Annotated in this window: 104 protein-coding genes, 1 tRNA gene, 1 other RNA gene and 2 pseudogenes (2 of these 108 only partly in view); 55 read left to right on the top strand and 53 right to left on the bottom strand. The window is 71.0% G+C overall.

The window, feature by feature from the left end:
* The 4 genes from Dvina_RS48185 to Dvina_RS48200 all read left to right on the top strand — a co-directional run.
* Positions 1-2,139, top strand: partial view of a LuxR C-terminal-related transcriptional regulator gene (locus Dvina_RS48185; RefSeq protein WP_223098542.1) — the 3' portion only. It extends 486 nt beyond the left edge of the window; 2,139 of the gene's 2,625 nt are visible here — the last part of the coding sequence; its start codon lies beyond the left edge, outside the window; the stop codon is at positions 2,137-2,139.
* A gap of 99 nt (positions 2,140-2,238) precedes the next feature.
* Positions 2,239-3,483, top strand: a complete 1,245-nt coding sequence (locus tag Dvina_RS48190; protein ID WP_223106132.1) for a nicotinate phosphoribosyltransferase — start codon at positions 2,239-2,241, stop codon at positions 3,481-3,483.
* Positions 3,480-4,052, top strand: coding sequence for a nicotinamidase (locus tag Dvina_RS48195; protein ID WP_223098543.1), 573 nt, complete (start codon positions 3,480-3,482; stop codon positions 4,050-4,052). Before Dvina_RS48190 ends, Dvina_RS48195 begins: the two co-directional genes overlap by 4 nt.
* Before the next feature lie 217 nt (positions 4,053-4,269).
* Complete coding sequence (locus Dvina_RS48200) at positions 4,270-4,644, top strand: STAS domain-containing protein (protein ID WP_223098545.1); 375 nt, start codon at positions 4,270-4,272, stop codon at positions 4,642-4,644.
* 349 nt (positions 4,645-4,993) lie between these two features.
* Here the strand turns inward: Dvina_RS48200 and Dvina_RS55895 are convergent.
* The 3 genes and pseudogenes from Dvina_RS55895 to Dvina_RS48215 all read right to left on the bottom strand — a co-directional run bounded on the left by Dvina_RS55895 (position 4,994) and on the right by Dvina_RS48215 (position 8,280).
* A pseudogene (locus tag Dvina_RS55895) lies at positions 4,994-5,707 on the bottom strand (integrase core domain-containing protein).
* A 370-nt stretch (positions 5,708-6,077) separates the two neighbouring features.
* Entirely contained in the window at positions 6,078-7,814 is a 1,737-nt protein-coding gene (ctaD, locus tag Dvina_RS48210) for an aa3-type cytochrome oxidase subunit I (protein ID WP_223098547.1), read from the bottom strand.
* Between the two features lie 130 nt (positions 7,815-7,944).
* The gene (locus Dvina_RS48215) at positions 7,945-8,280 is read right to left on the bottom strand and encodes a hypothetical protein (RefSeq protein ID WP_223098550.1); all 336 of its coding nucleotides are present in this window, start codon (positions 8,278-8,280) and stop codon (positions 7,945-7,947) included.
* A gap of 276 nt (positions 8,281-8,556) precedes the next feature.
* On the opposite strand from Dvina_RS48215, the gene Dvina_RS48220 reads away from it, so the two are divergent.
* From Dvina_RS48220 to Dvina_RS48230, 3 genes are all read left to right on the top strand, one after another.
* Entirely contained in the window at positions 8,557-9,555 is a 999-nt protein-coding gene (locus tag Dvina_RS48220; protein WP_223098552.1) for a LacI family DNA-binding transcriptional regulator, read from the top strand.
* Between the two features lie 90 nt (positions 9,556-9,645).
* Positions 9,646-10,287, top strand: coding sequence for a hypothetical protein (locus tag Dvina_RS48225; protein ID WP_223098555.1), 642 nt, complete (start codon positions 9,646-9,648; stop codon positions 10,285-10,287).
* A complete protein-coding gene (locus Dvina_RS48230; protein ID WP_223098556.1) occupies positions 10,284-11,108 on the top strand; it encodes an NADP-dependent oxidoreductase in 825 nt (274 codons plus the stop codon). Before Dvina_RS48225 ends, Dvina_RS48230 begins: the two co-directional genes overlap by 4 nt.
* A 259-nt stretch (positions 11,109-11,367) precedes the next feature.
* Here Dvina_RS48230 and Dvina_RS48235 read toward each other — a convergent pair whose 3' ends face one another.
* The gene (locus Dvina_RS48235; RefSeq protein WP_223098557.1) at positions 11,368-11,574 is read right to left on the bottom strand and encodes an RNA-binding S4 domain-containing protein; all 207 of its coding nucleotides are present in this window, start codon (positions 11,572-11,574) and stop codon (positions 11,368-11,370) included.
* Positions 11,575-11,660: 86 nt separating this feature from the next.
* Between Dvina_RS48235 and Dvina_RS48240 the strand changes: the two genes are divergently transcribed.
* From Dvina_RS48240 to Dvina_RS48265, 6 genes are all read left to right on the top strand, one after another.
* Positions 11,661-12,179, top strand: coding sequence for a hypothetical protein (locus tag Dvina_RS48240; protein ID WP_223098558.1), 519 nt, complete (start codon positions 11,661-11,663; stop codon positions 12,177-12,179).
* A gap of 229 nt (positions 12,180-12,408) precedes the next feature.
* On the top strand, positions 12,409-13,221 hold the full coding sequence (locus Dvina_RS48245) for a M20/M25/M40 family metallo-hydrolase (protein ID WP_223098559.1): 813 nt from the start codon (positions 12,409-12,411) through the stop codon (positions 13,219-13,221).
* Complete coding sequence (locus tag Dvina_RS48250) at positions 13,218-13,841, top strand: response regulator transcription factor (RefSeq protein ID WP_223098561.1); 624 nt, start codon at positions 13,218-13,220, stop codon at positions 13,839-13,841. The genes Dvina_RS48245 and Dvina_RS48250 overlap by 4 nt, the downstream gene beginning before the upstream one ends.
* A gap of 81 nt (positions 13,842-13,922) precedes the next feature.
* Positions 13,923-14,585: a phosphotransferase gene (locus Dvina_RS48255; protein ID WP_223098563.1), complete on the top strand. Its 663-nt coding sequence runs from the start codon at positions 13,923-13,925 to the stop codon at positions 14,583-14,585.
* 52 nt (positions 14,586-14,637) lie between these two features.
* Complete coding sequence (locus Dvina_RS48260; RefSeq protein ID WP_223098566.1) at positions 14,638-14,850, top strand: hypothetical protein; 213 nt, start codon at positions 14,638-14,640, stop codon at positions 14,848-14,850.
* A 30-nt stretch (positions 14,851-14,880) separates the two neighbouring features.
* Complete coding sequence (locus tag Dvina_RS48265) at positions 14,881-15,744, top strand: dioxygenase family protein (protein WP_223098569.1); 864 nt, start codon at positions 14,881-14,883, stop codon at positions 15,742-15,744.
* Here Dvina_RS48265 and Dvina_RS48270 read toward each other — a convergent pair.
* The 3 genes from Dvina_RS48270 to Dvina_RS48280 all read right to left on the bottom strand — a co-directional run bounded on the left by Dvina_RS48270 (position 15,718) and on the right by Dvina_RS48280 (position 18,669).
* A complete protein-coding gene (locus Dvina_RS48270) occupies positions 15,718-16,380 on the bottom strand; it encodes an MOSC domain-containing protein (protein WP_246655798.1) in 663 nt (220 codons plus the stop codon). The two genes, Dvina_RS48265 and Dvina_RS48270, sit on opposite strands and share 27 nt — an antisense overlap.
* Before the next feature lie 17 nt (positions 16,381-16,397).
* The gene (locus Dvina_RS48275; RefSeq protein ID WP_223098572.1) at positions 16,398-17,171 is read right to left on the bottom strand and encodes a hypothetical protein; all 774 of its coding nucleotides are present in this window, start codon (positions 17,169-17,171) and stop codon (positions 16,398-16,400) included.
* A gap of 742 nt (positions 17,172-17,913) precedes the next feature.
* Positions 17,914-18,669 carry a hypothetical protein gene (locus Dvina_RS48280; RefSeq protein ID WP_223098575.1) on the bottom strand — a complete coding sequence of 252 codons (756 nt, stop codon included), beginning with the start codon at positions 18,667-18,669 and terminating at the stop codon, positions 17,914-17,916.
* Positions 18,670-18,843: 174 nt separating this feature from the next.
* Here Dvina_RS48280 and Dvina_RS48285 point away from each other — a divergent pair, with 174 nt between their 5' ends.
* Complete coding sequence (locus tag Dvina_RS48285) at positions 18,844-19,434, top strand: thymidine kinase (protein ID WP_223098579.1); 591 nt, start codon at positions 18,844-18,846, stop codon at positions 19,432-19,434.
* Here the strand turns inward: Dvina_RS48285 and Dvina_RS48290 are convergent.
* Positions 19,397-21,568: a putative bifunctional diguanylate cyclase/phosphodiesterase gene (locus tag Dvina_RS48290; protein WP_246655799.1), complete on the bottom strand. Its 2,172-nt coding sequence runs from the start codon at positions 21,566-21,568 to the stop codon at positions 19,397-19,399. The genes Dvina_RS48285 and Dvina_RS48290 overlap by 38 nt on opposite strands.
* Positions 21,569-21,721: 153 nt before the next feature.
* Between Dvina_RS48290 and Dvina_RS48295 the strand changes: the two genes are divergently transcribed.
* From Dvina_RS48295 to Dvina_RS48310, 4 genes are read left to right on the top strand one after another with little or no spacing between them, the layout of a single operon-like run.
* On the top strand, positions 21,722-22,015 hold the full coding sequence (locus Dvina_RS48295; protein WP_223098582.1) for a metal-sensitive transcriptional regulator: 294 nt from the start codon (positions 21,722-21,724) through the stop codon (positions 22,013-22,015).
* A 20-nt stretch (positions 22,016-22,035) separates the two neighbouring features.
* Complete coding sequence (locus Dvina_RS48300) at positions 22,036-22,533, top strand: cysteine peptidase family C39 domain-containing protein (RefSeq protein WP_223098585.1); 498 nt, start codon at positions 22,036-22,038, stop codon at positions 22,531-22,533.
* A gap of 16 nt (positions 22,534-22,549) precedes the next feature.
* Positions 22,550-23,026 (top strand): macro domain-containing protein, encoded by a 477-nt coding sequence (locus tag Dvina_RS48305; protein ID WP_223098588.1) that lies wholly within the window; start codon positions 22,550-22,552, stop codon positions 23,024-23,026.
* 25 nt (positions 23,027-23,051) lie between these two features.
* Positions 23,052-23,546 (top strand): hypothetical protein, encoded by a 495-nt coding sequence (locus Dvina_RS48310; protein ID WP_223098590.1) that lies wholly within the window; start codon positions 23,052-23,054, stop codon positions 23,544-23,546.
* A gap of 3 nt (positions 23,547-23,549) precedes the next feature.
* On the opposite strand, the gene Dvina_RS48315 is transcribed toward Dvina_RS48310, so the two are convergent.
* Positions 23,550-25,121, bottom strand: a complete 1,572-nt coding sequence (locus Dvina_RS48315) for an MFS transporter (protein WP_246655800.1) — start codon at positions 25,119-25,121, stop codon at positions 23,550-23,552.
* Between the two features lie 60 nt (positions 25,122-25,181).
* Here Dvina_RS48315 and Dvina_RS48320 point away from each other — a divergent pair, with 60 nt between their 5' ends.
* The 4 genes from Dvina_RS48320 to Dvina_RS48335 all read left to right on the top strand — a co-directional run bounded on the left by Dvina_RS48320 (position 25,182) and on the right by Dvina_RS48335 (position 27,844).
* Positions 25,182-25,634 carry a MarR family winged helix-turn-helix transcriptional regulator gene (locus Dvina_RS48320; protein WP_223098593.1) on the top strand — a complete coding sequence of 151 codons (453 nt, stop codon included), beginning with the start codon at positions 25,182-25,184 and terminating at the stop codon, positions 25,632-25,634.
* 55 nt (positions 25,635-25,689) lie between these two features.
* Complete coding sequence (locus Dvina_RS48325) at positions 25,690-26,082, top strand: hypothetical protein (protein WP_223098596.1); 393 nt, start codon at positions 25,690-25,692, stop codon at positions 26,080-26,082.
* A gap of 63 nt (positions 26,083-26,145) precedes the next feature.
* The gene (locus Dvina_RS48330; RefSeq protein WP_223098599.1) at positions 26,146-26,832 is read left to right on the top strand and encodes a response regulator transcription factor; all 687 of its coding nucleotides are present in this window, start codon (positions 26,146-26,148) and stop codon (positions 26,830-26,832) included.
* Entirely contained in the window at positions 26,825-27,844 is a 1,020-nt protein-coding gene (locus Dvina_RS48335; RefSeq protein ID WP_223098602.1) for a sensor histidine kinase, read from the top strand. The genes Dvina_RS48330 and Dvina_RS48335 overlap by 8 nt, the downstream gene beginning before the upstream one ends.
* A gap of 46 nt (positions 27,845-27,890) precedes the next feature.
* Here the strand turns inward: Dvina_RS48335 and Dvina_RS48340 are convergent, their stop codons facing one another.
* Entirely contained in the window at positions 27,891-28,673 is a 783-nt protein-coding gene (locus tag Dvina_RS48340) for an S-methyl-5'-thioadenosine phosphorylase (protein WP_223098605.1), read from the bottom strand.
* 196 nt (positions 28,674-28,869) lie between these two features.
* Here Dvina_RS48340 and Dvina_RS48345 point away from each other — a divergent pair, with 196 nt between their 5' ends.
* The 3 genes from Dvina_RS48345 to Dvina_RS48355 all read left to right on the top strand — a co-directional run bounded on the left by Dvina_RS48345 (position 28,870) and on the right by Dvina_RS48355 (position 30,474).
* Positions 28,870-29,424, top strand: a complete 555-nt coding sequence (locus Dvina_RS48345) for a YqgE/AlgH family protein (protein WP_223098606.1) — start codon at positions 28,870-28,872, stop codon at positions 29,422-29,424.
* Positions 29,425-29,503: 79 nt separating this feature from the next.
* Positions 29,504-29,579: transfer RNA gene (locus Dvina_RS48350), tRNA-Ala, on the top strand.
* A 337-nt stretch (positions 29,580-29,916) separates the two neighbouring features.
* Positions 29,917-30,474: an NUDIX hydrolase gene (locus tag Dvina_RS48355; protein ID WP_223098607.1), complete on the top strand. Its 558-nt coding sequence runs from the start codon at positions 29,917-29,919 to the stop codon at positions 30,472-30,474.
* A gap of 152 nt (positions 30,475-30,626) precedes the next feature.
* On the opposite strand, the gene Dvina_RS48360 is transcribed toward Dvina_RS48355, so the two are convergent.
* Together Dvina_RS48360 and Dvina_RS48365 are read right to left on the bottom strand one after the other, a co-directional pair.
* A complete protein-coding gene (locus tag Dvina_RS48360) occupies positions 30,627-31,643 on the bottom strand; it encodes a serine/threonine protein phosphatase (protein WP_246655801.1) in 1,017 nt (338 codons plus the stop codon).
* Complete coding sequence (locus Dvina_RS48365; protein ID WP_223098608.1) at positions 31,640-33,511, bottom strand: CASTOR/POLLUX-related putative ion channel; 1,872 nt, start codon at positions 33,509-33,511, stop codon at positions 31,640-31,642. Before Dvina_RS48365 ends, Dvina_RS48360 begins: the two co-directional genes overlap by 4 nt.
* A gap of 122 nt (positions 33,512-33,633) precedes the next feature.
* Here Dvina_RS48365 and Dvina_RS48370 point away from each other — a divergent pair, with 122 nt between their 5' ends.
* From Dvina_RS48370 to Dvina_RS48380, 3 genes are all read left to right on the top strand, one after another.
* A complete protein-coding gene (locus tag Dvina_RS48370; RefSeq protein ID WP_223098609.1) occupies positions 33,634-35,214 on the top strand; it encodes a methyl-accepting chemotaxis protein in 1,581 nt (526 codons plus the stop codon).
* Positions 35,215-35,295: 81 nt separating this feature from the next.
* A complete protein-coding gene (gene sigJ, locus Dvina_RS48375) occupies positions 35,296-36,243 on the top strand; it encodes an RNA polymerase sigma factor SigJ (RefSeq protein ID WP_223098610.1) in 948 nt (315 codons plus the stop codon).
* A gap of 92 nt (positions 36,244-36,335) precedes the next feature.
* Positions 36,336-37,505, top strand: coding sequence for an NAD(P)/FAD-dependent oxidoreductase (locus tag Dvina_RS48380; RefSeq protein WP_223098611.1), 1,170 nt, complete (start codon positions 36,336-36,338; stop codon positions 37,503-37,505).
* 189 nt (positions 37,506-37,694) lie between these two features.
* Here the strand turns inward: Dvina_RS48380 and Dvina_RS48385 are convergent, their stop codons facing one another.
* Entirely contained in the window at positions 37,695-38,696 is a 1,002-nt protein-coding gene (locus Dvina_RS48385; protein ID WP_223098612.1) for a sigma-70 family RNA polymerase sigma factor, read from the bottom strand.
* 38 nt (positions 38,697-38,734) lie between these two features.
* Here Dvina_RS48385 and Dvina_RS48390 point away from each other — a divergent pair, with 38 nt between their 5' ends.
* The 4 genes from Dvina_RS48390 to Dvina_RS48405 all read left to right on the top strand — a co-directional run bounded on the left by Dvina_RS48390 (position 38,735) and on the right by Dvina_RS48405 (position 42,205).
* Positions 38,735-39,529 (top strand): alpha/beta fold hydrolase, encoded by a 795-nt coding sequence (locus Dvina_RS48390; protein WP_223098613.1) that lies wholly within the window; start codon positions 38,735-38,737, stop codon positions 39,527-39,529.
* A gap of 130 nt (positions 39,530-39,659) precedes the next feature.
* Positions 39,660-40,106, top strand: a complete 447-nt coding sequence (locus Dvina_RS48395; RefSeq protein WP_223098614.1) for a YdcF family protein — start codon at positions 39,660-39,662, stop codon at positions 40,104-40,106.
* A gap of 34 nt (positions 40,107-40,140) precedes the next feature.
* Positions 40,141-41,124, top strand: a complete 984-nt coding sequence (locus Dvina_RS48400) for an aldo/keto reductase (RefSeq protein WP_246655802.1) — start codon at positions 40,141-40,143, stop codon at positions 41,122-41,124.
* Between the two features lie 58 nt (positions 41,125-41,182).
* Positions 41,183-42,205 carry a type II toxin-antitoxin system PemK/MazF family toxin gene (locus Dvina_RS48405; RefSeq protein ID WP_223098617.1) on the top strand — a complete coding sequence of 341 codons (1,023 nt, stop codon included), beginning with the start codon at positions 41,183-41,185 and terminating at the stop codon, positions 42,203-42,205.
* 20 nt (positions 42,206-42,225) lie between these two features.
* On the opposite strand, the gene Dvina_RS48410 is transcribed toward Dvina_RS48405, so the two are convergent.
* Complete coding sequence (locus Dvina_RS48410; RefSeq protein WP_223098620.1) at positions 42,226-42,738, bottom strand: hypothetical protein; 513 nt, start codon at positions 42,736-42,738, stop codon at positions 42,226-42,228.
* A gap of 77 nt (positions 42,739-42,815) precedes the next feature.
* Complete coding sequence (locus Dvina_RS48415) at positions 42,816-43,787, bottom strand: helix-turn-helix domain-containing protein (RefSeq protein ID WP_223098622.1); 972 nt, start codon at positions 43,785-43,787, stop codon at positions 42,816-42,818.
* Positions 43,788-43,899: 112 nt separating this feature from the next.
* Between Dvina_RS48415 and Dvina_RS48420 the strand changes: the two genes are divergently transcribed.
* Entirely contained in the window at positions 43,900-44,727 is an 828-nt protein-coding gene (locus tag Dvina_RS48420; protein WP_223098624.1) for a hypothetical protein, read from the top strand.
* Between the two features lie 50 nt (positions 44,728-44,777).
* On the opposite strand, the gene Dvina_RS48425 is transcribed toward Dvina_RS48420, so the two are convergent.
* Together Dvina_RS48425 and Dvina_RS48430 are read right to left on the bottom strand one after the other, a co-directional pair.
* Positions 44,778-45,161 (bottom strand): VOC family protein, encoded by a 384-nt coding sequence (locus Dvina_RS48425; protein WP_223098627.1) that lies wholly within the window; start codon positions 45,159-45,161, stop codon positions 44,778-44,780.
* Between the two features lie 95 nt (positions 45,162-45,256).
* Positions 45,257-46,171, bottom strand: a complete 915-nt coding sequence (locus tag Dvina_RS48430; protein ID WP_223098630.1) for an AraC family transcriptional regulator — start codon at positions 46,169-46,171, stop codon at positions 45,257-45,259.
* Between the two features lie 75 nt (positions 46,172-46,246).
* Here Dvina_RS48430 and Dvina_RS48435 point away from each other — a divergent pair, with 75 nt between their 5' ends.
* From Dvina_RS48435 to Dvina_RS54950, 4 genes and pseudogenes are all read left to right on the top strand, one after another.
* Positions 46,247-47,152, top strand: coding sequence for an NAD-dependent epimerase/dehydratase family protein (locus tag Dvina_RS48435; RefSeq protein ID WP_223098631.1), 906 nt, complete (start codon positions 46,247-46,249; stop codon positions 47,150-47,152).
* A 270-nt stretch (positions 47,153-47,422) separates the two neighbouring features.
* Positions 47,423-47,683: a type II toxin-antitoxin system Phd/YefM family antitoxin gene (locus Dvina_RS48440; protein ID WP_223106137.1), complete on the top strand. Its 261-nt coding sequence runs from the start codon at positions 47,423-47,425 to the stop codon at positions 47,681-47,683.
* Complete coding sequence (locus tag Dvina_RS48445) at positions 47,680-48,051, top strand: type II toxin-antitoxin system VapC family toxin (RefSeq protein WP_223098633.1); 372 nt, start codon at positions 47,680-47,682, stop codon at positions 48,049-48,051. Before Dvina_RS48440 ends, Dvina_RS48445 begins: the two co-directional genes overlap by 4 nt.
* 180 nt (positions 48,052-48,231) lie before the next feature.
* Positions 48,232-48,339: pseudogene (locus Dvina_RS54950) on the top strand (IS5/IS1182 family transposase); the annotation flags it as partial.
* 60 nt (positions 48,340-48,399) lie between these two features.
* On the opposite strand, the gene ssrA reads toward Dvina_RS54950, so the two are convergent.
* From ssrA to Dvina_RS48495, 10 genes are all read right to left on the bottom strand, one after another.
* Positions 48,400-48,771: a transfer-messenger RNA gene (gene ssrA, locus Dvina_RS48450) on the bottom strand.
* Between the two features lie 78 nt (positions 48,772-48,849).
* Positions 48,850-50,172 (bottom strand): SRPBCC domain-containing protein, encoded by a 1,323-nt coding sequence (locus tag Dvina_RS48455; protein WP_223098635.1) that lies wholly within the window; start codon positions 50,170-50,172, stop codon positions 48,850-48,852.
* Between the two features lie 69 nt (positions 50,173-50,241).
* A complete protein-coding gene (smpB, locus tag Dvina_RS48460; protein ID WP_223098637.1) occupies positions 50,242-50,721 on the bottom strand; it encodes an SsrA-binding protein SmpB in 480 nt (159 codons plus the stop codon).
* Positions 50,722-50,786: 65 nt separating this feature from the next.
* Positions 50,787-52,079: a M23 family metallopeptidase gene (locus Dvina_RS48465; RefSeq protein WP_223098639.1), complete on the bottom strand. Its 1,293-nt coding sequence runs from the start codon at positions 52,077-52,079 to the stop codon at positions 50,787-50,789.
* 151 nt (positions 52,080-52,230) lie between these two features.
* A complete protein-coding gene (gene ftsX, locus Dvina_RS48470) occupies positions 52,231-53,106 on the bottom strand; it encodes a permease-like cell division protein FtsX (RefSeq protein ID WP_223098641.1) in 876 nt (291 codons plus the stop codon).
* 70 nt (positions 53,107-53,176) lie between these two features.
* Positions 53,177-53,857 carry a cell division ATP-binding protein FtsE gene (ftsE, locus tag Dvina_RS48475; protein ID WP_223098643.1) on the bottom strand — a complete coding sequence of 227 codons (681 nt, stop codon included), beginning with the start codon at positions 53,855-53,857 and terminating at the stop codon, positions 53,177-53,179.
* A 240-nt stretch (positions 53,858-54,097) separates the two neighbouring features.
* Positions 54,098-55,216: a peptide chain release factor 2 gene (gene prfB / locus Dvina_RS48480; protein ID WP_223098645.1), complete on the bottom strand. Its 1,119-nt coding sequence runs from the start codon at positions 55,214-55,216 to the stop codon at positions 54,098-54,100.
* A 29-nt stretch (positions 55,217-55,245) separates the two neighbouring features.
* Positions 55,246-55,761, bottom strand: a complete 516-nt coding sequence (locus Dvina_RS48485; RefSeq protein WP_223098646.1) for a PadR family transcriptional regulator — start codon at positions 55,759-55,761, stop codon at positions 55,246-55,248.
* Between the two features lie 107 nt (positions 55,762-55,868).
* Positions 55,869-57,770, bottom strand: coding sequence for a serine/threonine-protein kinase (locus Dvina_RS48490; protein WP_223098648.1), 1,902 nt, complete (start codon positions 57,768-57,770; stop codon positions 55,869-55,871).
* 92 nt (positions 57,771-57,862) lie between these two features.
* Positions 57,863-58,684 carry a tryptophan 2,3-dioxygenase gene (locus tag Dvina_RS48495; RefSeq protein WP_223098650.1) on the bottom strand — a complete coding sequence of 274 codons (822 nt, stop codon included), beginning with the start codon at positions 58,682-58,684 and terminating at the stop codon, positions 57,863-57,865.
* Between the two features lie 26 nt (positions 58,685-58,710).
* On the opposite strand from Dvina_RS48495, the gene Dvina_RS48500 reads away from it, so the two are divergent.
* Positions 58,711-60,261, top strand: coding sequence for a hypothetical protein (locus Dvina_RS48500; protein WP_223098652.1), 1,551 nt, complete (start codon positions 58,711-58,713; stop codon positions 60,259-60,261).
* A gap of 358 nt (positions 60,262-60,619) precedes the next feature.
* Here Dvina_RS48500 and Dvina_RS48505 read toward each other — a convergent pair whose 3' ends face one another.
* Positions 60,620-61,465 carry a hypothetical protein gene (locus Dvina_RS48505; protein WP_223098654.1) on the bottom strand — a complete coding sequence of 282 codons (846 nt, stop codon included), beginning with the start codon at positions 61,463-61,465 and terminating at the stop codon, positions 60,620-60,622.
* Between the two features lie 128 nt (positions 61,466-61,593).
* On the opposite strand from Dvina_RS48505, the gene pruA reads away from it, so the two are divergent.
* Positions 61,594-63,213 carry an L-glutamate gamma-semialdehyde dehydrogenase gene (gene pruA / locus Dvina_RS48510; protein WP_223098656.1) on the top strand — a complete coding sequence of 540 codons (1,620 nt, stop codon included), beginning with the start codon at positions 61,594-61,596 and terminating at the stop codon, positions 63,211-63,213.
* Between the two features lie 54 nt (positions 63,214-63,267).
* On the opposite strand, the gene Dvina_RS48515 is transcribed toward pruA, so the two are convergent.
* Positions 63,268-63,774, bottom strand: coding sequence for a DUF6912 family protein (locus tag Dvina_RS48515; protein ID WP_223098658.1), 507 nt, complete (start codon positions 63,772-63,774; stop codon positions 63,268-63,270).
* A 112-nt stretch (positions 63,775-63,886) separates the two neighbouring features.
* Between Dvina_RS48515 and Dvina_RS48520 the strand changes: the two genes are divergently transcribed.
* Both Dvina_RS48520 and Dvina_RS48525 read left to right on the top strand, forming a co-directional pair.
* Positions 63,887-64,123, top strand: coding sequence for a helix-turn-helix domain-containing protein (locus tag Dvina_RS48520; protein ID WP_223098660.1), 237 nt, complete (start codon positions 63,887-63,889; stop codon positions 64,121-64,123).
* A 768-nt stretch (positions 64,124-64,891) separates the two neighbouring features.
* Entirely contained in the window at positions 64,892-65,437 is a 546-nt protein-coding gene (locus tag Dvina_RS48525) for an Rv3235 family protein (RefSeq protein WP_223098662.1), read from the top strand.
* Between the two features lie 1,303 nt (positions 65,438-66,740).
* Here the strand turns inward: Dvina_RS48525 and secA are convergent.
* Complete coding sequence (gene secA / locus Dvina_RS48530; RefSeq protein ID WP_223098663.1) at positions 66,741-69,668, bottom strand: preprotein translocase subunit SecA; 2,928 nt, start codon at positions 69,666-69,668, stop codon at positions 66,741-66,743.
* A gap of 184 nt (positions 69,669-69,852) precedes the next feature.
* Here secA and Dvina_RS48535 point away from each other — a divergent pair, with 184 nt between their 5' ends.
* From Dvina_RS48535 to Dvina_RS48545, 3 genes are read left to right on the top strand one after another with little or no spacing between them, the layout of a single operon-like run.
* Positions 69,853-71,016, top strand: a complete 1,164-nt coding sequence (locus Dvina_RS48535) for a GNAT family N-acetyltransferase (protein WP_246655803.1) — start codon at positions 69,853-69,855, stop codon at positions 71,014-71,016.
* Positions 71,013-71,948 (top strand): GNAT family N-acetyltransferase, encoded by a 936-nt coding sequence (locus Dvina_RS48540; RefSeq protein WP_223098669.1) that lies wholly within the window; start codon positions 71,013-71,015, stop codon positions 71,946-71,948. Before Dvina_RS48535 ends, Dvina_RS48540 begins: the two co-directional genes overlap by 4 nt.
* Before the next feature lie 40 nt (positions 71,949-71,988).
* Positions 71,989-73,134 (top strand): glycerophosphodiester phosphodiesterase, encoded by a 1,146-nt coding sequence (locus tag Dvina_RS48545; RefSeq protein ID WP_223098671.1) that lies wholly within the window; start codon positions 71,989-71,991, stop codon positions 73,132-73,134.
* Positions 73,135-73,181: 47 nt separating this feature from the next.
* On the opposite strand, the gene hpf is transcribed toward Dvina_RS48545, so the two are convergent.
* The 5 genes from hpf to mtrA form a co-directional block, all read right to left on the bottom strand.
* Positions 73,182-73,817, bottom strand: a complete 636-nt coding sequence (gene hpf / locus Dvina_RS48550) for a ribosome hibernation-promoting factor, HPF/YfiA family (protein WP_223098673.1) — start codon at positions 73,815-73,817, stop codon at positions 73,182-73,184.
* Between the two features lie 557 nt (positions 73,818-74,374).
* Entirely contained in the window at positions 74,375-75,064 is a 690-nt protein-coding gene (locus tag Dvina_RS48555; RefSeq protein WP_246655804.1) for a ComF family protein, read from the bottom strand.
* 9 nt (positions 75,065-75,073) lie between these two features.
* Positions 75,074-76,966: an LpqB family beta-propeller domain-containing protein gene (locus Dvina_RS48560; protein ID WP_223098675.1), complete on the bottom strand. Its 1,893-nt coding sequence runs from the start codon at positions 76,964-76,966 to the stop codon at positions 75,074-75,076.
* Positions 76,963-78,558: an MtrAB system histidine kinase MtrB gene (mtrB, locus tag Dvina_RS48565; protein ID WP_343217090.1), complete on the bottom strand. Its 1,596-nt coding sequence runs from the start codon at positions 78,556-78,558 to the stop codon at positions 76,963-76,965. The genes Dvina_RS48560 and mtrB overlap by 4 nt, the downstream gene beginning before the upstream one ends.
* A 77-nt stretch (positions 78,559-78,635) precedes the next feature.
* Positions 78,636-79,325 carry an MtrAB system response regulator MtrA gene (gene mtrA / locus Dvina_RS48570; protein WP_223098678.1) on the bottom strand — a complete coding sequence of 230 codons (690 nt, stop codon included), beginning with the start codon at positions 79,323-79,325 and terminating at the stop codon, positions 78,636-78,638.
* Between the two features lie 139 nt (positions 79,326-79,464).
* On the opposite strand from mtrA, the gene Dvina_RS48575 reads away from it, so the two are divergent.
* The 5 genes from Dvina_RS48575 to Dvina_RS48595 are packed head-to-tail and all read left to right on the top strand — an operon-like array spanning position 79,465 to position 84,666.
* A complete protein-coding gene (locus Dvina_RS48575) occupies positions 79,465-80,322 on the top strand; it encodes a hypothetical protein (protein ID WP_223098680.1) in 858 nt (285 codons plus the stop codon).
* Entirely contained in the window at positions 80,319-80,882 is a 564-nt protein-coding gene (locus Dvina_RS48580; protein ID WP_223098683.1) for a DUF4129 domain-containing protein, read from the top strand. The genes Dvina_RS48575 and Dvina_RS48580 overlap by 4 nt, the downstream gene beginning before the upstream one ends.
* Positions 80,879-82,315: a DUF4350 domain-containing protein gene (locus Dvina_RS48585; protein ID WP_223098685.1), complete on the top strand. Its 1,437-nt coding sequence runs from the start codon at positions 80,879-80,881 to the stop codon at positions 82,313-82,315. The genes Dvina_RS48580 and Dvina_RS48585 overlap by 4 nt, the downstream gene beginning before the upstream one ends.
* The gene (locus Dvina_RS48590; protein WP_246655805.1) at positions 82,312-83,310 is read left to right on the top strand and encodes an AAA family ATPase; all 999 of its coding nucleotides are present in this window, start codon (positions 82,312-82,314) and stop codon (positions 83,308-83,310) included. Before Dvina_RS48585 ends, Dvina_RS48590 begins: the two co-directional genes overlap by 4 nt.
* Before the next feature lie 9 nt (positions 83,311-83,319).
* Complete coding sequence (locus Dvina_RS48595) at positions 83,320-84,666, top strand: DUF58 domain-containing protein (RefSeq protein ID WP_223098687.1); 1,347 nt, start codon at positions 83,320-83,322, stop codon at positions 84,664-84,666.
* A 34-nt stretch (positions 84,667-84,700) separates the two neighbouring features.
* Here Dvina_RS48595 and Dvina_RS48600 read toward each other — a convergent pair whose 3' ends face one another.
* Positions 84,701-85,696 carry a stage II sporulation protein M gene (locus tag Dvina_RS48600; RefSeq protein WP_223098689.1) on the bottom strand — a complete coding sequence of 332 codons (996 nt, stop codon included), beginning with the start codon at positions 85,694-85,696 and terminating at the stop codon, positions 84,701-84,703.
* Between the two features lie 73 nt (positions 85,697-85,769).
* On the opposite strand from Dvina_RS48600, the gene Dvina_RS48605 reads away from it, so the two are divergent.
* Positions 85,770-86,726 carry an RDD family protein gene (locus tag Dvina_RS48605; protein WP_246655806.1) on the top strand — a complete coding sequence of 319 codons (957 nt, stop codon included), beginning with the start codon at positions 85,770-85,772 and terminating at the stop codon, positions 86,724-86,726.
* Here the strand turns inward: Dvina_RS48605 and Dvina_RS48610 are convergent.
* The 10 genes from Dvina_RS48610 to Dvina_RS48655 form a co-directional block, all read right to left on the bottom strand.
* Positions 86,690-88,423 carry an ABC transporter family substrate-binding protein gene (locus Dvina_RS48610; protein WP_223098690.1) on the bottom strand — a complete coding sequence of 578 codons (1,734 nt, stop codon included), beginning with the start codon at positions 88,421-88,423 and terminating at the stop codon, positions 86,690-86,692. The two genes, Dvina_RS48605 and Dvina_RS48610, sit on opposite strands and share 37 nt — an antisense overlap.
* A 46-nt stretch (positions 88,424-88,469) precedes the next feature.
* Positions 88,470-89,726, bottom strand: a complete 1,257-nt coding sequence (gene efeB, locus Dvina_RS48615) for an iron uptake transporter deferrochelatase/peroxidase subunit (RefSeq protein WP_223106141.1) — start codon at positions 89,724-89,726, stop codon at positions 88,470-88,472.
* A gap of 62 nt (positions 89,727-89,788) precedes the next feature.
* Positions 89,789-90,928: an iron uptake system protein EfeO gene (efeO, locus tag Dvina_RS48620; RefSeq protein WP_223098691.1), complete on the bottom strand. Its 1,140-nt coding sequence runs from the start codon at positions 90,926-90,928 to the stop codon at positions 89,789-89,791.
* A 34-nt stretch (positions 90,929-90,962) separates the two neighbouring features.
* Positions 90,963-91,793: an iron uptake transporter permease EfeU gene (efeU, locus tag Dvina_RS48625; RefSeq protein ID WP_223098692.1), complete on the bottom strand. Its 831-nt coding sequence runs from the start codon at positions 91,791-91,793 to the stop codon at positions 90,963-90,965.
* 154 nt (positions 91,794-91,947) lie between these two features.
* The gene (gene ahcY, locus Dvina_RS48630) at positions 91,948-93,414 is read right to left on the bottom strand and encodes an adenosylhomocysteinase (RefSeq protein WP_246655808.1); all 1,467 of its coding nucleotides are present in this window, start codon (positions 93,412-93,414) and stop codon (positions 91,948-91,950) included.
* Between the two features lie 330 nt (positions 93,415-93,744).
* Positions 93,745-94,893 (bottom strand): mannose-6-phosphate isomerase, class I, encoded by a 1,149-nt coding sequence (gene manA / locus Dvina_RS48635; RefSeq protein ID WP_223098693.1) that lies wholly within the window; start codon positions 94,891-94,893, stop codon positions 93,745-93,747.
* Positions 94,894-94,895: 2 nt separating this feature from the next.
* The gene (locus Dvina_RS48640; protein WP_223098694.1) at positions 94,896-95,861 is read right to left on the bottom strand and encodes a cation diffusion facilitator family transporter; all 966 of its coding nucleotides are present in this window, start codon (positions 95,859-95,861) and stop codon (positions 94,896-94,898) included.
* Positions 95,862-95,940: 79 nt separating this feature from the next.
* On the bottom strand, positions 95,941-97,152 hold the full coding sequence (locus tag Dvina_RS48645; RefSeq protein WP_223098695.1) for an SIS domain-containing protein: 1,212 nt from the start codon (positions 97,150-97,152) through the stop codon (positions 95,941-95,943).
* Between the two features lie 85 nt (positions 97,153-97,237).
* Positions 97,238-97,432 (bottom strand): Trm112 family protein, encoded by a 195-nt coding sequence (locus Dvina_RS48650; RefSeq protein WP_223098696.1) that lies wholly within the window; start codon positions 97,430-97,432, stop codon positions 97,238-97,240.
* A 16-nt stretch (positions 97,433-97,448) separates the two neighbouring features.
* Complete coding sequence (locus Dvina_RS48655; RefSeq protein WP_223098697.1) at positions 97,449-98,822, bottom strand: phosphomannomutase/phosphoglucomutase; 1,374 nt, start codon at positions 98,820-98,822, stop codon at positions 97,449-97,451.
* 137 nt (positions 98,823-98,959) lie between these two features.
* Between Dvina_RS48655 and Dvina_RS48660 the strand changes: the two genes are divergently transcribed.
* On the top strand, positions 98,960-99,943 hold the full coding sequence (locus Dvina_RS48660) for a cation diffusion facilitator family transporter (protein ID WP_223098699.1): 984 nt from the start codon (positions 98,960-98,962) through the stop codon (positions 99,941-99,943).
* A gap of 7 nt (positions 99,944-99,950) precedes the next feature.
* Here Dvina_RS48660 and Dvina_RS48665 read toward each other — a convergent pair whose 3' ends face one another.
* Positions 99,951-101,375, bottom strand: a complete 1,425-nt coding sequence (locus tag Dvina_RS48665; protein ID WP_223098702.1) for an aldehyde dehydrogenase family protein — start codon at positions 101,373-101,375, stop codon at positions 99,951-99,953.
* A 96-nt stretch (positions 101,376-101,471) separates the two neighbouring features.
* Here Dvina_RS48665 and Dvina_RS48670 point away from each other — a divergent pair, with 96 nt between their 5' ends.
* A complete protein-coding gene (locus tag Dvina_RS48670) occupies positions 101,472-102,902 on the top strand; it encodes a gamma-aminobutyraldehyde dehydrogenase (RefSeq protein WP_380026747.1) in 1,431 nt (476 codons plus the stop codon).
* Positions 102,903-102,907: 5 nt separating this feature from the next.
* Complete coding sequence (gene gabT / locus Dvina_RS48675; RefSeq protein WP_223098705.1) at positions 102,908-104,200, top strand: 4-aminobutyrate--2-oxoglutarate transaminase; 1,293 nt, start codon at positions 102,908-102,910, stop codon at positions 104,198-104,200.
* 19 nt (positions 104,201-104,219) lie between these two features.
* On the opposite strand, the gene speB is transcribed toward gabT, so the two are convergent.
* The 6 genes from speB to Dvina_RS48705 all read right to left on the bottom strand — a co-directional run bounded on the left by speB (position 104,220) and on the right by Dvina_RS48705 (position 110,669).
* Positions 104,220-105,200 (bottom strand): agmatinase, encoded by a 981-nt coding sequence (speB, locus tag Dvina_RS48680; RefSeq protein WP_223098708.1) that lies wholly within the window; start codon positions 105,198-105,200, stop codon positions 104,220-104,222.
* Complete coding sequence (locus Dvina_RS48685; RefSeq protein ID WP_223098710.1) at positions 105,197-106,411, bottom strand: saccharopine dehydrogenase family protein; 1,215 nt, start codon at positions 106,409-106,411, stop codon at positions 105,197-105,199. The genes speB and Dvina_RS48685 overlap by 4 nt, the downstream gene beginning before the upstream one ends.
* 29 nt (positions 106,412-106,440) lie before the next feature.
* Positions 106,441-107,250, bottom strand: a complete 810-nt coding sequence (locus Dvina_RS48690) for an ABC transporter permease (RefSeq protein ID WP_223098712.1) — start codon at positions 107,248-107,250, stop codon at positions 106,441-106,443.
* Complete coding sequence (locus tag Dvina_RS48695) at positions 107,250-108,146, bottom strand: ABC transporter permease (RefSeq protein ID WP_223098714.1); 897 nt, start codon at positions 108,144-108,146, stop codon at positions 107,250-107,252. The genes Dvina_RS48690 and Dvina_RS48695 overlap by 1 nt, the downstream gene beginning before the upstream one ends.
* 174 nt (positions 108,147-108,320) lie before the next feature.
* Complete coding sequence (locus Dvina_RS48700; protein ID WP_223098716.1) at positions 108,321-109,436, bottom strand: ABC transporter ATP-binding protein; 1,116 nt, start codon at positions 109,434-109,436, stop codon at positions 108,321-108,323.
* 3 nt (positions 109,437-109,439) lie between these two features.
* A complete protein-coding gene (locus Dvina_RS48705) occupies positions 109,440-110,669 on the bottom strand; it encodes a polyamine ABC transporter substrate-binding protein (protein ID WP_246655810.1) in 1,230 nt (409 codons plus the stop codon).
* Positions 110,670-110,912: 243 nt separating this feature from the next.
* On the opposite strand from Dvina_RS48705, the gene Dvina_RS48710 reads away from it, so the two are divergent.
* Complete coding sequence (locus tag Dvina_RS48710; RefSeq protein WP_223098718.1) at positions 110,913-111,413, top strand: Lrp/AsnC family transcriptional regulator; 501 nt, start codon at positions 110,913-110,915, stop codon at positions 111,411-111,413.
* Positions 111,410-112,528: the 5' portion of an aspartate aminotransferase family protein gene (locus tag Dvina_RS48715; RefSeq protein ID WP_223098720.1), read on the top strand. 264 nt of this gene lie beyond the right edge of the window; the window shows 1,119 of its 1,383 coding nt (coding positions 1-1,119); the start codon lies at positions 111,410-111,412; the stop codon falls past the right edge of the window. The genes Dvina_RS48710 and Dvina_RS48715 overlap by 4 nt, the downstream gene beginning before the upstream one ends.

Genomic DNA, 112,528 nt, shown 5'->3' on the forward strand with positions numbered 1-112,528 from the left:
GAGCTCGGGCCGCTCACCCTGCAGGAGACCTCCGACCTGCTCCAGCAGGTGCTCGGCGGCCCGGTCGACTCGGCCTCGGTGGACCGGCTCTGGCAGCTTTCCCAGGGCAACGCGCTGCTGCTGCGCGAGCTCGTGATCGCCGCCCACGCGGCCGGCGAGATCGTCGAGAGCTACGGGATGCAGCGCTGGACCGGCCGGGTCGACCTGGCCCCGACCCTGACCGAGGTGGTCGACGCCCGCATCGGCAAGCTCACCCCGCCCGAGCGGGCGGTGCTGGAGCTCGTCGCGTTCGGCGAGCCCATCGGCCTGCCGCTGCTGGTCAAGGCGACCGACATGGCCACCGTCGAGATCGCCGAGGAGCGGCAGCTGGTCCGGGTCGTGGTCGAGGACCGGCGCACGACGGTCCGGCTGGCCCACCCGCTCTACGGCGAGGTCGTGCGCCGCCGCTGCCCGGTCACCCGGTTCCGCCGACTGCTGGCCGACCTGGCCTCGCTGACGGAGGAGTGCGGGGCCCGGCGCCGCGACGATCTGCTGCGGGTCGCCGTCTGGCGGCTGGACAGCGACACCGCCCGCGACCCGGTGCTGCTGCTCAACGCGTGCCGGCTGGCGTTCGCGACCTACGACATGGCCCTCGCGATGCGGCTGGGCCGGGCGGCGGTCGCGGCCGGCGGCGGGTTCAACGCGGCCGAGACCCTGGCGACGATCCTGATGTTCGCCAACTGCCCGGACGAGGGCGCGCACCTGCTCGACCAGAACGAGAGCCAGATCTCCGACGAGAGCCAGCGCAGTCGCTGGCTGGCGATCCGGCACATCACCTCGCACTGGGGCGTCGGCGACTCCTCCACCGTCGACGAGATGGACAGGCAGGCTCACAAGATCATCGACCTGCGGGAGCGCTCCCTGGTGCTGGCCGTCGAGTCGACGATGCGCCTGCACCGCGGCGACTACGGCCTGGCCCTGACCCTGGCCCGCACCGTGCTCGACGGCCCGGCCTCCGCGCCCGGGCCGCGCGCCCTGGCCCGCAGCAACATGGGGCACCTCCAGGCGATGCGGGGCACCCCGGTGCAGACGGTCAAGGCCATGGCGCTGCTCGACGCCGACGCGGCGCAGTGGCGGGCCGAGGTCCCCTACATCCAGCTCGGGATCGAGCTGGCCCGCGGTACCGCCATGATCCTCGCGGCCGACCTGGAGGCCGTCGACGCCATCGTGGCCACCGAGTTCGCCGGCATGGCCGACGCGGGCAACTTCCTGCTCGGCTCCGGCTATCTGCAGATCGTCAGGTCCCAGGCCGCGCGCCTGCGCGGGCACCTCCAGGAGGCCGGGCGCGCGGCCAGCCAGGCCAGCGCCATGCTCGCCACCGGCCGGATCTTCGTGGCCCTGGCCCACGCCGAGCGCGCCCACACCGCCGCCCTGCAGGGTGACGCGGCCGGCGCCGCCGCGGCGTTCGCGCTGGCCGAGGAGGCGCACTACCGCTCGATGGAGGTCCTGTACCCCTGGCTCGAGGAGGCCCGGGCCTGGGTCGCCGTCGCCGCCGGGGACGTGACCACCGCGGCCGAGGTCCTGCGCCTGCTGGCCGCCCGCAACCGCAGCGACGGGTTCGCCGCGCACGAGATGTTCGCGCTCTACGACCTGGGCCGCCTCGGCTTCGCGGCCGAGGTCAACGAGCGGATCAACGCCCTGGCCCAGACCGTCGAGGGCCGGCTCGCCCCGGCCATGGCCTGGCACGTGCGGGCGATGGCCGAGGAGGACGGCGGAGCGCTGCTCGCAGTGGCCGAGGAGCTGGCCGAGATGCACCTGCACCTCTTCGCCGCCGAGGCCGCCGCGGGCGCGGTGACCCTGCTGCGGGGCATCCGCTCGCCGCAGACCCCGCGCGCCGCCCAGCGCCTGGCCGAGCTGCGCGTCGAGTGCCCGCAGGCGGTCACGCCGGCCCTTGTCGTGCCGCAGCCGATGCTGACCGGGCGGGAGCGTCAGATCGCCCGGCTGGCCGCGGCCGGGGTGCCGTCGAAGGAGATCGCGGACCAGCTGTACCTGTCCTCGCGCACCGTCGACAACCACCTCATGCGCGTGTACGCCAAGCTGGGCGTGACCGGCCGGGCCGAGCTCGCCGCGGCCCTGCGCTCCCTGCCGCCCGAGGAGTGAGCGTTGCCTGCCTCAGGAGTGATCGCCGTCCTATAACTCGTGGAATATGTTGGTCGGGTGACCAGTAGTGCACTGCTGACCGACCACTACGAGCTGACGATGCTGTCCGCCGCACTGCGCGACGGCACCGCCGACCGCCGCTGTGTGTTCGAGGTGTTCGCGCGCCGGCTGCCCATCGGCCGGCGCTACGGCGTCGTGGCCGGCACCGGGCGGCTGCTCGACCTCATCGCCGACTTCCGGTTCGGCGCGGACGAGGTCGAGTTCCTGCGCGGGCGCGGCATCGTGGACGACACGACTGCCGACTGGCTCGCGAACTACCGCTTCAGCGGCGACGTGGACGGCTACGCGGAGGGCGAGCTCTTCTTCCCGACCTCGCCGATCCTGACCGTGAGCGGCACGTTCGCCGAGTGCGTGGTGCTGGAGACGCTTATCCTCTCCGTGCTCAACCACGACTGCGCGATCGCCGCGGCCGCGGCCCGGATGGTCACCGCGGCGCGCGGGCGGCCCGTGATCGAGATGGGCTCGCGGCGCACGCAGGAGGAGGCGGCGGTCGCGGCGGCCCGGGCGGCGTACCTGGCCGGCTTCGCGTTCACCTCCAACCTGGAGGCCGGGCGGCGCTACGACATCCCGACGACGGGCACCGCCGCGCACGCGTTCACGCTGCTGCACGACTCGGAGCAGGCCGCGTTCGCCTCGCAGGTGGCGACGCTGGGCAAGCAGACGACGCTGCTGGTCGACACCTATGACATCGCGCAGGGCATCCGCAACGCGATAGCGGTGGCCGGGCCCGACCTGCGGGCGGTCCGGATCGACTCCGGCGACCTGTCGGTGCTGGCCTCCGAGTCCCGGGCCCTGCTCGACTCGCTCGGGGCCACGGATACGCAGATCGTGGTGTCGGGCGACCTGGACGAATACGCGATCGCGGCGCTGGCCGCCGAGCCCGTCGACGCCTACGGCGCCGGCACGGCCGTGGTCGTCGGCTCGGGCGCCCCGACCGCCGGGCTGGTGTACAAGCTGGTCGAGGTCGAGGGTCGCCCGGTCGTCAAGCGCTCGGAGAACAAGGGCACCGTCGGCGGCCGCAAGACCGCCGTGCGCCGGCACAAGCCGACAGGCACAGCGGTCGAGGAGGTGGTCGTCTCCCTGGGCACGCCCGAGCCGCAGCCGCACGACCGCATCCTGCAGCGCCCGCTGATGCGCGACGGCGAGGCGGTGCCCGGCCGGCCGACGCTCACCGAGTCGCGCGAGCACCTGCGCCAGTGCCTCATCTCCATCCCCTGGGAGGGGCTCAAGCTCTCGGCCGGCGACCCCGCCGTCCCGGTCATCATGTCTGGAGGCACCGCATGACGCGGGCGTTGATCGTGGTGGACGTACAGAACGACTTCTGCGAGGGCGGCTCCCTCGCGGTGGCCGGCGGCGCGGGTGTCGCCACGCAGATCTCGGCCGCGCTGGCCGAGGGTCGCTGGGACCACGTCGTGGCCACCCAGGACCACCACATCGATCCCGGCGCGCACTTCGCCGAGCACCCCGATTACGTCAGCACCTGGCCGGTGCACTGCGTGGTCGGCACGGGCGGTATCGCGCTGCACCCCAACCTGGACACCGCCCGGATCGAGGCCATTTTCGAAAAGGGTTCATACGCGGCCGCCTACTCCGGCTTCGAGGGCGCGGCCGACGGCCGGGCCCTGGGCGACTGGCTGCGCGAACGCGATGTGACCGAGGTCGACGTGGTCGGGATCGCCACCGACCACTGCGTCCGCGCGACGGCCCTCGATGCGGTCCGTGAGGGCTTTGTTACGACGGTCCTGCTCGACCTCACCGCCGGGGTCGCCCGAGCGACTACCGCATCTGCGCTGGTAGAACTGCGTGAGGCCGGCGTGACGCTCGTCGGCGAACCGGTCGTGGCCGGGAGCTGACCGGGCGGCGGATGGCACGTGGCTGGACTTGCCGTGTAACAACCGACGTGTACCGTCATCCGGGCAAGACGGTTCCGCAGCACTTGATGTGAGGGTTCCTCACGTCTCTATGTAAGGAGCACCTACACGGAGCGTGGCGAAAGTGGGAAGACTTCGCTACGCTTGCGGGACCTCAAAGGGTCGTCCATGGTGGACGGCTCAGCACCAGGAGGGTCACGTGAAGTTGTCGATCGAGACTCGCCCCTCGGATCAGCGCGACGCAGTGCTGACGCTGAGTGGCGAAATCGACTATGAGACCGCTCAGGAGCTCCGCACCTCAGTGAGCTCAGTGCTCGACGGAAGCATCGATCTCCTCGTCATCGATCTCGCGGGGGTCACCTTCCTCGACTCCACCGGCATCGGCACCCTCGTCGTTGCCAAGCGCATCTGCCACAGCATGGGCGTCAAGCTCGACATTCGCCGGCCCAACCCCTTCATCGCGCGCTTGTTCGCGGTGGTGGGCGTGAGCGACATCCTCGGCGTGCCGATCCCGCCCGGCACGGTCTCCGGCCGTCTCCCCGCCCCTCGGGGTGGGGTCACCCAGCCGGTCTGACCACTACGCACCGTAGCTCTCTCCGGCTTCGGCCGACGCTCCTAGACGACAGCGCGAGGAGCGCCCCGCTCTCACCCCAGCGACGGCGCTCCCCCGCTAGAGCCGTCACAATCCGTGTCAGCCCGTATCAGCGCCTTAACACAGCGTCACCAATTCACCCACCCGGGTGATCATCGGCAAATTTTCATAAGACCGTCATGCTTCCTGCCGCTCCCCTCGGGAACGCACGCAACAGGTAGGACACTCTTGCGTGCCCCACCGGGCGAGCCGTCGGCGTCGGCGCTCTTCAGCGCGTCTGCTCAACGCCTGCCGCCCGGCCCACACGACGATCCGCGCAGCCGCGCGTCGATCACCCCGCAGACCGCTCCCGGCCACTGCGGCTGATGCGCGGCCGGCTTCCGAACGCGGTGTGTCCACGATGGTGGGTTGTGGGTGTGCAGCCATCTGGGTAGGCGTCGGCGCGGTCTTGGCCGTAGTTGAAGGGCCGGGAGTAGATCCATTCGTCGCGCATGGTGCGGTTGAAGCGCTCCGCCTTGCCGTTGGCTTGTGGCCGATAGCAGGCGGCGGTAGGCCAAGGCGTTGTCGGTCGTGAAGTGGACGGCGGCGCGGTGCAGGAATGTTGGCGCGGGTGGTGGTCTTTTTATCGGGGTGGATTCGGCGTAGGCCAGGCGGGTGTGGTCGTCGATGGCCGCATGGAGATTTTCGTAGCCGATGCGGGTGCTGGCGCGGGGATCGGCGGCGTTCGGGGCTGTCGCGGCCGTGAACGCGCAAGCCGCTGCCCTCGCGGAGCCGGCCGATCTGCTTGACGTCGACGTGCACGAGTTCGCCGGGCCGGTCGCGTTCGGAGCGGCGGATGCGCTGGCCGGCGGCCGGTCCAGCCAGGCGAGGCGGTGCGGGCCGTGGCGGACGAGCCCAGCAGCGATGCCGGCCGGTCGGCGGCCCCGGCGTCGACCTCGGCGCGCCGGCGGGCAAGCCGTGTGCGGCCGGTCGCGCGGGAGCAGCCGAGTTCCTTGACGACGTCGGCAACCGGGCGGCCGCCGACGACGACGTGCTGGATGAGCAGGCGGCGTTCCGGTGGGCCATAGTGACCTCCGGTTCGGTGAAGCGTCGCAGCTCCACCTCGCCGGAGGTATTCCTCTTGATCAAGCTGGCACGCCGCGTCGACAACGCTCGTGATCACTACACCTGGCCGCGAGTCACCGCGCCGTCGCGAGCTTTGTCCGGCCGGCACGCCGAGCCCCACTCATCCGCCCGGCCCGCCGCCGCGCGCCCGGTGTGAATACACCGGCATCGACCACCGCCGACCCCGGGCCGGCAGTAGCCCGTGAAGTGCCCCCAGACCGCCCCTCCCGGCCCAAACCGGGCGGCCCGCAAACGAGGGACGCCCCCGGCCGCCGAAGCGGGCCGAGGGCGTCTGGGTGCTCGTGCTGCGTCTAGTGCTGTTCCTGGTACGAGGCCCCACCGTCGGCCTCGGCGCTGAGCGGCTTCGCGCCGCCCGGCGGGGGTGCGTCCAGCGAGTGGCCGGGGGCGTGGGCCGGGAAGCGGGCGTCGAAGGCCGGGCGCTCCGAACGGATGCGGGGCATGCTGTCGAAGTTGCGCAGCGGCGGCGGGCAGGAGGTGGCCCACTCCAGCGACATACCGTGGCCCCACGGGTCGTTGACCTCGACGACGCGGCCGGTCTTGTACGACTTCCAGACGTTCCAGATGAACGGCAGGGTCGAGAGGCCGGTGATGAACGAGCCGATCGTGGAGATCGTGTTCAGCGTCGTGAAGCCGTCGGTGGCCAGGTAGTCGGCGTAGCGGCGCGGCATGCCCTGGGTGCCGAGCCAGTGCTGGACCAGGAACGTGGTGTGGAAGCCGATAGTGGTCAGCCAGAAGTGGACCTTGCCCAGGCGGTCGTCGAGCATGCGGCCGGTCATCTTCGGGAACCAGAAGTAGATGCCGGAGTACACCGCGAACACGATCGTGCCGAAGAGCACGTAGTGGAAGTGGGCGACCACGAAGTAGGTGTCCGACACGTGGAAGTCGATCGGCGGGCTGGCCAGCAGGACGCCGGAGAGGCCGCCGAAGAGGAACGTCACCAGGAAGCCGACCGCGAAGAGCATCGGTGTCTCGAAGGTGATCTGGCCCCGCCACATGGTGCCGATCCAGTTGAAGAACTTCATGCCGGTCGGCACGGCGATGACGAAGCTCAGGAACGAGAAGAACGGCATCAGGACCTGGCCCGTGGCGAACATGTGGTGGGCCCACACGCTCATCGACAGGGCGCCGATCGCGATCGTCGCGCCGACGAGGCCCTTATAGCCGAAGACCGGCTTGCGGCTGAAGACCGGGATGACCTCGGTGATGATGCCGAAGAACGGCAGCGCCACGATGTACACCTCGGGGTGGCCGAAGAACCAGAAGAGGTGCTGCCACAGCATCGCGCCGCCGGTGTCGGCGTCGTAGACGTGCGCGCCCAGGCGGCGGTCGGCCTCCAGGGCCAGCAGCGCGGCGGCCAGGATCGGGAAGACCATGATGACCAGGACGCTCGTGACCAGGATGTTCCAGGTGAACATCGGCATCCGGAACATCGTCATACCGGGCGCGCGCAGGGTCAGGATCGTGGTGATCATGTTGACCGCGCCGAGGATCGTGCCGAGGCCGGAGAGGACCAGGCCGACGATCCACAGGTCGGAGCCGACGCCGGGCGAGTGGATGATGCTGTTCAGCGGCGCGTAGGCGAACCAGCCGAAGTCGGCGGCGCCGCCCGGCGTGATGAAGCCGATGAGCGTGATCGAGCCGCCGAACGCATACAGCCAGTACGCGAACGAGTTGAGCCGCGGGAACGAGACGTCCGGGGCACCGATCTGCAGCGGCGTGATGTAGTTCGCGAACGCGAACACGATAGGCGTCGCGAAGAACAGCAGCATGATCGTGCCGTGCATGGTGAACAGCTGGTTGTACTGCTCAGGGGAGAGGAACTGCAGGCCCGGACGGGCGAGCTCGGCGCGCATCAGCAGGGCCATGAACCCGCCGATCATGAAGAACACGAACGACGTGGTGAGGTACATCAGGCCGATCTGCTTCGCGTCCGTGGTGCGCAGCAGCCGAGCGAACGCCGAGCCCTTGACCGGCTTGTGCACCGGCCATGGCCTGGTGACGATCGGCTTCGGTGCGACGGTGGTCACGAAAGGCCTCCTGAGGCTGTTGAACCAGCTGGCAAGCCAGCTCCGCAGGGTCCCGGGCGATCGCGCGAGCGATCAACAAGTCACCCCGCAGGCAGGATAGTCCTCTCGCCCGACGCTGAAACGCTGGGGTTCAGCTACCGCCCTTGGCCCCGAAGTCGAAGCTGATGGCACCCGCCGCTATTGCGGCCAGCACCAACAAGATGATCCCCCAGAAGATCAGCCGATCGGCGGGAGTCGGGCTTTTCACCGCCCCGAAAAGACGGTTCGTGATCGGCTCGGCCCCGGGGGCGGCCACGGGCGCCGCGACGGGCTCGGCCAGCGGGGTGTCCGGATTATCGGCGACGGACGCAACCGGGGCGGGCCGCGGCGGGCGGTCGCCCAGGGCCTGCAGGACGATCAGGACGGCGCCGGCGAGGACCAGCAGCACCCCCAGCACGGCGACGATCACGGCGATCCAGTCGCGCACGGCGGCCTCCAAGAGAGAGATCTATCTGCCTCAGCAGGCTAGAGACAGGCGGTGAGCCCGTACAGACCCCAGGGAGACCCGGCTCACGGCGCGCCGCTGAAATTTACAGACAGAACCCCGGTCGCGAAACCTTGCGGCAATCTCGTGTTGACACCGCAGAAACGGTGTATGACGCTGCGGTATGGAAGCGCTCCCAAAATCGACGACTTGCTATCTGAGGAGGTCGCGATGTCGATTACCGCCGCTCCAGAAACGCTGGATCCCACGCACTCCCCCATGCGTGACACCGCCGAACACCCCACTCTCGCCCACGTCGCCGCCCTTGCCGGCGTGTCTTCCGCTACTGCTTCACGCGTGCTCAACGGCTCCGCCCGAGTCTCGCCGACCGCCCGTCAGCAGGTTCGTGACGCCGTTGATCAGCTCGGTTACGTTCGTCAGCGCGCCGCCCGCGCTGTGGACCGCCGCCCCCGTTCCGTCGCCGCAGTGGTGTGTGAACCCAACGCACGCCTCTTCGCCGATCCGTTCTACTCCCGGGTGCTGGCGGGCGCCAGTGCCGCGTTCGCCGAGCGCGACATGCCCATGCTGCTGGCCGCGGGTGAACGGCCGGCGTCGCTGCAGCGGTACCTCAGCAGCGGCCACATCGACGGCGTGATGCTGATCTACTGCCGTAGCAGCCACCCCCTCGTCGTCACGCTCCCGGCCCTCGGCGTCCCGGTCACCCTGATCGGCCGCCCGCTGCAGGGCAGTGCGCTGTCCTACGTCGACGCCGACAACCGGGGTGGCGCCCGGCAGGCGGTGGAGTACCTGGCCCGCACGGGCCGCCGCCGGATCGTCACGATCGCCGGGCCGCCGGACGTCTCGGCCGGGGTGGACCGGCTCACCGGGTTCCGTGAGGGGCTCGAGCGCGCCGGCCTCGACCCGGGCCCGATCGCGTACGGCGACTTCACCCGGCCGGCCGGGGTACACGCGATGACCCGGCTTCTGGATCATCGGCCGAACCTCGACGCCGTCTTCTGCGCGTCCGACCTGATGGCGGTCGGGGCACTGCACGCACTTCGCCAGTCCGGGCGCCGGGTCCCGGAGGACGTGGCCCTGGTCGGCTTCGACGATCTGCCGCTCGCGGCGTTCACGCAGCCGCCGCTCACCACCATCAAGCAGCCGGTCGAGGAGATCGGCGCGGCCGCGGCCCGCCAGCTCCTCGCGCAGATGAGCAACGAGTCGTGGGACGAGCCGCCAGTGCTGCCCACCACTCTCGTACGCCGGCAGAGCGCCTGAGCCCCGGTCCTGCCGCCCACACCGGCAGGACCGACAGGGACCGGTATCGCAGATGCATCCAAGCGCCGCTATCCAGGCGAATGACTGGGTATGCGGCTCTTGGACCTGTTGGACGCGGCCCGGGATCTGGACTGCGGTGCCGTCGCCGGCATCGTGGTCACCCTGACGGCACAGCACGGCGTCGCCGAGACCTGGACCGGGGCCTGCGTCCCCGCCCTGCGGCGGCTGGCCGCGGGCCCCGACCGGCCCGGCCGCCCGATCGACATCGCGGCCGAGCACACCCTCAGCGTCGGCATCGCCCGCGGCCTCGACCTGGTCAGCGCCCCGCGCCACGACGACATCCGCAGCAACCACGTGCTGCTGGCCTGCGCACCCGGCGAGCAGCACGACCTCGCGCTCAAGGCCCTCTCGGCGGCCCTGTTCGAGCGGCGGGTCGGCACGTTCGCGCTGGGTGCGAGCCTGCCATGGGAGTCGCTGTTCCTGGCGACCGAGCGCACCGCCCCCGGCACCGTCGTCGTCTGGTCGCAGACGGCCGACTCCGCCGACGTCGCCGGCCTGCTCACCGTGGCCGGCTGCTTCCCCGACACCGCCTTCCACGCGGGCGGCCCCGGCTGGCTCGCGGCCGGGGTGGTGCCGCGCCTCACCCGGGCCGGGCTGTCGTATCTCACCTCCCTCGACCTGGCCGTATCCGCCTGCGCCCGGGTCCGCGAGCCGCTAGACATGGAGGCGTGAAGGCGATCACGCTCAGCGCGGACCACCACCTGGCCCTGCAGGACCTGCCCGACCCGCGCCCGGCCCCGGACCAGCTGCTGCTGGCGATCCGCGCCGCCGGCGTCGACCGGGCCGATCTGGACCACGCCGAGGGGGTGCCGGGCCGTGAGGTGGCCGGCGTCGTGCTCGCCCGCGGTCCGGAGGTCACCGGCTTCGTGGTGGGCGACGAGGTGTACGCCTGGACCGACGGCGCCTACGCCGAGCGGGCCGCGGTGTCCGAGGGAACCGCCGCGCACAAGCCGGCCAGCTTCTCGTTCGTCGAAGCGGCGGCGGTACCCCGAGCGGCGGTCGCGGCACTCCAGGCGCTGCGCGCGGCCGGCACCGGGGAGGGCGACGTGGTCCTCGTGGCCGACGCCGCGAGCGGTCCGGGCCACTTCGCGGTGCAGATCGCCCGGGCACTGGGCGCCGAGCGCGTGCTGGGCACCGCGTCGCCGGAGGACGACGACTTCCTGCGGGAACTGGGTGCCGAGCCGGCGGGTGTACTGTCACAGGCCGACGTCGTCGTGGAGTTCACGGGCGGCGAGACGACCGCGGCCGCCCTGCGCGCCGTCAGCGATCCGGCCCGCGCCGTCTCGACAGTCAACCCGGCGATCACCGCCGCCGGCGGCCGCTACGCCGCACCCACGCCCTCCGCGGCCGACCTGCGCTGGCTGGCCGACCTGGCCGACCGGGGCCTCCTGCGGGTCGCCCTGCACCGCCAGCTGCCCCTGGCGCTCGCGGCCGACGCGCATCGCCTGCTCGACAGCGGTGAGGTACGCGGAAAACTGGTGCTGACGCCCTGAGACCCGGCCCCGAAAACAGTCGAGGCCGGAGCACCCCCGGCAGGTGGCGCCCCGACCTCGACCGCATCACGGTTGCCGTTTACTGACCACCCCAGCAGCAGCAACTGTTTTTGTGAGCAACGTTGTGGCGTGACCGTGCGCCGGTGGACCATCCAGGGAGGCTTCCGGTTTTTCCGGCGCCGGTCACAGGAAGAACTATCCGCCGCCCACCTGATGGCCAACCCAAACGGCGCTGTGAAGTTGCTGAGTGCCGGGCCCGCTAGGCCACCCGCAGCACCTGGCCGAGCACCCGCACGACGTCACCCTTGTGCAGCTGGCGCCCGCGCCGGGTGTCCACCTCGCCGTTCACGGTCACCTCGCCGTCGAGGACCAGCTCCTTGCTCTCCCCGCCCGACTCCATGACGTCAGCGAGCTTCAGGAACTGCCCCAGCCGGATCATGTCGCCGCGGATTTCGATGTCTCTCACAACCGTGCAGCGTATCCGGGGCGGGTGTTGTGCAGATCTCGTGACGGCCCGCGCCACGCGCCCGGATGCGGCCCTACGCTGCGGGCATGACGCGGATCCGGATCTGGCTGGTGATCTTCCTGGTGGGGCTGGTGGCCAGCGGCGTGACCGCGTTCCCGCTCGAGCACGAGGTGCGCTGGCTGCACCACCTGCTCGACGGCTCGCCGGCCCCCCAGGGCCTGGTCGACTGGATCGCGCGGGTGGATCGCGGCATCGCGGAGACGAACGACAGGTACCCCTTCATCATGTACGGCACCGACTGGCTCGCCTTCGCGCACCTCGTGATCGGCGTGGCGTTCTGGGGCCCGCTGCGCGACCCGGTGCGCAACATCTGGATCATCGAGTGGGGCATGATCGCCTGCGTCGGCGTCGTGCCGCTCGCGCTGTTCGCCGGTCCGGTCCGCGGCATCCCGCTCTGGTGGTCGGCGATCGACATCTCGTTCGGGGTCTTCGGCATCATCCCGCTGCTGGTCGTCCGCCGGATGATCAAGCGCCTACCGCCGATCGGCGGCGACAACCAAGATGCTCCCGAAAAACCGTTGCGGGTGATCCACGGAGCTGGCTAATTTGGGAGTACACGGGAAAGGAGGTGGTCCAAAGTTGTGTAGCAATGGGACTCGTGAGGTGGCTGTCCGCTAGTCGCCGTCCTCTGGACTCGCACTTCGTGTGTCCGCCCGGATGGCGGTCAGGCGAATACGAGACAGCAACCCAGCCCCCGAGGCTTTCCGGTGTAGTCCGACCGGCCCACGCGCCTAGCGCGGGAACCTCGGGGGCTGTTCCATTAATCTGTGAACCGTGATCGAAGCGAAGCGGCTACGGGAACACGTCGAGGCGCTCACCGCACACGGGCCGCGGTTCGAGGACCTGCCCGGTGTGCCGGCCGCCCTGCGGTATGCCACTGACCAGCTCAGTGCCGTGGGGCTGAAGGTGCGGGTCGAGCGATACGGGCGGGAGCTGCACGAGGTGAACCTCGTCGCCGAGATCGAGGGCGGCACCTCCGACGACGCCGTCGAGCTCTGCGCGCACTGGGACTCCGTCGAGACGAGCCCCGGGGCCGACGACAACGCCAGCGGCGTGGCCGGGGTCCTGGAGGCCGCGCGGGCCCTGCGCGACGCCGACCTGCCGGCCCGCACGATCCGGTTCGTGCTCTTCGGCGGGGAAGAGGCGCAGTTCGACGGGAGCGCGGCGCACCAGGCCTTCATCACCGAGAAGACCGAGTCGATCGTGTTCGAGATGATCGGCTTCACCGGAGCGGCGCAGCGGCTGCCCGAGGAGCTCGAGGACTACCTGGAGGCGCCCGAGCGGGGCGACTTCATCGCGCTCGTCGCCGACGACAACTCCCAGGGGCTGCTGGCGCGGTTCGCGCGGCACCTGGAGGTACCGTCGCTGCCGCTCGTGCTTCCGGAGTTCGCCAAGGAAGTGGCGATGCGCAGCGACCACGTGCCGTACTGGGAAGCGGGCCGCCGGTCGCTGCTGGTGACCGACACGGCCGACTACCGCAATCCGCACTATCACCGGCCGTCCGACACCGCGGAGACGCTGAACTACGACTTTGCGGCGGCCGTCGTCAAGGCGGCCGTCCGGACGATCACCACGATCGCCCAATGACGTCGGCCGCGGCGTCGATCCGGCTGTTGATCGCCGACGACCAGGCCCTCGTGCGCGGCGCGCTCGCCGCCCTGCTCGATCTCGAGCCCGACCTCACGGTCGTCGCCGAGGTCGGGCGCGGGGACGAGGTAGTGGCGGCCGCGCGCGAGCACCGGCCCGACGTCGCGCTGCTCGACGTGGAGATGCCCGGCATCGACGGGATCGCGGCCGCGGCGGCGCTGCGCAAGGCGCTGCCGTCCTGCAAGGTGCTCATGGTCACGACGTTCGGCCGGCCCGGGTACCTGCGCCGGGCGATGGCCGCCGGCGCCTCCGGGTTCGTGGTCAAGGACACGCCCGCGCGGCAGCTGGCCGACGCCGTGCGCCGCATCGCCCAGGGCCTGCGGGTCGTCGACCCGACGCTTGCCGCCGAGACCCTGGCCAGCGGCGACAGCCCGCTCACGCCCCGCGAGGCCGATGTGCTGCGCGCGGCCCGGGAGGGCGGCACCGTGGCCGACGTCGCCGCCCAGCTCGGCCTGTCCGAGGGCACCGTGCGCAACCACCTGTCGGCGGCCATCGGCAAGACCGGCGCCCGCACCCGCGCCGAGGCGGTCCGCCTGGCCGACGAAAACGGCTGGCTCTGATAGCGCTCCCATCGGTTTCATGCGGGTGGATGCCGCACCCGAAGGGCTGAATGATTCCGGCTGGGGACGTAGAGTCGCGGCATGACCGCACTTCTCGCCAGCGGCCGCGACGCGGATGTGTATGCGCTCGACGACCGGCGAGTGCTCCGGCGGTATCGCCGCGGCGGCGACGTCACCGCGGAAGCGGCGATCATGCGCTACGTGTCGGACCACGGGTTTCCGGTGCCCCGCATCTACGCGGCCGAGGGCGCCGACCTGGTCATGGAGCGCCTCGACGGGCCCACGATGATGGGCGCGCTCGGCGACGGCACCCTCGACATGCGCTCCGGGGCGACGGTCCTGGCCGACCTGCTGGAGCGGCTGCACAAGGTCCGGGTCCGCGCGGCCACCGACCCCGGCACCCGCATCCTGCACCTCGACCTGCACCCCGAGAACGTCATCATGACCGAGGGCGGCCCGGTCGTCATCGACTGGCGCAACAGCTGCGAGGGCCCGCCGGAGCTTGACGTGGCCATGACCGCGCTGATCATCGCGACCGTCGCCGTGCTGCCCGGGCACCAGTTCAACAACCACGCCGAGCTGTTCCTCGACACGCTCATGAGCTGCACCCGGGACAACCCGCTGTCGCAGCTGGAGGCGGCGGTGCACCGGCGCACGGCCGACCCGAACGTCACCGCCGACGAGAAGGCCCACCTGCTCGAGGGCAAGCTGCTCGTGACCACGGCCGCCCGCGCGCGCTTCTGATCACCCGCCCGGGGCGGCGCCCGCCGTCGGGCCCGGCGCCACGCTTTCTGTCATGGAAGCACTCTTCGTCCGGCAGGTGAACATCGGCGTCGCCGACATGGACATCGCCGTCGACGATCGGTTCACCACCACCCGGGTCGTCGTCGAGCGCGCCGTCATCACCGACCGCCAAGGGCGCAAAAGCCGAGAACTGCTGCTGGTGTACTGCGCGGACGGCACCCGGGCCCGCGCCGCCGCCCTGCACCGGGCCGCCGACTCTTGTTGAGCGCTCAACTAACGCGCTACTCTGGAGAACATGAGCGAACTTCCCATCCTCGAGCAGCACCTCGCCGCCGCGGTTCCGGCGAGCCGTCAGCAGCGCGCGTGGACGCCCGAGGACGGGGCGCTGCCCAGCCTGTACATCAGCCACGGAGCCCCGCCCCTGCTGGAGGACGGCCCGTGGATGCGCGAGCTGTCCGACTGGGCGCTGGAGCTGCCCAAGCCCAGGGCGATCCTCATCGTGAGCGCGCACTGGGAGTCGGCGCCGCTCGCGGTCTCGGCCACGCCGGCGAAGACCCCGCTGGTCTACGACTTCGGCGGGTTCAAGCCCGTCTTCTACACGCTGCAGTACGAGACGCCCGACGCTCTTGCCCTGGCCCAGCGGGTCGCCGCCGTCATGCCCGACACGGAGCCGCTGCACGAGCACCGCAGCCGCGGCCTCGATCACGGCGCGTGGGTGCCGCTGATGGTCATGTACCCGCTCGGCGACGTTCCGGTGCTCCAGCTCAGCCTGCCCACCCACGACCCCGACCGGCTCCTCGAGCTCGGCCGCCGGCTGCGCCCGCTGCGCCAGGAGGGCGTCCTCATCATCGGCTCGGGCTTCATGACCCACGGGCTGCCGTTCCTCAAGCGCGAGCATTGGAGCGGCGGCGGTACCACCCCCGGCTGGTCTTCCGACTTCGACGCCTGGGCCGCCGACGCACTGGCGAAGGGCGACGTGGACACGCTGAGCCGGTTCGCCAGCCAGGCGCCGGGCATGCCGTTCGCCCACCCGACGGTCGAGCACTACACGCCGCTGTTCGTCACCCTCGGCGCCGCCGACCGGCCGGACGCTCCGGTGAAGTCGGTGATCGAGGGATACTTCATGGGGCTCTCAAAGCGCTCGCTGCAGACGGTTTAGCAGCTTGCGCCGGGTGTCCGCGGACACCTCGTCGATCGCGACCTCGAGCCGGGGCAGCAGCTCCGGCTCCAGCGTCAGCGCCCGGAACGCGAGCCCGACGGTGATGTCGTGCCGCGGCGAGTGCACGATCCGGACCTCGTCGCCGGCCCGGACCCGGCCCGGCGTGATCACGCGCAGGTACGCCCCCGGCAGTGCCCGCTGCGTGAACGTCTTGATCCAGCCCTTCTCCCCCAGCCAGGCCGCGAACGTCCGGCACGGGATGCGCGGCGCGGTGACCTCCAGCACGGTCTCGTCGCCGATCACCCACCGCTCGCCGATGCGGGCGCCCGTGACATCGAGCCCGGACGTGGTGAGGTTCTCCCCGAACGCGCCCCCGGGCAGCTCGCGGCCCAGCTCCGCGCCCCACGCGTCGAGGTCTTCGCGGGCGTACGCGTACACCGCCTGATCCGGCCCCCCGTGATGGCGCGTGTCGGCGATCCAGTCCCCGGCGACACCCGTCGGCCGGGTCCCGCGCGGCCCCGGCACGGTGATCGCCACCGCCCCGTCGACCGGCTGCTTGTCGATCCCGGTCATTGACGCGTCGGAGTGCTCATTGGACACGAGGACGCCGGTGTTCACGGAAAGCAGGTAGGCCACGACGGCCAAAATAGCGGTCAGGCGTGGATCAGAGCCAGATCCGCACCGGCCCGAATCCCGGGGCCGCCGACGGTACTGACCTGGCCGCCCGGCCCCGCATGCACGACCCGGGCCCCGGCGAGGTACCGAACGCGGACATTCTCGGCGAAGTTCCGCCCGTTCGGCCGCCCGCCCGCCGCCATGACCGTGCCGACGTCGACACCCCACACCCGATGCCCCTCGTGCCCGTCGCGGAACAGCACCGCCACGTCCCCGCTGAGATAGGCGTCATAAACGATCCGCACCCCGAGATCGATCCGCAGGGCGAGCAGCGTGTTGGTCTTGACGTCCTCGGCGATCTCGATGCTTGACGACTCGACGGTGTCGACGCCCCAGGCATGCTCATAGGTGAGCCGCTGCCCGTTCGGGATGTCGATGGCGTACTGCACGTCCTCCGCCGCCACCACCCCACCGTTCGGCGACCAGACGTGCGCCGCGGTGGACACGAGCCGCGGCCCGTCAGCGAGCGGCAGCTCGACCGGCTCGGACCCGACACCGGTGATCGACGCACTGGCCACCCGCAGCGTGGTGGTGACCGGCGCCCACCCGTGCGTACCGTGCAGCAGCCCGTCGATCTGCACCCGGTCCGGCCGCCGCCCGAGGCACGCGGTCACCGCCTCGGTGAGCCCTTCCTCGCCGAGCCCGAAGAGCTCGACCTCCGACTCACTCGTGGCGTGCCGGTCCTCCCCGCGAGCATTGACGCTCGACGACGCATAACACTGCCCCGCAACGATCGACAGCTCAATGCCCATGGCCGGCTCCTGAGATCACGCAACGTTACTTCTACGTTACATCTTGTTCAACCGACTTGACCTTGAAACCGCCGCCCCACCTCGCCCGCACGCCCTCAGCCGCAACGAGCCCGCCACCACCGACCCACCACGCCGACTCAGCACCTCGACCAGCACGCCGACATCGAGCCGCGGGGCAGGTCGTGGACGCACGCCGCCACGCGGTGCACGATGCCGCGCGGACGCGACCGGCAGGCCACGCCGAGCCCGCCCCAAGCGGCGCAAGCACAGCCGATCAGCCGGGCGCGCGCCCTTCGCACGCCGCCACCCTCACCCACACGCCGCAGTCACCCGCCGACCGCCTCTCAGCCGCCAGCGCGCTCTCGCCGGCCCTCCTACCTCCCGCGGCGCCGCACCACCCCCGGCCCGTACCACCACACCGGGGCCGGCCGCCGCTCAACCCGCTGCCGTTGCACCACCGCGCAGTCCGCTACCACGGCGCAGCTCAGCACAGTGCAGCGCGCGGCCCACCCTTTGGCCAGCGAATGCGACCGATGGTCGTGCTTGTCCAGCGGCCGGCGTCGTTCGACTCACGGCAATGCGAGAGCGACAAAAGGACCCGAACACTCGTCCGAGTCAGGCGTAATCCGCGATCCCGACATATCGCCCGGCGACGGATAAATCCGATAAGTCGAGCGCAGCGCGGCGCGGAGCGCCCGACTTATCGGAATCCGACCCGTCGGAGGCCCCGCGCGAGCAAGCGCTACCGAGCCGGCACGGCCCGCAGTGCGGCGGCCGACTTCTCCGAGGTTACGGCGGTCGCCTTGCGCAGCTTCAGCTCCGCGTTGAACTTCTCGTCGTCCAGGCTGCGCTTCGAGGCGGCGGCCAGGTCGGCGGCCTTCGCGGTCTGGCGTTCGATTTCCGAGGCTTCCTGATAGGCGCGGAACTTCCGGTCCGTGATGGCCTTCTGCAGCATCATCTGCTGGGCGAACGGGTGGGCCTGCGGGTCCCAGCCGTTGCGGTGCATGAGCGCGTCGGCCAGGTCGGAGGCGGAGATGTCGCCGCGGTCGTGGGCGGCGTTGACCATGCGGACCAGGTGGCGGCGGCGGCTTTCCGGGTCGTCGTCGGTCAGCGGGAAGGCGTTGGCGCGGCGGAGGCGGTGGACGTCCTGCTCGGACTCCTCGAAGGCGCGCCAGGCCGCCTCCTGCGTCCGCTGGGCGGCCTCCCACTCGTTGCGGCGGCGGTCGGCCATGGCGGTGGCGCGCTCGGCGGCCACGGTGAGCTCAGTGCAGTACCGCCGCAGCTCTTCGATCTCTTTGGCACTTCGCTCGGCCTTGGCGAGCTTCTCGCGCTTCGCGTCGGGGTTGTGGATCGCCCGGCGGATGCGGCTCCACCATGATGGGCCGCCCGTCGCCCGGCGGTTGATGTGCGACATCACGAAGAACGCGATGATCGCGGCGGCCAGCAGGGCCAGCCAGATGGTCAGGGCTTGCTGCATCCCATTTGCGAAGTTCTGCATGACGTGGGCACCTCGGAGGGGGAACGAGACCGGTCAGAAAGAGGTTCGTCTCTCAATGGGTACCCAAAGGGGGCCCGACCTATTACACCGTCCATAGTGGACGCCACCACCGCCGCGCATTCCTCAACCCTGCCCGCTATGAGCCGAGCTTGCAACCCGGCCTACATTGGCGCGGTGGATCTGACCCTCATCCTCGGGCCGATGAAGAGCGGTAAGTCGCTCGAGCTTGTGAGCCTCCTCTCACCGCTGCAGTACACGGACACGCGCCACCGTGTGTTCCAGAGCGCCAGGCACGTGCGCGACGCCGGTGTGGTCTCGCGCAGCGGTGCGGCCCTCGCGACGGTGAAGGCCAACTCGCTCGCCGCCGCACTCGACGAGGAGCTCGACGTCGTCGGCATCGACGAGGTGCACATGTTCACGCTCGGCGACATGGACGTGGTGCGGCGGCTGCTGATCAACGGGACGCGCGTCGTGGCCGCCGGGATCGACCTCGACCACCGCGGCGAGCTGTTCGCGCCGGTGCGGGCGCTGCTGGAGCTGGGGCCGGCCGCGGTGACCTACCGGCGCGCGGTGTGCGACAGGTGCCGCTCGTTCTCCGCCGTGTACACGCAGGTGCTGGAGCACGGCGAGCCGATGATCCGGGAGCTGCCGCCGTCGACCGCACTGCCGGACGACGGGACGTACACCTACGAGCCCCGCTGCCGCACGTGCGTCGTGCTGCCGCAGTTCACGCCGCGGCCGACTCCAGCGCGAACTGGGGACTAGGGGTGGGGCGGCCGAAGTGGTACCCCTGGGCGTAGCGGTAGCCCAGCCGGTACAGCTCGGCCGCCTGCTCCGCCGTCTCCACGCCCTCGGCGATGGCGTCGAGATTCAGCCCGTCGCTGACGTTGATCAGTGCGGTCGCGATGACGGAGTGGCGCCCGGCCATGGTGACGTTGTCGACGAACGACTTGTCGACCTTGAGGATGTCGACCGGGCACGTCTGCAGGAGCCCGAGCGACGAGTGCCCGGTGCCGAAGTCGTCAAGAGCGATGCGCACCCCCAGCCGGTGTACTCCCTCGAGCGCCTCGATGGCCCGCCCGCCCCCGAAGACCGCGGTCTCGGTGACCTCGATCGCGAGGCGCTCAGCGGGCAGCCCGGTGGCGGCCAGCACCGCCGCCACCACCTCCGCGAAGTCGGGCTCGACCAGCTGCCGGGCCGAGACGTTCACGCTCACCTTGCCCGGTGCGGCCGCGCCGAGGGTGGCGATCCAGGTCGCCGCCTGGGAGCACGCCTCGAGCAGGATCCAGGCGCCCAGCTCGACGATCTGCCCGTTGCGCTCGGCGACCGGGATGAAGTCGGCCGGGCTCATGAACCCGAGCTCCGGATGGTGCCAGCGGATAAGCGCCTCGACGCCCGCGATCTCGCCGCGCGGGAGGGCCACGATCGGCTGGTACACGAGCTGGAACTGGCCCTGGTCGATCGCCTCCCGCAGCTGCGCACCCAGCCGGGCGTGCTCGCTCGCCCGCTGGTCGAGCTCGGGGCGGAAGCGCTCCTGGCGGGTCTTGGACTCCTTCGCCGCGTACATGGCGACGTCGGCCCGGCGCAGCAGCTCGAACGGGTCCCGGGTGCCCTCCGCGTCGGTGACGCCGATGCCGGCCTGGACGAGCAGGTGGTGCTCGCCGGCGAACACCGGCTCGGCCAGGGCGGCGGCCAGCTCGCCGACCAGGGCGTCGGCCGCGGCGTGCGGGGTGTCCGGCATCAGCACGGCGAACTCGTCCCCGCCGAGCCGGGCGACCACGTCCCCGGGGCGCAGCACGCCGGTGAGCCGGCGGCCGACGGCGGCCAGGAGCTGGTCGCCGACGGCGTGGCCGAGCCCGTCGTTGATCCCCTTGAAGTCGTCGAGATCGATGAATGCGACCTGCGGGCGCCCGCCGGCGTCGAGCTCCTCGCGGATGAGCTCCTCCAGGAAGCGCCGGTTGGGCAGGCCGGTGAGGTCGTCGCGCATGGCGAGGTCGCTGAGCTGGTCGGCCTGGGTCTGCACCTGCCGCACCAGCCCGGACATGCGCACCACGACAAGCAGGAACAGCGCGGCCGCGACGACGCCGATGGCCAGCCAGTCCAGGTGCGCGACGCCGGCCAGGCCCTGCCCGACGAGCAGCGCGGGCGCGACGAGCGAGCTGATCGCGAGCGCGGCCAGCCGCTTGCGGGACAGCGGCGACTCGTCCACGGCGATCGGCTCGGTGAGCGTGCGCATGGACGGGTGCAGAGCCGCTCCGGCGAGCGCGAAACCGGACAGGAGCCACCCGATGCGCACAAACTCCCTCGGTACCGCCGACAAGCTGAACTGTCCCGCGTAGACCAGGTCGGCCCCGAACATCAGCACCAGGCTCCCGGCCAGCAGCCAGTAGGTGGGCGTGCGGGCGACCCGCCCGGCCAGCAGCCGCGCCAGCGAGACGAGGAGCACCATGTCGCAGACCGGGTAGGCCAGCGACACCGTCCGCTGCACGGCCGACAGGTCCTGGTTGTGCACGATGGGGCGCATCACGAACGTCCAGAGCAGCAGTCCGCAGCCGATCGCGATGATGCCGGCGTCGATCCAGCCGGCCCGGTCGTCGCCCTGCCGGCGCAGCACGAGCCAGCTGCCGGCCGCGAGCGCCGGGTAGGCGGCGAGGAAGAACGCGTCGGCCATCGAGGGGTACGCGACGGTGCCGGCGGAGTGCGCGTACACGGTGAAGGCGATGTCACCGGCGGCCCAGGCGGCGGTGCTGAGCGTGAAGCAGTGCCACACCGCGCGGATGCGGGGCCGGTTGCGCCGGACGCCGTAGAGCAGCGCCGCGAGGGCGGCGACGGTGGCTGCCACGTGCACGAGATCGGCCGCGGCGGACCCGGCCGGCAGCAGCGCGAAGACCGCTGCCACCAGGCATCCCCCGAGTAACCAGGTGGCCCAGAGGCGCCCGGTCAGCCACTCTCTCACGCGAGGGTTATCGGCAGTCGGCGCCCATCGGTTGAGGTTTGTGATCGGGTTTCATACCCCCAGGGGGTTTCGGGAAGTGCAGGTATGCTTGTCGCCATGACTGCGCCGACGCCGCGTGGCTACACCGCCACCAAAGATCAGCTGCAGAGCCGCCTGCGCCGCATCGAGGGCCAGGTCCGCGGCGTCGAGAAGATGGTCGACGAGGACCGGTACTGCATCGACATCCTCACCCAGATCAGCGCCATCCAGGCCGCGCTGGACAAGGTGGCGCTCGGGCTCCTCGACGACCACGCCCGCCACTGCATGCACAACGGCGCGCAGGAGGGCAAGGCCGAGGAGATGACCACGGAGATGATGGCCGCCGTGGGACGACTCCTGCGCCGCGGCTGACCGTTCCTTATCCTCCTGGCGTGCCCGACTACTCGTTCGTGCGCCAGACCGACGGTTTCACGTGCGGCCCGACTGTCGCGCTCGTCGCATCGGCCGCCCTGGACCCCGAATACGGCGCCACTGTCACCGATCCGGCGGCCGAACAGCACCGCCTCCACCGGGCGGCCAACTTCATCTGGCCGCGCAAGCTCGGCACCACTCCCCCCGGCGTGGCCGCCGTCATCTCCCGGCACACGGCTCCGCTCGGGGTGCGGTACGGCTGGCGGGTCTTCCGGGGCGATCTGGCCCCGGCGATCGCCGCTGTCGAGTGCGACTGGCCGGTCGGCCTGCTGATCGGCAACTCGATCCCGCGCCACTGGATCCTGATCATCGGCCACGACAGCGGGCGGCTCCAGTGCTTCAACCCGGCCCGCGGCAGCGAGACGACGATCGCTGTCGAGGACGTCGCCGGCCGCAAGCTCGATCCACTGGGCTTCCCGCGCGCCTTCGCCCTGGTCCTGCCCCGCCGAACCGTCTGACGTAGGGTCTTCTGCCGTGCTTGCGCTGCGTTACGTCCAGGGCGACGCGACGAGTCCCCAGGCCGCCGGCCCGAAGGTCATCGCGCACGTCTGCAACGACCTGGGCGGCTGGGGCAAGGGCTTCGTGCTGGCCGTGTCCCGCCGCTGGCCGGAGCCGGAGCGCGACTACCGGGCCTGGCATCGCGAGCGGGCGGGGAACGACCTCGGGCTGGGTGCGGTACGCGTGATCCAGGTCCGCCCCGACACCTGGGTGGCCAACATGATCGGCCAGCACGGCATGCGCACCGGCTCGAAGGGCCCGCCGATCCGCTACGACGCCCTGGACCACTGCCTCGCCACGCTTGCCGACCGCGCTGTAGCCCTGGCCGCCTCCGTGCACATGCCGAGGATCGGCGCGGGCCTGGCCGGCGGCCGCTGGGACCGGATCGAACCGCTGATCATCACCAACCTGTGCGCCCGCGACATTTCGACCACTGTGTACGACTTCACCTGATCCGTACCGTTTTTGGGAGTGTGCAATGAGGCGCATCCTGAGCCTGCTGCCGGCCGTGGCCGTGCTGTCCGGCCTGGCCGCCCTGTCCGGCTGCTCGAACAACGACAACAGCACACCCGCGCCGCAGACCGCCGCCAGCGGCCCGGTGAAGCGCATGCGGCACGCCGACGCCCAGACCCTGGCCGACAGGTACCGCACCGACGCCGCCACCACCCTGGGCATCCCGCCCGCCGGCGCCCCGACCAGCTCCCTGGGTCCGTGCGAGGGCCCGCACACCTTCACCGCCATCACCTACGGTGACGTCCCCGTCCCGGCCGACCAGCAGCCCGCCGCCCTGCAGAAGCTGCGCGCGCACTACACGGCGGAGCGGTACACGGTCGCCCCGGCCCCGACGGACGGCTCGACCGCCCTGAACGCCACCACCCCGGACCGCGTCATGATCTCCGTCGCCCCCGAGGGCACCGACATCCTCCGCGTCAACGTCGCCACTCCCTGCTTCGAGTCCGACGAGCCGCTGTGAGCGCTAGGCGACCTCGGCCACGTCTCGGCGCTCCCGATCGGGCTGCGGCCGGCCCGCCGCGTCCGCGCGTCCGCGGGTGAAGGCGACGATGAGCAGTACACCTCCCAGAAATGCGACGAGAGCGGCCGTCGCGGCGGTCACGTGCATTGCGGCGATGAACGCGTCGTCGGCGGCCCGCGTGAGGTCCGGGCGGTGCAGGGCGTCGGCGACCGCGCGGGTGTGCTCGGCCGACGGGGCGGCGGCGTCGCGCGCGGACGCGGGCAGGCCGGCCAGCGCCGGGGCTATCCGGTCCCGATACGCGGTGGTCAGGACCGTCCCCAGCAGGGCGATGCCGAGCACGCTGCCGACCTGGCGGAGCGTGTTGTTGACAGCGGACCCCGCGCCCATGCGGTCAAGCGGCAGGGCGGCGATGACGGCGGCGGACGTGGGGGCGATCGTCATGCCCATGGCGGTACCGCTGACCAGGCCCACAGCGCAGAACCATACAAGCGGCGTGTCGACGTCGAAGGCCAGGTTGGTCAGGAACGCGCCCGCCACCACGAGGAGCCCGACGCCGCTGATCCAGGCCAGGCCGAACCGCTTGACCAACCGCGCGCCGAGCACCGAGCCGACGGCCACGCCGAGCGCGCCCGGCAGGAACGCGAAGCCCGTGTCCAGCGCGCTCATCCCGCGGGCACCCTGGAGGTAGAAGTTGCCGTAGAACATCTGACCGGTGATCGCGAAGAACAGCGCGGCCAGCGCCAGGTTGCCGGCGCTGAACCGGAAGCTGCGGAACAGCCGCGGGTCGAACGACGGCTCGGCCGTGCGCCACTCGAACACCGTGAACAGCACCAGGAGCGCCAGGCCGGCGGCGACCGGGCCCCACACCGCCGGGCGGGCCCAGTCGGTGTCCTGACCGGCCTCGATGAGGCCGTAGGCGAGGGCGGCCAGACCGCCCGTCGACAGCAGGAGCCCAATGGGATCGGGACGGCGTCGCTGCGCAAGCTTCGGATTCGGTACGGCCAGTGCTATCCCGATCAGCGCCAGCGCCACGACCGGCAGGTTGACCAGGAAGACCGAGCCCCACCAGAAGTGGTCGACGAGCACCCCGCCGAGCAGCGGGCCCAGCGCGACGCCGACCCCGCTCGACGCAGCCCAGATCGCGATCGCGCCCGCGCGGCGCTCGGGTGGGAAGGTGGCACCGATGATCGCCATCGAGGTCGGCATCATCATCGCGCCGCCGAGGCCCATGAGGCCGCGGGCCAGGATCAGCCCGGTGGCGTCGCCGGCCCAGGCGGCCCAGATCGAGGCGGCGCCGAAGCAGAGCAGCCCGAGCACGAGGATCGTGCGGTGGCCGTAGCGGTCGCCGAGCGCGCCGGCGGCGAACAGGGCGGTGGCGAAGAGCAGCGCGTAGGAGCCGACGGCCCACTGCAGCTGGCCCGGCGTCGCGCCGAGGCCCGTGCGCGGGTCGGCGATGCGCTCCAGCGCGATGCCGAGGATTGTCGTGTCGATCCAGATCAGCACCGCGGCGAACACCAACACCGACAGCACGCGCCGCTGCCGGGTAAGGTCAATTGACAGGTCCCTGACGGTCATGTCGTCACACTCGCAAGATTGGCAGGTCCCTGTCAATAGGATTCCATGCAAAATAGGGGCATGGCCACCCCGATCGACGCCTGCTCGACGTTCCTCGTCCGCCACGCCTGGCTCACCCTGCGCGGGGTGGTCGCCGAGGCGCTCGTCGAGCACGACCTGTCGGTGGCCCAGTTCGCGTCCCTGCTGCTGCTGGACGAGTCGCCGGGGATGTCGGTGGCCGACGTGGCCCGCAAGGTCTCCACCGCCCGGCAGTCGGCCAACGAGATGCTCACCGGCCTGGAGAAGGCCGGCCTGGTCGAGCGCAAGCCGCACCCGACCGACCGCCGCTCCCAGCAGATCTTCCTGACCGCGGCGGGCCGGGTCCGGCTCGACGAGGCGATCCCGACGGTCCAGGCGGTCGAGGCCCGGCTCTCCAGCGGGTTCAGCGCCGACGAGCTGGCCGTGGTCAGCGCCTGGCTGCGCCGGATGACCGAGGCTCCAGCGGCCCAGAGCGAAGAGTTACCCACGCTCTAGTCTCGACAGGTGTGTGTTCCCCGTCACATCATGGAGTGTGGGCGGGAGGTGCGGCATGGAACTGCTCGGCGGCATTCAGCGCATGCAACACGCCATCCAGACACCGGTCGGCGACCCGGCATTCGGGCTCGCGGTGACCCGCGCGGTGGCGCAGCTCAAGCTGGCGTTCGCCCGCCATGTGGCGGTGACCGAGGGGCCGAGCGGCCTCTACGCGGGGGTGATCGACGACGCGCCGCGGCTGGCCCCCTACCTCAATGACCTCGTCGGCGACCACCGCACCGTGTGGTCCGCCCTCGACGAGCTCGAGGGCCGGCTCTCGGACCGGCACCCGCCGGAGGCCGTGCGCCGGCACGCGGACCGGCTCATCCGGGAGGTGTGGCTGCACCGGCAGCGCGGGGCGGACCTGCTCCACGAGGCGTACGAGACGGATCTCGGCGGCGAGACCTGACGGTTCGCTTACGGCCCGGCCGATGCTTAGGGTCGCAGCGCCCCGGGCTCTACGCTCGAACGCATGGGGCAACGCGTGCTGGTCGTGGACGACGACCCGACCGTCAGCGACGTCGTGCGGCGATACCTTGAACGGGCCGACTTCGGTGTCCGTCTGGCGGGCGACGGGGTGACGGCGCTGGAGGAGTACCGCCGCGACCGCCCCGACCTCGTCGTGCTCGACCTGATGCTGCCCGGCATCGACGGGCTGGAGGTGTGCCGGCGGCTGCGGGCCCAGGACCCGGGCCTGCCTGTCATCATGCTCACCGCGCTCGGCGAGGAGTCCGACCGCGTGCTCGGCCTGGAGCTGGGCGCCGACGACTACATCACCAAGCCCTTCTCACCCCGGGAGCTGGTGCTGCGGGTCCAGTCGGTGCTGCGCCGCATCGCCCCGCCCCCGGCCTCGGCCGCCGACGACCTGACCGACGGCGACCTGCGCGTCGACGCCGCCCGCCGCATCGCCACGCTGCGCGGCCAGGAGCTGGCCCTCACCGTGCGCGAGTTCGACCTGCTGGTCTTCCTCATGCGCAACCCGGGCCGGGTCCTGCGCCGGGCCGAGCTGCTGGAGCAGGTGTGGGGCTGGACCTTCGGCGACCAGTCCACCGTCACCGTCCACATGCGACGCCTACGGGAGAAGGTCGAGGACGACCCGGCCGAGCCGAAGCGGATCCTGACCGTGTGGGGCGTGGGCTACCGGTACGAATATGCGTGACGTCATCCACACGTTCCTGATGGCGCTGGCCGGCTCGCTGGCCGTCGCCCTGGCCGGCCTGGCCGCCCTGCGCGCCCTGCACCGCCGCTCGGTCACCGTCCACATCGTCGTCATCCTGCTGATCACCGTGCTCAGCGTCCTCACCGGCGTCACCGGCGCGTCCATGCGCATGTTCATCTCCGACCACGACCTGCACGTCCTGCTCATCGTCGTCGGCACCGCGGCCACCGTCTCGCTCGCCGTGGGTCTCCTGGCCGGTCGGCGCCTGGCCCGGGCCAGCATGTGGGCGGCCGAGGCCCGCGAGCAGGAGCGCGCGGCCGAGGCCCGGCGGCGCGAGCTGGTGGCGTGGGTGTCACACGACCTGCGCACGCCACTGGCCGGCCTGCGCGCGATGGCCGAGGCCCTCGACGACGGTGTGGTGGCCGACCCGGAGACGGTCGCCGACTACCACCGCCGCATCAGCGCCGAGACCGACCGGATGGCCACCCTCGTCGACGACCTGTTCGAGCTGTCCCGGATCAACGCCGGAGCCCTGCGGCTGTCACTGTCCGACGTACCCCTGGGCGACGTGGTCTCCGACGCCATCGCCTCGGCGGCTCCACTGGCCGCGGCGGACCACATCAACATCGTGGCCGAGCCGTCCACCGGCTGGCCCGTCGTGCGCGGGTCGGTCCCGGAACTGTCCCGGGTCGTGAACAACCTCATCCGCAACGCCATCCGCTACACGCCGCCGGACGGCACGGTGACCGTCACCGGCGGCCAGGACGTCGACGGCTCGGGCTGGCTGGCGGTCACCGACACGTGCGGCGGCATCCCCGAGGCCGACCTGCCCCGCGTCTTCGACGTCGCGTTTCGGGGGGCCCCAGCGCGTACCCCCGAAAAAAGCGCCGGCGGTGGACTGGGTCTGGCCATCGTCCGCGGACTCGTCGAGGCCCACCACGGCTCGGTGGCGGCCGACAATGTCGGTGCCGGATGCCGGTTCGTGGTGAAGCTGCCCGCCGCTGTCGCTTAGGGCGGCGGTGAACCGGTCCGGGCCGGACGTCTGCCGGCCGCCGCGATCAGCGCAGGCCGTCCAGGGCGTGGCGGCACGGGTCGTCCGGCTGCTCCGGCAGTCGCGGGATGACGTCGAGCAGCAGCGCGCGGAGCCTGTCGGTGTTCTCCCGGAAGACCCGGAAGACCTCCTCCTGGGTGACCCCGTGCTCGCCCTCGACTCCCGCGTCCAGGTCGGTGACCAGGGCGATCGAGGTGTAGCAGAGCGCCAGCTCGCGGGCCAGCACCGCCTCCGGGTGCCCGGTCATGTTGACGACCGCTCCCCCGATCGAGGTGTACCAGCGCGACTCCGCCCGCGTCGAGAACCGCGGCCCTTCGACGACCACCATCGTGCCGGTCTGCGTCTCGATCCCGTGCTCGGCCGCCGTCTTGTGGACGACCTCCCGCCCGGTCGCACAGTAGGGGTCGGCGAAGTTCACGTGCACCGCACCGTCGTCGTAGAACGTCTGCGTCCGCGCCGTCGTGCGGTCGATCAGCTGATCCGGCACCACGAACGTCCCCGGCCCCAGCTCCGGCCGCAGCCCACCCACCGCACACGGCGCCAGCACCTGGGACACGCCGATCTCCTTCAGCGCCCACAGGTTCGCCCGATAGGGGATCCGATGGGGCGGGAACCGGTGATCCTTTCCGTGCCGGGGAAGAAACGCGACCCGCCGGTTGTGCACGGTCGCGACGGTTATCGGGTCCGACGGTGGGCCATAAGGCGTGTCGACCATGTGTTCCTGGGCGTCGTCGAGGAGTGCATAGAGCCCCGATCCACCGATCACGGCAACGTCCGCGAGTGAGGTCACGGATCAGACCCTAACCGGGACGCGCGGGTCAGGCTATGGTGCGAGACATGACCCTGGTTGTTTGTTGGTGGGACTGATGTCTATGCACGGGGACGTCGGTGAGCCCCCGACCGGGCGCGGGTCACCGAGACCAGGAAATTCCGGTAGAAATACGGGGAGCGGCCGCGGCACGAGCAGGCAGCGTCGAGGGAGGGCGATGGAGTCGTTGACCGGGCGGCTGCTGGTGGCGACGCCCGCGCTCCGCGACCCGAACTTCGAGCGCACCGTAGTCCTCGTAGTAGCCCACGAAGAGGGCGGCGCCCTGGGCGTGGTCCTCAACCGCGCCACCGAGGTCCAGGTCGCCGACGTCCTCGGCAGTTGGGGCGCCCTGGCGGGTGAACCTCCCGTCGTCTTCGAGGGCGGCCCCGTCCAGCCCGAGGCCGCCATCTGCCTGGCCCGCACCCGCCCCGGCGTGGAAGACCTGGCCGGCTTCAACCGAGTCTCCGGCGCCGTGGGCACAGTGGACCTTTCGGGCGACCCCGACCTGCTGGTAGCCGGAGTCCTGGGCGTCCGCGTCTTCGCCGGCTACGCGGGCTGGTCCCCCGGCCAGCTGGAGCGCGAGATCGAGGGCGGCTCCTGGTTCGTCTTCGACGCCCTACCCTCGGACGCCTTCGCCCCCCGCCCCGACGACCTGTGGCACATGGTCCTGCGCCGCCAGGGCGGCCTGATGGCGGCGGTCGCCCACTACCCGACCGACCCGACCCAGAACTAGGGATACCCGATGTGACCCGGTCCCCGGGTGTGTGTACTATTCCGTGAGTGCCCGCGCGAGAGCGCAGGACACACCAGATGGGGCCGTGGCGCAGCTGGTAGCGCACCACACTGGCAGTGTGGGGGTCAGGGGTTCGAGTCCCCTCGGCTCCACCATCGATTGGCGCTCTCTGCTCAATGGCGGAGGGCGCCATTTTCGCGTCTGCGATGGTGGCATTCCTCGCGCAAGCGCAAGCGCTTGCTCCCCGGCGGGGGCTTCGCCACCCGCGGCCCCTGTCGCGGGGTTCTGTGCTCTTCGTTGGTGTGTTGTTGCTTCGGGCTCGCTTCGCATCGCCGTATGGGCTCGCTTCGCATCGCTTTGTGGTTGTGGTTGGGGTTCGTGTGCTTCCTGGCTGGGTGTGTCGCGTGTGTCGCGTGTGTCGGGGGTTTTGGGCTTGTGAGGTCTAGTGGAGGAGTGGACGGTATGAGTGGCTCCGGCGATTGGGTGGCGCGGATGAAGGACTCGACACTTGTCTCGGCCGATGTCTTGCTTGAAAAGCCGAAGACGTTCGTGCATGAGGTGCTCCGTATGCCCGATGGGCAGGAGATCGACTGGTACTACGTTCACAGCACGCCGAGCGTGATGGTCGTCCCGGTCACGGCCGAGGGCGACGTCATTTTGGTCAAGCAGTATCGGCACAATCTGAAGCGGGACACGCTCGAGCTCCCGGCCGGCGTGACTGAAGAAGGTGAGGATCCTCGCGATGCGGCGCTGCGGGAGTTGGTCGAGGAGACCGGGCATGTGATGGCCGAGGGCGCCGAGATTCAGCCGCTCGGCCCGTACTATGCGCTGCCTTCCGAGACTGACAAGTACGTGCACTTCTACCTGGCCGCGCCGGTCGTCAGTGCCGGGGCGCCGCAGGGTGACACCGAGATCGAGAAGTACTTCGACATGAGCGTTGTCGTCATGCCGTTCGACGAAGCGATCTCCGCGCTCGGCCGCACGATCCACGGGCTCGAAACACTCGGTGGACTGCTACTCGCCCGCCAGGCGCTCGAAGAACGGCGATAGCTCCGCCATTGATTGGCGGTCTCCGCTCAATGGTGGCATCTGCGATGGCGGCATTCCTCACGCACGCGTAAGTATTCTCTTCCGGGCTTGGGCTTCGGCATTCGCGGCCCGCATTGCGGGGTCCTGTGCTCCTCGTCGGGGCTGGCTGTGGGTCAGGGGGCGGGTGGGTATTTCGCGTGGATGTCGGCGTTCAGGTACAGGCGCAGGCAGAAGGTGTTCATCCTCGCGGCGGTTGGGGCGTGGCGGCGGAGGATTGCGGCTATCGGTGCGGGTACGTCCGGGGGGATGTCGCCTGTCGCGCACCTGGCTATGTACTCGTCGCGGGCGGTGAAGCCGACGGTGGGCGGGACGGCGCATACCGTGTTGACCAGCCAGTTCACCAGCCACATCGCGGCGTAGTCGGCGTCGTGGGCCGCGTGTCGGGCGACGAAGTCGCGTTCGGCGGCCGAGAGGTCGAAGCGTGGCGAGGTGGCCAGGCCGAAATCTACGAGGTAGACCCGGTCGGCCTCGGCTCGCAGGTTGCCGAAGTGGCCGTCCATGTGGAGCAGGTCGTGGCGGCGCAGGAAGGTCGTGATCTCGAACAGTTGACGCTCGAACGGTGCGGCTCGGGTGATCGGGTCGTGCAGCCACTCGGGCAGTGGGTCCCGGATGTACTCGCTGAACAGGACGAGGCTGGAGCTCGCCCCGGCCAGTTCCTCGAAGCGAGTGCGGACGGACGTGGCCCCGGCGAACTGGGCGACTGCGGGTGCTGTGTCGCGGTGCTCGGGCGCGATCGGCGGGCGGCCCGGTAGCACTCGCCAGTGGTACAACAAAGGAAATGCCTCGGTTTTGCCGGTCAGCACCCCGGTTGTGACGATCTCGTTGGTGGCCAGCTCGCGCCATGCGCCGAAGCCGGGGCCGGGGTGGCGGTAGATGCCGTACTGGCAGTACGTCGGCAGGTCGAAGAGGTTCGCGGTGCTGAGCGGATGGGCCAGCTCGCGGTCGGTGAGCGGGATGCGCTTCACGAACACCGGTGCGCCGTCGATGTCGAGGACCGAGCAGGCGCCGCCCACGCCCAGGGCGATGACGGGCGCGGCGGCGACGAGCCGGGCCAGGTCGGCGTCACCGCGCGCGGCCAGTGTGGCGGCGGTGCGCTCGTAGCGGGCGCGGCGGGTGACGCCGGGCGTCACGACTGGGCGAGGACGATGAGGCGGTCCACCGGGGGCATGGGGGCGGACTTCGCCGGGTTCAGGACCACGCCGTGCGCCTCGCCCGGGTCCTTCAGGCGATACCCGATGGCCAGCTCCCCGCGCCGCGCGGCCGCCTCCACCACCGTGGCGAAGGTCAGGGTGGAGGTCTGGCGGATGTAGCGGTCGGCGGGGCGGATGTAGATCTCGGCGCCGGCCGGGTCGAACAGGTCGGCGAATACCGACTCGAGGTGGGGGCTCTCGGAGATCTGCGTCATCAGCAGGCTCACCAGCTGGTCGCTGACCACGAAGTCGTCGGCGCGGGTCAGCTGGGCCAGGGTGCGGTCGCGCTCGTCGCGCATCTCGCTGACGATCGAGGTGTCGCGGCCCCGCCGGCGCAGCAGGTCGCGTACGTGCAGCAGCGTCATCAGCACGTGCGAGTCGGCCGGCAGCGGCTCCAGGAGATCGTCGGACAGCACGATCAGGTTGTCGTAGGAGGCGATGTCCAGCTGCTCCAGCGTGGCCCGGTCGCGGATGTCGCCGGTCTTCACGCTGGGGGTGCTCAGCTGGCGCAGGGCGGCGGCGAGCTGGGCGACAGTGGCGAACGCGTCCGGGCGGTCGGTCACGATGTCCGCTGTCGAGCCGGTGGCGACATACGTGTCCAGCTGCTCGATGATGCGCGCGGCGCGCGCGTTCCAACCCAGAATCAACGTCCGCTCCGGTACCGCGGCCACGTCGGACCCCGGAACAATCGCTTCCTCGTCAACCTCCGGGGTCGCCGTCATCAACAGCGCCGTCGAGTCGTCCTCGGCCAGCAGCACCAGGCGGTCCCCCGGGGCGATGACGCGGTCCATCGGCGGGTTGAGCACGCTCGTGCCCCCGGCCTCCACGAGGCCGACCGGGCAGCACGCCCCGTACTCCAGCAGCAGCTCACCGAAGCGCCGGCCCTGCGCCCGCGGCTCGTCCACCACGTAGAACTCGTTGCCGCGGAAGTCGAGCAGATCCTGGTACACCGACGACAGCCCGGGCTGGCGGGCGGTCTGCACGACGAGCCGGGCGCCGATGTCGTCGGCGTCGAGCACCACCGCGTCACCGCCGGCCAGGCGGGCGACCGCGCGGTTGCGCCCGTCGCGCACCGCCGCCACCACGTGATGCGGCCGGTCCTTGAACGCCGGGCCGTTGTTGACCGCCAGCAGGACCTTCAGCACGTACGCGTCGGCGTCCGGCGCGCTGCTCCCGGGCGGCGCGAGGACGATGACGGACCGGGACTCGTTGGGGTTGACGATCTCCAGGTCGCTCACGTCGAGCGGGCTGCCGGTGCGGCAGACCACGCGCGTCTTCCCGGTGCGCCCGACCCGCTGCCGGATGAGGTCCTCCATCTCGACCTTGTCCTTCTCGGCCAGGATCGTGATGGCCGGGCGGCGGCGGCTCGTGTTGGCCGCGACCAGCTCGGTGATGACCGTGAAGATCTGGTCGGACCAGCCCAGGATGACCGTGTGCTCGCGCTCCACGACCACCGACCGGCCCTTGCGCAGCTGCTCCAGCGCCGCGTTCAGCCCGTTGGTGAGCAGGCCGACGAGCGCGCTGACCACGAAGATGCCGGCGATCACCAGGATGAACCACAGGCCGAGCACGGCCAGCGAGCCGTCCTCGGGCACGGCCAGGCTGAAGGTGGCGACGAACGTCTGCCACAGCAGCCGGATCGGGTTGCGCTCCTCGGGCGGCTCGACGGTGGTGAGCGCGAACGTGACGAGGGCGATCAACAGCGCCGTGGCCAGGGCGAGCCAGCCCACGAGCGACGGGGCGCCCCTGGACATCGTGTTGTCGAACCAGTACCGAACGCGCGCGCCGAACCGCACGTTGCGACTCATCGGGCTACCCCCACCACTGCTCACCGGACCGGCCGCACCGGACCGATGGTTGGAGAGGACTGTAGTGGGTACGTGCGTACGGTTCGTCTCAGGTGCGGTCGGGGCCGTCCGATCAGCACGGCGTGAGCATCCTCTCCGTGTTCGACGACCGGTCGGTCCGCGCCAAGATCACTTCGGTGGTGCTCCTCGCCACCGCGTGCGGAATCGCCGTCGGTGCGATCGGCATCTCGGCCGTGCGCGGCGTCAACGCCGACGCCGACGCCGCCCAGCGCAAGAGCCTGCAGGTGTTCGAGGCGGCCGGATCGTTCGGCAAGAACATCGAGGCGTTCAGCGGCAACATCTCCGCCATGCGCCTGTACCCGGCGCTAGCCGACCGGATCACGGCGGGCCTGGCCACCAACCGCAAGGCCGTCGAGGATGCGCTCGGCACGCTGCAGACGGCCCTGGCCGACGACAGCGCCGCGACGGCGGTGGTCACGAAGGCCGCGACGGACTGGAAGGCGTACACGGACTTCCTCGCCGTCGACCGCTCCAAGGCCCCGCCCGCCGAACTGGCCGCCGCGGTCACCACGTACGACCAGCTCTACGGCGCGCTCGGCACCGACCAGAAGGCCCTGAGCGATACGGCGCACAAATTCGTCACGGCCACGGCGCAGACCAACGGCGCGCGCGCCAACCGGGCGACGACGACGATCGCGATAGTGCTGGCTGTGGGGGTACTGCTGAGTCTGCTCCTCGGCCTGCGCGTAGCGAGCCGGATCCGGCAGGCCGTCCGCGGCGTCTCACAGGTGACCGACGGGCTGGCCGACGGCGACCTCACCCGCACCTCCGTCGTGGTCGACCACGACGAGATCGGCCAGATGGCGACCTCGCTGAACCGCGGCATCACCCGCCTGCGCGACGACGTGGTCGGCCTGGCCCGCAACGCCACCGGCCTGCGCGGCGCCGCCGACCAGCTCAACGCGGTGGCCGGTGGCGTCGAGACGGCCGCCCGGGACGCCTCCTCCCGCGCCGGCACCGTGGCCACCACCGCCGACACGGTCTCCAGCAGCCTCCACGTCGTCTCCGCCGGTGCCGAGGAGATGGGCTCGTCAATTCACGAGATCAGCCGCTCGACCTCGGAGGCCGCCCAGGTGGCCGCCCAGGCCGTCCACGTAGCCGCCCAGACGAACGAAACCGTCTCGCGACTCGGCGCCTCCTCCACCGAGATCGCCACCGTCGTCAAGGTCATCACGCAGATCGCGGAGCAGACAAACCTCCTGGCCCTGAACGCCACCATCGAAGCGGCCCGAGCCGGCGAGTCGGGCAAGGGCTTCGCCGTGGTCGCGAGCGAGGTCAAGGACCTGGCCCAGGAGACCGCCAAGGCGACCGAGGACATCGTCCACCGGGTCGAGGCCATCCAGAGCGACACCTCCCGCGCGGTCGAGGCCATCGGCGAGATCTCCGGCATCATCGAGCGCATCAACTCCATCCAGCTCACGATCGCCTCCTCGGTCGAAGAGCAGACCGCCACCACCCAGGAGATGACCCGCACCCTCAACACCGCCGCCCAGGGCGCAGGCGACATAGCCGTCACCATCACCGGCGTCTCGGACGCCACCCGCCGCACCACCGACTCGATCGCCGAAACCACGAAGGCCGCCCAACTCCTGGCCGCCACCTCAACCGAACTGCAAACCCTGGTCTCGCGCTTCCGCTACTGAACCCGGGCCCCGCCCAAGCCCCAAAGGCCGGCGGACGCGGCACGCGCCGGGCCGTGGAGCGCACAGCGCTACCATCGCGGCATGGGGCTGACCGCGGCGGACGTCGAGCGGTTCGAGGCATCCCGGCAACGCCTGGAGGCCATCGGATACCGGCTGCTCGGCTCCGCCGCGGAGGCCGAGGACGCGGTCCAGGAGACGTTCCTGCGCTGGCAGGCGGCTGACGTCGAGCGGATCGAGGTACCGGAGGCCTGGCTCACCAAGGTGCTGACCAACCTGTGCCTCAACCAGCTGGGCTCGGCCCGGGCGCGGCGCGAGCTGTACGTCGGGCAGTGGCTGCCCGAGCCGCTCCTGGCCGGCGATCCGATGCTGGGCCCGGCGGAGACGGCCGAGCAGCGCGAGTCCGTCTCCTACGCCGTGCTCACGCTCATGGAGCGCCTCTCCCCCAGCGAGCGCGCCGTCTACGTCCTGCGGGAGGCGTTCGACTACCCGCACCGCGAGATCGCCGCGATCCTCGACATCAGCGAGGCGGCGAGCCAGCAGGTGCTCCACCGGGCCAAGCAGCACATCGCGCAGGGCCGGCCCCGCGTCGCGGTGGACGCGGCCGAGGCCCGCCGGATCGTCGAGGAGTTCCTGGCCGCGGCGATCAGCGGACGGCCCGAATCGCTTGTCAAGCTGCTGACCGCCGACGCGGTGTCGCTGGGCGACGGCGGCGGGAAGGTCCCGGCCCGGGCCAAGCCGTTCGAGGGTGCCGCGGCCGTCGCGAGGTTCATCTGGGGTCTGTTCCGCCCGGCGCCGGCCAAGCGGGCTCTCGCCGGCGACGTGATCGAGATCTATGTGACGACCGTCAACGGCGAGCCGGGCGCGGTCGCCATCGCCGGCGGCCGGGTGTTCGGGGTGACGCACCTGCAGGTCACGGCCGAGGGCATCGGCCTGATCCTCAACCAGGTGAACCCGGACAAGCTCGAGCGCGCCACCGAGCGCTGGGCGCGCGCGGCCGACCACGGCAAGCCCCTGCTCGTCACCATGTGAGGTGCTTCACAGGCGGTACCTGTCAGGAAAGCGCGGCCCATCCGGCTCAGGGAGCGAAAGCGAGCCACACCGCGCGAGACAGGAGCACGGCCATGCAGCACCGCATCATCGTCCTCGGCGCCGGGTACGCCGGAGCCATCGCGGCCGGCCGGCTGGCCCGGCGCCTGCGGCCGGAGGACGTCGCCATCACCCTGGTCAACGCCGAGCCCGACTTCGTGGAGCGGGTCCGCCTGCACCAGCTCGCGACCGGCCAGACCCTCAAGCCGCGCCCGTTCACCGAGATGTTCAGGGGCACCGGCGTGCGGGTCACTGTCGCCCGGGTCGACTCGATCGACGCCGACCGCCGGCTGGTCACCCTCGACACGGGCGCCGAGCTCGAGTACGACACGCTCGTCTACGCCCTCGGCAGCGGCTGGAACAGCCACGGCGTCCCGGGCACGGCCGAGCACGCCGACGAGCTCGCCAGCCGCCCGGGCGCCCTGCGCCTCCGCGCGCGCCTGGCCGCCCTCCCCGCGGGCCGGCCGGTCCTCGTGGTCGGCGGCGGCCTGACCGGCGTCGAGGCCGCGACCGAGATCGCCGAGTCCCGCGCGGACCTGAAGGTCGCCCTGGCCACCTCCGGCGAGCTCGGCGACTGGCTCGCCCCGAAGGGCCGGGCCCACCTCCGCCGGGTCTTCACCGGGCTCGGCATCACCGTCCACGAGCACGCGACGGTCGACCGCGTCGCGGCCGGCCACGTGGTCACCGCCAACGGCGAGATCGAGTCCGACGTCACGGTGTGGACCGGCGGCTTCGCAGTACACCCCATTGCCGCAGCAACCACGCTCGAGATCACGTCGTCCGGACAGATCGTTGTCGACGAGACCATGCGTTCGGTCTCCCACCCCGACGTGTACGCCGTCGGCGACGCGGCGTGGGCGATGGGCCCGGGCGACAAGGCTCTGCGCATGTCGTGCGCCTCGGGCACCCCGGCCGCCTGGCAGGCCGCCGACGCGATCGCCGCCCGCCTGACCGGCGCCAAGCTCCCGCACGTCCCGATCCGCTACTTCAACCAGTGCATCTCGCTGGGCCGGCGGGAGGGCCTGATCCAGTACGTGACCGCCGACGACCGGGCAAAGCCGGCCGCCCTGACCGGCCGCCTGGCCGCGCTCTACAAGGAGCTGATCTGCAAGGGCGCCGCGTGGACCGTGGCCAACCCGCTGCTGGGCCTGCCGGCCCGCCGCCGCCCGCTCTCGCGGCCGCAGACGACCGAGGTCAAAGCCTGAAAAGGCAAACACATCGACTCGGGTCCGCGACACTTGCGGTCCGCTCCTCCCGCGAGACACCGGTCGACGCCGGAGCGTCTCCCTTCGGCGTCCGCGTGTGGTAGCGGTGCAGAGCAGCAGCATCCAGCGGTACCGGCCGCCGGACACCATCGGTCCACTGTGGACCCGGACGGGGCTCAGCCTTCTCTTCTACAGGCGCATCGGCAGGTCGAAGCGGGCGAAGAGCGCGGGGTCCAGGAATGAGGTGATCTCGGCGATGCGGTCGGCGCGAAGGGTCAGGACGTTGAGGGACCAGGCCGTGTGGGGGCCCTCGGGCTCGGGGCGGCGGTAGCAGGCGATGGCCGGCTGGGCGTTGGCGAATGTGGCCAGATGGCGCCAGCTGCCGCAGGTCGAGAGCGGGAGGCGGACGGCGAAGTCGGTGACGGCGGGCAGGCCGTGATACCAGCTCGGCAGCGGCGGCATCGACCAGGTGACGTCCTCGGTGAGCAGGGCGACGAGGGCGGCCGCGTCGCCGTGCTCCAGCGCTGTCGCGTAGGCGGCGACGATCTCGCGGATCCGCTCGTCGCCGATGCGGCGGAGGGTCGGCTGCTGGGCGGCCGGCGGGACCTTCTCGGCGAGGGTGCGGCGGGCGCGGGCCAGGGCGGAGTTGACCGAGCCGGCGGTCGTGGCCATGATCTCGGCGATCTCGGCCGCGGTGAAGCCCAGGACCTCGAACAGCAGCAGGGCCGCGCGCTGGTTGCCCGGGAGGTGCTGGAGGGCGGCGACGAAGGCGAGCTCGACTGTCTCGCGCCGCTCGTAGACGACGTCCGGGTAGGGCTCCAGCCAGGCGACGTCGTTGCGCGGCTGCTCGGCGATGGCGGCGGCGTCGGAGGCCGGGCCGAGGTCGATCGGCAGGGCGCGGCGGCCGCGGGCGGCGATGAGGTCGAGGCAGGTGCGGGTGGCGACCGTGAAGAGCCAGGCCCGCAGGGAGCCGCGGGACTGGTATCCGCCGAGCCCCAGCCAGGCCCGGACGAGCGCGTCCTGCAGCGCGTCGTCGGCGTCGTGGACCGAGCCCAGCATGCGGTAGCAGTGGGCGTGCAGCTGCCCCCGCAGCGGCGCGACCAGGCGGGCGAAGGCGTCGTCGTCACCCTTGCGGGCCCGATCGAGGTCGTCGGCGAAGTCGGGCTCCAGCAGGCGACGATTCGACGGCATCGGCACGGTCTCCTTTGGTGAGAGAAGGAGGTCTCCACATGCAGTACGACACCCTGCGCGTCTCGGATGCCACGATCTACTACGAGCTGCGCGGCCACGGACCGCTCCTGGTGCTCGTCGGCGCCCCGATGGGCACGCGCTTCTTCGCACCGGCCGCCGACCTGCTCGCCGCCGACCATACCGTGCTGACCACCGATCCGCGGGGCATCGGCGCGAGCGTGCTCGATACCGCGGAGTCCGACTCGACGCCCGAGGCCCGGGCCGACGACCTGGCCCGGCTCATCGCCCACGTCGATGCCGGGCCGGCCGCGGTGTTCGGCTCCAGCGGCGGCGCCGTCACCGCCCTCGCCCTGGCCCAGCGCCACCCGGGCGTCGCGCACACCGTGATCGCCCACGAGCCGCCGGTCACCGCGATCCTGCCGGACCGGGAGGAGCGCAACGCGGCCGTCGAGGACATCATCGCCACGTACGAGTCCGGCGACCCGGCGGGCGCCTGGAAGAAGTTCATGATCAACGCGAACATTCACGAAGGACCGCCGCCCGGGCCCGAGCCGGACGCGCAGCAGCTCGCCGACGAACGCTTCTGGTTCCGCCACGAAATGCGGGGCACCACGCATTTTGCGCCGGATATTTCGATTTTGCGCGATGGTGCAACCACGGTGCGGGTGGCGCTCGGCGTGGATTCGGCCGGGCAGTTGCTCGACCGCACCTCACACACACTGGCTGAGCTGCTCGGACAGGAAACGGTGCCATTTCCGGGCGGACATATCGCATTCGTGATGGACCCGCCCGGATTCGTGGCGAGGCTGCGGGAGGTACTCCTGATGCAGTGAACATCGTCACGGCGCAGAACGCGGCCGGCTGGCACGATCTCGCAACGTGCGCCGTAGCCGGGTCTTCATTGTCGCCGCAATTATTCTCGGAATTTTCATCGGATTGACCGCGCGTTACTTCATATGGCCGGTGCTGCCGGTCGTACCCGCACACGTCGACGCCATCGTCGAGCTGGCCGGCCCCGGCCTGGAAGACCGGGACCGGCTGGCCGTCGAGCTGGCGCGCGAGCACCGGGCCGACTATCTCGTGCAGTCCACGCTGCCCGAGGACGCCGCTTCGGGCCGGTGCCTGCCACCCCAGCCGGGCATCACGATCCTGTGTTTCCACCCGGACCCGGACACGACGCAGGGCGAGGCCGAGGCGATCGAGGGGCTGGCGCGGCGGTACAACTGGGGATCGGTCGTGCTCGTCACCACCGCGGACCACGCCAAACGCGCCACCCTGCGGGTGACGAGATGCTTTCCGGGCCGGGTGTACGTCATCACCTCACACCTGCCCCCGGCGTACTGGCTTCGCCAGATCCCCTACCAGTGGGCCGCCTCCGCCAAGGCACTCCTCGTGCAGCGGCAGTGTTGACCTGGAGTGCGCTCCAGGTGCAATGGTGACGGTCATGGACAAGCGAACGCTGGGTCGCAGCGGCATCGAGGTCAGCGCGCTGGGGATGGGCTGCTGGGCGATCGGCGGCCCGTTCTGGGCCGGTGCGCAGCCCCTCGGCTGGGGCAAGGTGGACGACGAGGAGTCGATCCGGGCGGTGCGCCGCGCGGTCGAGCTGGGCGTCACGTTCTTCGACACGGCCAACGTGTACGGCGCCGGGCACAGCGAGAAGGTGCTGGCCCGCGCGCTGGCGGGGCGGCGCGACGAGGTCGTGATCGCTACGAAGTTCGGCGGCACGTTCGACGAGGAGACCCGCCAGACCGGGCCCGACGACGGGACGCCGGCCAACGTCAGGCGCTCGGTCCGCGAGTCGCTGCGCCGCCTCGGCACCGACCGCATCGACCTGTATCAACTGCACATCAACGGCCTGCCGATTCCCGAGGCGCTGGACCTGATCCCGACCCTGGAGTCGCTCATCGACGAGGGGCTGATCCGGGCCTACGGGTGGAGCACCGACTTCCCCGAGCGCGCCGACGCCTTCGCCGCGGCCGGGCCGCGCTGCGCCACCATCCAGGCCGACCTGTCGGTGCTGCGCGGCTCCTTCGCGGTGCTCCCGGTCGCCGAGAAGCACGACCTGGGCGTCATCATCCGCGGCCCGCTCGCGATGGGCCTGCTCGGCGGCCGTTACACCGCGACGTCCGAACTCCCTCGCGATGACGTCCGGGGCCTGAGCCCCGAGTGGATGACGTACTTCACCGACGGCCGCCCGGCACCCGAGTTCCTCACCCGCATCGGCGCGATCCGCGACATTCTGACCTCGGGTGGCCGCACGCTCGCCCAGGGCGCACTGGCGTGGCTGTGGGCGTACGACGGCCGGACCGTTCCGATTCCCGGCTGCCGCACCGTCGCGCAGGTCGAGGAGAACGCGGGCGCGCTGGCCCACGGCCCGCTGACCTCCGCGGAGCTGGCCGACGTCGAGCGGCTGATGGGCCGGCGATGACGTAGGCCCTTTCGTTCGGCCCGCGGCTCTGCGATGATCCCGATTCGGCCGACGATCGATGGAGGACGACATCCACGCGAACTGGGTCCTGGTGTCCGGCGTCGTGTTGTTCGTGGCGGGAGTGGTCGGCTGGTTCGTCGGCCGGGCGATGCAGGGCCGCGGTGCGCAGCGGACCCCGCGGTATCCGCAGCCCGGTGAGGTCTGGTGGGCGGCGGTGCCGTTCCGCGAGACCGCGGGCGAGAAGGTGCGGCCGTGCCTGGTGCTGCGCGGCGACGGGCAGACCTTCGAGGTCCTGAAGATCACCAGCCAGGACAAGAGCCAGCGGCACGACCACATCCCGATCCCGACGCACAGCTGGGATCGGCGGGCCACCGCCGACAGCTACCTTGACCTGTCCGCCCCGTTCCGGCTCGACCGCCGGGACTTCCACAACTACGCGGGGCCGGTCGACCCCAACACCTGGCACCGCGTGATCCAGGTGCACCCGGTCGGCCTGGCCCCGGCCGCGGCCCCGGTCCCCGGCCCGGGCGCACGCCTGGCCGGCCGGGCCCTGGCCGCGGTGAGCGCGCTGGCCGCCATCGCCGGGCTGCTCGCGATCTGCGCCGGTGCGACAGTCGTCCCGTGGTTCGACGGCCGCGGCGGACCGGACGCCGAGGCGACGGCCGGCGACGACCGCCCGCTGTTCCGGATTCCGATCGCCGCGAGCGACGTCGGCTCATCGGGCCAGCAGCTCGACAGCACCCTCGCCGGGAAGCACTTCCCCGTGTCCACCGGCTTCTGGGTGGGCTGCGAGGGGCGGGCGGCGACGGCCACCTATCAGCTCGACGGCAAGTGGCGGCGCCTCACCGCGACGGCCGGCCTTGACGTCACCGCCCCCACCGACGTCGTCGCGAAGCTCGTCATCGAGGTCGACGGCAAGGCCGCCCTGACCGAGAACGTGAGCCGCAGCAAGTCCGTCGCCGTCGACCTGGACCTGACGTCGATCCGCATGCTCACCGTCTCGGCCCAGCGCACCCAAGGCTCGTGCGGCAACGCGACCCGCCCGTACGGCGCCCTGGGTGACGCCGTCGTCCACCACTGACCGAACGGCTGTCCGAGCCCTCAAGCCAGCGTGACGCAGAGGTTCTCCATCGTGCCGAGCTGGACCGGCACCTCGCGGACGTGGTCGGGGTGGTCGATCACCACGAAGTCCCCGTGCGTGATGTAGTCGCCACCGGGGAAGCCGGTGTTCGACGCCTTGACCGGCAATGCGTTGTGGCCGTGCAGCTGCTGGATCCTCGTGCCGTCCTCAAGCGAGATCAGCCGGATGGAGCCGGTGGCGTCGCGCACGACCGACTTGTGATTGCTCGTGTTGGTGTAGCGGATCACCAGCACGCCCTCGAAGTCCTGGACCTTCGGGGTGCCGTCGGGATGGGTGGCGAGCGTCCGCATCCGCTCGCGGTCCCGGACGATGTCGCCCTTGACCTCGAACGCGCACACCGCCCCGGCCGCCAGCACGAACGGCGGCGTGCTCGACGGCTCCCATCCGCCGCCGCCCGGCCCGCTCGCCGCCGCCGGTGTTGCGGTGACGGCTACGATCGCCGCCGCTATCGCCAATGTCTTCACCACGCGCATGTCAGCCTCCTCAGGTCCGCCTGCCGTGCTCGGACCATGGTCGGCCGCCGTTCAGGACCGGCTCCACGATTCGGCTCTCACCGAATGCTCGCCCCGGTGGCACCCAGCAGATCGGTGCCGAGGGCGGTTCGCTGGTACAGGACCTGCCGCCCCGAGCGTCGCGAGGTGACGAGCCCGGACCGGCGCAGCACGGCCAGGTGCTCGCTCACCGCCGCCGCGCTGAGCCCCAGCTCCCGGGCCACCTGCGTGGTCGACAGCGGCAGGTCGAGCCAGGCCAGCAGCGCCGCGCGGCTGCGCCCGAGCAGGTCGGCCACCGGCGCACCCGACGCCCGCCCCGACCCGTCCCACACGCGCCCGACCCCGCGCGGGCTGTAGGCGATCGTCGGACACTGCGCGGCGGCGTCCACGAGCAGCGACGGCCAGGCGAAGACGCACGGGACAAGCAGCACGCCGGCACCGTCGAGCCGGCTCTGCGACTGCCACGTGGGCCACAGGATTCGCAGGGCGTCCTCGGCGTACTCGAGCTCCGGATGCAGGTTTCCGAGCACCCGCACGACCCCGCCCGCGGTCAGCTGGTCGGCCCGATACCCGATCTCGGCGTTGACCAGCCCGACGAGCCGGGGCCAGATGGGCTCGATCGCGGCGGCCCAGTATCGCCGCAGCTCGACGGCGAGCCGCCCGAGGTGGCGCTCGGGGTCCTCACGCAGGTCCCGCAGCGCCGGGTGCGGGCCCAGGCTCGCCAGCTGCGCCCGCACGGCCTCCCCCGGCGTGGCGCGCACCCGGGCCAGCTCGCTCTCGAACGTGACGCCGGCCGGGTCGGGCGGTGGCGTCAGGAAGTCGGGGACGTACCGCGAATCCCGCAGCAGCGCCGGCAGCAGCTCCAGCTCGAGCGCGCCGACCGCACCCCGCACCGACCGCACCCACGGCTGGTGCATCCGCGCCCGGTCGGCCCGCCCCCCGACCCGCAGACTGTTGACGAGCTCCTGCATGGGCGACCGCGCGAACCGGACCCGAGCCAGATCGCCGGGCGCGAAGAACAGCTCGATCACGCCGCCACGATACGTTTCGATCCGTCGAAGCCGGGCCGCTGAGTCCGGAACCGGCCTCGTGCCGCTGTGACATCCTGTACCCCGATCGGGTGACATTCGGGGGAGCAGCGTCATGACGCAGTGGCACGAGGGCGGCCGGCCCGCCTATGAGTCCTATGAGGTCACACCGATCGCCCCGGACCCCGGCCCGCCCCAGCCCTACCCCGCTCAGCCGTACTCCGCCCTGCCGTACGCGGCCCAGCCGACCTCCGCGCAGCCGTACGGGTACCCGCCCCCTTCGTACCAGCCGCCGGCCCCGCCGCTCGTGCCGCCGCTGCCGCCGTCGCCGGCGCCCCGGCGCGGGGCACCGGTGCTGGCCCTGGTCGGCAGCCTGGTGGTCCTGGCCGTGGTCGCGGTGGGCATCGTGGTGGTGATCGGCGTCCGCCGCGGCTCCTCCCCGGCCCCCACCGCCGGCGCCCCTTCCCCGGCCGTGAGCACCGAGGCCGCGCAGACCGGCCCCGTGGACACGTGCATCATCGGCAACTGGAAGCTGACGAAGTACACCTCCACCTTCGACCTCACCGACGTCGTGGCCGACGGCAAGCCCCTGGGCCAGGTCAAGGTCACCGGCTCCGGCGTGAAGGTCGAGCTCTCAGCCGCCGGCGACTCCGACTCCGACTACACGGGCGTCTCCTACACGGGCAACGCCCCCGACGGCCGCGCCGTGACCCTGACCTTCAGCGGCCAGGTCCACAACAGCCTGAAGACCGCCGACCACCAGATCCTGTTCACGTTCAAGAGCAGCACGCTGGAGATGACCGTCCTGGTCAACAACAAGCAGGTCACGAAGGGCAACCCGGTGGGCAAGAACAACCCCCAGCCCTACACCTGCGCCCCCAACACCTGGACGACGACCTCCCTGACCGACCCGGACGCCGCCGCGACCTACACCCGCATCTGAAGCCGGCACCGCCCGAACCGGCCGCGCGCCGGGTAACGGGCACGCTTGGGTCACGGCCAGGTGTGCGCCGTCCTGGCGAACGTCTCGGGATCGCTGTGCACCGGCACCACACAGAGCACATGACCACCCGGCGAGCGCATCGTGAAGGCGTCCTTCCACCGGCCGACCGACTCCGCCCCGAGCGCCGTCAACCGCTTCACCTCCGCCGCCAGGTCATCGGTCTCAATATCGACGTGGTACCGCGGCGCATCATCACCGACCGCCTGGACAATCGTGAAGAAGTCCGGCACAGCCCCGACCAGCGCAGTGAACTGCTCCTCACCGGGCGGCGAGTAGGTGGGCGTACCCAGCGCCCCGGCCCAGAAGCTCACCTCCGACCCCACCCGCGCCGCCGGCGTGTCGAAAATAACCCCCACCAATCGACTGCGATGCATCGCGCCAGGCTACGCGACCGAGGCCCCGCCCGCGGTCCCAGCGGCAGCGGTCAGCGCCGGCGACGGCCGGGGTGAGCTACTCAGCCGGCCGGAGCTCAGGTCGGGTGTTGTGCGCGGTACTGGCCGGGCGCCACGTCGTAGGCGCGCTTGAACGCCTTGCCGAACGCGTACTCCGAGCCGTAGCCGCAGCGGGTGGCAACCGTGCGGAGCGGGGCGCCGGACTCGCGGAGGAGGCGGGCGGCTGTCGTCATGCGCCACCAGGTCAGGTACGCGAGTGGGGGCTGGCCGAGGATCGTGGCGAAGCGTTTGGCGAACGCCGCGCGAGACAGGCCCGCGACCGCCGCGAGATCCTCGACCGTCCACGGTTTCTCGGGGTGGCGGTGCATCTGGCGCAGTGCGGTGGTGATGGCGGGGTCGCGCAGCGCGGTGGCCCAGCCGGCCGCCGAATCGGGCCGCTCCGCCAACCATGCCCGCAGGACGTACAGCAGCAGCATGTCGATGAGCGACGGGAGCACCGCCTCGGTGCCGGGGCGCGGGCTGAGCAGTTCACTGCCCAGCATCTCCACCGCGCTGCGCAGTGACGGGTGCTGCCCGACGCGCGCCGGCACGTGGATGATCGCCGGTAGGTCGGCCAGCAGCGGGTGCGGGCGGGCCGGGTCGAACATGTAGTAGGCGCACAGCAGTTCGGTGACTGCCCCAGCACCTTCGATGTGCATCTCATCCAGCGGCGTGGCGTCGCCGGGTCGCGGCTCGAAGTCGACGATCGGACTACCCAACTGGTCGACGAGAGCGTAGCCGTCTCCGTGCGGGGTGAACAGGACGTCACCGACGCCGAGCGGGAGCGGCTCACCAGTGCCGGACACGAGCCAGCAGCCGCCGGCCAGGACGACGTGGCAGCCCGCGGCCTTACCCCGATGGAAGCGCACACCCCACGGTGCACGGCTGCTGCTGCGGGCGGCCGTCGGGCGCCCGGTGCGCATGGCCACCAGCACATCGCTCAGCACGTCCACACCGAAGACTCTAAGACATCTTCCGAAGCTTCCTGGCCATCGAAAGTCTTCGGATCGATTCATAGCGTCGAAGGCATGACATTCCACGTAGTTGTCGGCGCCGGCCCGACCGGCACCGCCACCGCGCTCCTGCTCGCCGAGTCCGGAGACGACGTCCGGGTGGTCACGCGACGCGGCACCGGGCCGGAGCACGCCCGGATCGAGCTCACTGCCGCGGACGCCACGTCCGGGCTGGCCGACCTCGCCGAGGGCGCCGCCACACTGATCAACTGCGCGATGCCCCCGTACAACCGATGGCCGGAAGAAACGCCCGCGCTGTCGGACGGACTGCTGCACGCGGCCGAGCGGACCGGCGCGGGGTACGTGAACCTGTCCAACGCCTACGGCTACGGCCCGGCCGGCAGCCCGCTGGCCGACGACCTGCCGCTGCGCCCGACGACCATCAAGGGCCGCGTCCGGGCGCAGATGTACCGCGACGGCCTCGCCGCACACGAGGCGGGCCGGCTGCGGTTCGCGGAGGTCCGCCCGGCCGACTATCTCGGCGTCGGCGCAATGGCCATGTTCAACTGGTTCATCGGCCCGCAGGTGCAGGCCGGGCAGGAGGTCGTGTTCCCGGCCGACCTGGATGTGGCGCACAGCTGGACCTACATCGGCGATGTGGCCAAGACACTCGCCGCGGTCGCGCGATCCGAGCGGTCGTGGGGCACGGCCTGGCACACGCCGCAGACTTCGGACATGTCGATCCGCGAGATCGCGGCCCGCTTTGCGACAATCGCCGGCCGGCCGCAGCCATCGGTCCGCGAGATGACGGCGCTGGAGCTCCACACGGCGACAGCGGACCCGCTGATGGCCGAGTCAGCGGAAATGCAGTACCTGTACCAGCGCGAGTGCGTCCTGGACTGGTCACGGACGGCGGCCGAGCTCGGCCTGGAGCCGACACCGCTGGACGACGTGCTGCGCGAGCTGGCCGCCGCGGCCTAGCCGTGCCCTGCACTGCGTGGTCTCCACCCGCAGGAAGCCGCCCCGCGCCGCCGGCCGACATCGCTTGACACGCCTTCCGGTGACACCCAGGTCCGCCCGCGGACGAGCGGACAGGTGACCAAACAGCGGCGGCCCACCGAACCGGTGAGCCGCCGCTGATCATCTCCAGTGGAGCTGACGATGGCCTACTTGAACCCGGCGGGGCCGATCTGACGCACGCCATAGCCGTACCCAGAAGGCCGGACTAGGCTCTTAGCTAAGGGGGTGGCCATGTCGAGCGAGGGGATCGTTCCACAGTTCAACATCCACGATGCGAAGACCAACCTGTCCCGGATCATCGACCGCGTGGAGCACGGTGAGGAAATCATCATCAGCCGCGCCGGCACACCGGTCGCCAAGGTGATCCCGCTGCACCCGCGCGTCAAACGCACGGGCCGCGGGTCGCTGGCCGGGCAACTCGTCGCCGCCGACAACTGGGACTCTGCCGAGGTCAACGACAGCATCGCCGACGACTTCGGGCTGGCGCCGTGAGCCTGCTGCTCGACACACACGTCGTGCTGTGGTGGCTGACCGACGACGACACCCTGGCCGCCGACATCAAAGACCGCCTCGACCAAGACCTCGACGTCCACATCAGCGCCGCGACAATCTGGGAAGTTGCCATCAAGCAATCCATCGGGAAACTTGGGCCGGCCGACCTCCCGGAACGCATCCGCGACAGTGGCTTCCGCGAACTGCCCATCAGTTCCTCTCACGCCATCGCGGCCGGACGCCTGCCACCAATCCACCGCGACCCGTTCGACCGGATGCTCATCGCTCAGGCCCAGCTCGAAGGTCTCACCCTGGTCACCCGAGACACCCACATCCAGAAGTACGACGTAGCCCTGCTCCCAGCGTGAATCCCGCCGCGCCGGCACCATCACTCGCCCCGAGACGGCAGCCAGCTGGTAGGCGGCCGGCCTCGAGCGCTTAGCCTTAAAAGCGCAATGCCGGCCCGCCACCGGCCAGCAGCTGGCCTGACCCGTCGACGCGGTCGGTCGGCTTCGGCGGCCGCGGGCAGCGATCCACCTCCGAGGCCGGTTGACCGGCCCACTGCTTCGGCCGGCGACGTCACCGCCGCCGAGCGCGCCGCTCGGCTGGCCTCCGCCCTCCTCGATGGCACGCTCATCCCGGTCGACCGGGTAGCCAGCTAGAAGCCCGGAACCGCAAACGCGAAGACGCCCCCCGCGTCGAGCGGGGGGCGTCAGTGGTGGAGGTGCCGGGAATCGAACCCGGGTCCTTCGTCGCTTTGTTAGGGCTTCTCCGAGCGCAGCTCGCTGTGTCTCTCTCGGCCCTACCAATCACGCGAGCGAGTTGGTATGACGGGCCCAGCCACAATTAATCTCACCGCGCGAGCCCCGTGACCGGGCTCGGTTGGCCAGCCTTCTAGCTGATGCCGGTTACTGGGCCGAAGGCACTCCCAGACCGACAGAGCTCAGGATCGCTTAGGCAGCGAGCGTGAGCTCAGAGCGCTTAACATTGGCGCTTATAACTTTCCGACGGCTGATTAGCGAGACAACGTCGGCTTCCTCGGCTCGCTTCCCCTATCGCCACAAACAAAGTCGAAACCAGTCACCCCCTGGGAGGCCGCGCGTGACGCGGTCGTGTGGTGCCACCGTGGCCCCACCGATCAAGCTTAACCCCTCCCCGCCCCAACTTCATCCCGGTATCGAGCTGCACGGCTGCTGGTCGATCGTGCAGGTGAAAGGCTCGTTGCGCACGCCCAGGCCCTCGACGTCGAAGCGGACGGTGGCGGTGGTGCCGGGCTTGAGCGTGCGGGTGGTGTCCAGGGGGGTGAAGGCCAGGTGGCCCTCGGTCCGGGTCATGACGGCGCCGCTGACGTTGCGGACTGTCAGGTCCAGAAGGGGGAGTTGGATCTCCAGGGTCCAGCCGTCGGCGGTCAAATCGCTGGGGTTGGTGATGGTGATCGTGACGCGGTACGAAGTCAGGGACAGGTTCTCGGTCTTGTAGCCGGCGGCCAGGCGGGCCGGGCCCGACGGCAGCAGGGTGGGCGAGGACACCGGCGACACCGGTGGGCCCGGGGAGCGGGAGGCGGCGGGCACGATCGGCTGGGGCGTGCTGCGGGTCGGGGCCACCGCGGCGCCGGGGATCGTGGCCTGGGCCGGGCCCGGGCTCTCGCCGCCGGTGCGGGGCGGGCCGGGTGGGTGCAGGGCCGTCGCCTTGCCGATCAGGATGGCGGCCAGGGCGAGCAGGAGGAGGACCGCGGCGCCCGTGGCCACGGCCTGGCTGCGGCGGTCGGCCGACCAGTCGCGGCCGGCCACCCGGTGCCACGTGGACCTCAGCCAGGCGCGGGCCCGGGCCGGGAGCGAGGCCGCGGGCACGGCCGGCTCGACGGTGGTCGGGACCGCGGCCACCCCTGTCGCCCGGGCCGTCAGCACGGCCGCGGCAAAGCCGGGCACGGCCGTGGTCGGGCGTGGACCGGCCGTCGAGCGCATCCGGGAGCTCAGGCCGGGCGCCGAGCGGCTGGGGCCGTTGTGCTGGCGCGGCAGGCGGTTGAAGAGGCCGTCGTTGCGGCGCGGCGGCGCGGGTGGCGCCGGGTCCTCGACCTCGACCTCGATCTTGCCGAGCGTGGCGGTGAGCGGGCCCTTGAACAGCGCGGTGTACGTCGCGAGCAGCACCCGCCGCCGCATCGTCCCCTGCGGCCCCAGGAAGCCGCTCTGCGTCATCGTGAACCGCGTCCCGGACCCGCGCGGGGCGAGCGTCACCGTCACGACCGTGTGCAGGTTGCTGGCCTCCCAGCGCATCACCAGGCGGCTGGGGGCCTCGACGGAGACGATCCGGCCCTCGATCGGGTCTTCCAGGCCGGTCAGCTCGCTCGACTGGAACGTGAACGTCCCGTCCTCGCGGATCATGAAGCGGTTGGTCGGAAGCCAGTCGGTGACGAGGTGGGCCTCGGTGAGCGCGCGCCACACCACGCTGGGCGGGTGCACGAGGTCGACATCGACCCGAATCTCGGTCACGCAGGGACTATATGACTTCGACGCATTGCTTGCATGACACCGGCGCGCTACTCACGCGCCGGGGTCGCTCTACTCGGCGATGCCCTTGCCGCGGCGGCCGGCAACGCGAGCGATCTCGCGGTCGGCGTCGCGTTTGGCCAGCGTCTGGCGCTTGTCGTAGGACTTCTTGCCGCGTGCGAGGGCCAGCTCGACCTTCGCCCATCCGTCGGCGAAGTACACCGAGAGCGGCACGAGGGTCAGACCGCTCTCCCGCACCTTCGCCCCGATTCGATTGATTTCCTGCCGCTTCAGCAGCAGTTTCCGGACCCGGCGGGGTGGGTGGTTCGTCCAGGTGCCCATCGTGTATTCGGGCACGTGCATCGCGTGCAGGTAGACCTCGCCGTCCGAGATCTGGCCGAACGCGTCGACGAGCGAACAGCGCCCGGCCCGCAGCGACTTGACCTCGGTGCCGGTCAGCGCGATGCCGGACTCGAACGTCTCGAGGATCTCGTAGTCGTGCCGCGCCTTCCGGTTGGACGCGACCAGCTTGCGCCCCTTTTCGCGCGGCATCGAACCCTCCTGAAGTCTCGATCAAAGAGAAGCGTAGCGCGCCCGGCAAGAGCAATACGCGACCCTCAGCAGAGACATCCCGGCAGCCAGGTCAGCGGCTGGATCGGCCGACCGTCCAGGCGCACCTCGAAGTGCAGGTGGTAGCCGGTCGAGGCTCCGGTGGTGCCGACCCGCCCGATCAGCTCACCGCGCGAGACCCGCTCGCCGACGTGCACGAGGATGGCCGACTGGTGCGCATAGCAGGTCGCCAGGCCCTTGCCCTGGTAGAGCCCGTGCGAGATGCAGGTGTAGTTCCCGTTGCCGCCCGACGGCCCGGCCCTCACGACCACCCCGTCCGCCGCCGCGATGATCGGCTGCCCGCCGCCCGCCGCGATGTCGACGCCGGCATGGAGCTGGTAGACCTTGTACACCGGGTCGAACCGCATGCCGAAGTTGCTCGATTTCCAGCCGTGCACCGGCATCAGGAAGAACGCGCCCGACCTGGGTCCGATGACGGTGTCCGGGACGGCATTCTTGGCGGTGGTACCCCCCGAAGCCCGCTTCTTCGCCGCCGCTCTGGCCTCGGCCTGCGCCTCCGCCCGCAGCTGCGCGGCGACCTGGTCGCTCTCCACCTTCAGCGCGTCGTAGCGGGCCAGCACCGCACTGCGCTCGGCGTTCGCGGCCGCCTCGGCCTGGGCGCTGCGGTCGAGCAGGGCCTGCACGTCGGCCGTGGCCTGCTCCGCACCGGCCTGGGCGGTCTGCGACTCGCTCAGCGAGCGCTGGGCCGCGTCCGCCGCCTCCCGGGCCCGCTGGAGGGCCAGCGCGGCCACGTCGCTGCGCTGCTTGGCCCCCATCCGCGCGACCGTGAGCTCGTCGACGGCGGCCCGGTTCTCCTGGGCGACGTGGTTGAGGTACTCGATGCGCAGCGCGAGATCGGTCGGGCCGTTCGCGTCGAGCACCGAGTTGACCATGGCGAACCCGCCGCCCTTGTACGCGGCCGCCACGAACACCGACACGTCCTGGCGGGCCTGGTCGACCTGCTGCTTCGCCGCGGCGTACCCGGAGTCGGCGACCGCGGCGGCGGCGTCGGCCTCGGCCTGGTCGCGCTGGGCCTGGCGGACCGCCGCGTCGGCCGCGATCACCCGGCCCTTGGCCTCGGCCAGGCTCTGCTGGGCGCCCGGCAGCGCCGCCTGGGCGCGATCGTGGTCGGCCGCGGCCTGCTGGGCCTTGTCGGTGGCCGCCTCCAGCGTGGCCTGGGTCTCCTGCAGCTGCCGGTCGAGCCGGGCCTTGTCGTCGCCGGTGTCCGCGCGCCCGGGCGTGCCCGGTCCGAGGAGCAGGAGCAGAACGCCGACCGCGGCCATGATCCGAATTCGGTTCAAGGAAGCAACCCTCCAGTACCACTTGAGGGTTACGGTACGCAGATAAAACCCAAAAGTCCGGAATTTCCGTTAAGTGGGCCTGTCGTGGCAGTGCCGCCGGAAACGCCGAAAGGGCGGACCCCGAACGGGGCCCGCCCTCTCTGCAGCAGCGTCAGACGCGCACGTAGAACCGCAGCGTCACCCAGGCGGTGACGGCACTGACCAGGCCACCGGCGCCGCACAGCACCGGCAGCATGACCCAGATGTTGCTCCAGTCGACCGGGAGCAGCACATTGGCCAGCGCTTTCAGCGAGCCATCGATGAAGAATATCTTCGCGGCGACCAGCCCGCCGAAGGCGAGGATCGCGCCGATCAGGCCGGCGAAGACCGCCTCCAGGACGAACGGCATCTGGATGAACCAGTTCGAGGCGCCCACCAGCTTCATGACCGCGACCTCGCGCCGCTTGCTGTACGCGGCTACCTGAATGGTGTTCGCCACGAGGAGCAAGGCGGCCACCCCCTGCACGATGGCGACCGTGAGCGCCAGCGTCTGGAGCGCCCCCAGGAGGTCGAACACCCGTTTCAGCAGCTGTTTCTGGTCGATGACGTCACTGACGCCGTCCTGGCTGCGGATCTGGTCGCCGAAGTCCTGGACCTTGCTGGGGTCCTTGAGCTTGATCCGGTACGACTCCGGCAGCGACTCCTGCTTGGTCGCGGCGACGAGGTCGGGAGCATCCTTGAACTGCTCCTGGAATCGCTTCCAGGCGGCGTCCTTGGTCTCGTGCTCATAGGACTTGACCAGGCCGTTGCCCTTCAGCGCGCTCTCGATGGCGTTGCGCTGGTCGTCAGTGACGTCGGCCTTGAGGAAGACTGACACCTCCACCCGCTGGTAGAAGAAGTCTTCCATCTTGCCGACCTGGAAGAACAGCAGCAGGCTCGCGCCGAGCATGCCCAGCGACACCGTCATGGTGATGATCATGGCGACGGTCATCGTGACGTTGCGCCAGAGCCCGGTCAGGACTTCGGACAGGACGTATCTCACGCGCATCGGGTGGGGTTTCCTTCCCAGCGGACCCAGCAGGAGGACGGGGGGCGGTGCGGACTAGGGCTGAGGTTGCTCAGCCGTAGACACCGCGAGGCTGGTCCCGCACGATCCGGCCACTTTCGATCTCGACGACCCGGCGGCGCATCTGGTTCACGATGTTGGAGTCGTGGGTGACCATGACGACCGTGGTGCCGGTGCGGTTGATCCGGTCGAGCAGCCGCATGATCTCGATCGACGTGTCGGGGTCCAGGTTTCCGGTCGGCTCGTCGGCGAGCAGGATGAGCGGCCGGTTGACGAACGCGCGGGCGACGGCGACCCGCTGCTGCTCACCACCGGACAGTTCGTGGGGATAGCGGTGCTCCTTGCCGCCGAGGCCGACGAGCTCGAGCACCTCCGGGACGACGCGGCGGGCGACGCCCTTCGACTTGCCGATCACCTCGAGGGCAAAGGCGACGTTCTCGTAGGCGGTGCGGTTCGGCAGGAGCCGGAAGTCCTGGAACACGCAGCCGATCTGGCGCCGGAAGGCCGGGATCCGCCAGGAACGCATCGACGTCACATCGCGCTCGTTCACGACGACCTTGCCCCGGTTGGGGGTGACCTCGTGCAGCAGGAGCTTGATGATCGTGGATTTGCCTGAGCCGGAGGGACCGATGAAGAAGACGAACTCGCCCTTCTCGATGTTGACGTTCACATCGTCGAGAGAGGGGCGGGACGCCTTCGGATACGTCTTCGTCACGTGGTCAAGCCGAATCACGGGAGGTGAGTCTACGCGGTGTGACAAGCGGGCCAAGTACACGCGGTGCGTCGTGCACGATTTGCCAGGAATGCGGACCCGAACCGGGGACGCGAATCGCAGGGCAGCGCTTGTTCCCACGCTCGAATGTGACGTAGGTCTCAGTTTAGCGAGAAGTCCGCCGATCACCGAACGTGATTGACGGACTCCGAAGCGATGATCATGTGGCTAACCGAGACTTAAGGAGCCCCTCAGCGAAACCTAGAGGGCGGGGTCCATCTCCCGCTGCTTGCGCCAGCGGATGCCGGCGTCGATGAACCCGTCCAGGTCGCCGTCGAAGACCGCCGTCGGGTTGCTCGTCTCGTGCTCCGTGCGCAGGTCCTTGACCATCTGGTAGGGGTGCAGGACGTAGGAGCGCATCTGGTCGCCCCAGGAGCCGGCCACGTCGCCGCGCAGGGCGTCCATCTTCGCCGCCTCCTCGGCCCGCTTCACCGCCAGCAGCTTGGCCTTGAGCACGCCCATGGCGGTCGCCTTGTTCTGGATCTGCGAGCGCTCGTTCTGGCACGACACGACGATGCCGGTCGGGATGTGGGTGAGCCGCACCGCCGAGTCGGTGGTGTTGACGCCCTGGCCGCCGGGGCCGCTGGAGCGGTACACGTCGACGCGCAGCTCGTCGTCGGGGATCTCGACCTCGTCGGTCTGCTCCACCACCGGCACGACCTCGAGCGCCGCGAACGACGTCTGGCGGCGGCCCTGGTTGTCGAACGGGCTGATCCGGACCAGCCGGTGGGTGCCGGACTCGACGGAGAGGGTCCCGTACGCGTACGGCGCCTTCACCGCGAAGGTCGCCGACTTGATGCCGGCCTCCTCCGCGTAGGACGTGTCGTAGACGTCGGTGGAGTAGCCGTGCCGCTCCGCCCAGCGCAGATACATCCGCATGAGCATGTCGGCGAAGTCGGCCGCGTCGACGCCACCGGCGCCGGCCCGGATCGTCACGAGCGCCTCCCGGGCGTCGTACTCCCCGGACAGCAGCGTGCGGACCTCGAGCTCCTCGATCGACTTCGACAGCCCGGCGATCTCGTCGGCGACCTCGCTCAGCGAGCCGGCGTCCGACTCGGCCTGCGCGAGCTCGAACAGCACCTGGGCGTCGTCGAGCCGGGCCCGGAGGCGCTCCAGCTTGTTGATCTCACCCTGGACATAGGAAAGGCGTGAGGTCACCTTCTGCGCCTCGACCTGGTCGTCCCACAGGTTGGGCGCCGACGCCTGCTCTTCGAGCTCCGCCTTCTCCTTGCGCAGCCGGTTGAGGTCGAGCACCGCCTCGATGTTGCGCAGCGTGCCGTCGAGGCTCTTGAGGGATTCGGCGTGGTCGAGAGCAGTCACACATCAAGGGTACGCCGCATCGCCCCCGGCTATTTGCCCGGCGCGCTCTTGAGCCAGGTGAGCGCGGCCTTGTGATAACCGACCGCAAACTCCAGCGAGGCGGCGAAGAAGTCGTCGCCCGACTTCTTGGCCTCCTTGACCATTTCCCGCGTCTCGGTAAGCGCCGCATTGTGGTATTCGGCGGCCTGGGCATAGACGTCCTGCAGTTGCGCGGCCGACTGCTGCGCGCCGAACGCGACACGCAGTGCGACGGGATTGCGCAACGCCTCACGCCCGGCCGGCTCCGACAGCCAGCGCGCGAACGCGCGCTTTCCGGCCGGCGTGATCGCATAGGGCTGGCTGGAGCGGGCGCCGGGCTTGCCGAGCTTGACGTATCCGGAGTCGGCCAGCGCGGGCAGCTCACGGTAGACCTGGCTGCGCGTCATCGACCAGTAGGGGCCGAGCCGGCGATGCGCGGCGGCCATCAGCTGACCGCCCGTCATCGGCCCCTCGTGCAGCAACCCCAGCAGGGCAGCCGCGGTCGCGTTGACTCCAGAATCAGCCATGACCCCACGCTGCCATCTTTCGACTGCGCAGTCCAGCATTTCGCCAAATCCACTGTGAACTGTCGCGGTGCGACTGTCGAGTTAGGACAGCCGTACGGTGATCGCCATTACTGTTTGAATGTCGGGAACGCCGGCATCGACGGCATCGACGGGAACGAGGGCATCGGGTCACCGATCCCGGGGAGCCCGGTCTTGGTGGGCGCCGGCGCGGTCGTTGCGGGCTTCCTGGTGGGCGGCTTCTCGCCGTCGCCGACGCCCGAGTCAGCGGTCTGCGTCGCCGAGGGCGTCGGCCCCGGCGTGGCGCTCGGCACGGGCGCGGCGGCGGCCGAGCCGGACGGGGCCGGCGCGGAGGCGGAGACGCCCTGCTTGCCGCCCGTTTTGTCAGCCTTCGGGTCACCACCGGTAAGCAGCAGCGCACCCACCGCAATGATCGCGATGAGCAGCAGGCCGCCACCGATCGCGGCGAGCACCCGGCGCTGCTGGCGCTTCCCCGCGTCGGACGCGGGCCGCGACTCCCCCTCGCCGAACTCCTCGAACAGGCGATCGGCCGTCTCCTCGGGCGTGGCCGCCACGGGACGAACCGGCATTTCGGGGGTACCCGGGCCACCCGGCATGAATACCCCCAGCACCTCGGTCGGCGGCTCGGGCGGTGCCGGCGCCGCGACGATCTCCGTGGCGGGCTCCTCGGCGGCGGACGGTGCTCCCCCGACGATCTCCGTCGCGGGCTCCTCGGTAGCGGGCTCCTCGGCGGCGGATGGGGCCGGCTCGGCCCGCAGCGCGGTGGGCGGCTCGTCCGGCGACGCGGTCCGCTGCGGCGGGATGACCATCTCCTCCGCCTGCGCCGCGTCACCCCAGAGCGGCACACCCGCGGCCACCGCCGCGGACGGGGTCTCCGGGGCGGGGTCAGCGGCCCCAGGGCCCTCAGCGGCGGAAGCCGGAGTCGCGGCGACGACCTCGGTGTCCGGCTCGCGCATCGGGGTCGGGGCGGCGTCTGGATGTACAACCGCTGCCGTCGGCTCTTCAATCGGCACCGCCATCATCAGCGCGGCGGACGCGGCCGCCGGCGACGTCGGCGCGGTCGGCAGGGGCACCCAGTCCACCCGCCGGACCGGCGCCTGCATCGGCGCGGTCAGCTCGGCCGAGCGCTGCCAGAAGGTGACGGCCTCGGCGGGCAGGCGGGGCAGCGGCTCGAACCCGTCGAGCGCGCCCTCGGCCGCGCGGAGCCGGCCCACGATCGAGGCCGCCGTGGGCCGCATCCGCGGGTCGATCTCCATGCACGCCTCGATCACCGGCCAGAGCGCGGCCGGCATGCCGGGCGGGGGCACCGGCACGCAGTCGGCGTGGCGGCGCAGGACCTCGTTCGGCGCGCCGCCCCGATACGGGCTGCGGCCGCAGATCAGCTCGAAGAGGACGACGCCGAGGGCGTACACGTCGGCGGCCGGGCTCGGGGTGCCCCCGGCCACGACCTCCGGCGCCACGTACTCGGGCGTGGCGTGGGTCGGACCGGCCGGGCGGTCCAGGCGGCGGGCGACGCCGAAGTCGGCCAGGCGCACCGGGCCGCCGTCGGTCGGCACCAGCACGTTGCCGGGCTTCACGTCGCCGTGGACGATGCCGTTGCCGTGGACGTACGCCAGCGCGTCGGCCACCTGCGCGACGACCTCGGCGGCGACGGCGGGCGGCAGTGGCCCTTCGGCCCGCAGCCGGCGGCGCAGGTCGGGCCCGGCGACAAGCTCCATGGCGATCGCGAGCCCGCTCTTCTCGGTGATCAGGTTCTTCACCCGTATGACTGACGGGTGGTCGAGCCCGGCCAGCAGCTCGGCCTCGCCGAGGAACCCGTCCTTGAGCTCGGACACCTCGGCCGCCTCCGGCCGCAGCACCTTGATCGCGACCCACTCACCGGCCTGCGTGTCGTAGGCGCGCCAGACCGCGCCGATCGCGCCCCGAGCCACCTCGGACTCGAGCCGGTACCGGCCCCCCAGCATCGTCTTTGCGCTCGCCACCGTCTTCATTGCAAGTCCCTCCCCTTACCCTGAGACGCTAGGCGAGCGCGCTTGCTCGACGGGTCGCCGTCCCGCCGGATGGCACAAAGAAGGGAGTCTGTCTACAGGTGGCTGCGCAGCTCCCAGAGCTCAGGGTAGAACCGCAGCTCAACCCGGGAGCGCAGGTACGCACCGCCCGCGCTGCCGCCGGTGCCGGCCTTGGTCCCGATCTGCCGCTCGGCCATGAGCACGTGCCGGGCCCGCCACAGCGACCACGCCTGATCGTGGGCGATCATGGCCTCGGCCAGATCCCACAGCGGACCGTACTGCTCCCGGTCCCGCGAGATCGCCACCAGCGATGCGAACCGCTCCTCCGGGCCGGCCACCGCGAACCCGTGCCGGTCGAGCATGGCCAGGAACGCCTCCCACACGCTCGGCTCGGCCAGCCGCCGCTCGAGCCGCTCCCGCTCGAGATCGGTGAGCCCGCGGAAGCGCTTGAGGTATGTCGGGTCCTTCAGCCCGGAGAGGAACTCGATCTCCCGGAACTGCCCCGACTGGAACCCCGACGCCGGCGCCAGCTTGTTGCGGAAGCGCAGGAAGTCCTGCGGGGTCATGGTGTCGATGACGTCGACCTGGCTCACGAGCACCCGCTGGATCGCCAGGCACCGCTCCAGCCGGACCCGGGGCAGGTACGTCTCCCCGGCCAGCAGCCGGTCCCGCGCGTCGCCGAGCTCGTGGAGGATCAGCTTGAACCACAGCTCGTACACCTGGTGGATCGTGATGAACAGCAGCTCGTCGTGCGCGGGCGGGCTCGACTCCGGCACCTGGGCCTCGAGCAGCCCCGACAGCCGCAGATAATCACCGTAGGTAAGCTGCCCGCCCTGCTCTCCGAAGTGCGCGTCAGTCCAGTTGCCGGCGGCGCTGCCAGCAGATTCGTTGGTCACCGGCCCACGCTATAAGGTCACGTGTCGTGACGAGAGGCGCACTGGTCCGCTGGCTGCAGGGTCTCGGACCGCACGAGCTCGGTGAGGTCCTCCGCCGCCGCCCCGACGCCCTTGTCGCGCCGTCACCCGGCGATCTCACCCAGCTGGCCGCCCGGCTCTCCACCCGGACCGCGGTCACGGAGGTCCTGGCCACGCTTCCGCTCCCGGCCCTGCAGGTGATCGAGGCGCTGGCCCGCCTGGGTGGGCCGCCGACCACACTCGCGGACCTGGCCGCGGACCTGGACCGCGCCCCCGACGACGCCGAGCTGCAGGCCACCCTGCGCGTGCTGAGCCAGCGCGCCCTCGTCTGGCCGGACGGCGATGATCTCTGGACCACGCCGGCCCTGCTCCTGGAGGCGTCCGGCCCCGCCGCCGAGCCGTTCGCGCCGGTCCCGCCCGCCCCGTCCCTGGTGCCCGCCGACCGCGCGGCGATTCGCACGGCGGCCGGTGAGTCGGCGGCCGATCTCCTGCAATACGCGGCGGCCGTACTCGCTGAAGCCCCCTTCTCCCGCCAGCGCAACGGCGGCGTGGCGACCCGCGAGCACGCCCGGCTGGCCGCGGCACTCGGCCTCGATGAGCCGCTCGTCGCCCACTTCGCCGATGTCGTACTCCACGCAGGTCTCCTGGCCCCGGACGGCACCGAGCTCGAGGCGACGACCGCCGCCGCCGCGTGGACGGCCGCCCCGCTCCCGGAGCGCCTGGCCCGGCTGCTGTCGGCCTGGTGGTCCGGCCCGCCCCTGCGCCGGGTCGTGATCCGGGTCCTGCACGACCTCCCGCCGGACACCGCCGTGCGCGGCACCGACTCCCTGGCCGCCCTGGTCCGCTGGACCGCACCCCGCCCGTCCCGCTCGGTCGCGCTGCCCGAGGTGGTGAGCGGCATCGTGGCCGAGGCGACGCTGCTCGGCGTGTGCGTGATGCTGTCGCCGGACACGTTCGCGATCAGCCCGCTCGGGCGCGCCCTGGCCGACGGCCGCTCGCTCGTCGAGGTGGCCACGCCGCTCCTGCCGGCCGTCGACGTGCGGGTCCTGGCCGCGCAGAGCGTTGTCGTCAGCGCGGACCCGGCGGCGTTGGACGAGGTGGCGGCCGCGCTGCACCTGACGCGGGTGGCTCCCACGGTGGCCATCTCCCCCGACGGGGTCGCCTCGGTCCGGGCCGCGCTGGGGGCCGCCTTCCGCCCGCCCGCCGCGGCTCCGGCGGTGTCGGCTCCCCGGCCGGCCCGCCCGAGGCCGGCAGTGGACCCGGTCGATCTGGCGCACCGCCTGTCGGTACCGCTCCAGCGCAACGCCTCGGCCCTGGAGCAGATCCGGCACCGAGCCCCGCAGCTCCGCCCCGAGCAGGCGCAGCTGCTGGCCGACGCGGTCGAGCACGGCACGCCGATCTGGATCCGCTACGTCGACGCCAACGGCCGCGCCTCGGAGCGCGTCATCGAGAACGCCGAGCTGGCCGGCTCCGTCATCGAAGCCTGGTGCCGCCTGCGCCGCGACGACCGCGCCTTCACCCTGAACAAGATCGTCGCCGTCGCCCGGCCACGGCACTGACGTCGTTTGCCCGATATGTCGGGCGCTCGCGCGCCGCGCAAGCGCTCGGCCGACGTGAGCGATATGTCGGGCGCACGTGCCGCACCATCGCTCGGGCCGGCGTGAGCGATATGTCGGGCGCTTGCGCGCCGCGCTGGCGCTCGACATATCGGATTTATACGACGGCGGGGTATATGTCAGCCGTGCAATGAATGTCCGAATTCCTCGACACCCGGCCGTCGCCGCCCGCTACGCCGCCGCCGCCGCCGAGATGTACTACCCGCGCACCCGTGCAGCGCCTCGAATGCAAAGACCCGGCCCCCGCCGGACGCCTCCGCGCGCCGCAGCGGGTCGCGCCCGACCGCCAGGGGTGGACGCCCTAGGAGCGCTTGATCGTCCGGCCGACCAGGATCATCGCCACGAACGCCCCCGCGAACAGCAGGATCAGCCCGTGGTTCACCTGCTCCGGCAGGCGGTTCGCGATGATCGCGGCGTCGAACTCGCTCTCCTTCGCGACCGCACTCGACAGCGGCAGCCCACCGATCCACCCGATCAGCGCCGCCCCCAGCGTCAACAGCCCCGGGATCGCGCCGGCGAAGGGGTACGTCGGCCAGGGCAGCGCCAGCCCGGTGCGCCGCAGGTAGCCGAAGGCCAAGGCGCCCGCCGCGATCCCGCCGACGATCGACCCCGTCAGCTGCAGCCGGTAGGACGCGTCGGCCATGCTGCCGACAGTCTCCTCGTTGCCGAATAGGTCGACGAGATCATTCTGGAAGTACGCCACCAGGAGCCCGATCGCCGAGGCCAGCACGCCACCGGCCGCACCCGCGGCGACCGCGCTCACCGGGTGCGCGGCCGCGGCCAGGCCACCGAGCGCTCCGGCCACCGCCACGGTCACGGCGACATAGGCGACAGAGGGCCCCGAGTGGTACGCCATCAGCATCCCGCCCATCGCGAGGAGCCCGACCGGCAGGCCGCCCAGCGCGCCGTGGAGCAGCCGCCCGCGCACTCCGGCGTCGGCCGCGAACCGGCCCACCGCCAGCACCCCGACCGCCGCTCCCGCGATGAGTGTCGGGGTCAGGACGGCCGGCAGCACGAGCGCGGCGACCGCGGGCCCGGGCACGTGCCCGTACGCCGAGAACAGCGTCAGGAACAGCAGTACCAGCGCGAAGGCGGCCACGAACACCGCGCGCGCCGGGCGCCACGCGTCGACGGCCGGCTCGGTCACTGCAGCACGCTTCGAACCCACGACCATGCAGCGTACGCGAGGCCGCCGGGCCGCCGGTTCGCCCCGCCGCGCCGTGGGAGGATGGGGGAAACCTCGCCAACGCTGCCGAGACGACGTGGGAGACCCTCATGGATGCCTTGTTCAACGTGCCCGAGCCCGTAAACGAGCCGGTGCGCGGATACGCCCCTGACACCTCGGAGCGGGCGAACCTGGAGCGCCGCCTCGGCGAACTCGCCGCGGAGCGCCACGAGCTGACGATGACCATCGACGGCGAGCGGCGGATGGCCGCCGGGGAGCCGATCGACGTCGTGCAGCCCCACCGTCACAGCCATGTGCTCGGTGTGACGCACAACGCGACGACCGACGACGCGGCCCGGGCCGTTGCCGCGGCGAAGCGGGCCGCGCCGGCCTGGCGGGACCTGCCCTACTCCGAGCGCGCCGCGGTCTTCCTGCGCGCCGCCGACCTGCTCAGCGGGCCGTGGCGCGACACGCTCAACGCGGCGACGATGCTCGGCCAGTCCAAGACCGCGATCCAGGCCGAGATCGACTCCGCGTGCGAGTTGATTGATTTCCTGCGCTTCAACGTGTACTTCGGGCAGCGGATCCTGGCCGATCAACCGCGCTCCTCGGCCGGCGTCTGGAACCGTTTCGACCACCGCCCGCTGGAGGGGTTCGTCTACGCGATCACGCCCTTCAACTTCACGGCGATCGCCGGCAACCTGCCCTCCGCGCCCGCGCTCATGGGCAACACGGTGCTCTGGAAGCCCTCGCCCACCCAACAGCTGGCCGCGCACTACACGATGCGGCTGTTCGAGGCGGCCGGCCTGCCGGCCGGTGTGATCAACCTGGTCACCGGCGACGGGCTGGCCACGTCCGAGGTGGCGCTGGCCGACCCCGACCTCGCCGGCATCCACTTCACCGGCTCGACAGCGGTGTTCCGGACGCTCAACCGCACGGTCGCCGAAAACGTGTACCGCTCCTACCCCCGCGTCGTCGGCGAGACCGGCGGCAAGGACTTCATCATCGCCCACCCCTCGGCCGACCCGGCGCCCCTGATCACGGCGATGGTGCGCGGCGCGTTCGAGTTCCAGGGGCAGAAGTGCTCGGCGGCCTCCCGCGCGTACATCCCGGCGAGCCTCTGGTCGCAGATCAAGGACGAGGTGGTGGCCACGACCGAGGCGCTCACCTACGGCGACGTCACCGACTTCACCAACTTCGGCGGTGCGGTCATCGACAGGCGGGCCTTCGACCGGCTGGCCGCGGCGCTCGACCGGATCAAGAACTCCTCGTCGTGCACGGTGGTCGCCGGCGGTACCGCGGACGACACCGAAGGGTTCTTCGTGCGCCCGACGATCGTGGAGTGCACCGACCCCACGCATGAGGTGTTCACGACCGAGTACTTCGGCCCCATCCTGGCCGTCCACGTCTTCCCCGACGAGCGGTACGACGAGGTCGTGGCCCAGGCCGAGTCCGCCGCGCCGTACGCGCTGACCGGCTCCATCTTCGCCACCGACCGCCAGGCCGTCGAGCGGGCCAGCCACACCCTGCGCTTCGCGGCCGGCAACTTCTACATCAACGACAAGCCGACCGGGGCCGTGGTGGGCCAGCAGCCGTTCGGGGGCGGGCGCGCATCCGGCACCAACGACAAGGCCGGCTCCTGGCACAACCTCCTGCGCTGGACGTCGCCCCGCACGATCAAGGAGACGTTCGTGCCGCCGACCGACCACCGGTACCCGCACATGGGCTGAGCCGTCGGCGCACCCGGCGGCGGCGGACTCCGTCGCCGCCGGGCCGACCGGTCCCTAGTTGACCAATTGGTCGAGCTCCGAGGGGTCGTACCACTCGAGTTCGTGATCCTCGGCGCCGTCCACCGTGAACTGCGCGTCGGCGTCGCCGGCCTCGGCCCGCTCCACCACGTCGACGGCGGCCGACACGTCACGCTCGGCGTCGTGCCCGTCCACGTGGATCGCCGCCACCGTGCGCAGCGCGATCCGGCCGGAGACCTCGACCAGGCTCGACCCGAGATCGAGCCCGTGCATCTTCACCTGCGCCCCGGGCAGGTCGGCGGACAGCACCACCCGCCGGCGGGGCGTCTTGTCGTCGTTGCGCAGCAGCCGCAGAGCACCCTGCGCGGCCCGCGTGAACGCGACGTACTCCAGCTCCTCCTCGTCGCCCTCGGCGTACCACTCCCGCAGCGACGGCGTGACCGCGTGCACCTCCGTCGGCGGCGGCAGCTCACCGCTCTCCCGCAGCACGGCGAGCTGAGCGAGCGTCGCGGGCAGATACACACGCGTGAGGTCGGTCGTCACGCTTTTGTCCTACACCCTTGCCCGGCTTTCGACACGCATGTCGGGCGTGTCGGAGCGCAGCGAATCGCGGCCGTCGTAACCAACGGGAAGCCAACGATGGCAAACTGGGCCGATGGAGCCGCGATTCCTGCTCATGGCCGACGTCGCCGAGCAGCTGAACGTGTCGGCCTCGCAGGTGTACCACATGGTGCGCAGCGGCGAGCTGCCGGCGATCAAGATCGGCGGCCGGGGCCAGTGGCGCATCGAGCGGAGCAAGCTCGAGGAGTACATCGAGCGCAAGTACGCCGAGACCGCCGAGTGGGTCCGCACCAACCCCCTGGTCGAGAAGGACGATCCCGACCTGTCCTGAGCAGGCAATTTCCTTTGGGTGGGTACTCGCACAGAGCGTCGCCACCCGCCTTCTCCGGCACCCGAGCCGTCTTGCAGCACTCCCTCCCGCCGCGTCGAAGCCGGACATTTCGCACACGGATGGCGGGCGCGCAGGAAAGGACGAAGCGGTTAAAGCCCCGCGAACGCCTCCGTAAGCCGCAGCCCGCTCGTTGACTCCATCGCGCCTGCTCGATACAACTGATTCCGGAGGCAAACGAAAGCAAACGCAAGCATCGGGGGGCTTCTCATGGCGGCGATCACCGAGCACCGACCGCGCCGCGACCTACGCGGCAGTCAACCGACGGGCGACCGCGCCACCCGGCGAAGCACCGGCCCCGAGCACGCCGGCCAAGGTCCCGCCGAGCGCGGAGGCACAGCCCGAAGCCGCAGACCGGACCACGCCAGCGGACCGGGGAACCACGCCGGCCAAGGTCCTCCCGAGCGCGGCGGCGCATCCCGAAGCCGCGGACCCGTCCAGAGCGGCGGGCCGGGCGGCGGGCCAGACAAAGGAGCGGGGCCGGTCCGCGGGACCGGAAGCGGGCTAGGCAAAGGAGCCGGGCTGGTCCGCGAGGCTGACGGCGGGCTGGGCAAAGGAGCCGGGCCAGTCCGCGAGGCCGGCGGCGAGGGGCGCGCCTCCGCGACCCGACCGCGCACCCGCCCCGCGCTGGCGGTGGCGCCGCCGGTTCGACTGGCTGCGGCACCGCCGGGTTCGAGCCTGCTGCCGCGGAAGCCGGCCGTCGTCCTGCGCATGCCGCCACCGCTGGACCCGCCGCCCGAGGACGAGCCGCCCGACACGGTGGCCTGGCTCAACCCACCGAAGCCGGCGCCCGACATGGAGCCGCTCCCGCTGGAGTGGCCGGGCCTACCGACACCGATCCGCCGGCCCGAGCGCGAGCCGAAGTGGCCGGTCCCGGCCCAGCAGCCAACCCCGCGCTCCGATTCGTACCGGGCGGCCAAGCGGTTCGCGAATATGGTCGTGGAAATCCTGAACGGATACCGCCCCCCGAACCAGCTGCGCCCCCTCGCCCATCCGCACCGCTTCAACGACATCAGCGACCAGGTGCTGCGCCGCACCGTCCGCGTACGCATGACGCCCGGCCAGGCGGCCCGCCACGGAACCCTTGTCCGCATCCGCCGGCTCCTGGTCAACGAGCCCCTGGAAGGCATAGCCGAGGGCGTGGTCGTCCTGGAGCACGGCGACAACACCTGGGCCATGGCGCTGCGGTTCGAGCGTGAGAACCGCCCCAACTATGGCGTACTCGGCTGGGTCTGCACCCTCGTCCAGGTCCTCTGAACCACCGTTCCCGCTGCGGCGAGACCAGCCGGCCGTCCCGGCACGGGGCAGGACGGCCCGCCCTCGCCGACGCACCCGCCGCTCGAGTTCGGGAGGGACAACCCGAGCGGCGGCCGTGGAGGGCCGGTCAGCCCGGATTCGGTGGGCCGGGCAAGTGACCCCTCCCCTCCAGGGCGGCCATCGCGCCCCTTCGTGCCAGGGCGCGATGGCCGCCACCCACCACTCTCATCCCCCGGTGCGCCCGGCAGCTCAAAGCAGCGGCGGGTGCACTGGGCTCCACTCCCACCACCAAAAACGCGGCCGCCGTGAGCGGATTGGGCCTCGCCCGCGGCGGCCGCCTCAACCAGCCAGAACCCCAACACCCAACCCGCGATATCGGCACCCAACCACCACCCACCGCACCGAACGCCCACCTGACCACGACGCCATTCATCCACACCGCGAACCAGACCGGGCACGACCGCCACGACAGGCGTCACACGACGACCTGCTCGTGGCGTGCACCGCTTTACTGCGAGCCATCGAGACCGGGCCGGCGACCTCCAACATCGGCGCGCTCGACTTGAGCCACACCCGAACGCCCGGACGCGACGATCGCGGCACGTGGCGCTCGGCGACCTGGACCTCGCCGCCGATCGCTGCACCGCTGGACCTTCCCAACGTGCATGACCCGCTCAGCCCCACTTCGCGCACCGCAGATACGACAGTCGCGGCAACGTTGCGGAGGGGCGGCCGCTCAACGAAGTACATACCCATCCCAAGAACGCGGCCGTCGCACTCCCCCAAGAGCCTTTGCGGCGGCCGCTTCACATCCAGCACGAGGTTGATCGCCTCACCGTGAACGCACAACGCAACCGTCCCGCCATCCTCGCCGCCGGCCGCCGGCCCGCTTCAAGCCCGGCGCGGAAATTGTCCAGCCGCTTCGAACCCAGCGCTGAAAATGGCCGGCCGCATCGACCCGGCGCGGAAAGTGGACGACCCGCTTCGAAGCGCGCACCGAATTCCGGCATGGGAAGCGGCCGACCCGCGATGAGGTCCAGGCCAGCCAGGGTCGAAAGCATGGCCCGGAAAGTGGTCAGCGCTTGAAGTCAGCGCGGAAGATGGTCAAACCGCACCAGCCCCCGGCGGGGAAGTGTCCGTCGCCGGAGCGCACGGCCGAGGAAAGCGCTCCGCGCGGGAAGTGCACTGCGCAAGAAAGTGCCCGACGCGGGAAGTGCCCGACGGTCTGGGTGGTCGCACAGAGCGGCGGGCGCCCCCAAGGATCTGGGAGCGCCCGCCTAAGGATTGCTGGGGAGGGACCGGATCAGGCCGGTCCGCCCGGAGCGCCGTGGCAGCGCTTGTACTTCTTGCCTGAGCCGCACGGGCACGGGGCGTTGCGGGACGGGCCGTTGCCCGCTACGGCCTGGCCTGGGGACGGCTTGCGGGCGGCGCCGGTCGGGCTCGGCGGGCCGGAGCGGCGGGCGGACGGGGACGGGCGCTGGCCGGTGGTGGAGCCGTTGGCGCCGTTCGTGCCCAGGCCGAGCGCGGGGGCCTGCTCCTGCTCGATGACCACGCCGGTCTCGCCGGCGGCGCCGTCGATGGTCGGGGCCGAGTACTGCAGGGCGCGCGGCATGCGGTTGCCGCCCAGGCCCTTGGCCCGGATCTCGACCGGGTGGTCGGAGAGCTTGACGGCCGGGGCGTCGCCGTCGGCCTCGTCGTCGGCCTCCGCGGGCGCCTCCTCGACGGCCTCTTCGACCTGGACCTCCAGGTTGAAGAGGAAGCCGATGGCCTCTTCCTTGATGCCTTCCTGCATCTGCTGGAACATGTCGAAGCCCTCGCGCTGGTACTCGACCACCGGGTCGCGCTGGGCGTACGCGCGGAGGGTGATGCCCTCCTGCAGGTAGTCCATCTCGTAGAGGTGCTCGCGCCACTTGCGGTCGATCACGTTCAGCAGGACCTGGCGCTCCAGCTCGCGGACGGCCTCGGCGCCGAGCTCCTCCTCGCGGCGGTCGTACGCGTTGTGGGCGTCCTCGATGAGCTGGACGCGCAGGAACTCGGGGTCGAGCTGGCCGCCGGCCTCTTCTTCCAGGTCCTCGATCGTGACGCCGACCGGGTACAGCTGCTTCAGGTTGGTCCAGAGCTGCTCGAGGTCCCAGTCCTCGGCCGTCTCGCCGAGTGAGGTGGCGCCGACCACGTAGGCGCCGATCACGTCGTCGATCATGTTGCGGACCTGGTCGCTGAGGTCCTCGCCGTCGAGGACGCGCTTGCGCTCGGCGTAGATGACCTTGCGCTGCTTGTTGAGGACCTCGTCGTACTTCAGGACGTTCTTGCGGATCTCCGCGTTCTGGGCCTCGATCTGGGTCTGCGCGCTCTTGATCTGGCGCGTGACCATCTTCGACTCGATCGGGACGTCCTCGGGGATGTTGAAGCGGTCCATGACCGCCTCGACGGCGCTCGCCCGGAAGCGGCGCATGAGCTCGTCCTGGAGGGAGAGGTAGAAGCGCGACTCGCCCGGGTCGCCCTGCCGGCCGGAGCGGCCGCGGAGCTGGTTGTCGATGCGCCGGGACTCGTGCCGCTCGGTGCCGAGGACGTAGAGGCCGCCGGCGTCGGTGACCTCGTCGGACTCGTCTTCGACGAGCTTCTCGAACTGGGGCAGGATCTCCGCGAAGGCCTTCTCGTACTCCTCCGGGTTCTCCTCCTCGGTGATGCCCCGCTGCCGCAGCTCGGCGTTGGCCAGGTACTCCGCGTTGCCACCGAGCAGGATGTCGGTGCCGCGGCCGGCCATGTTGGTGGCGACCGTGACCGCGCCCTTGCGGCCGGCCTGCGCGATGATCTCCGCCTCCTTGGCGTGGAACTTCGCGTTGAGCACGGCGTGGGCGACGCCCTTGCGGCGCAGGAGCTGGGAGAGCAGCTCGGACTTCTCGACGGAGACGGTGCCGACGAGGATCGGCTGGCCCAGGCTGTGCCGCTCGACGATGTCGTCGACGACGGCGTTGTACTTGGCCTTCTCCGTCTTGTAGATCACGTCCGGGTGGTCCTGGCGGATCATCGAGCGGTGCGTCGGGATGGAGACGACGCCGACGTTGTACACCTTGTTGAACTCGGCCGCCTCGGTCTGCGCGGTACCGGTCATGCCCGAGAGCTTGGTGTAGAGCCGGAAGAAGTTCTGCAGGGTGATCGAGGCGAGGGTCTGGTTCTCCTGCTTGATCTCGACGCCCTCTTTGGCCTCGATGGCCTGGTGCATGCCCTCGTTGTACCGCCGGCCGTGCAGGATGCGGCCGGTGAACTCGTCGACGATGAGGACCTCGCCGTCGGTGACGACGTAGTCCTTGTCGAGCTTGTAGAGCTCCTTGGCCTTGATCGCGTTGTTGAGGTAGCCGACGAGCGGCGTGTTCACCGACTCGTACAGGTTGTCGATGCCGAGCTGGTCCTCGACCTTCGCGACGCCGCGCTCGGTGACCGAGATGGTCCGCTTCGACTCGTCGACGTCGTAGTCGGCCTCGCCCTCCTTGCCGCGCTTGAGGCGGTTCACGACCCGGGCGAACTCCTGATACCACCGGGCGGACTGCTCGGCCGGCCCGGCGATGATCAGCGGGGTGCGGGCCTCGTCGATGAGGATCGAGTCGACCTCGTCGACGATGGCGTAGTTGTGGCCACGCTGGACGAGCTCGTCCTTCGACCAGGCCATGTTGTCGCGCAGGTAGTCGAAGCCGAACTCGTTGTTCGTCCCGTAGGTGATGTCGCACTCGTAGGCGGCCTTGTGCGCGCTCGAGGGCTGGTTGGGCAGCACCGTGCCGACGGTGAGCCCGAGGAAGCGGTGGACGCGCCCCATCCACTCGGCGTCGCGCTGGGCCAGGTAGTCGTTCGTCGTGATGACGTGGACGCCCTTGCCGGACAGCGCGTTCAGGTAGGCCGGGAGCACACAGGTGAGCGTCTTGCCCTCACCGGTCTTCATCTCGGCGATGTTGCCGTAGTGGAGAGCGGCGCCGCCCATGACCTGCACGTCGTAGTGCCGCTGTCCGAGCACCCGGGAGGCCGCCTCGCGGGCGACCGCGAACGCCTCCGGCAGGATGTCGTCAAGCGTCTGACCGTCGGCGAGACGCTCCTTGAACTGTTCGGTCATGCCGGCGAGCTCTTCGTCGGTCAGGTCGGCATACTCGTCCTCCAGCGAGTTGACGGCGTCGGCGACGGCCTTCAACTTCCGCACCATCCGGCCCTCGCCGGCGCGGAGGATCTTCTCGAAAATCGACACGGGTCAGCGCTCCCTCAAACGTCTGCGACCCATCGTAGGCGGCTTTCCGGCCGACCTGCCGCCCCTGTCCGCCGCCGTAACCGACACAAGGTACCAAATGGGTATAAAACCCCCGACGTACGACAGAAAATACAGCGGAAATATCCGTCTCAAGGCACCGGACCATGAGGCAGGATCGGCGTTCATGGACCCGATCGAACTCGCCACCGGTGACGGACTCGTCCTGCGCGCCTGGCAGCCCGAGGACGCCACGGACGTGTTCCGGGCGTGTCAGGACCCCCTGATCCAGCGCTGGACCCTGGTCCCGGTGCCCTACCGGCCCGAGCACGCCGAGGACTTCACCGGCGCGGCGACCCCGGCGGCCTGGGCGGCCGAGACCGCGGCCCCGCTCGGGGTGTTCGACGCCCGCTCGGGTGAACTGCTCGCCTCGGCCGGCCTGGTCGCGCTGGACCGGCGCGCCGGGGATGCCGAGCTGGGCACCTGGGTGGCGCCGTGGGCCAGGGGCCGGCGGGTCGCGGAGCGGGCCGGGCGCGCGGTCGCGCACTGGGCGTTCGAGGTGCTGGGCCTGCGCCGGCTGACCTGGCGGGCCGAGGTCGGCAACCACGTGTCCAAGCTGACCGCCGAGCGGATCGGCTTCACGTTCGACGGCGTCGTGCGGGCCGGGCTGCCCGCGCGCGGTGGCGGGTTCGTCGACGGGTGGCAGGGCGTGCTGCTGCCGGGCGAGGTGTGCGACACACCGCCCGCCTGGGTGGCGCCGGGCGGCCCGGGCGCGCGGCGGGCCCACGCGCTCAGCACACCTCCGGAGCGCCTCCCGGCCGGCCCCTGCACCCTGCGCACGCTGCGCGAGGGCGACCTCGACGACCTGGTGGCCACCTTCCGCGACCCCGACACGGTGCAGTGGACCTCAATCCCCCTCGAGTACCGCCCCGACCAGGGCCTGGACTTCATCGACAACGCGTATCCCGCGATGTGGCTCCGCGGTACCGGAGCGGGCTTCGCGTTCGCCGACGGCGACGACCGCTTCGTCGGCACCGCCGATCTGCGGTTCAACGCGCTCGACCCGGTGAGCGCCGAGGTCGGCTACTCCGCCGCGCCCTGGGCCCGGGGCAAGGGCTACACGACGGCCGCGGTCCGGGCCCTGTGCCGATACGGCTTCGAGCGCCTCGGCCTGGTCCGCATCGTGTGGCGGGCCCACGTCGGCAACGACGCCTCCCGCCGCGTGGCGGAGAAGGTGGGCTTCAAGGTGGAGGGCGTCCAGCGCGACAGCTGCGTGCAGCGCGGCCGGCGCGTCGACGGCTGGACCGCCACCCTGCTCCGCCCCGATCTGACACACGGAGACCTGACATGAGCATCGAACTGCACCCGTCCGACGCCACCACCCGCGACATCGTCGACGCGGACACCGGCGCACGCCTGGGCCGCATCGCCTATACCCCGCACGGTCCCGGCATCGCCGCGATCGACTACTGGGTCGCCCCCGAGGCCCGCGGCCGCCGCGTGGCCACAAGCGCACTCGAGTCACTCAGCGCCGAGCTCTTCAAGAACGACTTCCTTCGCCTGTACTGCGAGATCGAGCCCGCCAACCTGCCCGCCCTCCGCGTGGCGGTAGCCGCGGGCTTCGCCCGGGAGGGCATCGCTCGCGGCGCCGGCCGGGACTCCGACGGCGCGCCCTGCGACGTGATCGTGCTGTCCCGCCTGCACGACGACCCGGCCGGCCCCGCCGCGCGGGCCCTGCCCGATCTCCCCGGAGGCCGCCTCACCGACGGCGTGGTGCTCATCCGCCCCATGGGCCCCGACGACGCCTCCGCGACGTACGACCTCCGCATTCGTCCGGAAGTCAGCGGGCGCTCGGTCGTCGGCACCCCGATGGACCCGTCGATCGTGGCCCGCCAGTGCGCCGAGGCCGGCTCGAGGTGGCTGGCCGGCCAGCGCGCCGAAATGACCATCCGCAGCGCCGAGGACGACACCTACCTCGGCGAGATCGCCCTGTTCTACGCGGAGCCCGTCCTCAGGGAGGCGATGATCGGTTACAGCCTCACTCCCGAGGCACGGGGCCACGGCTACGCGGCGCGGGCCGCCCGCCTGGTCACCGACTGGGGCTTCGAGATCGGCATGGCCCGCATGACCGCCGGCACCGCCCCGGACAACATCGCCTCCCAGCGGGTGCTCGAGGCCGCGGGCTATCACCGCGAGGCGGTCCAGCTGGCCCGCCTCCCCGGACCGGACGGCGGCCGGATCGACAACGTTGCGTTCGCCAAGGTGTGCCCGCCCGTCACCTGAGCGTCACGTGACGTTGCGCTCGGCCCATTTACGTAAGGCCATGCGTCGTCGTGCAGTGATTTCCGGCGTGGGTGTCGCCGCAAGTGCGGCAGTGCTACCCACCGCGCTCATCAGCCCCGCCGCCTACGCCTCCGACACGGTAACGGACACCGACCGGGACCGTCACCGCCCGGCGCGGCCCCTGGTCATCGGGCACCGCGGCGCCAGCGGACACCGGCCCGAGCACACGCTGGGGTCATACACCCTCGCCATCGAGCTCGGCGCCGACTTCATCGAGCCCGACCTCGTGCCGACGAAGGACGGGCAGCTCGTCGCCCGGCACGAGAACGAGATCGGCGGGACCACCGACGTCTCGACCAAGCCGCAGTTCGCCTCGCGCAAGACGACGAAGACTGTCGACGGGGTTGCGGTGACCGGCTGGTTCACCGAGGACTTCACGCTGGCCGAGCTCAAGACGCTGCGCGCGGTGGAGCGGCTCCCGGCGGTGCGGCCGCACAACGCGATCTACAACGGCATCTTCCAGATTCCGACGTTCCAGGAGGTCATCGACCTGGCCCGGGAAGAGGGGCGGCGGGTCGGGCGGACCATCGGGGTGTACCCGGAGACGAAGCACCCCACGTACTTCAACTCGATCGGCCTGGCGCTGGAGCCGCTCGTCGCGAAGGTGCTCAAGCGCAACGGGCTCGCCGGGCGCAACGCGGCGGCGTTCCTGCAGTCGTTCGAGCCGACGAGCATCAGGAAGCTGCGCGGGCTCGTCGACACCCCGTCGGTGGTGCTGCTCGACCAGGTCGGGCAGCCGTTCGACTTCAAGACCAGCGGCGACCCGCGGACGTGGGCCGACCTGGCCCAGCCGGCCGGGCTGGACTACCTCAAGGCGTTCACCGACGGCGTCGGCGCGACCAAGAACCTGGTCATCAGCCGCGACGCGGCCGGCAACCTGCAGCAGCCCACGGCACTGATCCGGGACGCGCACGCCCGGGGGCTGAAGGTGCACGCATGGACGTTCCGCAACGAGAACCAGTTCCTGCCGCTCAACCTGCGCACCGGCACCGACCCCAACGCCTGGGGCAACATCCTGGAGGAGGTCAGGACCTTCCTGGCCGCCGGCCTTGACGGGGTCTTCGCCGACTACGCGGATACGGCATACCTCGCTCGTGACCTGTATCTGCGGCCGGCGGGTCGATAGCCGTCCCAGTAGGGCGCCCCGGCACCGGGCGCCCTACCGAGACATGGTCACAGCCCGAGACTCATGACCCCGTAGTCGTAGGCCCGGCGCCGGTACACGACGCTCGGCCGGCCCGACTCCTTGTCGTTGAACAAATAGAAGTCATGGCCGAGCAGCTCCATGTGGAACAGTGCATCGTCCACAGTCATCGGCTCACCGGGGTGTTCCTTCTCGCGGACGATGTGCCACGGCTGGTCGTCGGCCTCCTCGATCAGGTCGAAGCCGTCCGCCTGGGCCGGGTCGGCCTTCGTGGCGAGCGCGGTGGCGCCGTACCGTTCGGGCGGTGTGAATGCGAGTGACGCGGTCGCTTCGGCAACGGAGACCGGCGCGTGCCGGCCCCGGTGGACCCGCCGTCGATCGGCGGCGCGGCTCAGCCGGCTGTCCAGCTTGCCGATCGCCGTGTCCAAGGCGCTGTAGAAGTCGGCGGCGCAGGCTTCCGCCCGGATCACCGGACCACGCGAATAGCACGTGATCTCGACGCGCTGACAGTGATCTGATTGGCGCGGATTGCGCTCGTGAAACAACTCGACGTCGACGCGGATGAGCTTGTGGTCGTAGCGCTCGACCTTCTGCAGCTTGTCTGCGACATGCTGCCGGTAGTGGTCGGGCACCTCGACGTTGCGGCCCTTGACGACGATGTCCACTCCTGACCTCCCCCACGGGTTCTTCCAGAGCAACGGGTTCGGGTGTCGGTTTCGAGACTCGGCCGGAACGCGCCTCCCCAGAGGCTGAGCCCACGCGGCACGCGACCGAAACTGCGGGTGTCAGGTCCTCCCTTCGCGGCCTCTCACCGCGGCTCGCTCGAAAGCGTTCACCGGGGCGAGCACCTGTCGTCTCTCGACGTTAAACCGATGACAGCCACTAGTCACCCCTGGTTCAGAAGAAGGATCGGTTCCTAGACTGAAACCCACCCCGAGGGATTACCCCACGTTGTGCCAGAAGTGACTTTCGGTGCAAATCGGGTAAATCCGTGTTCTCCCGTTGACGATGCGTAATGCCCAATCTTGACCGCCGCCGCGTTGCCCCGCGCTGGATTCCCACGGTCCGCAACTCTCGGCGCGACAATGCACCCGATCCGGCGGCCCGACGCCCCCAGCCACCCGACAACGGCCGCCCGCCCCGCCACAGCGCAGCCTCCACGGCGCGGCCGTTCTGAGGCATGCCGCCTCGCCGCTGCGCGAAGCCGAAGCGCTAACGGGAACTAGCGGCGGCGCTGGGTGGCGGCGATCGCGACGGCCCGGTCGACGGTGATGCCGGCCTCCCCCAGCCGATACGTGGCCGCCGCCAGCGTGACGCCCGTGGTCACGATGTCGTCCACCAGCACGACCGCCGCACCGCTGCACGCGACACGTGTCCGCATGGCCGCGGCCGCCCGGGGCCGCAGCGCGAACGCCCGCCGGGCCGCCGCGGCTCGCTGCACGGCCGTCAGCTCGGCCGAATCGTCCGGCCGGGGCAGGGCCCGCAGGGGCAGCGCGATCTCGGTCCCGGGCCGCCCACGGGCCACCGTCCGGGCCAGCCGCAGCATGTGGTCACCGTGGCGCCGCCGCACGGCCGCCGCGGTCGACGGCACCGGCACGAGCACGACCGGGACCGCCGGCGGCACCGCCCGCTCCAGGACCCGCCCGAGGAGCGAGCCCAGCACCCCTGTCATTTCGTGCCGGTTCTTCTCCTTGTACTGCACAATCGCCCGCCGCACCGAGCCCGCATACGCGGCCAGGGCAAACGTCGCAGGCAGCCCGGCCGGCGCCGGATCGGGCGACGTCCGGCGCGGCACCACGCCCGCCAGCGCCGCCGAGCACCGCTGGCACAACGCCCGCGCGGACGGCCCGTCACACCCGGCACACGTGGCCGGCAGCACCAGGTCCATCAACCCCGCGACGAGCAGCCGCACGTGCTCACCTCAGTCCGCGAAGAACGGGGCGGTCGGCGTGCGGAGCGGGGCGTTGCCCGACGGCGGCACCAGGTCCTGGAGCTGCAGCGGGTCGCTGAACGTGGAGTACACCCGGCGGGCCACGCCGTTGGACTCGAACATCACCGAGTTGCCCAGCTGGTCGTCGGGCTTGCTGACCTGGGCGACAAGCTGCGTCACGTCCAGCTGCGACTCATCGCGCGACTGCGGCGGCAGGACCTCCTCCTCGGCCCCGTCGACGGTCACGGAGACGAGCGAATACGCCGGCGCCGGCGGATGGGCGGAGCGCGGGCTCGGGCGGCCGCCGACGGCGAGGGTGGTCTGGCCCAGCCAGCCGACCGCCTGGTTGTTGCCGAGCGTCGTCTGGACCGTCACCGACGCCCCGATGAAGCTGAGCTTGCCGTTGTCCAGCTGCAGCGGCGCCACCATGAGGGCCCCGTTGGCGATGTACGCGACGCGCCGGCCCTCGGGCGAGACCGAGAACGCGGTGATCGGCCCGGTGGAGAACCCGGTGGGGCCCTTGACCTGCTCGAAGGTCTGTGCGGTCTCGTCGGTGCTGATAAGCAGGTGGTCGCCGTCGGCGATCAGCAGCCGGCGGACCGGATACGTGATCCACGCGGGCCGGCTGAGCCGCGGCGCCGAGACGTTGGTGGGCAGGTACTTCGGCGGGCTGCTCACCGGCCCGGGTGCGCTCACCAACAGCCGCTGCTCGTTGTGGCCGTTGGCGCCGGCCGTCCGGACGAGGGCGGCCCGGTCGCGCTGCCGGTTGATCGCCGCGGCGACCACACTGGTGTTGTCGCCGCCGGGGGCGAAGAGCGGGCTCTCGGGGTGGCTGATGTCGATGACGTCGGAGCGCACGCTGCCGTTGACGACGCAGTACCGTCTGTCGACCTTCGTCGCCTCAAACGCCTCGAGAGCGACGTTGTCGTCCTCGTAGCCGTCGGAGCTCGCGCTGTCGGGCTGATTCTCGATCATCAGGTGCACCGTCGGGTGGCCCGGCAGCGACCAGCGGATCTGCCGGGCCAGCCGGTCCTTCTTGTCGGGCTTGAGCGAGGTGGCGTTGCTGTTGAGGTTGACCGTGACGTCGGTGTCGCCGACGACCGGAGAGTCCTTGAAGTAGCTCTCGGTCGGCTTCGCGATGTTCTGCAGCAGCGCCCCCGGCCCCTTCTGGAGCCACTCCACGATCTGGTTGACCTGTTTGGGGTTCGACAGCGTGTTCGGCATGTACCGCAGGTCGGGCACCAGCCGCGGATCGTCGGTGCCCTGCTCCCAGAAGTAAATGGTCCGCTGCTGGTACCACTTCTTGAGCCCCGACTCGCTGATGAACAGCCGGTCGGGCACCTCGGTCAGCCGGGGCCGGCCGGCGATGTACACCGTCTGGAAGCTCGCCGGGATGTCGGGCGACTGCGGCTGGACGACGACCTCGCCCGTCTCGTTGAGCACGCCGATCGGGTGCAGCTGCAGCTGCACCGTCTCCAGCCCGTTGTTGTCCCCGGTCGGGACGATGTCCAGCGGGTCGCGCACGATCGTCACACCCGGCTTGGGCCGCCAGGTGCTGGCCGTCGCGTCGGTCATGAACTTCTTCATCCACCCGAGCGCCTCTTTGCTGGCGTCCGGATCGGTGGTGCCGCCCAGGTTCGCCCCGACCGACGCGCCCAGGAACGAGGTCACGAGATCCTTCGTGGACCGCTCATCGCCGGGCGCGGGCGGCGACTTGACCCCGCCCTGGGCCACCGCCGGGCTCGGCGCCGGCCCCGCGTACTTCGGCTCGGTCCGCGACGGCAGCCCGCAGCCGCCCAGCCCGGCCACCAGGGCCAGCCCCGCAGCCGCCGCCACCCCGGCCAGCCCCGCCCGGACCCGGCCGGTCATGCGCGGCGGGGTCATGGGGTCTCGCCGATCAGGGCGGCCTCGTCGGCGCGGGCGTCGTCCGGGACCAGGCGCAGCGGCGAGGAGACCAGGCGGTCTCCGCTGCGGGCCGGCAGGGTCAGGCGGAACTGGGCGCCCTTGCCCGGTGCGCCCCACGCCTCCAGCCAGCCGCCGTGCAGGCGGGCGTCCTCCAGGCTGATCGACAGGCCCAGGCCGGTGCCGCCGGTCTGCCGGGCCCGGGACGGGTCGGCCCGCCAGAACCGGTTGAACACCAGCTTCTCCTCCCCCGCCTTCAGCCCGACGCCGTGGTCGCGCACGGTCACGGCGACCGCCGAGCCGTCGACGGCCAGGGTGACCACGACCGGCTTGCCCTCGCCGTGCTCGACCGCGTTGCCGACCAGGTTGCGCAGCACGCGCTCGACGCGGCGGGGGTCGACCTCGGCGATCACCTCGGTCTCGGGCACGACGACCCTCAGCTCCACCTTGCACCGCTCGGCCAACGACATCAGCTGGTCGCCGACCCTTCGCACGACCGGGACCAGGTCGGTGGGCTCCGCGTCGAGCGCGGCGAACCCGGCGTCGAACCGGCTGATCTCCAGCAGGTCGGTGAGCAGGCCCTCGAACCGGTCCAGCTCGGCCTGCAGCAGCTCGGCGCTGCGGGCGGCCGCCGGGTCGAAGTCCTCGCGGGAGGAGAAGAGCAGGTCGGCCGCCATCCGCACGGTGGTCAGCGGCGTGCGCAGCTCGTGTGACACGTCGGACGTGAACCGGCGCTGGAGCCGGGACATCTCCTCCAGGCGCACGATCTGGCGCTGGAGGTTGGCCGCCATCTGGTTGAACGCCGCGGCCAGCCGGGCCAGATCGTCCTCGCCGCGCACCACCATGCGCTGGTCGAGCAGGCCGGCCGAGAGCCGCTGGGCGGTCCGCGCAGCGACCCGCACGGGCGTGACCACCAGGCGGGTCATCATGGCCGCGATGAGCGCGAGCAGCGCGACGAGGGCGATGCCGGTGCCGGTGACGACGGCCCCGGTGAACTGGACGAGCCCGTCCTCGGTCTTGAGCGGGATGACGTAGTACAGCTCGATCGGCACCGGGCCCACCGGGACGGCGGTGCCCATCACGAGGTACTTCTGGAGCCCGTCGCCGATGTCGAGCGTGGCGATCTGCTCATAGATGCCGCTCTTGGAGCCGACCACCAGGGTCCGGATGCCGCGCACCTGCGGGTCGTCCATGACCGTGCCTTTGCGGGCCCGGGGCCAGAAGGCCGGCGGGCCGCCGCGGCGCAGCATGACGACCTCGGCCTCCTGGTCGTTGACCGACCCGTAGAGCTGGGTCACGACGTTGTTGAGGCTCGGGTCCAGGCCGGGGTCGTCGGCCTGGGTGAAGCCGGACAGCTCGCGCATGGCGTAGCCGGCTCCGGTGTCGACCATCGACTTCGACTGATCGATTTTGCCCGACAGCACGCCGTTGCTGATCAGGGAGGCCACCGTGTAGGCGAAGGCCAGCACGAGGGCGGCGGACAGCGCCAGCGTGATGCCGACGACGCGGAACTGCAGCGAGCGGCGCCACTGCCGCCGGGCCACGGCCCAGAACCGGCGCACGCGCCGGCTCACGGACTGCGGAATGATCCGCCGCGGTCGCAGGCGGCGGGCTCGCACGATTATCGGGTCGATGCGCACCACGAATCGGCCTAACCGGTCCCGGCCTTGTAGCCGACGCCACGGACGGTGAGGATGATCTCGGGCTTCTCGGGATCGGGTTCGATCTTGGCCCGCAGTCGCTGCACGTGGACGTTGACCAGGCGGGTGTCGGCGGCGTGGCGGTAGCCCCACACCTGCTCCAGCAGCACCTCGCGGGTGAACACCTGGCGCGGCTTGCGGGCGAGCGCCACCAGCAGGTCGAACTCCAGCGGGGTCAGCTTGACCTCTTCGCCGTCGCGCATGACGGTGTGGGCCGGCACGTCGATGGTGATCTGGTTGCCCGGTGGCCCTATGGTCAGCAGCTCCGGCGCCACGTCCTCGCCCCGGCGCAGCCGCGCGCGCATGCGGGCGACGAGCTCCTTGGGCTTGAACGGCTTCATCACGTAGTCGTCGGCCCCGGACTCCAGGCCCAGGACCACGTCGACCGTGTCGCTCTTGGCGGTGAGCATGACGATCGGCACGCCGGACTCGGCCCGGATGGACCGGCACACGTCGATCCCGCTCATGCCGGGCAGCATCAGGTCGAGCAGCACGATGTCGGGGCGGGTGTCCCGGAAGGCGGCCAGCGCGCGCTCACCGTCGGCGACGAAGGACGGCAGGAAGCCTTCGCTGCGCAGGACGATGCCGAGCATCTCGGCAAGGGCGGGGTCGTCGTCGACCACCAGGACACGGGCTCTCATGCGGTCCAATATTTCACCCCCGCGCCCCAATGTGGGAACCCGATCGCGGATCTTGGGCAAAGACCACCAGGTTGTGCCGATCTTGTAACTCTCGGTCACTCGGACCGCCGAAGTCGCATCGGCCGACTACGGTGTCCGCGTGGAGGAGACCCGGGCCGTGATACCGCTGCGCCCGCTCACCTTTGGTGAGCTGCTCGACGGTGCCGTGTCGCTCCTGCGCGCCCAGGCCCCGCTGCTGCTCCTGGCCGCGCTCGGGCTGGCCGCGATCGAGCAGGCGCTGCTCTACCCGCTGCGGCAGTGGGCCAACCTGCACCCGCCCGCGTACACGTTCGACTGGAGCCGCCACCTCGGCGCCGGCTGGCTGGTCTTCTGCGCCGGCATGAGCACCGAGGCGGCGATCCTGGCCCTGCTGGGCGGGTTCGCCGGGGCCGCGGCCGGGCCGGGGCTGCTCGGGCAGCGGGCCCGCCCCCGTGACCTGCTGCGCCAGGTGGGCCGCCGGGCCCTGCCGCTGCTGGTGATCGCGCTCGCCGCCGCCCCGCTGGTCTTCGTCACCTCGCTGGTGCTGATGCTGCCCTGGCCGTGGGTCTACGGGCTCTTCGGGCTGGCCGCGCCCGCGCTCATGGTCGACCGGGTCGGGCCGTTCCGGGCGATCGGGCGCTCGTTCAAGCTCGCCGGGCGGGGGCTGCGTGGCGTGTTCATCCGGGTGGGGGCCTACGTCAGCTGGGCCGCGATCCGCCTGGCCCTCGGCGTCGGCGGCTCGGCCGTGCTGGGGATCTGGTGGAACAGGCGCGAGACCGGCTACGCGCTCGCGATGATCGCGGTCTGGGCGGTCGTGGACGCCGTGGCCTACGCCACGCTCGCCTGCATCGACGCGGTGCTCTACCTCGAGGTCCGGATGCGGGTCGAGGGGCTCGACGTGGCCATCGGCCGGCTGCGCCGCCTCGACCGCCCGATCGACCTGGCCGGCTCGGTCATCCTCGGGGCGGCGGTGCGATGACCCGCGCCTGGGCCGAGCTCCTCCAGCTCGTCGACGACCTGCTCGGAGTACCACTGGCGGCGGTTCTGCTGCTGTTGGCGGCCATCCTGTTCGGCGTTCTGTACTACTTCTATCCGCGGTGGGTCCCGAAACGGTTCCCGCGGCTGCGCTTCCGGCGCCAGGGCAAGGGCGAGCAGGACCAGATCGACGTCGATCCCGACGAGGACGAGGAGCCGGAGCCGGACGCCGAGCCGTCCGCCGACGAGGAGGTGCCGGAGCTGCCGGCGCACGTGTTCGCCTCGCTGGCCGACCGGCTCGCCGCCGAGGGCCGCTACGCCGAGGCCGTCCGCGAGCGGCTCCGGTCGATGGTGCGCGGCCTCGTCGAGCGGGAGATCCTCGAGCACCGGCCCGGCATGACCGTCACCGAGCTCGCCCGGGCGGCGGGCGCGGCCCGGCCCGCGGTGGAGGCCCCGATGCGCAACGCGTCGGGCATCTTCTCCGACATCTGGTACGGCGAGCGCCCGGCCACCGCCGAGCACGACAGCCGCATGCGCGAGTTCGCCGCGGAGGTGAACCGATGACCGCCACCGCACCGGTGCGGTCCGCGCAGCGGAGCACGACCGCGAAAAAGCGTTCGAAGCGCTGGCTGCGGCTGGTGATCCCCCCGGTGGCCCTGCTGGTGCTGATGCTGCTGGGGACGGTGGTGTACCAGTGGGAGCAGCCGGACCTCGATGACGCCGACTATCTCGGGCCGACGAGCCACGCCGGGATCGGTGCGGCCGACCTGGCCGACCGGGTCCGGGCCGCAGGCGTGCAGATCATCCCCGAGCGCAAGAGCGCCGACGCGCTCGTCGCGGCCTCCAGCGGCAACGCCACCCTGCTGATCACCACGCCGCAGCTCGTGCACAGGTTCTACCTGCGCATGCTCAAGCTGCTGCCGCCGTCGACCCGGGTCGTGATCATCGAGCCGGACGCGGCGGTCATCACCGACGGCCTGCTGCCGATGGTCGGCACCGCCCGCAGCTATGTGGCCCGGACCACGGCGCCCGGCTGCGACTACGCGCCGGCCGTCCGGGCGGGGGCGGCCGAGGTGGTGCGCACCCGTTACGGCCCGCTCGACGAGTCGCTGGGCCGCGAGGTCGCCCGCTGCTACGCCGACTCGCTCATCGTCTACCAGCGGCCGGGCTCCGCGCCCGTCACCGTCGTTGGCTCGGCCGACCCGTTCCGCAACGACCGGGGCGACGAGCGCGGCAACGCCGAGCTGACCACCGCGCTGCTCACCGGCGCGCCCCGGCTCGTCTGGCTCGACCTGCACCGGCGCGAGCCGCCGCCGGGCGTCACCAACGACCCCGGTCTGGCCGGTGCCCCGGAAGCCCCGGCCTCGCTGCGCCCGGTCGACCCGGAGAACCCGGGCGAGACCGACTTCCCGATCCCCGGCCCGGGCTCCACCGCCCGGCCGCCGGCCCGGGGCGACGTCAACAGCGACGACGGCGACCAGGAGCAGGAGCAGCCGCCGCAGCCGCCCAACCCGCTGTGGAGCGCGTTCCCGCCGTGGACGTACGTGGTGACCGCCATGCTGGCGCTCGGTGTGATCATGCTGGCCGTGGCGATGGCCCGGCGGCTCGGCGCGCCGGTGGTCGAGCCGCTGCCGGTCGTCGTGCGCTCCAGCGAGACCGCGCTCGGCCGGGGCCGGCTGTATCAGCGCGCCAGGGCCCGCGCGGAGTCGCTGCAGGTCCTGCGGCACTCCGCGATCGTCCGGCTGACCCGCCTGCTGCGCCTCGACGCCGACGTCACCCGCGGCGTCCTGATCGAGGCGGTCACCGCGAGCAGCGGCTGGCCGCCGCCGGTCGTCGACCAGACGCTGTTCGGGCCGCCGCCCGCGACCGACGCCGACCTCGTGGCCGCCGCCGTGCGCCTCGAGCAGCTCGTCAACGCCGTCACCACCGAACAACCAGGCACAACGCCGGCGACCCAGCCGAACACAGCCGCGCCCGTCGAAGGAGATCCCCGGTGACCGATATCGTCACGCCGCTGATCGAAGGCTCGCCGGAGGCCGGCGCCCAGCAGGCCCGGGCCGCGCTCAGCCGCCTGCGCGCCGAGGTGGCCAAGGTCGTCGTCGGCCAGGACGCGGTGGTGACCGGCATGGTCATCGCGCTGCTCGCCCGCGGCCACGTGCTGCTGGAGGGCGTGCCCGGCGTCGCCAAGACACTGCTCATCCGCACCCTGTCGGCCGCGCTCGACCTGGACTTCAAGCGGGTGCAGTTCACCCCCGACCTGATGCCCGGCGACGTCACCGGCTCGCTGATCTTTGACGCCCGCAGCGCCGAGTTCCAGTTCCGCGAAGGGCCGGTCTTCACCAACCTGCTGCTGGCTGACGAGATCAACCGGACGCCGCCCAAGACCCAGGCGTCACTGCTGGAGGTCATGGAGGAGCGGCAGGTGTCGGTGGAGGGCTCGTCGCGGCCGCTGCCCGACCCGTTCCTGGTCGCCGCGACGCAGAACCCGATCGAATACGAGGGCACCTATCCGCTGCCCGAGGCCCAGCTCGACCGGTTCCTGCTCAAGCTCACGGTGCCGCTGCCGACCCGCGACGAGGAGCTCGGCGTGCTGCGCGCGCACCACAACGGCTTCGACCCGCGCAAGCTGCGCGAGGCCGGCGTGCAGCCGGTCGCCACCGCGGCCGACCTGGCCCTCGGGCGGGCGGCGGTGCAGCGGGTGGCGGTCGCCGACGGCGTGCTCGCGTACATCGTCGACCTCTGCCGGGCGACCCGCGTCTCGCCGTCGCTGGAGCTCGGCGCCTCTCCGCGCGGGGCCACCGCCCTGCTCGCCGCGGCCAAGGCGTGGGCCTGGCTCACCGGGCGCGACTACGTGACCCCGGACGACGTGAAGGCCCTGGCCCGCCCGACGCTGCGGCACCGGGTGCGGCTGCGGTCGGAGGCCGAGCTGGAGGGCGTGACCACCGACAACGTGCTCGAGTCGGTGCTGGCCACCGTCCCGACCCCGCGATAGGGCCGCTGCATGATCACGTGGCGGGCGGCGGCGCTGCTCGGGGGCGGGGCCGTGCTGCTGGCGCTGGTCGGGCTCATCGGCGGCGCCGCGATCCCGCCCGCCGGGCTGTGGATCGGGGCCGGGGTGTTCGTCCTCCTCGTCGCCGCGGCCTGCGTCGTCGACTGGATCAACGCGGCGTCGCCGCGGCTGCTGAAGCTGAGCCGCACCGGTGACCAGTCGCTGTGGCTGGGCGAGAGCGGGGAGGTGACCCTGCTGGTGCACAACCGCTCCGACCGGGTGCTCACCGGGCGGGTGCGCGATGCGTGGGTGCCGTCGGCGGGCGCGACCCCCACGATGCACGACGTGCGCATCGAGCCGGGCCGCGCGGTCGCCCTGGTCACCCGGCTCACCCCGACCCGGCGCGGCGACCGGGCGGCGGTGCGGGTGCTCGTGCGCTCGGTCGGGCCGTTCGGGCTGGCGTACCGCCAGACGAGCCGGGCGAGCGCCGACCGGCTCACGCCGAAGTGGCGCATGCGGGTGTACCCCCGGTTCCACAGCCGTCGCCTGCTGCCGGAGAAGCTGTCACGCCTGCGCGTGCTCGACGGCTCCGTGGTGACCCGCGGCCGCGGCCAGGGCACCGAGTTCGACACCCTCCGCGAGTACGTCGTCGGCGACGACGTCCGCTCGATCGACTGGCGCGGCAGCGCCCGCCGCTCCGACATCGTGGTGCGCACCTGGCGCCCCGAGCGCGACAGGCGCCTGGTCTGCGTGCTCGACACCGGCCGGACCTCGGCCGCCCGCATCGGCGACGAGCCGCGCCTGGACGCGGCCATGGACGCCGCCCTGCTGCTCGCCTCCGTGGCCGCCCGCGCCGACGACCGGGTGGACCTGCTCGCCGTGGACACCGCGGTGCGCGCCTCGCTCACCAACGTCGACAAGCGCACGCTGCTGTTCCGCCTGGTCACCGCTATGGCTCCGCTGGAGCCGGCGCTCGTCGAGACCGACTTCGGCCTGGTCGCCGGCGAGGTCCTGCGCCGCGAGCGCAAGCGGGCCCTGGTCGTGCTGTTCACGGCGCTGGAGCCGGGCGCGCTCGGCGAGGGCCTGCTGCCGGTGCTGCCCCAGCTGGCGGCCAAGCACAAGGTGATCGTGGCGGCCGTGCACGACCCCGAGCTGACCCGCATGAGCCGGGTGCCCGACGACGCGAACCCGGCCGCCGTCTACACCGCGGCCGCCGCCCAGCGGGCCCTGGCCGAGCGGGACCGGGTGGCCGCCGCCCTGCGCCGCCACGGCGTGGAGGTCGTCGACGCTCCGGCCGACGAGTTCGCCTCCCGCCTGACCGACCGCTACCTCGCGCTCAAGCACACGGGACGGCTGTAAGTAGCGCCGCCGCCTCCGCTTCGCTCCGTACCGCTCACGCGGCCGGCAGTGACTCCTGGGCGATCTCACCCTCGATCGCCGCGCTGGCTCCCTCTGCCTCCGCGTTGCGGCCGAGGATGAAGACGTACAAGAGAAATGCTCCCCAGACGATGAAGCCGATGAAGTCCTTGAGGATGTTGGGCACCGGGCTCGGCGTCACGAACGCCTCCAGCAGGCCGCTCACCAGCAGGACCCCGACCAGGCCGAGGGCGACGAGCATCCCCTCCGAGGCGGTCTCGGCCAGCGCCCGGCCGCGCGTGCGCAGGGGGCCCGGGGCGACCCAGGACCAGCCGATGCGCAGGCCGACGCCGGCCCCGATGAACACGGCCGTCAGCTCCAGCAGCCCGTGCGGCACGATCAGGCCGAAGAACAGGTCGCCGCGGCCGTAGGCGATCATCACGCCGCCGATCAGGCCCATGTTCAGCGCGTTGTTGAACAGCAGGTACACGACCGGGAAGAAAATCACACCGGAGGCCAGGACCTCGCCGGTGAGCAGGGCGTTGTTGGTCCAGACGCGCAGGAGCTGGTTCTGCGGGAGGAACTGGCTGTAGTACCCCTCGAACTCATTGTTGACCAGGGCGCTTATCGCCCCGTCCGACATGAAGTAGCCGGCCACCTCGGGATTCGCCGCGACGTACCCGATAAGCGTGAATGTGAACAGCGAGAACGCGGTCGCCACGCCGCACCACCAGGGCCAGGCCCGGTAGACGGTGAGCGGGAAGGTGTGCGTGAAGAACCGGCCCACCGTGGCCATCGAGAACGACGGGGTGCCGGTCATCGCGTTGCGCCCGGCCAGCACCAGCCGGGACAGGCGCGCGACGAGGATCGGGTCGGGCGAGCGGCTGCGGATCAGCGACAGGTGGGTGGCCGCGCGCTGGTACAGCGCCACGAGCTCGTCCGCTTCGCCCGCGTTGAGCCGCCGCCTGCGTGACAGCTCGTCGAGCCGCCGCCACTCGGCGTTGTGCTCGTTGACGTAGGCGTCGAGGTCCACGCTGGCAGCGTAGACGGCCGGGGCATCCCCACGCGGCCCCCATGACGTGCGCGGCTATAGCAGACTGTCAGCCATGACCGACACCGCGGCGCCCGGCGAGCGGCTCGTCAGCGGCGAGGCCGTCGAGCTCGAGGTGCGCCTGGCCCGGGCCGGCTCGCGGGTGCTCGCGCTGATGCTCGACATCGTGCTGCAGTGCCTGCTGCTCCAGGCGCTGGTGATGGTCACGGCGATCGTGGTGTACCTGACGCTCGAGGCGAACATCTTCGACGGCGGTCTCCTCCAGGCGATCGTGGTCATCCTGATGGTCGTCACGCTCATCGGATACCCGGTGTTCTGGGAGACGATCCTGCACGGCCGCACGCCCGGCAAGGCGGCGATGGGCCTGCGGGTGGTCCGCGACGACGGCGGCCCGGTCCGCTTCCGCCACGCGCTGACGCGGGCGCTCGTCGGCTTCGCGATCGAGTGGCCGGGCCTGCTCTTCCCGGTCGTGTCCTGGCTGGGCAGCCTGGGCGTGCTCATGCTCAACCCGAGCGGCAAGCGGATCGGTGACCTGGTGGCCGGCACTATCGTGATCCACGAGCGGACCCCGGCCGGCTGGGGCTGGGTCCCGGCGATGCCGCCGCCGTTGACGCAGTGGGCCCGCAACCTGGACCTGACCGGCCTGGACGACAGCCTCGCCCTGGCGGTGCGGCACTTCCTGGCCCGCAACCGCGAGATCGGCGAGCCGGCCCGCACCGCACTCGGCCAGGCGCTGGCCCGCGAGGTGGCCGCCTGCACCACGCCGCCGCCCCCGCCGAACGTGCCGGGCTGGGCGTACCTGGCCGCGGTCCTGGCCGAGCGCCACCGCCGGGCGAGCCGCCGGCTGGCCCGGGCCCGCGCCGCCTCGGCGGCCGTGTGGCCGGGGCTGTACACCGCGATCACGCCCCGCATCCTGCCGCCGAGCCGGCCGCAGCAGTTGGGCGGCCAGTGGGCTCCGCTGCAGCCGCCGCAGGATCAGGTCGAGCGCAGGCCCCACTCGCCGATGTTGTAGGTCGGGCCCCAGACCGACGGGTTGTCGCGAATGTTCGCGTACTCCGAGTACGTGAACGTCAGCGTCGGGCGCTGCATGAGCGGCAGGACGTACGCGTCCTTCGTCAGCAGGTCGTCGGCCTGGTTCAGGGTGTCGGCGGCATGCCTCGGGTCGACGTCGATGGCCGCCGCGTGCACCAGCCGGTCCAGCTCGGCGTTGGAGTAGCCACCGTAGTTGCCGGCCGCCCCCGTGGCCCACCGCCGCTCGGCCGCGCCCTGGTACAGCGGGCCGTTGACGAAGTCGGACAGCACCAGGTCGAAGTCGCCCGCGGTGAGGGCCTGCTGGAGGTTGTCGGCCGGCTCCGGGCGGGCGTCGATGCCGATGTTCTTCAGGGCGGCCGAGATCAGCTCGGCGGCCGCGGAGCGGATGGCGTTGTCCTTGTCGTAGCGCAGCCGCAGCGTCGGCACCGCCTCGCCGGCCTTCGTGGACAGCCGGCCGTTGTCGAGCTTGTAGCCGGCGGCGGTGAGCAGCTTCTTGGCCTTCTCGCTGTCGCCGGTGCCCTGGCCGGTGCCGGAGATGACGTCCTTGTAGCCGGTGTCCCCGGGCACGAAGTTGTGGCTGCCCAGCGGCTTGAGGTCCTTGTCGAAGGCACCGTACGTCTTCTCGACGACGGTCTTGACGCTGACCTCGGTGAACAGGGCCCGGCGCAGGACGGGGTCGGCCAGATACTTGTTGCGCACGTTGAGCATCAGGTGCTCCCACGCGTAGCTCTCGCCCACCTCGTAGATCACTCCGGGCGTGCCGGAGACGCCCGCGACAAGGGTCTGCGAGGGCGTCGGCGACATGCCGGTGATCTCCTTGGCCTTGAGGGCGGGGAGGATCGCGGCCGGGTCGGTGATGAACCTGAACGTGATGGTGTCCAACGACGGCTTGGTCTTGCCGTACCACTTGTCGTTCTTCTTCAGCACCAGGCTCTTGTCGCGGTCGTACGAGTCGATCTGGTACGGGCCTCCCGACCAGGTCGGGACGGTGCGGGCGAACCAGTCGGAGGCCGCGTAGACGCCGTCGGGCTTGGCGAGGTCGTAGCCCTGCTTGGTGGCCAGGTGCGAGGGGTAGAGCCCGTCGTTGGAGAAGTTGCCCTTCCAGTCGCCGAAGGTCTTGCCATCGGTGAACGTCATGGTGACGGTCTTGCCACTGTCCGAACCGACAATGCTTTTGATGACGTCGTACCCCGCCGTGGCGGCCGGTGTGCAGCCGTTGCAGTGCAGCGGGTTACCGGAGTTCTGCTTCCACGAGAAGATGAAGTCGTCGGCGGTGATGGGAATGCCGTCGCTCCAGACCGCGTCGGGACGGATCTTGTAGACGATCGTCTCGGGGTTCTGGTTGGTGATGTCGGCGCTGATCATCAGGTCGGCGTTGAGCTGGAGGCGGCCCTGCGGGTCGACCTCGAACACCTGCGGGAGCAGGCCGGACAGGGCCTGCTTGGTGCTCGGTGAGGCGCCGTCCTTCGTGTTGACGTTCCAGTTGGCGATGGTGCGCTCGAGGCCGTAGGTGTATGACCCGCCGAGCTTCAGCTCGCCACCGTTGCAGGTGGTCGGATTCTTCTCGCAGTCCGCGAACCCGATGGTGGCCGTCGGGGACGGTTTGCCGGAGCCGCCGCCGGTGCACGCGCCGAGCAGCAGCGCGACCGCCGTCAGCGCCACGGCCACGCCTCGCATTTGCCTTCCAGTAACAAACGCCACCCGGCCACCATAGGGGGCGGGCTCAGACGAAGAGGGCACGACCCCAGTAGTCGTCCGCGCCGGAGACCCCCGGCGGGCAGGCGAACAGCCCACTGGAGACGTGCCGGATGTACTCGTTGAGCGCATCCTGCCGCGAAAGCCGGGTCTGGATCGCCACGAACTGCTTGCGCGGGTCGCGCTGATAGGCGATGAAGAACAGCCCGGCGTTGAGCCGGCCGAGCCCGTCGGAGCCGTCGACGAAGTTGTACCCCCGCCGCAGCAGCCGCGCACCGTTGTTGAACTGCTGGTGGGCGAGCCGCACGTGGGCGTCCCGGGCGATGGCGGGGGCGCCGTCGGAGCCCGTCGCGTCGAAGTTCGGCTCGTCGAACTCCTTGGCCGAGCCCAGCGCGGCGCCCTCGCCCTTGTTGCGGCCGATGATCGCCTCCTGCTCGGCGAGCGAGGTGCGGTCCCAGGTCTCGATGAGCATCCGGATCTTGCGGGTGACCATGTAAGAACCGCCGGTCATCCAGTCCGGGCCGTCGCCGCCGGCCACCCAGAGCTGCTCGTCGAGGAGCTTGGGCTCCTCGGCCTTGAGGTTGGCCGTGCCGTCCTTGAAGCCGAACAGGTTGCGCGCGGTCTGCTGGGTCACCGATGTCGAGGAGGTGCGCCCGAAGCCCAGCTGGGACCAGCGGACGCTCACCACCCCGAAGCCGATGCGGGCCAGGTTGCGCACCGCGTGCACGGCGATCTGCGGGTCGTGGGCGCACGCCTGCACGCAGATGTCGCCGCCGGAGATCTCCGGCTGGAGGGCGTCCTTGGCGAACTTCGGCAGGTCGGCCAGGGCGGCCGGGCGCTTGTCGGCGATGCCGAACCGATCCTTGCCCTCCGCGGTGCGAAACAGCGTCGGGCCGAAGCCGATCGTCAGCGTGAGCCCGGAGGGTGGCAGGCCCAGGGCCTCGCCGGTGTCGTCGGGCGCCGCCTCCGGCACCCCGTTGACGGCACCGATGACACCCGCGTCCCGGCCCTGCGTCATCCGGGCGGCCGCCGCGGTCCACTTCTGCAGCAGCTCGACGAGCTCGGCCTTCTTGTCGGTGATGACGTCGAAGGCGACGAAGTGCAGCCGGTCCTGGGCGGGCGTGATGATCCCGGCCTGGTGGCCGCCGTAGAAGGGCACCGCCGCGCCCGCGTCGTTGGCCTGGGCGGGCAGTGCCCCGTCGAAGACCTCCATGGCGACGGCCCCGCCGGCCGCGGCCCCGAGGGCCCCGGCTCCGGCGAGTCCGAGCATCTTGCGACGATCCATACCGAGCCCTTCTTCCAGCGTCACTCGCGACTTCAGCGTCACTCGCTACTTCGAGCCGGCCGCTACTTGGAGGCGACCAGCGGGGCCACCTTGCTGATCGGCTCAGCCAGGGCGTTGATGGCGTCGCCGAGGGACTTCAGCTGGGCCTCGGACAGCTCGTTGTGCAGCTTCCATCCGTCGCCGCTGCGGTGCTTGTCCAGCTCCGCCTGCGCCGCCGCGAACTTGTCGTCCAGGCTCTTGGCCAGGGCGGCGTCCTTCTCCTCGATCACCGGCCGCAGCGCGGCGATCGCCGCCTTCGAGCCTTCGAGGTTGGCCTGGAAGTCCCACAGGTCGGTGTGCGAGAAGGTGTCCTCCTCGCCCGTGATCTTGCCCGTGGCGACCTCGTCGAGCAGCTCCTTGGCGCCGTTGGCGAGCTCGATCGGGGAGAGCTGGACGGTCTCGGCCTTGGCCACGATCGTCTTGACGTCCTCGAGCAGCTTGTCGGCGGTCGGGCCGGACTTGCTGATGTCCTTGGTGACCCAGAGGTCCTTCTCGATCTTGTGGAAGCCGGTCCACTCCTGGCCCGCCTCCAGGTCGGCCTCGCGGGCGTCGATCGCCGGGTCGAGGTCGCCGAAGCTCTCGGCCACCGGCTCGATCCGCTCCCAGTAGGTGCGGGCGACCGGGAAGAGCGCCTTGGCCTTCTCGGCGTCGCCGGCCTTGACCGCGTTGACGAACTCCGTCGTCTTGGCGATGAGCGCGCCGGTGTTGTTCTTCACGTACTGCTGGTAGTCCTTCGTCGCCTGCGAGAGCTTGGCGTCGTCGGTCAGCGGCTTGCTCTCACCGGTGGCCTTGAACGCGCCCCGGATGCCGTTGCCGACCATGCCGGGCTTGCAGGCGGTCTCGTAGGTGCCGGCGGCCAGCTCCACGATCAGCTCGCGGGTGAGGCCGGGCGCGACGTTCTCCACCTCGCCGATGATCCGATCGCCGGTCGCGTACACGTAGAACTCGGTGACCTTCCCGCCCTTGTTGCTGACGGTGAAGGTGACCGGGCCGGAGGCCGCCTCGGTCTTCTCGACCTTGCACTCGGTGTCGGTAGCGGTCACGGCGATCTTGCCGTTCGAGCTGCTCTGCGCGGCCGGAGGCTTGTCGTCACCGCAGGCGGTGAGGCCGGCCAGGGCCAGCGCCGGTACGGCACCGAGCGCGAACAGGCGTGCAGTACGCATGGTTCTCCTACAAAAGGAAGGGTGGAGTGAGCAATCAGGCGTTCGACGGCGCCGGCTCCGGCGCCGGCTTGCGCAGCATCGGCAGCAGGAAGAGCACGAGCACCGGCACTCCGTAAGCGATCCAGGCGATCGTCTCGAGCACTGACGGCTGGGGCGTGAAGTTGAACATGCCGCGCAGCAGCTCCGCGTACCAGGCGGTCGGCGGCAGCGCGCCGGTGAGGTCGAACGCATGGTTGTTCAGGCCCGGCAGGACGTTGGCCTCCTGCAGGTCGTGGACCCCGTACTTGAGGATGCCGGCGGCCACGAGCACGAGCAGGGCCCCGGTCCAGGTGAAGAACTTGGTCAGGTTGATCCGCACGGCGCTGGCGTAGAGCAGGAAGCCGAGCACGACCGCGGTGGCCAGGCCGAGCGTGATGCCCACGAAGGGCTGCCAGTCGTCGGCGCCCTGGGCCGCGGCGAAGAACAGGATCGACGTCTCCAGGCCCTCGCGGGCGACGGCGAGGAAGGCCATGCCGGCCACCGCGAACGGGCCGACCTGGATCGCGTCCTCGAGCCGGCCGCGCAGCTCCTTGCTCATCTGGCGGGCCATCCGGCGCATCCAGAAGATCATGAACGTCACGAAGACGACGGCGATGAGCGAGGCGATCGCGTCGACGAGCTCCTGATGGGGGCCGGAGAGGTATGCGGTGCCGGCCTGCAGCAGCGCGGCCACCCCGATGGAGAGCAGTGCCGCGACCGCGACGCCCGACCACACCCACTTCAGCAGGTGCTTGCGGTCGGACTTGACCAGGAAGGCGACGAGGATCGAAACCACCAGGGTGATCTCGAGGCCCTCGCGCAGGCCGATCAGGTAGATGGCGGTCACGCAGACTCCGCAGGTAAGGCTTTGCTAACTTAGGTCAGCTTTACCTTAGGCCACACCGCCATCGACTACAAGCTCGTGGAACTTGAGTGAAAAAGGCCCCACCGGAGCGATCCGGCGGGGCCCTTCGTCGAGCGCAGTGCAGTGCAGGCGGATGTCAGTACCGGTAGTGGTCGGCCTTGTAGGGGCCTTCGACGGGGATGCCGAGGTATTCGGCCTGCTTTTTGGTGAGTTCGGTGAGGCGGACGCCGAGGGCGTCGAGGTGGAGGCGGGCGACTTTTTCGTCGAGGTGCTTGGCCAGGGTGTAGACGCCGATCGGGTATTCGTCGGTCTTGGTGAACAGCTCGATCTGGGCGATGGTCTGGTTGGCGAAGCTGTTGGACATGACGAAGGAGGGGTGTCCGGTGGCGTTGCCGAGGTTGAGCAGGCGGCCTTCGGACAGCACGATGATGGAGTGGCCGTCGTCGAACTTCCACTCGTCGACCTGGGGCTTGATGGTGATGCGGGTCACGTCGGAGCGGTTGGCGAGGCCGGCCATGTCGATCTCGTTGTCGAAGTGGCCGATGTTGCCCACGATGGCCTGGTGCTTCATGCGGGCCATGTGCTCGGCGGTGATGACGTCGAGGCAGCCGGTCGCGGTGATGAAGATGTCGGCGCTCTCCACGACGTCGTCGATGGTGGCGACCTGGTAGCCGTCCATCGCGGCCTGCAGCGCGCAGATCGGGTCGACCTCGGTGACGATGACCCGCGCGCCCTGCCCGCGCAGCGACTCCGCGCAGCCCTTGCCCACGTCGCCGTAGCCGAACACGACCGCGACCTTGCCGCCGATGAGCACGTCGGTGGCGCGGTTGATGCCGTCGATGAGGGAGTGCCGGCAGCCGTACTTGTTGTCGAACTTCGACTTGGTGACGGAGTCGTTGACGTTGATCGCCGGGAACAGCAGCGTGCCGGCCTGCTGCATCTCGTACAGGCGGTGCACGCCGGTGGTGGTCTCCTCGGTGACGCCCTTGATCCCGGCCGCGATCCGGGTCCAGCGGCGGTTGTCCTCACCGATGGAACGCTGCAGCAGCCCCAGGATGACCGCGTACTCCTCGGAGTCGGCGGTGTCCGGTGACGGCACCGCACCGGCCCCCTCGAACTCGGCACCCTTGTGGACCAGCAGCGTGGCGTCGCCGCCGTCGTCGAGGATCATGTTCGGGCCCTGCCCATCGGGCCACAGCAGCACCTGCTCGGTGCACCACCAGTACTCCTCGAGGGTCTCACCCTTCCACGCGAAGACCGGCACCCCGGCCGGCTTCTCCGGGGTGCCCTCCGGACCCACCGCGATCGCCGCCGCGGCGTGGTCCTGGGTCGAGAAGATGTTGCAGCTGGCCCAGCGCACCTGCGCACCGAGCGCCACGAGCGTCTCGATCAGCACCGCGGTCTGGATCGTCATGTGCAGCGAGCCGGTCACCCGCGCGCCCTTGAGCGGCTGCGCCGCCGCGAACTCACGCCGGATGGCCATCAGGCCCGGCATCTCGTGCTCAGCGAGCTGGATCTCCTTACGCCCGAACGCGGCGAGGGACAGATCAGCCACCTTGAAGTCCCCGTCGGCGACGGTGCTCGGCGGCAGCGTGCTGGTCAATTCGATCTCCTGGTCTGCAGAGGCTGGACGGCGACCCTTCACGGTACGCGGCAAGGCTGGAGCCCCGGTAAAGCACCCCTATACCCGCACCTGAAACGGCCGGTAGACAGCGAGCAGGGCGGCGAGATCGCTCTCACCGCCCTGCTCTTCCCCCCGGTTTGGTTCCCCCGCATGTTGCTTGGACCATGTCTCAAGCTCTGCGTAACTATGAGACTACCCTGCGCAACCGAATTGTCAAGCAATTGCTCCTAAATCGGACGCTTTGGATGCCTAACGAGACCGGGCGCGCTGCGAGAGTCGCAGCGCGCCCGGTTCAGCAGCCCGTGTGGGTTACGGCAGCGGCGTGGCCGCCTGGAAAGCCTCGCCGGCGCCGCTCAATGAGAGCTCGGGCCGGCTGGCCGGGGCGAAGGCGGCCTGGCCGGCGCTCAGCGTCACCGGCACCGCCCCGTCGTCGACCCGGAGCGAGCCCCGCGTGCACAGCACGATCCGGGGTCCGCCGCCGGGCAGCCGGACCGCGGGCCGGTCGGCGTCGAGCACCGCCCGGTGCAGCGCGAAGTCGGGCAGCGGAACGGGGTAGGCCGAGAGCCCGCCGCCCAGGTCCGCCGCGTGGGTCACCGGCTCGTCGAGCACCTCGAAGCGCAGCACCCGCAGCAGCTCCTCGACGTCGACGTGCTTCGGGGTCAGGCCGCCGCGCAGCACGTTGTCGGAGGCGGCCATGATCTCCACCCCGACGCCGCGCAGGTAGGCGTGCAGGTTGCCGGCCGGCATCCAGACCGCCTCGGAGGGGCGCAGCCGGATGCGGTTGAGCAGCGTGGCGACGATCACGCCGGCGTCGCCCGGATACTGCTCGGCCAGCCCCGCCACTAGGTCGTACGCCGGCTTCTCGGCCACCCGCGGCGCGCACGCGGCCACCACCTCGCCGACCAGCTCGGCGTCCGGGGCACCCAGCAGGCCGCGGACCGCGTCGTGCAGGGCCGCCGCCGGGTCCTCCTGGCGCAGCGCGTCGACCGTCGGCTTGAGCCGCTCCACGCCGAGCGCGGCCAGGTCGGCCGCGGCCGCCGCCGGGTCGCGGAAGCCGCACAGCGCGTCGAAGTCGGTGAGCGCGACGAGCATCTCCGGCTTGTGCCAGGCGTCGACGTAGGAGCCGTGCCCGGCCGCGTGGGCCTCCCGGGCCCGGTCGAGCGTCGGGTGGGCCTGCAGCGAGAGCGGCTGGGCGGCCGCCAGCACCTTGAGCAGGAACGGCAGCCGGGTGCCGAAGCGCTCGACGTTTGCCGCGCCCAGCAGGGTCACCGGGTCGGCCGCGATCGCGTCGACGAGCGAGGCGCCGCTCACGGCCAGCCGGGACGGGCTCGCCGGGTGGGCGCCCATCCACAGCTCGGCCTCGGGGTCGGCCGTGGGCGCCGGCCGGCCCTGGAGGTTGGCGATCGCGGTGTGCGACCCCCATGCGTACTTGCGGATGGGACTGTCGAGCAGCTCCATGGTCAGTGCGCCTCCGCCGGAGCCGTCGTCTTGTCCGCCGCCTCGCCGGCCTTGCTCGCCCGGTAGATGTCGGGCTCCAGGTAGATCACCCGGGCGATCGGGACCGCGGCCCGGATGCGCTCCTCGGCCGCGTCGATCCCGCGGGCGATCTCGTCGGCCGTCTCGTTGTGCCGCACCGCGATCTTGGCCGCCACCAGCAGCTCGTCCGGGCCGAGGTGCACGGTGCGCATGTGGATCACGCGCTCCACCTCGGGACCGTCGGTGATCGCCGCCTCGATGGCGTCGACCTGCTCCGGCGTGGCCGCCTCGCCGACCAGCAGGCTCTTCATCTCGACCGCGAGCACGGCGGCGACCAGGAGCAGCAGCACACCGATGGCCGCGGTGCCGATGCCGTCCCAGATCCCGTTGCCGGTGATCAGGGTGAGCCCGACGCCGAACAGCGCGAGCACCAGGCCCACCAGCGCGGCGAAGTCCTCCAGCAGGATGACCGGCAGCTCCGGCTCCTTGGCCCGGCGGATGAACTGGACCCAGGTCGCCTTGCCCTTGATCTTGCGGGTCTCGGCGATCGCGGTGCGGAAGGAGAAGCCCTCCATGGCGATCGCGGCGACCAGCACCGCCACCGGCACCCACTGCCAGGACTCGATCGGCTCCGGGTGGGAGATCTTGTGCCACGCCTCGTAGATGGCGAAGACGCCGCCGACGAAGAACAGCACGACGGCGACGATGAAGGCGTAGATGTAGCGCTCCCGGCCGTATCCGAACGGGTGGCGGGCGGTCGCCTGCTTCGACGCCTGCTTGCCGCCGAGCAGCAGCAGGCCCTGGTTGCCGGAGTCGGCGACCGAGTGGATGGCCTCGGCCAGCATCGACGAGGAGCCGGTCAGGAAGAACGCGATGAACTTGGTGACGGCGATGCCGAGGTTGGCGGCGAGGGCCGCCAAGATCGCCTTCGTCCCGCCCTCAGTACTCACATCGCCTCCGCTTCGCTGCGGCGAGCGTCGCCATGGCGGTGTCCATGGCTCGGGCCTCTTCCGCTTCGCTCCAGCACGCTCATGGAGAAACCAGATCCTTCATCTCGGACACAGCAGGGACGGCCATCGGGTCGAAGCCGTGGGCAAGACCAAGGTAGATCGAGGTGAAGTCGGGCACCGCGACGAGCGAGGCCAGGCGCTCCAGCGCGGAGCCGCCCTCGGCGGTGATCAGGCTGACCCGCACGCCGCGCCGCTCGGCCAGCTCCTGCACGGCCTCGGCCCGGCGCTCCTCGACGGCGACCGGCTCGCCGTCGGCCTCCTCATCGTCGGCGGTCAGCCCGCCGTCGCGGAGCAGGACCAGGCGCAGCCGGGTGGCCGGGTTGTCGTCCTCGTCGCCGGGGTCGGCGAAGATGTCGCGCGAGTCCTCGGCCAGGCCGCCGTAGACGCCGTCGAGCAGCCCGACCCGGCCGCGGCCGGCCTCGCCGAGCGCGCCGACGACTGCGGGGTAGCGGGCGTTGGCCGCCAGCGTGTCACCGAACCGGCGGGCGGCCACGGTGGCCAGCGGCGAGGAGCCCCAGACGATCGGCACGGAGTGGGCCAGGTCCAGGGCCAGGCTCTTGCCCGGGTTGACGAACGACTCCAGCTGGGTCCGGCACCGCTCGGCGTCGGCGTCCAGCCGCGAGGCGGTCTCGGCGAAGTCGGCCTCGGTGACCTTGACCAGGCCGAGCTGCCGGGCGGCCAGCAGCACCGGGACGGTGAGGCCCCAGAGGCTGGCCCGGGCCGGGGCCCGCCGCGGGACCGGGATGAACGGCGCCCGGAAGCGGTCGGCCAGCGCGTGCAGCTGGGTGTCGGGCGCGCCGATGGCGACCAGCCGGGCCCCGCGGCGCCCGGCGGCCTCGGCGGCCGCGAGGGCCTCCGGGGACCGGCCCGACGCGGAGACGGCGATGACCACGTCGGCCGCACCGACCCAGCCGGGGATGCCCGCGCTGCGATGGGCCAGGACCGGCACCGGGCAGCGCGGCCCGGCGACGGTCTCCAGGATGTCACCGGTGCGCGCGGCCGTGCCGACGCCCGCGACGACGACGGCCCGCGGGCGGCCCTCGTCGGCCAGCGCGCTCAGGTCGGTCTCGGCGGCCAGGGTGGCCGCCTCCCGCACCTGGGCGCCGGCCGACGCGGTCGCCCGCAGCATGCCGCCCGGGTCGTTCTTCGCCAGCGCCTCGGCGTTGTCCAGCAGCGCCAGGTCGATCTCGCGGTGTCCACGGACCCCAGCGGTCCCCTCAAGCGGGTTCATGCCGCCTCCTCGCTTCGCTCGTCAGCAGCCTGAACCAAGCCCTGTGCCAGCCGATGAACGGCCCCTCCGCTGCGCTCCGGACCGTTCATGCGATGCCTCCCTCGTCGCCGGCCGGCTGGCGGGCCTCGTCGAGCAGCAGCACGGGGATCCCGTCGCGGATCTCGAAGATCCGGCCGCACTCCGTACAGGTCAGCGTCTGTTCCTCGGCGTCATGGCGCAACTCGGCGTGGTGCTCGTCGGGGCAGCGCAGTATCGCAAGCAGGGCGGGGTCCACGGACACGCGTTCCAACTCCTTCTCAGCGGCGGATCACGGCCAGCATCTCATCGCGCAGCGCGGCCATCCGCTCCGCGGTCGGAGCCTCAACGTTAAGCCGCAGGAGCGGCTCGGTGTTGGACGGGCGCACGTTGGCCCAGCTTCCGTCCGGGAACGACAGGGTGATCCCGTCGAGCCTGTCGATCTCCACCGGGAACGCCTGCTCGACCTCGGCCATCTTCGCCGCGGTGTCGGCGACCGTGGAGTTGATCTCCCCCGAGGCCGCGTAGCGCTCGTAGTCCTTGGCCAGCGTCGACAGCGGCGCGGCCTGACCGCCGAGCAGGGCCAGGGTGTGCAGCGCGGCCAGCATGCCGGTGTCGGCACCCCAGAAGTCGCGGAAGTAGTAGTGCGCCGAGTGCTCGCCGCCGAAGATCGCGCCGGTGCGGGCCATCTCGGCCTTGATGAACGAGTGCCCGACCCGGGTCCGGACCGGCTCGCCGCCGTGCTCGCGGACGATCTCCGGGACGACCTTCGAGGTGATCAGGTTGTGGATGACCGTGGCGCCCGGCTCCTTGGCCAGCTCGCGGACGGCCACCATCGCCGTGATCACCGACGGGGAGACGGCCTCGCCGCGCTCGTCGACGACGAAGCAGCGGTCGGCGTCACCGTCGAAGGCCAGGCCGATGTCGGCCCCGGTCTCGCGGACCTTGGCCTGCAGGTCGACCAGGTTGGCCGGCTCCAGCGGGTTGGCCTCGTGGTTGGGGAAGGTGCCGTCGAGCTCGAAGTACAGCGGAATGATCGTCAGCGGCAGGCCCGAGCCCAGCACCGCCGGCACGGTGTAGCCGCCCATGCCGTTGCCGGCGTCGACGACGACCGTCAGCGGCCGGATGGCGGAGAGATCGACGAGCCCGAGCAGGTGCGTGGCGTAGCGCTCCAGGAGGCTGTACTGCTCGATGCCACCCTTGAGATCACCGTCAGTGACCCGGGGCGCCCCGCTGTCGAGGATCTGCTGCGCCCGCTCGCGGATCTCGGTCAGGCCGCTGTCCTGCCCGACCGGCTTGGCGCCCTGCTTGCAGAGCTTGATCCCGTTGTACTGGGCGGGGTTGTGGCTCGCGGTGAACATGGCCCCGGGCAGGTCGAGCACGCCGGAGGCGTAGTACAGCAGGTCGGTCGAGCCCAGCCCGGCCTCCAGCACGTCGGCGCCCTCGGCCCGGGCCCCGTTGGCGAAGGCGGTCGCCAGGGCCGGCCCGGAGGCGCGCATGTCATGCGCCGTCACGATCTTCTCGGCGAACTCGCCGCGGGCCCGCAGCGTCTGCACGAACGCGCGGCCCAGCGCTTCCGCCACCGGCTCGTTGAGCTGGTCGGGCACCGTCCCCCGCACGTCGTAGGCCTTGACGATCCGGCTCAGGTCGATCACAGTCTCGCACCCCTAGTCGTGGTCGCTCTTCCTACCGCTGTTCCTACGAGGGAGCCTAGTGCCGTTGCGTTCCGTACACGTCTCAGTCCCGAGTTGCGCATGTGAGATCGGGTAAACGTTGTGGTACAGGATGAGGCATGGCGGAGGAAGGCAATTCCCTGCGGGCGATCGTCGCGGCTCTGGCCGCGAACCTCGGCATCGCGGTCTCGAAGTTCGTCGCGTTTCTGTTCACCGGCTCATCGTCCCTGCTCGCGGAGGCTGTGCACTCCGTTGCCGACACCGCCAACCAGGTGCTGCTGCTTGTCGGCGGGCGGCGCGCCCAGCGCCGGGCGAGCCAGCTGCACCCGTTCGGTTACGCACGGTTCCGATACTTCTACGGTTTCCTCGTCACCCTGGTGATCTTCCTGGTCGGCGGGGTGTTCGCGCTCTTCGAGGGGTACGAGAAGCTGCACAGCCCGGAGCCGGTCGAGGACCCGATCTGGGCCTTCGCGGTGCTCGGCGTCTCGGTGGTGCTGGAGTCGTTCTCGCTGCGCACGGCCGTCCACGAGGCCCAGCCGTCCCGCCGCGGCGCACCCTGGCTGCGGTTCATCCGCACCACCCGCTCCCCCGAGCTGCCGGTCGTGCTGGCCGAGGACTTCGGCGCGCTGACCGGCCTGACCTTCGCCTTCGTCGGCGTCACACTCGCCGTCATCACCGGCGACGGGCGCTGGGACGCGGTCGGCACCCTCGCGATCGGTGCGCTGCTCGTCGTTATCTCGATCACCCTGTCGCAGCGGATGCGCAGCCTGCTCATCGGCGAGTCGGCCGACAACGGCACCCTGCTGGCGATCGAGGCGGCGATCGAGCGCGAGCCGCTGATCGAGCGCATGATCCACCTGCGCACCATGCACCTCGGCCCCGACGAACTGCTGATCGCGGCCAAGGTGGCGGTGCGGGCGAACGAGACGATGGCCCACGTCGCCCAGGCCATCAACCGGGCCGAGAAGGCCGTCCGCGACGAGCTGAGCTACGAGTGCTTCATCTTCCTGGAGCCCGACGTGTTCGACGCCAAGCTCTTCGAGACCGCCGAACGCCCGCCCGGCTCGTCGTCCTCCAGTGAACATCGAGAGGCGTGGGAGTGAACTCCTTCTACAGCTGCAGGCCGGTGAGGACCATCACCCGCTCCTCGGTGTAGTCGGCCATGGCGCTGGCCAGGCCCTCGCGGCCGATGCCGCTGCCCTTGACCCCGCCGTAGGGCATCTGGTCGGCCCGGTAGCTGGGGACGTCCCCGACGATGACGCCGCCGACCTCGAGCACCCGCTGGGCCTCGAAGGCGCGGTCCAGGCGCCGGGTGAAGACCCCGGCCTGCAGCCCGTACTGCGAGGCGTTGACCGCGGCGAACCCGTCGGCGTCGGAGGCGACCCGCTCCAGCACCAGCACCGGCCCGAAGACCTCCTCGGCGGTGACCTTGGCGTCGGCCGGCGCCGCGGCCAGGACCGTCGGGGCGTAGGAGGCGCCGTCGCGGGCCCCGCCGGTGAGCAGCTTCGCGCCCGCGGCGACCGCCTCGCTCACCCAGGCCTCGACCCGCTTGGCCGCGTCCTCGCTGATCAGCGGGCCGACGTCGGTCTGCTCGTCGTTCGGGTCGCCGGTGCGCTGGGCCTCCACCGCCGCCACGACCCGTTCGGCCAGCGCGTCGTAGTGGCGCTGGTGGACGTACACCCGCTGCACGGCAATGCAGCTCTGTCCAGCCTGGTAATTGGAGAACGTGGCGATCCGGGTCGCCGCCCAGTCGAGGTCGTCGTAGTCCTCGCAGACCACGACGGCCGCGTTGCCGCCCAGTTCGAGCGTGACGTGCTTGCGCGGCACGGCGTCACGGATCTGCCAGCCGACCGGGCCGGACCCGGTGAACGACACGACCGGCAGCCGGGGGTCGGCGACCAGGGCGGCGGCGCGGTCGTTCGGGATCGGCACGATCGACCACACCCCGGCGGGCAGGTCGGTCTCGGCGAGGATCTCGCCGAGCAGCAGCGCGCTGAGCGGGGTGGCCGGGGCCGGCTTGAGCACGATCGGCGCGCCGGCGGCGAGGGCCGGAGCAACCTTGTGCGCGACCAGGTTGAGCGGGAAGTTGAACGGGGAGATCCCGAGCACCGGGCCCCGCGGCACCCGCCGGACCACGGCGAGGCGGCCGGTCGCGGCGGCGTCGGTGTCCAGCCGCTGGAGGGTGCCCGAGAAGCGGCGGGCCTCCTCGGCGGCCCAGCGGAACGTCGAGACGGCCCGGGCGACCTCGCCCCGCGACCACTTCAGCGGCTTGCCGTTCTCGGCGGTGATGAGCCGGGCGACCTCGTCGGCGCGCTCCTTGAGCCGGGCGCTGACGTGGTCGAGCGCGGCGGCCCGGGCGTGCGCGGGCAGGGCGGCGGCCTCGGGGGCGACGGCAGCCGCCGCGGCGACCGCCGCCTCGACCTGCTCCGGGGTGGCGTTGGAGGTGGTGCCGACCGGACGCCCGTCGTAGGGGTGGCGGATCTCGACGGCGTCGTCGCTGGCTGCCGGGCGTCCGGCAATGAAGAACGGGGTCACCGCTCCACCCTAACTCCGACGGAAACAGTTGCCCGAGGGCTTGTGTGCTGCGGATTCGATGGAAAGATGTCCCTGCCGGCACTCAAGGGAGTGGACATGACCAAGCAGCTGCAGAACTTTGTCGACGGTGCCTACACCAGCCCGGTCGACGGCCGTTACTCCGACCTCATCGACCCCTCCACCGGCGAGGTGTTTGCCTCCGCCCCGATCTCCGGCGCCGAGGACGTCGACCGCGCCATGCGGGCCGCGGCCAAGGCGTTCGAGACCTGGCGCGACGCGACCCCGTCCGAGCGGCAGCGGGCCCTGCTGAAGCTGGCCGACGCGCTCGAGGACCGGGCGGCCGAGGTCGTCGACGCCGAGGTGCGCAACACCGGCAAGCCGCGGGCGCTGACCGCCAGCGAGGAGCTGCCGCCATCGGTCGACCAGATCCGGTTCTTCGCGGGCGCGGCCCGGGTGCTGGAGGGCAAGTCGGCCGGCGAGTACATGCGGGGCCACACCAGCTACGTGCGGCGCGAGCCGATCGGCGTCTGCGCCCAGGTCACGCCGTGGAACTACCCGCTGATGATGGCCGTGTGGAAGATCGCCCCGGCGCTGGCCGCGGGCAACACCGTCGTGCTGAAGCCGTCCGACACCACCCCCGTCTCGTCGCTGCTGCTGGCTGAGCTGGCCGCCGAGTTCCTGCCGCCGGGCGTGCTCAACGTGGTCACCGGCGACCGGGACACCGGCCGGGCCCTTGTCGCCCACCCGACCCCGGCGTTCGTCTCGATCACCGGCTCGGTCCGGGCCGGGCGCGAGGTCGCCTCCGCGGCCGCCCCTTCGCTCAAGCGCACGCACCTGGAGCTGGGCGGCAAGGCGCCGGTGGTGATCTTCGACGACGCCGACCTGGCCGCCGCGGCCGAGGCGATCGCGGTCGCCGGCTACTTCAACGCGGGCCAGGACTGCACAGCCGCCACCCGGGTGCTGGCCGGGCCGGGCATCTACGAGGACTTCGTGGCCGCGCTCGCCGAGCAGGCCGCGGCCACCCGGACCGGCGCCCCGGACGACGAGGACATCCTCTACGGCCCGCTGAACAACGCCAACCAGCTGGCCCGCGTCGGCGGCTTCATCGACCGGCTGCCCGACCACGCGAAGCTCGACACGGGCGGTGCCCGGGTGGGCGACAAGGGCTACTTCTACTCCCCCACCGTGGTCTCGGGCCTGCGCCAGGAGGACGAAATCATTCAGGACGAGGTCTTCGGGCCGGTCATCACCGTGCAGCGCTTCTCCGACGAGGACGAGGCCGTGCGCTGGGCCAACGGCGTGGAGTACGGCCTGTCGTCCTCCGTCTGGACCCGCGACCACGGCCGGGCGATGCGGATGAGCCGGCGGCTGGACTTCGGCTGCGTCTGGGTCAACGCGCACATCCCGATCGTGGCCGAGATGCCGCACGGCGGGTTCAAGCAGTCCGGCTACGGGAAGGACCTCTCCATGTACGGCCTGGAGGACTACACCCGGATCAAGCACGTCATGCACAACATCGAGCTGTAGCCGCCATGTCCAACTCGTCCGAGCTGCACAAGCGCCGCTCCGTCGCCGTCGCCCGCGGGGTCAGCAGCATGCTGGCGTCCTACGTCGACCACGCGGCGGACGGCACGCTCACCGACGTCGACGGCCGCGAGTGGATCGACCTCGCGGCCGGCATCGCTGTCACCAACGTGGGCAGCTCCAGCCCCCGGGTGGTGGCCGCGGTCCAGCGCCAGGCCGAGCGGTTCACCCACACCTGCTTCATGATCGCACCGTACGAGAGCTACGTCGCCGTCTGCGAGCAGCTCAACGCGCTCACCCCGGGCGCGTTCGAGAAGCGCTCGGCCCTGTTCAACTCCGGGGCCGAGGCGGTCGAGAACGCGGTGAAGATCGCCCGGCACGCGACCGGGCGCCGGGCGGTCGTCGTGTTCGACCACGCGTACCACGGCCGGACCAACCTGACGATGGCGCTCACCGCGAAGGACATGCCGTACAAGCACGGCTTCGGCCCGTTCGCCGGCGAGGTCTACCGCGTGCCGATGTCGTATCCGTTCCGCGACGGCCGGTCCGGGCCGGACGCCGCCGCCCTGGCGATCAGCACCATCGAGAAGCAGGTCGGGGCCGATCAGGTCGCAGCGGTCCTCGTGGAGCCGATTCAGGGCGAAGGCGGCTTCGTGGTACCGGCCGAGGGCTTTCTGCCGTCGCTCGCCGACTGGTCCCGGGCCAACGGCGCGCTCTACGTCGCCGACGAGATCCAGACCGGCTTCTGCCGCACCGGCGACTGGTTCGCCAGCACCCACGAGCACGTGGAGCCCGATCTGGTCACGACGGCCAAGGGCATCGCCGGCGGCCTGCCCCTGGCCGCCGTCACCGGCCGGGCCGACCTGATGGACGCCGTCCACCCGGGCGGCCTCGGCGGCACCTACGGCGGCAACCCGATCGCCTGTGCGGCCGCGCTCGCCGCGATCGAGACCATGCACGAGCTCGACCTGCCCGCGGCCGCCCGCCGGATCGAGTCGGTGATGCTCCCGCGGCTGCGCGAACTGCAGCGCCGGCACCCGTTCATCGGCGACGTCCGCGGCCGCGGCGCGATGCTGGCCCTGGAGATCGTGGTCCCGGACTCGTCCGAGCCGTGGGGCCCGGCCCCGGACCCGGCCCGAACCGCCCGGATCCAGCGCCGGGCCCACGAGGCCGGGCTCCTGCTGCTCACCTGCGGCACGTACGGCAACGTGATCCGCTTCCTGCCCCCGCTTGTCATTGACGACGCCACGTTGCACACCGCCCTCGAGCGCCTGGCCTCGGCCCTCGACGACCAGGACTGACGCGGATCACCCAGAAGGGCTAGCGGCCCTGGAGGAGCGGCCGGCGCGGGTCCCACGGGTCGCCGCGGCGGCGGCGGGCGATGGCTGACAGGGCCTCCAGCACCACGCGGTTGGCCAGGAACGCGGTGATCTCGGCGTGGTCGTAGGGTGGCGCGACCTCGACCACGTCGACGCCCACGATCGGCAGCTCGTAGCAGCACCGGCGGACCGCGTCCAGCAGCTGCCGGGAGGTCAGGCCGCCCGGCTCCGGGGTGCCCGTCCCCGGGGCCATGCCCGGGTCGACCACGTCCACGTCCACGGACAGGAAGACCCCGTCGCACTCGTCGGTGGCGATGGCGAACGCCTCGGTCAGGCACTCGTCGAGCCCACGGGCGACGATCTCGGTCATCTCGTAGGAGCGCAGGCCCTGGCCGGCCATCCAGTCCAGGGTCTGCGGCTCCGGCCAGTATCCGCGCAGACCCAGCTGCAGGAACCGGTCACCGCGCAGCGCCCCCGACTCGATCAGGCGGCGCATCGGCTGGCCGTGGCCGACGAGCGAGCCGTATTCGGTGTCGCCGGTGTCGGCGTGGGCGTCGAAGTGGACCATCGAGACGCGGCCGTAACCGAGCTTGCGCGCCACGCCCGTCGCGTCCGGCCAGGCGATGGTGTGGTCGCCGCCCAGGACGACCGGGATGGCGCCCGCGTCGGCGACGGCGAAGACGGCGTCCTCCAGCCGCTGCAGGGAGGCGGTGGACTCCGGGGCGTACATCTCCACGTCCCCGGCGTCGAACACGCGCAGGTCCTTCAGCGCGTCGACCCCCATTGCGAGCGACGGCCTCGACCCGTCCTGGGGCAGGTAGCACGCCTGGCGAATCGCCTGCGGGCCGAACCGGGTGCCGGGGCGGTGCGAGGTGCCGCCGTCGTAGGGCGCGCCAAGGATCACCACGTCGGCGTCCGGAAGCGCGGCGAGGTCGCACGAGGGGACGCCGAGGAACGAGAAGCTCGGCCCGAACTGATTCATAGCTCCTGCATACTCCAGGGCGCGCCGTACTCGGTCAGCAGATCCAGAAAGGGCCGCGGCGGGAGGGCCTCCGGGCCCAGGATGCCGGCGCCGTGCCACACGCCGGCGGCGAGCAGTTCGAGCGCGACCACGGCGTTGACGGCGGTCTGCCACACGACGACCTGGCAGCCGTACTCCCGCATGGTCCAGGCGTTGTCGACGACGTGGTAGAGGTACGTGGCCCGCGGGCGTCCGTCGCGGCCCAGGCCGGTGACGTAGGTGCCGGCGCAGGTCCGGCCGTGCATGCGGTCGCCGAGGGTCGCCGGGTCGGGCAGGACCGCGGCGACCACGTCGCGCGGGGAGACCAGGGCGCCGCCAGCCCCGCCGACCCGGATCTTCTTCGTCGAGTCGAGGCCGAGCTTGTGGATGGTCTTGAGGATCTCGATGAAGTCGCGGCCGAGGCCGTACTTGAAGGTGACCCGCCGCACGTCGATCCAGCGGGGGATGAGCAGGACCTCCTCGTGCTCCACGTTCACGCACTCGATGGGGCCGATGCCGGCCGGGAAGTCGAAGGTCTCCGGCTCGGAGAAGGGGCGGGTGACGTACACCCCGCGATTCTTCTCATAGATGAGCGGAGCGTTGAGGCACTCCTCGATCGTGGTCCAGATGGAGAACGAGGGTGCGAACTCGTAACCCTCCACGACCAGGTCCGAGCCGTCACGGATGCCGATGTCGTGCACCTCGGCGAAGAGGTGGTCGGCGGCGTAGCGGGCGAAGACGTCGGACAGGCCCGGCTCGACGCCCATCCCGACGAGGGCGAGGCGGTCGGCGGCCTGCCACTTGTCCTCGAGCGCGAACTGCTCGGCACCGAGGAGCACGCCGATCTTCTCGTACGGCCGCTCGGGGTGGGGCTGGGACAGCGACATCGCCATGTCGAGGTAGTGCGCGCCGGCCTCGAACGCGCCGGTGAAGACCGACATCACGAAGCGGGGGTCGACGGCGTTGAGCACGTGGGTGATCTGCAGGCTGCGGCAGAGGTCGGCGACGGCGGGGGCGGACGAGGCGTCGAGCAGGGCGGCGGCGAACCGTGGATCGTCCACGGAGGACACTGCCGCCTCGGCCCGGTCCGGGTCGCGGTCGGCGACCACACAATGGTCGAAGAAGGAGCGCCGGGCGGCGATGCGCGCGGCTGCGGTGCCGACGCCACCGGCGCCGACGATGAGTAATCGCATGAAGGTTCCCGGTGGTTGTGCCTTGGGGGCTAGACCGACTTCCGGCGACGCAGGCGGGGCAGCTGTCCAATGAGGACGATCAGGAACGAGATCAGGAACATCGCGGTGCCGATGACGTTGATCTGCGGGGGGATCCCGCGCTGGGAGGCGCCCCACACGAACATCGGGAACGTGACGACGGTGCCGGAGTTGAAGTTGGTGACGATGAAGTCGTCGAACGACAGCGAGAACGACAGCAGCGCGGCCGACACGATGCCGGGCAGCACCAGCGGCAGGGTCACCCGCAGGAACGTCTGCCGCTCGTCGGCGTAGAGGTCCATGGCCGCCTCCTGGAGCCGCGGGTCCATGCCGGCCAGGCGGGCCTTGACGGTGACGACGACGAACGACAGGCAGAACATGATGTGCGCGATGACGACGGTCCAGAAGCCGAGCGGGACGCCGGCCGCGACGAACAGCGCCAGCAGCGAGGAGCCCATCACGATCTCGGGCGTCGCCATCGGCAGGAAGATCAGCGTATTGGTGGCGGCGCGACCCCGGAAGGCGTGCCGGGCCAGGGCGAATGACATGAGGGTGCCGAGCACCGTCGCGACGACCGTGGCCAGCAACGCGATGCCGATGCTGCGGGCGAAGGCGTCGCCGATGCCGGCCACGCCGAACGGGTCCTTCCAGTGATCGAGCGTGAACCGGTAGTTGTCGAGGGTGTAGGGGGCGTTGGCCCGGGCGTCCCGGAACGACATCGCGGCCACGACGGCGATCGGCACGAAGAGGTACAGCAGGACGAGCAGGCCGATCCCGAGGACCCAGTGGTCGGCGGCGGCGCGGCGCAGGCGGTGGAGCATCAGAGCACCTCGTCCGTTCCGGCCCGCTTGACGTAGATGAACACCAGCACCAGGATCGCCGCCATCAGCGTGAACGACAGCGCGGCGGCGGCCGGGTAGTCACCGACCTTGAGGAACTTGGACTGGATGACATTGCCGATCATGAACTGCCGGTTGGTCCCGAGCAGCTGCGCGTTGATGTAGTCGCCGGCCGCCGGGATGAACGTCAGCAGGGTGCCGGCCACGACTCCGGGCATCGACAGCGGCAGCACGACCCGGGTGAACCGCGCGACCGGGCGCGCGTAGAGGTCGCCGGCCGCCTCGATGAGCCGCGGGTCGAGCTTCTCCAGGCTGGCGTAGAGCGGCAGCACCATGAACGGCAGGAAGTTGTACACCAGCCCCGCGATCACGGCCGGCGTCGTCGCCAGCAGCCGGCCGTCGGGCAGCGGGACGTGCAGCGCGTTGAGCACCGACACGACTGTGCCGTTGTCGGAGAGGATGACCTTCCAGGCCAGCGTGCGGATCAGGAAGCTGGTGAAGAACGGCGCGATGACGCAGATGAGCAGCACGTTCTTCCAGCGACCGGCCTTCAGCGCGATCGCGTAGGCCAGCGGGTAGCCGAGCAGGAGGGCGAAGGCGGTGGTGAGCAGCGCATACCAGAGCGAGCGGCCGAACTGGGGCAGGTATTCCACGATGGCGTCGGTGTAGTTGCCGAACGCCCAGGTCATCGCGTATCCGTCCTCGAGTGACCCGCTGGGGTCGTAGAGGCTGGTGGCGAAGAGCTGCAGGCACGGTACCGCGAAGAACAGGACCAGCCACAGACCGCCGGGCAGCAGCAGGAGATAGGGCAGCCACCGGCGGCGCGGCTTCTCCAGCTTGACCGGAGCACCGGCACCCAACTGCCCGAGCGCGCTCATGCCGCCGCCTCCGCAGGCTCCGGCGACGGCCCGAGCTCCAAGCTGCAACACTGATGAGCGGCCACTCCGCTTCGCTCCGTACCGCTCATGCCGACACCTCCGCAAGCTCCGGCGACGGCCCGAGCTCCAAGCTGCAACACTGATGAGCGGCCACTCCGCTTCGCTCCGTACCGCTCATGCCGCCACTTCCTCCGGGTCCACGACCGGCGCGTGTGTCTGATCGGCCGGGCGGGGCAGCAGGAACGCGTGGTCGGGCCGCCAGAAGACCGTGACCTCGCTGGCCACCGCGAGCGGCGGGGCCACACCCGAGTTGGCCGAGAAGACCGTCAGCTCCTCGCCCCACGGCGCTCGGACCAGGTACTGCGTGCTGACCCCCATGTAGGAGGAGTCGGTCACGATCCCGGTCACGCTCTGGTGGCCCGACGGCACCTCGCCGGTGCTCAGGTGCATCTTCTCCGGCCGCACGCCGAGCCAGACCGTCCCCTCCTCGCAGCGCGCCCGCAGAGCCGGGACCGAGTAGCGGGAGCCGTAGGCGTCGAGCAGCAGGTCGTCGCCGGACCGGCCGGTCACCGAGGCGGCCAGGAGATTCGACTGGCCCAGGAAGTTGGCCACGAACGCGGTGCCGGGGAAGTCGTACATCTCCACGGGCGCGCCGAGCTGCTCGATCTTCCCCGCGTTCATCACCGCGACCGTGTCGGCCATCGTCATGGCCTCCTCCTGGTCGTGGGTGACGTGGACGAAGGTGATGCCGACCTCGGTCTGGATGCGCTTGAGCTCGACCTGCATCTGCCGGCGCAGCTTGAGGTCGAGGGCGCCCAGCGGCTCGTCGAGCAGCAGCACCTGAGGCCGGTTGATGAGCGCCCGGGCCAGCGCCACCCGCTGCTGCTGGCCGCCGGAGAGCTGGGCCGGCCGGCGCTTGCCGAAGCCGTCGAGGTCGACCAGGTGGAGCATCTCCTCCACCTGGTCGGTGCACTTCCTGATGCCGCGCCGGCGCAGGCCGAACGCGACGTTGTCCTCGATGTTGAGGTGCGGGAACAGCGCGTAGCTCTGGAACACCGTGTTGACCGGCCGCCGGTAGGGCCGCAGCCGGGTGACGTCGTCGTCGCCGAGCAGGACCTGGCCTTCAGTGGGCTCCTCGAGCCCGGCGATCATCCGCAGTGTGGTCGTCTTACCGCATCCGGACGCGCCCAGCAGTGCGAAGAACGAGCCGCTGGGCACGGTGAGAGTCAGGTCGTCGACGGCGGTGAAGGGGCCGAACCGCTTGGTCACCCCACTGAGGCGAAGGTCCATGTATCAGGCCCCCGATACGGCTTCGAACTTGGCGGCGTACTTCTTGTCCTCTTCCTCGCTCAGCGCGCGGAACGAGTGGGTCTTGGCCAGCGTCGCGGCGTCCGGGAAGATCAGCGGGTTGGTGGCCAGGTCCGGGTTGACCTTCTCCATCGCCTGCTGCGCGCCCTGCACCGGGCAGATGTAGTTGACCGTCGCGGCCACCTGCGCGGCGATCATCGGGTCGTAGTAGTAGTCGATGAGCTGCTCGGCGTTGGCCTTGTGCGTCGCCGGAGCCGGGATCAGCATGTTGTCCGACCAGACGATCAGCCCGTCCTCGGGCGTGACCCAGGTGACCTTCGAGCCCTCCTGGGCGGCGAGCTGGATGACGTCGCCGGACCACGCGACGCAGGCCGCGATGTCGCCCTTGGCCAGGTCTTCCTTGTAGTCGTTGCCGGTGAACTTGCGGATCTGGCCGGAGTCGACGGCCTTCTTGACCTTCTCCACCGCGGCGTCGAAGTCGGCGTCGGTGAATTTGGCCGGGTCCTTACCCAGCGAGAGCAGCACCAGCCCGAGCGTGTCGCGCATCTCGGAGAGCACTGCGACCTTGCCCTTGAGGTCGGGGCGGGTCAGCAGCTCGTCGATCGAGCGGACCTCGCCGGTGACCGCGCCGTTGTAGGCGATGCCGGTCAGGCCGGACTGCCACGGGGCGGCGTGGGTCGTGTCCTTGTCCCACGGCCGGTTCTTGAGGGTGGACAGCAGGTTCTTGGTGAAGTTCGGCACCTTGGCCGGGTCGAACGGCTGGACCCAGCCCAGGTTCACGACCCGCGAGGCCATCCAGTCGGTGAGCACCATGATGTCGCGGTCGATCGACTGGCACGCCTGGAGCTGGTTTCGCACCTTGCCGAAGAACTCGTTGTTGTCGTTGACGTCCTCGGTGTAGGTGACCGCGATGCCGGTCTTCTGCGTGAACGCGTCGAGCGACGGGCGCTTCTTGTCGTCGTTGGCGTCCACGTCGATGTAGAGCGGCCAGTTGGACCAGCTGAGCTTCTTCTCGCTGGAGGAGGCGTCGGCGCCGACGCAGGCGGCCTTCTCGGCTTCGTTCTTCTTCGCGGGCTTGGTGCCGCAGGCGGCCAACGCCCCGCCGGTCGCGACCATGCCCGCGCCGGCCAGGAGGCCACGCATGAGGTTCCGGCGCGAAAGGCCGGTGGCGTTGATCAACGCCTGCGCTTCTGGAGAGAGCGGCGAGTTTCGCACGGGAGGCTCCTATGGATCTCGACGCCGGTACAAGTGGGGGGTATTGACCGGCAACTGATCCTGACATGGAGTGCCATCACTCACAAGGGATTCCGTTGTCACGATCCGGTCGCACAACGAAAAGCGCAATTACGTCAAGGTGGCGTCACGGCCGTCACCTCGCCGAAACAGGGAGCCACAGTGTGCAACGGTTTCCGACGCCGGGCAACCCTAACGATTCCGTGGACTACTCGTTGATCAGCCATGGAATTAGTTGCCAAAGGGCCGGTACTGAGCAAGAATCCACACGTGTCCGAGCCCGTACTCGACGACGTCAACAAGCGGATCATCGAGCAGCTGCAGCGCGATGGCCGCATGTCCTACGCCGCCCTGGCCAAGGTCGTCGGCCTGTCCGAGGCGGCCGTGCGCCAGCGCGTGCAACGACTGCTGGACACCGGTGTCATGCAGATCGTCGCCGTCACCGATCCGCTCTCCCTGGGCTTCGCCCGCCAGGTGATGATCGGGGTGAAGGTCGAGGGCGATCTGCGGCCGGTCGCCAAGTCGCTGGCGTCGGTCCCCGAGATCGACTACGTGGTGATCTGCGCGGGCGGCTACGACCTGCTCGTCGAGCTGGTCTGCACCGACGACGAGCACCTGCTCGACCTGATCAACGACACCGTGCGGAGCATCCCCGGCGTTACCGCGACGGAGACCTTCGTCTACCTCAAGCTCGCCAAACAGACATACGCCTGGGGGACCCGATGACCATCGACCAGCAGCCCGACGCCGCCGCGCTCGACCGCTCCGCGCGCGAGCACCTGTGGATGCACTTCACGCGCCTCGCGACGTACCAGGACAACCCGATCCCGGTCATCGTGCGCGGCGACGGCGCGTACATCTACGACAGCAACGGCAAGCGCTACCTCGACGGCCTGGCCGGGCTGTTCGTGGTCCAGGCCGGGCACGGCCGCCACGAGCTCGCCGAGGCCGCCGCCAAGCAGGCGTCCGAACTCGCCTACTTCCCCCTGTGGTCCTACGCCCACCCCAAGGCGATCGAGCTGGCCGAGCGCCTCACCGACCTGGCTCCGGGCGACCTCAACCGGGTCTTCTTCACCACCGGCGGCTCCGAGGCCGTCGAAAGTGCCTGGAAACTTGCGCGGTCGTACTTCAAGAAGGTCGGCAAGCCCCTGAAGACGAAGGTGCTGTCCAGGTCGATCGCCTACCACGGCACCTCCATGGGCGCCCTGTCGATCACCGGCGTGCCGATCCTCAAGCAGGACTTCGAGCCCCTGGTGCCGGGCGCGTTCCGGGTGCCGAACACCAACTACTACCGGCGGCCCGACGAGTCGATGACCCCGGAGCAGTTCGGCACCTGGGCGGCCAACCGGATCGCCGAGGCCATCGAGTTCGAGGGCCCGGACACGGTCGCCGCGGTGTACCTGGAGCCGGTGCAGAACGCCGGCGGCTGCTTCCCGCCGCCGCCCGGCTACTTCGAGCGGGTCCGCGAGATCTGCGACCGCTACGACGTGCTGCTCGTCTCCGACGAGGTGATCTGCGCGTTCGGCCGCCTCGGCGAATACTTCGGGGCCGTCCGCTATGGCTACCAGCCCGACATCATCACCGTCGCGAAGGGCCTCACCAGCGGCTACGTCCCGCTCGGGGCGATGATCGTCTCGGAGAAGCTGGCCCAGCCGTTCCTCGACGCCCGCAGCTGGTTCGCCCACGGCATCACCTACGGCGGGCACCCGGTCGGCTCCGCGGTGGCCCTGGCCAACCTCGACATCTTCGAGCGCGAGGGCCTCAACGAGCACGTGCGGACCAATTCGCAGCTGTTCCGCTCATACCTCGAGCGCCTCTACGACCTGCCGATCGTCGGCGAC

Source organism: Dactylosporangium vinaceum (assembly GCF_019904175.1).
GTDB classification, from domain to species: Bacteria; Actinomycetota; Actinomycetes; order Mycobacteriales; family Micromonosporaceae; genus Dactylosporangium; species Dactylosporangium vinaceum.

What these genes read in the sequence shown, in the direction of transcription:
- Dvina_RS48325 (WP_223098596.1), top strand. Translation starts at nt 25,690, where the DNA reads ATGGAACTGCTCGGCGGCATTCAGCGCATGCAACACGCCATCCAGACA.
- Dvina_RS48355 (WP_223098607.1), top strand. Translation starts at nt 29,917, where the DNA reads ATGAAGGACTCGACACTTGTCTCGGCCGATGTCTTGCTTGAAAAGCCG.
- Dvina_RS48250 (WP_223098561.1), top strand. Translation starts at nt 13,218, where the DNA reads ATGACGTCGGCCGCGGCGTCGATCCGGCTGTTGATCGCCGACGACCAG.
- Dvina_RS48220 (WP_223098552.1), top strand. Translation starts at nt 8,557, where the DNA reads ATGCGTGACACCGCCGAACACCCCACTCTCGCCCACGTCGCCGCCCTT.
- Dvina_RS48540 (WP_223098669.1), top strand. Translation starts at nt 71,013, where the DNA reads ATGAGCATCGAACTGCACCCGTCCGACGCCACCACCCGCGACATCGTC.
- Dvina_RS48580 (WP_223098683.1), top strand. Translation starts at nt 80,319, where the DNA reads ATGACCCGCGCCTGGGCCGAGCTCCTCCAGCTCGTCGACGACCTGCTC.
- Dvina_RS48700 (WP_223098716.1), bottom strand. Translation starts at nt 109,436, where the DNA reads ATGGACCTTCGCCTCAGTGGGGTGACCAAGCGGTTCGGCCCCTTCACC.
- Dvina_RS48605 (WP_246655806.1), top strand. Translation starts at nt 85,770, where the DNA reads ATGACCGACACCGCGGCGCCCGGCGAGCGGCTCGTCAGCGGCGAGGCC.
- Dvina_RS48520 (WP_223098660.1), top strand. Translation starts at nt 63,887, where the DNA reads ATGGAGCCGCGATTCCTGCTCATGGCCGACGTCGCCGAGCAGCTGAAC.
- gabT (WP_223098705.1), top strand. Translation starts at nt 102,908, where the DNA reads ATGTCCAACTCGTCCGAGCTGCACAAGCGCCGCTCCGTCGCCGTCGCC.
- Dvina_RS48225 (WP_223098555.1), top strand. Translation starts at nt 9,646, where the DNA reads ATGCGGCTCTTGGACCTGTTGGACGCGGCCCGGGATCTGGACTGCGGT.
- Dvina_RS48485 (WP_223098646.1), bottom strand. Translation starts at nt 55,761, where the DNA reads ATGGCTGATTCTGGAGTCAACGCGACCGCGGCTGCCCTGCTGGGGTTG.
- Dvina_RS48315 (WP_246655800.1), bottom strand. Translation starts at nt 25,121, where the DNA reads ATGACCGTCAGGGACCTGTCAATTGACCTTACCCGGCAGCGGCGCGTG.
- Dvina_RS48190 (WP_223106132.1), top strand. Translation starts at nt 2,239, where the DNA reads ATGCTGTCCGCCGCACTGCGCGACGGCACCGCCGACCGCCGCTGTGTG.
- Dvina_RS48610 (WP_223098690.1), bottom strand. Translation starts at nt 88,423, where the DNA reads ATGCGAGGCGTGGCCGTGGCGCTGACGGCGGTCGCGCTGCTGCTCGGC.
- Dvina_RS48260 (WP_223098566.1), top strand. Translation starts at nt 14,638, where the DNA reads ATGGAAGCACTCTTCGTCCGGCAGGTGAACATCGGCGTCGCCGACATG.
- Dvina_RS48335 (WP_223098602.1), top strand. Translation starts at nt 26,825, where the DNA reads ATGCGTGACGTCATCCACACGTTCCTGATGGCGCTGGCCGGCTCGCTG.
- Dvina_RS48710 (WP_223098718.1), top strand. Translation starts at nt 110,913, where the DNA reads ATGGAATTAGTTGCCAAAGGGCCGGTACTGAGCAAGAATCCACACGTG.
- Dvina_RS48240 (WP_223098558.1), top strand. Translation starts at nt 11,661, where the DNA reads ATGACGCGGATCCGGATCTGGCTGGTGATCTTCCTGGTGGGGCTGGTG.
- manA (WP_223098693.1), bottom strand. Translation starts at nt 94,893, where the DNA reads ATGGAGCTGCTCGACAGTCCCATCCGCAAGTACGCATGGGGGTCGCAC.
- mtrA (WP_223098678.1), bottom strand. Translation starts at nt 79,325, where the DNA reads ATGAGAGCCCGTGTCCTGGTGGTCGACGACGACCCCGCCCTTGCCGAG.
- Dvina_RS48295 (WP_223098582.1), top strand. Translation starts at nt 21,722, where the DNA reads ATGACTGCGCCGACGCCGCGTGGCTACACCGCCACCAAAGATCAGCTG.
- Dvina_RS48330 (WP_223098599.1), top strand. Translation starts at nt 26,146, where the DNA reads ATGGGGCAACGCGTGCTGGTCGTGGACGACGACCCGACCGTCAGCGAC.
- smpB (WP_223098637.1), bottom strand. Translation starts at nt 50,721, where the DNA reads ATGCCGCGCGAAAAGGGGCGCAAGCTGGTCGCGTCCAACCGGAAGGCG.
- Dvina_RS48420 (WP_223098624.1), top strand. Translation starts at nt 43,900, where the DNA reads ATGACGCAGTGGCACGAGGGCGGCCGGCCCGCCTATGAGTCCTATGAG.
- Dvina_RS48695 (WP_223098714.1), bottom strand. Translation starts at nt 108,146, where the DNA reads ATGAGCGCGCTCGGGCAGTTGGGTGCCGGTGCTCCGGTCAAGCTGGAG.
- Dvina_RS48545 (WP_223098671.1), top strand. Translation starts at nt 71,989, where the DNA reads ATGCGTCGTCGTGCAGTGATTTCCGGCGTGGGTGTCGCCGCAAGTGCG.
- Dvina_RS48670 (WP_380026747.1), top strand. Translation starts at nt 101,472, where the DNA reads ATGACCAAGCAGCTGCAGAACTTTGTCGACGGTGCCTACACCAGCCCG.
- Dvina_RS48690 (WP_223098712.1), bottom strand. Translation starts at nt 107,250, where the DNA reads ATGCTCCACCGCCTGCGCCGCGCCGCCGCCGACCACTGGGTCCTCGGG.
- efeO (WP_223098691.1), bottom strand. Translation starts at nt 90,928, where the DNA reads ATGCGTACTGCACGCCTGTTCGCGCTCGGTGCCGTACCGGCGCTGGCC.
- Dvina_RS48345 (WP_223098606.1), top strand. Translation starts at nt 28,870, where the DNA reads ATGGAGTCGTTGACCGGGCGGCTGCTGGTGGCGACGCCCGCGCTCCGC.
- Dvina_RS48595 (WP_223098687.1), top strand. Translation starts at nt 83,320, where the DNA reads ATGATCACGTGGCGGGCGGCGGCGCTGCTCGGGGGCGGGGCCGTGCTG.
- Dvina_RS48265 (WP_223098569.1), top strand. Translation starts at nt 14,881, where the DNA reads ATGAGCGAACTTCCCATCCTCGAGCAGCACCTCGCCGCCGCGGTTCCG.
- Dvina_RS48560 (WP_223098675.1), bottom strand. Translation starts at nt 76,966, where the DNA reads ATGACCCCGCCGCGCATGACCGGCCGGGTCCGGGCGGGGCTGGCCGGG.
- Dvina_RS48275 (WP_223098572.1), bottom strand. Translation starts at nt 17,171, where the DNA reads ATGGGCATTGAGCTGTCGATCGTTGCGGGGCAGTGTTATGCGTCGTCG.
- Dvina_RS48380 (WP_223098611.1), top strand. Translation starts at nt 36,336, where the DNA reads ATGCAGCACCGCATCATCGTCCTCGGCGCCGGGTACGCCGGAGCCATC.
- Dvina_RS48195 (WP_223098543.1), top strand. Translation starts at nt 3,480, where the DNA reads ATGACGCGGGCGTTGATCGTGGTGGACGTACAGAACGACTTCTGCGAG.
- Dvina_RS48390 (WP_223098613.1), top strand. Translation starts at nt 38,735, where the DNA reads ATGCAGTACGACACCCTGCGCGTCTCGGATGCCACGATCTACTACGAG.
- Dvina_RS48535 (WP_246655803.1), top strand. Translation starts at nt 69,853, where the DNA reads ATGGACCCGATCGAACTCGCCACCGGTGACGGACTCGTCCTGCGCGCC.
- Dvina_RS48410 (WP_223098620.1), bottom strand. Translation starts at nt 42,738, where the DNA reads ATGCGCGTGGTGAAGACATTGGCGATAGCGGCGGCGATCGTAGCCGTC.
- Dvina_RS48365 (WP_223098608.1), bottom strand. Translation starts at nt 33,511, where the DNA reads ATGAGTCGCAACGTGCGGTTCGGCGCGCGCGTTCGGTACTGGTTCGAC.
- Dvina_RS48280 (WP_223098575.1), bottom strand. Translation starts at nt 18,669, where the DNA reads ATGCAGAACTTCGCAAATGGGATGCAGCAAGCCCTGACCATCTGGCTG.
- Dvina_RS48255 (WP_223098563.1), top strand. Translation starts at nt 13,923, where the DNA reads ATGACCGCACTTCTCGCCAGCGGCCGCGACGCGGATGTGTATGCGCTC.
- Dvina_RS48660 (WP_223098699.1), top strand. Translation starts at nt 98,960, where the DNA reads ATGGCGGAGGAAGGCAATTCCCTGCGGGCGATCGTCGCGGCTCTGGCC.
- Dvina_RS48320 (WP_223098593.1), top strand. Translation starts at nt 25,182, where the DNA reads ATGGCCACCCCGATCGACGCCTGCTCGACGTTCCTCGTCCGCCACGCC.
- Dvina_RS48425 (WP_223098627.1), bottom strand. Translation starts at nt 45,161, where the DNA reads ATGCATCGCAGTCGATTGGTGGGGGTTATTTTCGACACGCCGGCGGCG.
- Dvina_RS48435 (WP_223098631.1), top strand. Translation starts at nt 46,247, where the DNA reads ATGACATTCCACGTAGTTGTCGGCGCCGGCCCGACCGGCACCGCCACC.
- Dvina_RS48385 (WP_223098612.1), bottom strand. Translation starts at nt 38,696, where the DNA reads ATGCCGTCGAATCGTCGCCTGCTGGAGCCCGACTTCGCCGACGACCTC.
- ftsX (WP_223098641.1), bottom strand. Translation starts at nt 53,106, where the DNA reads ATGCGCGTGAGATACGTCCTGTCCGAAGTCCTGACCGGGCTCTGGCGC.
- Dvina_RS48400 (WP_246655802.1), top strand. Translation starts at nt 40,141, where the DNA reads ATGGACAAGCGAACGCTGGGTCGCAGCGGCATCGAGGTCAGCGCGCTG.
- pruA (WP_223098656.1), top strand. Translation starts at nt 61,594, where the DNA reads ATGGATGCCTTGTTCAACGTGCCCGAGCCCGTAAACGAGCCGGTGCGC.
- Dvina_RS48685 (WP_223098710.1), bottom strand. Translation starts at nt 106,411, where the DNA reads ATGCGATTACTCATCGTCGGCGCCGGTGGCGTCGGCACCGCAGCCGCG.
- Dvina_RS48310 (WP_223098590.1), top strand. Translation starts at nt 23,052, where the DNA reads ATGAGGCGCATCCTGAGCCTGCTGCCGGCCGTGGCCGTGCTGTCCGGC.
- sigJ (WP_223098610.1), top strand. Translation starts at nt 35,296, where the DNA reads ATGGGGCTGACCGCGGCGGACGTCGAGCGGTTCGAGGCATCCCGGCAA.
- Dvina_RS48525 (WP_223098662.1), top strand. Translation starts at nt 64,892, where the DNA reads ATGCCGCCACCGCTGGACCCGCCGCCCGAGGACGAGCCGCCCGACACG.
- speB (WP_223098708.1), bottom strand. Translation starts at nt 105,200, where the DNA reads ATGAATCAGTTCGGGCCGAGCTTCTCGTTCCTCGGCGTCCCCTCGTGC.
- efeB (WP_223106141.1), bottom strand. Translation starts at nt 89,726, where the DNA reads ATGGATCGTCGCAAGATGCTCGGACTCGCCGGAGCCGGGGCCCTCGGG.
- Dvina_RS48405 (WP_223098617.1), top strand. Translation starts at nt 41,183, where the DNA reads ATGGAGGACGACATCCACGCGAACTGGGTCCTGGTGTCCGGCGTCGTG.
- Dvina_RS48645 (WP_223098695.1), bottom strand. Translation starts at nt 97,152, where the DNA reads ATGAACCCGCTTGAGGGGACCGCTGGGGTCCGTGGACACCGCGAGATC.
- Dvina_RS48585 (WP_223098685.1), top strand. Translation starts at nt 80,879, where the DNA reads ATGACCGCCACCGCACCGGTGCGGTCCGCGCAGCGGAGCACGACCGCG.
- Dvina_RS48440 (WP_223106137.1), top strand. Translation starts at nt 47,423, where the DNA reads ATGTCGAGCGAGGGGATCGTTCCACAGTTCAACATCCACGATGCGAAG.
- Dvina_RS48490 (WP_223098648.1), bottom strand. Translation starts at nt 57,770, where the DNA reads ATGAAGACGGTGGCGAGCGCAAAGACGATGCTGGGGGGCCGGTACCGG.